The following is a 115,343-nucleotide window of genomic DNA, read 5'->3' as shown; positions in this document are numbered from 1 at the left end:
TTCGAGTCCGTTGCGCCGGTGCCGGTGTTGCTCGCAGCATCCGCATAGCCGGTGTTGTTCAGCGTGATCAGATTGCTGGTGTTGGTGACGCCGACTGTCGGCGTCAGGGTCGCCGTCCAGGTCAGGCCGCCATCGCTGCTGCTGAGGTCGCTCAGACTGCCGTTAGCCACAGAGAAGTCAGAGGTGGTCAGTCCGCTGACTGCTTCGCTGAAGCTGATGGTCACCAGCGAGGTCTCGCCCACGGCCAGCGCCGTGTCGCTCACCACGATGGTGGCCGTCGGGCGCAGGGTGTCGATGGCGTAGCTGTTCGAGTCCGTTGCGCCGGTGCCGGTGTTGCCCGCAGCATCCGCATAGCCGGTGTTGTTCAGCGTGATCAGATTGCTGGTGTTGGTGACGCCGACTGTCGGCGTCAGGGTCGCCGTCCAGGTCAGGCCGCCATCGCTGCTGCTGAGGTCGCTCAGACTGCCGTTAGCCACAGAGAAGTCAGAGGTGGTCAGTCCGCTGACTGCTTCGCTGAAGCTGATGGTCACCAGCGAGGTCTCGCCCACGGCCAGCGCCGTGTCGCTCACCACGATGGTGGCCGTCGGGCGCAGGGTGTCGATGGCGTAGCTGTTCGAGTCCGTTGCGCCGGTGCCGGTGTTGCCCGCAGCATCCGCATAGCCGGTGTTGTTCAGCGTGATCAGATTGCTGGTGTTGGTGACGCCGACTGTCGGCGTCAGGGTCGCCGTCCAGGTCAGGCCGCCATCGCTGCTGCTGAGGTCGCTCAGACTGCCGTTAGCCACAGAGAAGTCAGAGGTGGTCAGTCCGCTGACTGCTTCGCTGAAGCTGATGGTCACCAGCGAGGTCTCGCCCACGGCCAGCGCCGTGTCGCTCACCACGATGGTGGCCGTCGGGCGCAGGGTGTCGATGGCGTAGCTGTTCGAGTCCGTTGCGCCGGTGCCGGTGTTGCCCGCAGCATCCGCATAGCCGGTGTTGTTCAGCGTGATCAGATTGCTGGTGTTGGTGACGCCGACTGTCGGCGTCAGGGTCGCCGTCCAGGTCAGGCCGCCATCGCTGCTGCTGAGGTCGCTCAGACTGCCGTTAGCCACAGAGAAGTCAGAGGTGGTCAGTCCGCTGACTGCTTCGCTGAAGCTGATGGTCACCAGCGAGGTCTCGCCCACGGCCAGCGCCGTGTCGCTCACCACGATGGTGGCCGTCGGGCGCAGGGTGTCGATGGCGTAGCTGTTCGAGTCCGTTGCGCCGGTGCCGGTGTTGCCCGCAGCATCCGCATAGCCGGTGTTGTTCAGCGTGATCAGATTGCTGGTGTTGGTGACGCCGACTGTCGGCGTCAGGGTCGCCGTCCAGGTCAGGCCGCCATCGCTGCTGCTGAGGTCGCTCAGACTGCCGTTAGCCACAGAGAAGTCAGAGGTGGTCAGTCCGCTGACTGCTTCGCTGAAGCTGATGGTCACCAGCGAGGTCTCGCCCACGGCCAGCGCCGTGTCGCTCACCACGATGGTGGCCGTCGGGCGCAGGGTGTCGATGGCGTAGCTGTTCGAGTCCGTTGCGCCGGTGCCGGTGTTGCCCGCAGCATCCGCATAGCCGGTGTTGTTCAGCGTGATCAGATTGCTGGTGTTGGTGACGCCGACTGTCGGCGTCAGGGTCGCCGTCCAGGTCAGGCCGCCATCGCTGCTGCTGAGGTCGCTCAGACTGCCGTTAGCCACAGAGAAGTCAGAGGTGGTCAGTCCGCTGACTGCTTCGCTGAAGCTGATGGTCACCAGCGAGGTCTCGCCCACGGCCAGCGCCGTGTCGCTCACCACGATGGTGGCCGTCGGGCGCAGGGTGTCGATGGCGTAGCTGTTCGAGTCCGTTGCGCCGGTGCCGGTGTTGCTCGCAGCATCCGCATAGCCGGTGTTGTTCAGCGTGATCAGATTGCTGGTGTTGGTGACGCCGACTGTCGGCGTCAGGGTCGCCGTCCAGGTCAGGCCGCCATCGCTGCTGCTGAGGTCGCTCAGACTGCCGTTAGCCACAGAGAAGTCAGAGGTGGTCAGTCCGCTGACTGCTTCGCTGAAGCTGATGGTCACCAGCGAGGTCTCGCCCACGGCCAGCGCCGTATCGCTCACCACGATGGTGGCCGTCGGGCGCAGGGTGTCGATGGCGTAGCTGTTCGAGTCCGTTGCGCCGGTGCCGGTGTTGCTCGCAGCATCCGCATAGCCGGTGTTGTTCAGCGTGATCAGATTGCTGGTGTTGGTGACGCCGACTGTCGGCGTCAGGGTCGCCGTCCAGGTCAGGCCGCCATCGCTGCTGCTGAGGTCGCTCAGACTGCCGTTAGCCACAGAGAAGTCAGAGGTGGTCAGTCCGCTGACTGCTTCGCTGAAGCTGATGGTCACCAGCGAGGTCTCGCCCACGGCCAGCGCCGTGTCGCTCACCACGATGGTGGCCGTCGGGCGCAGGGTGTCGATGGCGTAGCTGTTCGAGTCCGTTGCGCCGGTGCCGGTGTTGCTCGCAGCATCCGCATAGCCGGTGTTGTTCAGCGTGATCAGATTGCTGGTGTTGGTGACGCCGACTGTCGGCGTCAGGGTCGCCGTCCAGGTCAGGCCGCCATCGCTGCTGCTGAGGTCGCTCAGACTGCCGTTAGCCACAGAGAAGTCAGAGGTGGTCAGTCCGCTGACTGCTTCGCTGAAGCTGATGGTCACCAGCGAGGTCTCGCCCACGGCCAGCGCCGTGTCGCTCACCACGATGGTGGCCGTCGGGCGCAGGGTGTCGATGGCGTAGCTGTTCGAGTCCGTTGCGCCGGTGCCGGTGTTGCTCGCAGCATCCGCATAGCCGGTGTTGTTCAGCGTGATCAGATTGCTGGTGTTGGTGACGCCGACTGTCGGCGTCAGGGTCGCCGTCCAGGTCAGGCCGCCATCGCTGCTGCTGAGGTCGCTCAGACTGCCGTTAGCCACAGAGAAGTCAGAGGTGGTCAGTCCGCTGACTGCTTCGCTGAAGCTGATGGTCACCAGCGAGGTCTCGCCCACGGCCAGCGCCGTGTCGCTCACCACGATGGTGGCCGTCGGGCGCAGGGTGTCGATGGCGTAGCTGTTCGAGTCCGTTGCGCCGGTGCCGGTGTTGCTCGCAGCATCCGCATAGCCGGTGTTGTTCAGCGTGATCAGATTGCTGGTGTTGGTGACGCCGACTGTCGGCGTCAGGGTCGCCGTCCAGGTCAGGCCGCCATCGCTGCTGCTGAGGTCGCTCAGACTGCCGTTAGCCACAGAGAAGTCAGAGGTGGTCAGTCCGCTGACTGCTTCGCTGAAGCTGATGGTCACCAGCGAGGTCTCGCCCACGGCCAGCGCCGTGTCGCTCACCACGATGGTGGCCGTCGGGCGCAGGGTGTCGATGGCGTAGCTGTTCGAGTCCGTTGCGCCGGTGCCGGTGTTGCTCGCAGCATCCGCATAGCCGGTGTTGTTCAGCGTGATCAGATTGCTGGTGTTGGTGACGCCGACTGTCGGCGTCAGGGTCGCCGTCCAGGTCAGGCCGCCATCGCTGCTGCTGAGGTCGCTCAGACTGCCGTTAGCCACAGAGAAGTCAGAGGTGGTCAGTCCGCTGACTGCTTCGCTGAAGCTGATGGTCACCAGCGAGGTCTCGCCCACGGCCAGCGCCGTATCGCTCACCACGATGGTGGCCGTCGGGCGCAGGGTGTCGATGGCGTAGCTGTTCGAGTCCGTTGCGCCGGTGCCGGTGTTGCTCGCAGCATCCGCATAGCCGGTGTTGTTCAGCGTGATCAGATTGCTGGTGTTGGTGACGCCGACTGTCGGCGTCAGGGTCGCCGTCCAGGTCAGGCCGCCATCGCTGCTGCTGAGGTCGCTCAGACTGCCGTTAGCCACAGAGAAGTCAGAGGTGGTCAGTCCGCTGACTGCTTCGCTGAAGCTGATGGTCACCAGCGAGGTCTCGCCCACGGCCAGCGCCGTGTCGCTCACCACGATGGTGGCCGTCGGGCGCAGGGTGTCGATGGCGTAGCTGTTCGAGTCCGTTGCGCCGGTGCCGGTGTTGCCCGCAGCATCCGCATAGCCGGTGTTGTTCAGCGTGATCAGATTGCTGGTGTTGGTGACGCCGACTGTCGGCGTCAGGGTCGCCGTCCAGGTCAGGCCGCCATCGCTGCTGCTGAGGTCGCTCAGACTGCCGTTAGCCACAGAGAAGTCAGAGGTGGTCAGTCCGCTGACTGCTTCGCTGAAGCTGATGGTCACCAGCGAGGTCTCGCCCACGGCCAGCGCCGTGTCGCTCACCACGATGGTGGCCGTCGGGCGCAGGGTGTCGATGGCGTAGCTGTTCGAGTCCGTTGCGCCGGTGCCGGTGTTGCCCGCAGCATCCGCATAGCCGGTGTTGTTCAGCGTGATCAGATTGCTGGTGTTGGTGACGCCGACTGTCGGCGTCAGGGTCGCCGTCCAGGTCAGGCCGCCATCGCTGCTGCTGAGGTCGCTCAGACTGCCGTTAGCCACAGAGAAGTCAGAGGTGGTCAGTCCGCTGACTGCTTCGCTGAAGCTGATGGTCACCAGCGAGGTCTCGCCCACGGCCAGCGCCGTGTCGCTCACCACGATGGTGGCCGTTGGAGGTATAGCGTCAACGCGCACGTTGGCAGTATTGGCAACACTATTGAGTAAAGTAATAACATCATTGCCCACGGCATCGCGCATCGTCGCACCGTTGAGCTGAATGATGTTGCCAAGGCTGATGCCGTCGGTATCGAGCTGGCCGATGGCAACCGTCAGGCGGAACACCATGAAGCTGGTGCCAGCGCCGGACACGTAGCTGGCATATACGGTGCCACCGGTGTCTAGGGTCACGGCGATACTCGGCGTGCCACCGGTGGTGTCCACCTGCACCGCTTCATTGAAGTTGACCGTGAAGTCCAGGTTCTCCCCGGCAACGTAGGTGCCGTTGGCCGGCACACCGACGTTGACTACACTCGGTGCCACGCGGTCTATGGTGTAGCTGGCTCCGGTCAGGCCGCCGGTAATCGCATTGCCGGCGGCATCGACGATACCGGTGCCGCTGGCGTTCAGATCCAGGCCCAAGGTGCCCTCACCGCCGATACCATTGACCAGCACCGTGTAGGTCCGACCATCCACCGAGGTGACGTAGGCAATGGTGCCGGACGCGGTGCCGGTCCAGGTCAGGTTGAAGTCCGACGTACCCACGCCGCTGACATATTCGTCGAACGTCACGGTAAAGCTAACCGAGCCGCTGTTGGTCGGGTTCGAATCGACACGCACGATGCTGCTGCCAGTCGGCGCCGTGGTATCCACCATTACACCAGCGGTGCTGCCCATGCTGTTCAGCGTCAGGTTGAGGTCATTGCCGGCAAGATCGGTCAGTTGTTCGCCACAAAGGTCGAGACTGCTGACCGTGATGCCGTTGCTGTCGTTGTCACCGCTTTGCACCACATATTGGAACGTCAGCGCCGAACTGCCGCTTCCAGAGATATAAGTTGCGTAGCGAGTCACGCCGCCCACATTCAGCACCAGCCGTGGCGCAAGCCCGCCGATCTGGACCGCCTCACTGGCTGTCATTGTGAAGGACAGCTCGCTGCCGGCCTTGTAACTGCCATCGGCCGGAACCGACACGCTGACCACTGTCGGCACCACACCGTCGACCTTGACGTTGGTCGGGCTGGCGACGTTGTTCAACGCAGTCACGCTGTCGTTGCCAGCGGCATCATGGATGCTGCCGCCGTTGGGATCGAGGCTGCTGCCGAGCGTGACGCCAGTGCTGTCGAGCTGCCCGCTCGCCACCACCAGACGGAACACCAGGGCGCTGCTGCCGGAGCCGGAGGCGTACTGGGCGTACACCGTGCCGCCGGTGTCCAGGGTCACGGCGATACGCGGGATGCCGCCGAGGGTATTGACCACCACGTTTTCACTGAAGTTGACCGTGAAATCGAGGTTCTGGCCAATGATGTAGCTGCCATCGGACGGCATGCCGACGCTGGTCACCACCGGTACCACACCATCGACCACGATGTTGCTGCGACCGCCCAAAGAGTCCGCGCCGCCTACGGTCGGCAGGGTCAGGATCGCCACATCGCCAGTGGTGTTGGTCAGTACCGCGTTATTGAGTTGCAGCGCCGCCGTGCTCTGGAAGTCCAGGTCGGCGCTGGTGTCACCGGCCTGCACGATGTACTTGAACACCAGCGTGTTGCTGCCTGCCCCGCTCATGTAGACCGCGCTGCTATCCAGCAGCCCGGTTTCCAGCAACAGACTTGGCTTGCCGCCGCTGAGGTCGACGTTCACCGTCTGGTCAAAGACCATGTTGATTAACACTTCGTCGCCGATCTTCACGGTACGGTCCAGGCCCTGGGTAGAAACGCTTGTGACCAACGGGTTCCCCGGAACTACGGTGATGAGGATCAGATCAAAATCGGTCTTGGCACCGCCGCTGCCGGAAAAGCCCATGTCGTTGGTCTGGATGCTCATTTGAGCATTGCCGAGGAAGCCGGTGGTAGGCTTGAACGTCAGACTCTGCAACGTGGTATTGAGATCAGCCAGGGTACCCTGCATGCGCATGGAGGTGTCATCGACGCCATCGCCGTACACGAAGCTCACACCGCCGGCAGCGGTCAGCGACATGGTGCCGTTCACCGAGTTGAGGATCACGATCACATTGCTGCTGCCGGCATCCGGATCGCTGACCGAAATGCCGTTGCCTTTAAGGGTGTTGAACGCCAGAACCTCGTTCTGCTTGGTGCTCTGAGCACCCGGCACACTGTTGACCGGCGCATCGTTCACCGCGGTGACGTTGATGATCACGGTCTTGCTATCGGTCTGCGCACCGCCGCCGGTATTGCCGTTGTCGTTGATCGATACCCTCAGCAGCACGCTGTCGGTGCTGTTGAGCGCAGTCTGGAACGACACCCGGGTGGCGGCAATGAAGGCGTTGATATCGCTCAGGCTGCCGGACAGTGTCAGCGTTCCGGTACCCGAACCATCCACCGTGACCCCGCTGCCAGAGACCGCGCGCAGGACGCCGCTTGGCACCGAGAACGTCGCGGTGACCGAGGCGCTGCCGGCATCGACATCGCTGAAGCTGATGCCTGTCAGTGCACCCGGGACATCCTCGACCATGCCGATCGATGGCGGCACCGTCGCCACCGGTGCATCGTTCACCGGGTTGACAGTGAGGGTCATGGTGGTACTGGTGGTGCTGACGCTGCCGGTATCGACGCTGATGGTCAGGGTCACGTTGGCGGTGTCGTTGGCCGCCGTGGTGTAGCTCAGCTTGTTGCTGGCGATGAAGGTGTTGATGTCAGTGATGGTGCCGGTCAGGGTCAGCGCGCTGGACGTACCGCCCACGGTCACGCCGCTGCCGCTGGTGGCGTTGAGCGTGCCCGAGGCGACACTCAGGGTCACGATGGCGTTGCTGGAATCGACATCGCTGATGCTGATCAGGTTGATGACCGAGGCGATGTCCTCGACCACCTGTGTGTTCGACGGCGCCGTGATGATCGGCGAATCGTTGACCGCGGTGAGGGTGATGCTGCGGGTCACGGCGGAGGCATCCAGACCACCGCCGTCGGTGACCTGGAACTCGATGTTGCGGGTGGTGGTGGTCGGGTTTTCCGACAGGTTGGTGTAGGTCACCGAGCGCAACGCGGCCTGCCACTGCGCCAGGCTCGCCTGGTTGCCGACCGACGTCAGGGTGAGAGCGCCGGTGGCGGCGTTCCAGCTTCCGATGATGTTGCCCATGGTGGCGGGGTTGTTGGTGAAGCCCAGTTGGTCCTGGCCCACGTAATGGTTGGACACGATCACGGTGGCTTGGCTCAGGTTCGGACCATCCGGGTCGGCGATGGTCACGCCGGAGTCGATGACCACCGGCGTGGACGTGGTGTTGTTACCTTCGGCCCAGGACACGGTGCCGGAACTGGAGGTCATGGTCGGCGCATCGTTGACTGCGGTCACGGTCACGCTGGCCGTGTCCAGGGCCGTGGAGAACGCGGTGGTGCCGCCGGCAACTGAGGCATCAACCTTGGTGCCCTGTTGTCCGGCGCTGGTGCTGGTCTGGTCCCAGGCGCGGAAGGTGACGCTGGCGGTGGTGCCGTTGATGCCGTCCGGTACGAAGCGCACGTGATCGCTGGCACGCAGCAGCAGCGCACTGCTCGCCGACACGGTGCCGACGTTGCTCCAGGTGGTGCCGTCGAGGCTGTACTGCCAAGTGCCGTTGCCGCTGTTCAGGCTGGTGATGGCGATGCCTTTCAGGGCGCCGGTATCGACGTCGGTGTAATTGGCACCGTACAGCGAACCGACCAGGACGCCGTTGTTGTTGATCGAGCCGTCGGTCAGGCCTGGCAGGGTCGGCGCGGCAGGGGTGAGCACCGGCGCGTCATTGACATCGGTGACGGTGAGCGAGGCCGAGGCGGTGCCCGAGGAGAACGCGGTGCTGCCGCCGGAGACACTGGTGTCGGCGGTGCGCGGCACGGCACTGGAGGACGCCAGACCACTGGTCTGGTCCCAGGCGCGGAACGTCAGGGTCGCGGTTTCGCCGTTGGCGCCGCCGGGGACAAAGCGCACGTACGTGGTTTGCGCCAGCAGCAACGAGGCTCCGGTGGACACCGTGCCGAAGTTGGTCCAGCCGGTGACCCCATTGGTGGAGTACTGCCAAGAGCCGCTGCCGCTGACCGCGGTCACCGCGATACCCTTCTGGGCGCCGGTGTCCAGGTCGCCGTAGGTGAGGCCGGCCAGCATCGTGGCTATCGAGGTTCCAGGGGAGGTAGTGTCTTCGGTCGTGCCCGTCAGGACGTAAGGCCCACCGGCCAGGGTCGGAGCATCGTTCACCGACACCAGGGTCACCACGCTGGCAATCGACAACATGCCGATTTCAGTCCCGCCGTTGGCGAGGCCGCCGCTGTCGCGAACGGCGGTCAGGGTGGCGGTGCGTGAAGCGCCCTGCGGGCTATCGCTGTCGTTGCGGTAGGCGATGTTGTTGACGATGGTCTGCGCCAGCGCCGTGGATATACCGGCATGGGTGACGGTCACAGTGGCGGTACTGCCGGAGACGGCAACCGACACGCTCAGACCGTTGGTGCCCGTGGTCACCGACGTCAGGTCGGTGAGGTTGACAGTGGTGCCGTCGATGACCAGCTTTTCCAGGCTTCCATCGGCTAAGTTGCTGACCTGCATGATCAGCCCGGTGATGGTCTGCCCCGCTTCGATGGTGCTAATGGTGGTGCCGCTGAAGAGTCTGGACGCCGTACCGTTCTCGGTGAAGGTCGGGTTGGCGCCGGTGGCGGTCAGGGTCGGTGCGTCGTTGACCGCGTTGATGCCTACCGTCACCAAGGCCGCAGCGCTGGTGGCGCCGGTGCCATCGCTGATGGTGACCTGCACGATGCGCGTCGGCGTGGCAATGTCGGCATCGTTGGTGTTGCGGTAGGTCAGGTTGCGCACCAGCGCAGTGACGGCAGTGGCGTCCGCCGCGCCGTTGAGGGTGATCACCAGCGGGCTGCCCGCTGTGCCACCGGTGAAGGTGCCGATCTGGACGCCGCCATAGGAGATGTTGCTGCTAGAGACGCTGATCTGCGTGGGGCCTGTGCCCTCGTTGACGACAAACAGGACGTCTTCACCAGACACACCGTTGCTGGTGATCGACGCGGTGACGATGCCACCGGTGAACAGGGTGGTGTCGGCATCGGTGACGGTGGCATTGCCGCTGGCATCGAGCCGCGTGCCAGTGCTGCCTTCGGTGTAGCTGACGGAGTCGCCGTTGAGGTTGGCGATTACCGGCGCGGCGTTGGCCGCGGTGGCGAAGTTCAGCGTGGTGTTGTTCTGGATACCCTTGAAGACAATGCCGTCGGCATCGACGAAGGTCTTGGCGTCGGCGCGGAGGGCATAGGAAGTGCCAGCGGCCAGGGTGATCGACGGATCGATGGTCCAGGTGGTGCCGGAACCCACGATCTGCGTACTGCCGACCGGGATGGTTTCGACTATCACGTTGTCCGAGGTCCGCACGATGTAGAGATTGCCCGTGCCCTTGGTGACCGACTCGCTGAAGGTCAGCACGATATTGGCGGTCCGGCTGACACCGGTGGCATTGTCGCTCGGGGTGGACGCCGTGACCTCGGGCGGCGAGCCGTTCTGCACATAAAAATTGCCCGAGCTGGAGTTGGTGGCCGAGAAGATATCGAGGTCACCATCGCCGTCGAAGTCGCCGACGCGGTAGTTCGCGCCAGTGTGGTCGACCAGGGGCACGCCTGCCAGGGGCGAGTTCGCGAGGGTCAGGATGGTGAAGGTGCCATCACCATTGCTGCGTGCATATTGGAAGGCAGTACCGTTGGCACCGGTCTGGTAGAGAATGTCGGCGTCGCCATCGCCGTCGAAGTCGCCGACCAGCAGGCGTCCGTTGGCGGCGGCCGCGGGGAAGGTGGTAGTGGAGCCGCTACTGAAGCTGCTGCCATTGTTGCGCAGGAAGGTGCCGGTGGCTCCGCTGACCGCGGCCAGGATGTCCAGGTCACCATCGCCGTCGAAATCGGCAACGTAATAGTTGTTGCCCCCGTGGTCCGGAAGTGTCAGCCCGGCGAAAGGCGAAGTCCCCTGAGTCAGAAACGTGAAGTTGCCACCGCCTTCGCTGCGGGCGTAGGCCCAGGCACTGCCAGAGCCGCCCGTCTGATAAAGGATGTCGGTATCACCATCGTTGTCGAAATCACCCACCACCATGCGAGAGCCGACAGCGGGCTGCGGAAAGCTCGCACTGGATTGGCTGCTGAAAACACCATTGTCGTTGCGCAGGAACATCCCGGAGGTGCCGTTCACCCCGACCAGCACATCGATATCACCATCGCCATCGAAATCGCCAACGAAGTAGTTGGAATTGGTATGGTCCAGCAGCGCTAACCCGGCAAACGGCGATTGCGCCAATGTCAGTTGGGTAAAGGTTCCATTGCCGTTGCTCCGCGAATAAGCCCAGGGACTGCCATTGGCGCCGGTCTGATAAAGAATGTCGGTATCGCCGTCGCCGTCGAAGTCGCCAACCACCACACGGCCGGCCGCGCCAATGGTCGAGAAACCCAGCGGGGCATTCCCGGTGCTCCAGGTGGTCACCAGCAGACCGTCGTAGGCATCCACCGTCAGGGTGGCCGTTTCGATCACGCCGCTGCTGCGCTCCAGCGTCCAGTTGCCGCCCAGCGCCGCGACCCCGGTATCGTCCGAGGAGGCCGCCACATCGGCGCCGGTGATGCTTGCCAGGTCATCGATAAACGCCTGGCCCTTGCTGCTGTCGCCGACGCGGCAGCCGTAGAGCATCAGGTCGCCGTCGGCCTTGAGCGCGGCACCGATGCTTTCCAGTTGCGCGCGGTGTTCGGAAAGGTTGCTGGACGCCAGCCAGACATTGCCCACCTGCACGGTGCCATCGGCACCGTGAGACAGCAGGTGCACCGCATCCAGGCCTTCACGGCCCTGGAGGTAGTCGGCCATTTGCTGCAGGCCGTCCTTGGTCGGATCGAGGATCACCACCTCGGCATTGCCCGAGAGACCATTGAGCAATTCGCCGACATTGGCCACCTGGCCATCGATGAACACCACTTCCTGGCGTTGTGTCGAACCTGCCGGACCCTCGGTCGCCCTCTGCGCTTCCGCCGTCAGCGCATGGCGCAATGCGCTGGCCGTGTCCACTGCATGTTCTGCTGACACTGGTGTTGCAGCATCTGCGGCGGCATGCGCCACATCCACCGCAGCAGCGCCGTCAAACATAAAGCGCTGCTCCAATGCCAGCGGGCGCACGGCAGAGACCGGCTGCTGGCGCTGGGGGGCATTGATCTTCACGGTCTGTGCCGTCATGGCTTGTGTCAGACGGTTCCAGAATGGGCGGGATTTGCGGGTCATCAAAGTGTCCTTCCGGTATGAAGGTGGCATGGCGCTTGCCTGCCTTGCAGGTTCAGACCGCCGGTATCCCCCTCTCGGGGCCTTCGGTCTCTTGCTATCTAACTATCAAAATATGAGCAGCTTGCGCGCTAGAGGAAATGCTCTCAACCTGAGAATGCATTAAAACCTTTGTGAGGCAATCGCAGGCTGCTCCTTTTTTGAATATCTAGGGCTTTGCAGCTTGGGGCGGTGCCAACAGCACCTGTCCGCTCATGCCAGCAATCAGTTCAGCAAACTTGCCGTGGATGGCGGCGTTAACCTTGATGGACTGACTTACCGGGTCCACACGTGCGGCCAGGCGCTGCACTTTGGCGGGGTAGGTCTTGCCGGTCTCGTCAATGCGCACTTCGAAGTTGGTGCCCTGGTGCAGCCAGCTCAGCCAGCGTGAAGGCACCAGAAACTCCAGCTCAAGCGCGGAGTCGTCGAGGATGTCCATCAGGGCCTGGCCTGGTTGGGCGTACTGCTGTTCGCGGATTTTTTGCTCGGCAACACGACCTGCATAGGGCGCGGTGATCTGGCATTTGCCCAGCAAGCTGCGGTTGGCCGCGACTTCAGCCCTGGCCTTGTTCCATTCGGCCTGAGAAATATCCAGCTCTACCTTGCCGACAGAGTTCAATTCCGCCAGACGCTGGTTGGCCTTCCAGGTCTTTTCGGTGGCGTCCACGCCTGCCTGGGCCTTGTTCAGCTGGGCTTGTGGCAGGCTGCAGTCAAACTGCACCAGCAGTTGCCCCTGGCGAAAGGCACCACCTTCGACCACGGGAAGACGCTGCACTTTGGCACCGATTTCGGCCGCCAGCGTGGTGTAGCGACGCGGTGCAAGCTGGGCACGGATTTCACGCTGCTCGAGTACGCTGGGCAAGGGGACGTGAGTCTTGGGAAGTCCTTGGGCTGCTGAGCCGGGTTGGGCATGAGCGGCCAGAGACAGGCCCAGCGACAGACCCAAAATCAAAGGTGACACGCGGGACTTCATTGGACTTGACCTGCATCCCAGCTTTGCAGCGATTTACCAACGGCCTGTGTGAGTTCAGGCAACGGCATGTTGTCCGAGCCTTCAATCAATGGCTCCATGCCCAGAGTGGCTTGCAAGCGGGAGCTGGCGGCCTGCATATTGGACTGGGCCTGGTAACGGCGCAGAACGGAAAGAATAGTGGTGGTCTGCTGGGAGACACCCTCAAGGGCAGTGAGTTTGTCGGCTTGCACCTGATTGTTCACATGCTCGGACAGGCGTTGGTCCACGGAGGCAATGGTCTGCGCTCTTTCATATTGACGTACGGCATTCGCAAATTGCAGTCGGGCTACATGCAATTGAGTCAATACCGCCATTTGGGTAGCCAGACGACGCTGATCGGCCAGTTTGACACCCGCATCGGCCAGTTGACGTTGTGCAGGCAGTGACAGCAGTCCCAGCAGATTGAAAGAGATCTGCAGGCCGGCATCCTGCCAGCGGTCATTGATCAGATAGCTGTCGCTGCTCTTGTTGACGCCATAGTTGAAAGACAGACCGGGGAACATGCGCAGCATGACGCGCTTGGTTTCTTCGTTGGCGATACGGGCGTTGTACAGGCTCTCGCGCAGATCGGGGTTCAGCTGCAGGGCTCGGTCTTCCAGTTTTTCCACTGGTTGCTCCAGCCAGCGCTGGGCATTCGAGGCCGCAGGCTCAATCACACGCAGCGGCTGGTTCAGTCCTGCGGGAGACACGCCCATCAATGACGCCAGCTCGATGCGCGAGGAGGACAGCTCCTGCTGAATGGCTTCCAACAGGCGGATATTCTCCAGCAACTGGCGCTGATAGCGCAGCGGCTCCATAGGGGAGCGCAGCTTCTCCGCTTCTACCTTGCGCGAATTTTCCAGGGCTTGGTCTGCATCCTGGCCTGCGGTTTGAAGTGAGGACTCCAAGGCCTGGGCCGCAGCCACACGCCAGTAGGCGATGCGTACATCCTGGATCAAGGTGTGGATGGCCTTGCGACGGCGCTCGGCAGCAATCTGGGCACGATCAGCGTGCTGACGAGCTGCATAGTAGCTCTGACCGAAGTCCAGCAGGCTCCAGGAGAAGCTCAGCGAAGTCAGCGTCGATTCCCGATCCGACGAGATATAAGGATGCGCCAGGGAAGGCGCGCCGGTGACCGAGTCCGTGCTGCGGCTGATCAGGTCCTTGTCGCGGTAGCGGTAGCCGGCAGAGGCCACCAGCTTGGGCAGCATGTCGAACTTGGCAACATTGGCGGTGCCCTGGGCCACCGCCTCTTCCATGCCGCGCAGGCGTTGTGCTGCGTTGTACTTGATGGCTCGCGCGATAGCCTCTTCAAGACTCACCGCACCAGTCAACGGAGCCACGTCCTTACCGAGGCTCTGCCGATCGGCCTGAACCTGTGACTGAATTTCTTCTGTCGAGAGCGCCTGACTGCTCAGGTTGGCACAGCCAGTAAGCCAGATGGCCGAGCCTAACAAGGCCGTGAGCCGGACACGGTCACGAAAATTGTTCTCAGGCCGGTGGTTAGCAAGAGCATTCATATCTGCGAGAGGATGGTGGCAAAGACGGTTTGATAACAAGACTTCGATGAGATCGAACAGCAAACTTCCAAAAGTATGCAAAAGTCTTAATTGTCAAAAAATGTATTAAGAATGTTACAGAGCAAAAAATACAAGGGCAATCACTGAAATCAGGTATTTTTTGCCAAAGTTCGTCACTCCAGCTTCTCACTGAGCCCACACCAGGGTTCTGAATGACTGCTAGATTTCAAATAGTTGAGATCAGGACTATCTTGGCAACCAGACGAGTACGACTGCTTTATGCCGATAAGCGTGAGTCGCTAAATTGGCGGCCAGGGGCAGCTATCGCTGCAAAGCCGAAGTTGGTGCCTAGGAGCGGCTTTAGGCTACGGATTCAAGGGGCACAGAAGGCCACGTTATGGCTAACAGTACAGCCAGCCATATCGGTGCTCGCCATCGCGGCGACTGATAAAAATTCACGGACTATTAGAAATATTTTGCACAGCACTTGCTGGACGCAGATAATTTCTGACAAAGCAGAAACTTTTGCAAGTCCTAAACTATGGTTAGACGCAAAGAATACACACCACCACCCGCCCTTGTTGTGATCGACACCCTGTTAATTTCCACGCAAATCTGACCCGCAATTTCCATCTCAAACTGACCCACCCTTTGGCTTGAGCCGCAAGGCTCAAGATGTGGATCAGGTTTTGTTTCTCTCCTTCTTCATGGGCGGTTGTTGGACTGCACTGCTGTGCTTGAAGCGGTAGCTGTCGTTGCCTGTTTCCAGAATATGGCAGTGGTGGGTCAGGCGGTCCAGTAATGCGGTGGTCATCTTGGCGTCCCCAAACACGCTGGCCCATTCGCTGAAGCTCAGGTTGGTGGTGATCACTACGCTGGTGCGTTCGTAAAGCGTTGAGAGCAGATGAAACAGTAGCGCACCACCAGATGAGCTGAAGGGCAGATAGCCCAGCTCCTCGAGTATCACCAGATCGGTATGCACCAGCCTGTGGGCGAGCTGTCCGGCTTTGCCTTGTACTTTCTCTTGCTCCAAGGCATTAACCAATTCCACCGTAGAGAAGAAGCGCACCCTTTGACGGTGGTGCTCAATGGCCTGAATACCCAGGGCCGTAGCGATGTGCGTCTTGCCAGTACCGGGGCCTCCGACAAGCACCACATTGTTGGCCTTCTCGATGAATTCACAGCGATGAAGGCTGCGCACCAAGGCTTCATTGACCTCGCTGTGTGCGAAGTCAATGCCTGCCAGATCTCTGTAGACAGGGAACTTGGCCACCTTGAGCTGATAGGCAATGGAGCGCACTTCTCGCTCTGCGCTCTCGGCCTTGAGCAGTTGCGAGAGTATGGGATGTGCTGCTTCAAAGGCTGGTGAGCCTTGCTCGGCAAGTTCTGTCACGGCCTGGGCCATGCCAAACATCTTGAGTTGGCGCAGCATGATGATGATCGCAGCAATGGCGGGGTCATGACGCATGGCGCACCTGTCGGAGTTGGTCGTAGCGCACGACGTTGGCCTGGGGCTCAACGATCAAGGCCAAGGCTTGGGGTGAATGGATGGGCTCAGGTTCCGGTGTTCCATCAATGAGGCGGTGCAAGACATTGATGATGTGGGTCTTGCGGGGTGCGCCATCCTCCAGAGCCAACTCGACAGCGGCCAGGACGGCCTGCTCATCGTGCTGCAACACCAAGGCAAGCACCTCCACCATCTCACGGTCGCCACCGGGCTGCTTCAGGAGTAGTGCTTGCAGGCGCTTGAACGCATCTGGCAGTTCGACGAACGGAGCACCATTACGCAATGCGCCGGGCTTGCGCTGCAATACGGCCAAGTAATGACGCCAGTCATAGACCGTACGCCCAGAGCCTTGGTGATTGCGCTCAATGATGCGCGGGTGTTCACAGACGAACTGGCCTTCGGCCACGACGACCAGGCGGTCGGCATACACCTGCAAGCTCACAGGTCGGTTGGCATAAGAGGCCGGCACGCTGTAGCGATTGCGCTCGAAGTGAACTAGGCAGGTGGGAGAGACTCGTTTGGCATGCTCGACAAAGCCGTCAAACGGCCGAGGCATGGGCATCAAGGTTGAGCGTTCTTGCTCCCACACATCAGCAAGTGAGCCAGGCAATTGGCCATGCGCAATCTCTTGCCATAACTGTTGACACCGTTGCTCTAGCCAATCGTTGAGGGCTCTGAGTGTCGGAAACGCTGGTACAGATTGCCAGATACGATGGCGAGCGTCCCGAACATTCTTCTCGACCTGTCCCTTCTCCCATCCCGAGGCCGGATTGCAAAACTGTGCCTCGAACAGGAAATGGCTGGCCATCGCACTGAAGCGGGCGTTGACCTCTCTGAGCTTGCCACGGCCGACACGATCGACGGCTGTGCGCATGTTGTCGTAGATCCCCCGCCTAGGGACGCCTCCAAACACCGCAAAGGCACGGTTGTGGGCATCGAACAGCATCTCATGGGTTTGCAGGGGATAGGCCCGCAGATAGAAGGCTCGGCTGTGGCTGAGCTTGAAGTGAGCCACTTGCAGCTTGGTGCGTACACCCGCAATGACAGCCCAATCCTCGCTCCAATCAAACTGGAAGGCTTCTCCAGCGCCGAAGACCAGGGGCACAAAAACGCCTCGCCCTGATGTCTGCTCCGCCGCATGACACTGAGCCTTCCATACTCTGGCAAAGGCAGCGACTCGGTTGTAGGAGCCGGTGTAGCCCAACGCCTCCAAGTCCAGAAACATCTGCTTGATCGTGCGCCGCTGCTTGCGAGAGCGGTTGACTTCTGTACGCAGCCAGCCTGACAGCTTGCTGGCGAAGGGGTCGAGCTTGGTGGCAATGGTGCGCTGTGCAAGTTGAGGTTGCACAACGTCGGAGCGCAAATACTTGCGGATGGTATTGCGAGAAAGCCCGGTTCTGCGGGCGATCTCTCGGATGGACAGGTGCTCACGTAGAGCCCAGCGTCTGATGACACTCAAAGTAGCCACGTCAATCACTCCTGGTCTCCTACTGCACAAGAAAGCAGCAGGCTAGGGTTAATGCGTGGATCAGACTGAGATGGAAAAACCGGGGGCTAGTGGGTCACTTCTGGGTGGAAATCAACAAGCAGCTGACAGTGGGCAACAAGTGCAGGCAGATGGATTGCTGAGTGTCCGCTGTCAAGTCATGCGAACAGGGCTCACTACCCATAGCCGACATCTCTTGAAGTGAACTTGCTTATATAATTAGCTACCATATTATATTTAGGCTAACTAATGAAGTTTGAACAGAAGTACCAGGCGCTAATTGAAGAAGCGCAACGACGCAACCTTCCTGATGTGGACGGCATCCAGCTTTGTTTTCAAGTGCTATCGATGGCTGCAAACATCGACCGGGACTGCGCTGCCTTGCTTGCCCCTCATGGTTTGTCTGAGGGGCGCTTTGTGCTGTTGTTCCTTCTCGATGTGGCATCTGATGGACTCGCACCCAACGCGCTGGCAGAACAGGCAGGCGTCACCCGCGCCACGGTGACCGGTCTGTTAGACGGACTGGAACGAGAAGGTTTGATTGCACGTCATGCCAATGTCGACGACCGTCGTGCACTTTGCATTCGGCTGACCACAAAAGGAAAACAACTAGCCAGTAAAGTTGTCGATCAGCATGGTCGTTGGATTGCTGGCTTGTTTGGCAATCTGTCTGCACCCGAGCGCAAGCAGTTGGCGGTGTTGCTTGAGAGGGTTACGAGCCCTATTCCAAACGCTACATCATGAAGAATGAAGTCCGCAAAGGCGCGACGCGCGCCGTTGACATTCCTCGAGATATTCTGCGTGCGCTATCGCTTGGAGAGTTGCAATGTGCCACGCTGGCTGAATGTTTGGCAGTCGACCAAGCCGTACTGGCACGAACGATCTTTCCAGCACTTACGGCTCCCGCACTTAACGCGATTGATGCAGCCTGCCAACTGGGGGTGCTCAAACGCATGACCCATATCGGCTTAGCCATGCTGGAGGACTTAGGTACTGAGGGCATCGCGCAATGCCAAAGACATCGCGCAGACATGGCTCGTGGTTGGGCGTGTTTCATGATCGGTGCTCAGCCATACCTAGATGTCGATGTACGACTTGCCGCAATCTACCCATTGGCAGATGACGCGCATTTTGGTGTGCGTGAATGGGCTTGGATGGCGATGCGCCCGCACTTGGTGCAAGAGCTGCCGACGGCCATCGCACAATTGATGCTATGGACAAAAGACCCTTCTGAACGTGTCCGGCGATTCGCGTGCGAGGTTTTGCGACCCCGTGGAGTGTGGTGCACGCATATCTCAGCGCTCAAACACTCACCCGAACAAGCGTTGCCTTTGCTCTCTGCTCTGAGGAGCGACCCTTCGGTCTATGTACAGGACTCGGTTGCCAATTGGCTCAATGATGCCGCTAAAGATCAGCCAGCGTGGGTGCGTGGCATCTGTGACCAATGGCTTGAAAACTCCCAAGCTGCTGCCACCCGTCGGATATGTCAACGCGCACTGCGCAATCTCAAGTGAAAGTGGAACAATGTCTCATTACCTCGTAGAGCTTTACACCCCCAATTCGGCATGGCTCACACTGTCCGCTGAACAAAGGCAACGCTTTCTTAGCGGCATCGGACTCGCATTAGGTCAACTGTCCAGCCTAGGTGTCGAAGTCCTCTCTCTGGCAGAAACGGACTCCAGCATTGACCAAGGCACTACGCATAAATTCCTTGGTATTTGGCGCTTTCCTGATCAAAACGCTTTGGATGCTCTGCTGTCTGGCATCAAAGCCAGCGGTTGGTACGATTACTTTGACCATGTAAATGCTGCCAGCACCGAAGGTGGGGTGGATATTCACTTGGCTGCTCTAGCTACCTCGTAGCGCAGTTTTTCGAATAATGCTTTTGTGCATCTGCAATGCGGCTAGTAATTTTCTGGTACCCACTTTTGGACGGTAGCTCTATAACGCCCGAGCCCCGCGAGAGCGATCGTAAGTCAAATTGGTGCTTGCCTCGAACGTCTGCTACCGGGGCTGCTATTGATCTAGCACTCGGGGGCAAAAGCTGTCGCGGAGGGTATTCTCCGGTGTGATCGCTTCAAGCTGAAGATGGTAGTACGCAGACGCGCATCAGTGCTCGCACCTTGTTAGATGACGGGATACATCATTTCTGCACATCATGAAAATTCCAAAAATCTCTTGGAACTTTTGCTTCAGCAGAAATCCATATAAGTTTTCACTCGAAATAGGCGTTGTTGCATAAATCAGCCCCAGGCCAGACTTCCCCAACCCCAACCCCAACCCCAACCCCAACCCCAACCCCAGCCACGGCTACCGTCTGAGCGAAGTCCCCCCAGATTTGAGTCGCAGCTGAGCTTGGAGTCCAATCTCAAACGACAGGAGATTGGGCGTGAAAAAGCGATATAGCGAAGAACAGATCATTGGCTTCCTGAGGGACGTTGAATCAGAGCTACCGGTAGCAGAGTTGTGCCGCAGGCACGGTTTCTCGTAAGCGAGCTACTATCTATGGCGCAGCAAAGTTCGGCTGCATAGCGGTCTCGGATGCCAAGCGACTCAAGGAGCTGGAAACCGAAAATACTCGGCTCAAGCGCCTGCTGGCTGAAGCCATGCTGGAGAACGAGGTCACGAAAGAGGCCTTGCGAAAAAAGTGGTAAGCGCATCCGCAAGGCCGGAGCTGGTGCGCCACATGAACGACCCAAGGGCTAAGCGAACGACGAGCACCGCGCGTCATTGGCATGAGCCCCAGCGCCTACAGCTATCAGCCGGTGACGGATCGCAACTGCGTCCTCAGGCAGAAGATTATCGCTTTGGCGCAACGTCATCGACGTTACGGTGCCGGCATGATCTATCTGAAGTTGCGCCAGGCTGGCGAGTTGGTGAACTACAAGCGGGTGGATCGCCTGTATGCCCAGGCGGGTCTGCAAGTGAAGAGACGCAAACGCAAAAAGATCCCGCTGGCAGAACAACATCCCTTGGAGCGCCCGACGGCGGCCAACCAAATGTGGTCCATGGACTTCGTGTTTGACCGCACCGCCGAAGGGAGCAGCATCAAGAACTTGACCGTGGTGGATGACGCTCATCGTGCCAGAGCGTGCACTGAGTGGCAACCACCTGGTGCGTATCCTGGGTCAGTTGGTCAATACGCGCGGGTTGCCCAAGGCGATCAGAACCGACAACGACAAGGAGTTCTGCGGCCATGCAATGGTGAGCTGGACACATGCGCGAGGCGTGCAACTGTTCCTGATCGAACTGGGCAAACTCAACCAGAACACCTACATCGAATCATTCAATGGACGATTCAACGATGAATGTCTAAATGAGCCTTGGTTCACCAATCTGGCGCATGCCCGATTGATCGTCGAGCCCAGCGCCGGGAATACAACGAGGAGCGCCACAAGAAAGTACTTGACGGATTGACGCCTGCCGCCTGTGTACGGCGGCTGATCCAAAACCAGTTAAATTAGCCCCGGACTCCAAAGCCAATCGCTACTGAAAACGGGGGGACGTCGGTCCGCCAGATGAATAAAAAAGCGCCTTTCAGGCGCTTTTTTATTGGTTTCCATCGTTGATAGCGGCGTGTTTACGCGTATTTCCAAGCCACAGCAACTCTCTTATTTCCGCTGCAATTAGAGTCCAGCTGGGAACTCCAGCTCCCTCGCTAGCATCGAGAAACGATGAAGTGACACGTAGTCATCTCCCCGCCTGGTGCATTCACGCAGCAGCCCTTCATAAGCAAAGCCGCAGGCCATCAGCAGCTTGATCGACACCTGATTTTCAGGCTCAACATAAGCCACCAGACTGTGCAGATTGAGTTGCTGAAAAACGCTAGGCAAGCATTGCGGCAGGGCTGAGCGCATGACACCCCGGCCCCAGTGGCTTGGCAGCAGCCAGTAGCCAAGTTCAGCGCTGTCGCTGTCTGCATCGCGGTCATAGGCACCTATGGCACCAATGGGGTGACCATTCAGACAAATGGCCTGCCACCAGCCTGCGCCCTCTGCGTCCAGTTCGCGGTACCAGCTCAATTGTTCACGGGCAATGGCCAGAGCATCGGTGTGCGTGGTTTCCAGTCCGTAATAGCGCATGACCTGCGAATCGCCCATGGCACTGGCGATGACCGAGAGATCGCCGTCATCAAAATCTCGAAATTCCAGATTCACAGGTGCATGCATCTGAAGAGATTATCACCTCCGACGCTTTAGCAACAAGCGTATATCGCTCTTATTTCAGGAGCAATAAAATGACGTATCAACGATAGCATTGGGCATTCCGCAACTTTTCATTTCATGGCTGAGTGCGAGCATGTGCTGATTAATCTCGCGTCTTTGCTCCAGACTTAAGCAGTGAATCCAGCCACTTTTTCTACAAAAATGTCGATCAGAAGAAAGTGAACCCGAAACTGCGCTAGAATAATTGCTTACGGAGCGTAGCGCAGCCTGGTAGCGCATCTGCTTTGGGAGCAGAGGGTCGCGAGTTCGAATCCCGCCGCTCCGACCAAACGACAAGGGGTTAGATCGAAAGATCTAACCCCTTTTGTCCGTCTGTACCAGCTCACTCCCTCATGCAGGCACATGCATGAGGGATCAAGCCGGCAAGCCCTCGTTTAATCGAGCGTCACCTTCGCATCGCGGATCACACGGCCCCACTTTGCGGTTTCTGCAGCAATAAAGCGATCGCATTCTTCAGGCGTAGAGCCTTCCGCAAAAGTGCCCATGGTCTGCGCCATGCGCTGCGAGATTTCGGGGCTACGAATAATGCGAGCCACTTCTGCGGACATGCGCTGCACGATCTCTTTCGGAACTCCTGCCGGGGCAATCATGGCGGCCCAGGTGCTACCCAGCAAGTCAGGGATGCCCTGCTCTGCAAATGTGGGGACATCGGGCAAAACGGCCAGACGCTTTTCACTGGCCACGCCGATCAGACGGATTCGACCTGCCTTGGCGGGCTGAATCAGGTTGGGAGGCGGATCAAGAAACAACGGAATCTGGCCCCCCATGAGATCGGTCAGCGCAGGTGCAGCGCCTTTATAGGGCACATGAATCATGTCCGTCTTGGTCAACAGCTTCATCAATTCTGTCGTCAGGTGCGCACTGGAGCCGCTTCCCGACGAGCCAAAAGCCACCTTACCCGGATGCGCCTTGGCATAACTAATCAGTTCCTGAGTTGTCTTAAACGGCGCATTGTTGGCTACAGCCGCCACCAATGGAGAAACGCCCATCAGCGATACACCAACCAGATCTTTCTTCGGGTTGTAGGGCAGCTTGGTGTACAGCGTGGTGTTTGCCGAAAAGGCAGGAATCACGACCCCAAACGTATAGCCGTCGGCTGCAGATTTCGCCAGATTATCGACACCGATCAAGCTGTTCGCACCCGGCTTGTTATCAATGATGATGGGCTGACCCAATGCCTTTTGCAGCCCTACCTGCAGCAGGCGCGCCATCTGGTCGGTGAAGCCGCCAGCCGTATAGGGAACAACGATACGGATGGGTTTGTTGGGCCATGAGCCTTGTGCGCGCACTGCTGGCGACAAAAGGGCTGCACCGGCTGCAGCGGTACCGATGAAGGTTCGGCGGGAAACGCTATTTGGCATGGTTGTCTCACTTGGTCAGATCGCATTGCCAACGCCACTTGCGGCAGCGCGGACAACATTCATACAAAGCATGTGTGGCCCGGATATGTTCTGCGTCACACCTCGGCCCATCGTTTCATCAAAAGGCCAACTCCCCCCGAAGTCAGACTTTTTTACAGATCAAATGACCTGAGTCATTTCAGGTAAAGCGGCGAACAGGTCTGCTTCCAGCCCATAGTCAGCCACCGAGAAGATCGGTGCCTCAGGGTCCTTGTTGATCGCCACGATCACCTTGGAGTCCTTCATGCCTGCCAGATGCTGAATGGCACCCGAGATACCGCAGGCGATATACAGCTGAGGCGCCACAATCTTGCCGGTCTGGCCCACTTGCAGGTCGTTGGGGGCGTAGCCCGCATCGACGGCGGCACGGGACGCACCGATGGCAGCACCGAGCTTGTCGGCCAGGGGCGACATGACTTCGGTGAACTTCTCGGCCGAGCCCAGGGCGCGACCACCGGAGACGATGATCTTGGCAGCAGTGAGTTCAGGGCGCTCGCTCTTGGTCACTTCGCGGCCTACAAAAGCACTCTTGCCGGAGTCGGCCACGGCAGCCACGGCTTCCACAGCAGCGGAGCCACCAGTGGCAGCAGCGGCGTCAAAGCCGGTGGTGCGCACGGTGATGACCTTGACGGCATCAGCGGACTGCACGGTGGCAATGGCGTTACCGGCGTAGATGGGACGCTCGAAGGTGTCAGGCGCATCCACCTTGGTGATGTCGCTGATCTGGGCCACGTCCAGCTTGGCGGCCACGCGGGGAGCCACGTTCTTGCCGGCAGCGGTCGAGGGGAACAGGATATGGCTGTAGCTGGAGGCAATGGCCAGCACTTGAGCTGCCACGTTCTCGGCCAGGCCGTCTTTGAGGCTTGCGCCGTCAGCGTGGATGACCTTGGAGACACCAGCGATCTGGGCGGCCGCAGCGGCGGCCGCAGCAGCGCCTTCGCCAGCCACCAGCACATGGACATCACCGCCGCAGGCAGCGGCAGCCGTCACAGTGTTCAGGGTCGCAGGCTTGATTGAAGCGTTGTCGTGTTCAGCAATAACGAGGGATGTCATTTGTCGTTCTTCCTTTAGATCACTTTGGCTTCGTTCTTGAGCTTGTCGACCAGGGCCGCCACATCGGCCACCTTGACGCCAGCGCCGCGCTTTGCGGGCTCTGCCACCTTCAGGGTCTTGAGGCGGGGAGCAACGTCCACGCCCAGGTCTTCAGGCTTGAAGGTGTCGAGCTGCTTTTTCTTGGCCTTCATGATGTTGGGCAAGGTGACGTAGCGGGGCTCGTTCAGGCGCAGGTCGGTGGTGATGATGGCGGGGATGGACAGAGACAGAGTCTCCAGACCACCGTCGACTTCACGGCTGACGCTGACCTTGTCACCAGCGACTTCCACCTTGGAGGCGAACGTGGCCTGGGGCAGATCGGTCAGCGCAGCCAGCATCTGGCCGGTCTGGTTGTTGTCGCCATCAATGGCTTGCTTGCCCAGAATCACGAGACCGGGCTGCTCTTTGTCGACCAAGGCCTTGAGGAGCTTGGCGATGGCCAGGGGCTGCAGGTCCACATCGGTTTCCACCAGAATGCCGCGATCGGCACCGATGGCCATGGCGGTGCGCAGGGTTTCCTGGCACTGAGCCACACCGCAGGAGACGACGATGACCTCGGTCACCACGCCTTTTTCTTTGAGGCGCACGGCCTCTTCGACGGCGATTTCGTCAAAGGGGTTCATGCTCATCTTGACGTTGGCGATGTCTACACCCGTGCCGTCCGATTTGACGCGGACCTTCACGTTGTAGTCCACCACGCGCTTGACAGGGACCAATACCTTCATGCTGCTGCTATTCCACAGATTAGTGATTGAAATGGATGCCAGCACTTATTTAGAAAGCGCTGGCAGCTATGAATTCAGGAATTAAAAATTTTGGTTTCTGCATGAACCACTCCTGCATAAACCGGCTTTGCAGGGCTCTATGGAGGCAAGGAACATGCACACCAAGCTGATTTCATTTCGCGTTGGCTGCCAGACCCAAGCGCTCGATCAGCACCTTGTCCTTGGCATAGGCATCCTTGGCCCATTGCAGATAGTCCGCACCGGATCGGTACCACATCCCCTGATTAAGCTGCGTCAACACCTCGGTGTGGCGTGGATCGTCCATGGCTTTCTTGAACGCATCATGCAGCCTCTGCACCACGGCGGGATCCATGCCTTTGGGGCCTGCCAACCCATAGGGAGAGAGCGACACCACGCCATAACCCAGTTCCTTGGCGGTAGGTACATCGGGCCAGCGTTGGGTCCGCTTTTCACCAAAGGTGACAAGCAAGCGCATCTTGCCGCTTTCCACATGAGGCTCCCAGCCAGAGGCCCCGCTCTCCGCCGCCAGATGGCCGCCCAACAGCGCCTGCTGCAGATCGGCGTCGCCCTTGAAGGGCACATGGTTGAGCGACACTTTGGCGTTCTCGGCCAGCTCTTCCATCAGCAGGTGGGGTGACGATCCGATGCCGGTCGAGCCGTAGTCGATCTTGCCTGGACTCTTGCGTGCCGCAGCAATGTAGTCGTTGAAGTTGCGATACGGTGAATCCGTGCGCACTGCCACACCAAAGGTGTAGCCCGAGACCCCAATGATGTAAGTGAAGTCGGTGAGCGGATTCCAGGCCGTTTTCTGCATATGCGCCATGCGCAGCATCGACATGGGGAACTGGACAATCGTGTAACCATCAGGCTTTGCCGTGCGAGCCACCGTACCCGGGCCCAAGGTACCACCAGCACCTGGTCGGTTGTCAACAATGATGGCCTGCCCCAAATGTTTGCTGGCGATGTCGGCCAGTATGCGCATATGGCGGTCCGTGGGCCCACCGGCCGGGAAAGGCACTATCAGAGTGATGGGGCGGTTCGGGAATTCGCTGGCCTGCGCGGACAGACCCGCTCCCAGGCTGGCTGCGGCAACTGCCGCCAATACCAAGCGGCGGCCCATGGATGTTTGCATATTTGTCTCCGGTAGTTGTTCTAGGAATCGATGAGTTCAGACAGGCAAGGTCAGCACGCCCTTGGCCTGTAGCGCCTGTAACTCCGCTTCGGGCAGCTGCAGCAGTTGCTGCAGCACTTCGCGCGTACCTTCACCCAGCACAGGTGGTGCCTTGCGAATCGGCAGCAGCTGACCGTCCAATCGATAGGGCGGAGCAAACACCCAGGTCTGGCCGGCCACCGGATGGGGCATTTGCTGGAAAACACCAGCCTGGCGCGTGCGCTCGCTAGTCAGCGCTTCGTGCAGGCCAGCCACACGACCGCTGGGAATACCGCAGGCAGCCATGCGTTCCAACAGCTCATCGCGCGCCAAGCCACCAATGACCTCGGTCATCAGGGGTAGCAACTCCATGCGGTTCCTGGCCCGTTCCACATTGGTCGCAAAACGCGGGTTCTCGACGATGTCGGGCCGCATCACTACCTGGCGACAGAACTTGTCGAACTGGCTGTTATTACCCACGGCGATGATCAGCGGACCATCGGCCGCCTCGAAGAGGCCATAGGGCACGATGGAGGGGTGGGCATTGCCATAGCGCTGTGTGTCGTGGCCCAGCTGCATGGAATCCAGCCCGTAATAGCCGGTGATCGTCAGACCGCAGTCATACAGAGACATTTCAATCTTGCGGCCACGACCGGTACGGCTCTTGCGATAGAGCGCGGCCAGCACGGCTTGCGCGGCATACATGCCGGTCATCATGTCGACCACGGCCACGCCGAATTTCAAGGGCGGTGTTCCTTCCACACCGTTGATGGCCATCAGGCCTGCTTCGGCCTGAATCACCAGGTCGTAGCCGGGTCGCTTGGCTTCGGGAGTGTCGCTGCTGTAGCCCGCCACGCTGCAGTAAATCAGCTCCGGCTTGATGGACTTGAGCTTGTCATAGCCCAGACCCAGTTTGTCCGCACCGCCATGCTTGAAGTTGTGAATCACCACATCAAACTGAGGCAGCAGATCATAAATGATCTGAATGGCCTCGGCGTTTTGCAGATCCAGCGTGATGGACCGCTTGTTGCGGTTCATGCTGTTGTAGTAGGTAGTCTCGGTCTTGCCGATGCGGTGACCCCAGTCACGGGTGTCATCGCCGCGCTGGGGGTGCTCCACCTTGATGACTTCTGCGCCAAAGTCGGCCAGAACCTGACCACACAAAGGGCCGGCAAACACGCGCGACAAATCCAGTACGCGCACGCCCTCCAGAGGAAAGTCCAAGTCGTCCGGTAATTCTTGCTGACTGCTCATTTTCTGTTCTCCAATCCCTGTCTCTGGAAGACCCAAGGCCTTGCACAAGGCAAGGCCGGTTTTCGCTCAATCAGGCGTTCTGGCTCAAAGCCATGAATCGCGCTAGGTGGTGATCTTCATCGCCAAACTGATGGTCAATCATCACCAGTCGCTTGGCGTAATGCGCCAGCGGCAACTCCCAGGTCATGCCAATGCCGCCATGCATCTGAATGCATTCCTCAGCCACCATCGCACCCACATAGCCCACGGTGTACTTGGCCGCAGACAGCATCTTGGCGCGCTCCACACCTTCGGCATTGTCGATAGCGTCAGCGGCGTTGACTACGGTGGAGCGCACCTGCTCCACTTCCAGCAACAGATCAGCCATGCGGTGCTGCAGCGCCTGAAAGGTGCCAATGGCCACGCCAAACTGCTTGCGGGTCTGCAGATATTCCAGCGTGTTTTGCTTGGCCACATCCATGGCACCCAGCGCCTCGGCTGCCAGCGCCAGCAGCGCAAAGCCTTGCACATGCTCCAGCACCGCATGGCCCTGGCCTTCAGTGCCCAACAACGCCTCGGTGCTCAGTTGCACTGAGTCAAAAGTCAGCTCGGCGGCGCGGCCACCTTCCATGCAGCTGTAACCACGCTTGCTCAGGCCAGCGGCATTGCCATCCACCAGAAACAGGCTGATACCGGCTTCATCAAACTGTCCGCCAGCCGTACGGGCCGACACCAGTAGCAGATCGGCTTTTTCGCCAAAGGCCACCACGCTCTTGGCACCGTTCAGCACCCAGCCAGTGGCCGTCTTGACAGCCGTCGCGCTGACGTTGCTCAGCTCGTAGTGGCTGCCGGGTTCGTCATGTGCCAGAGCAGCCATCACAGTGCCAGCCACGATGGCTTCCAGCTTCTGCTTTTGCGATTCGGTACCTGCAGCAATCAGCGCCTGGCCCACCACCAGTGCGCCCAGCAGAGGCTCGGCCACCAGACCACGACCCAGCGACTCAAACACCACGCTGATGTCAAAACCAGAGCCGCCGAAGCCGCCCACCTCTTCAGGGAACAGCGCGCCAATAGCACCCAGGTCGGCAAACTGCGCATACAGCGCGGGGCTGTGGCCCTCAGCGCCATAGGCCAGCTGGTTGCGGTGCTCGATGTCGTACTGCTCGGAGACAAAGCGGTTCAGGCTGTCCGCCAGCATGCGGCGGTCTTCGGTATGTGTGAAGTTCATGTGCTTATTCCTTGCCTTGCCCGAATCAGAGGCCCAGGATCATCTTGGAGATGATGTTTTTCTGGATTTCATTGGAGCCACCGAAGATCGACAGCTTGCGGTAGTTGAAGTAGTTGGCAGCAGCAGTCGCCGCTTCGTCGATCAGGCCGACGGACTCCTCTGCATAGCCTTCGTACTGCGCTTCGTCGATATAAGGCACGGCATAGACACCCATGGCGCGGCGGATCAGCGACAGGATTTCCTGGCGAATCTCCGTGCCGCGGATCTTTAGCATCGAGCTTTCCGCACCGGGCACGCCGCCACCGGCCACCGCAGCAATCACGCGCAGATTGGTGGTCTTCATGTTTTCCAGATCGATCTCGACCTTGGCCATGCGCGCCGCAAACAACGGGTCCTGGTTCAGAGGCTTGCCGTTCTTGTGCGCCTTGGCTGCCACCACCTTGAGCTTGGCCAAGGACGAGATGCAAAAGCCCACGCCTGCAATGCCGGTGCGCTCATAGGTCAGCAGGTACTTGGCGTAAGTCCAGCCCTTGTTCTCTTCGCCCACCAGATTTTCAATCGGTACCTTCACATCGGTGAAGAAGACCTCGTTGACATCCTTGTCGCCATCCAGCGTGCGGATGGGGCGCACTTCCACGCCGGGGGTGTTCATGTCCACCAGCAAAAAGCTGATGCCGGCCTGCGCCTTGGCTTCGCGGTTGGTTCGCACCAGACAAAAAATCATATTGGCGTGCTGGCCCTGGGTGGTCCAGGTCTTTTGGCCGTTGACGATGTAGTGCTCACCCATTTCGTCAGTGACTCGCACCGCCGTAGTCTTGACCGAGGCCAGATCGGAGCCCGCGCCGGGTTCCGAATAGCCCTGGCACCACCAGTCCTCACCGCTCAGAATACGAGGCAGCCAGTAGTTCTTTTGCTGCTCGTTGCCGTACTTGATCAGCACCGGGCCCAACATGTTCACGCCAAAAGGCACGACGCGGGGGCCGCCGGCCAGGGCGCACTCGGTGTCGAAAATGAACTTCTCCACCGCACCCCAGCCGGGGCCGCCGTTTTCCATGGGCCAGTGGTTGGCATACCAGCCACGCTCATTGAGAACAGCATGCCACTCGTCCTGATCAGCCTTGCTCAGGCGTTGACCCGCCTTGACCTTTTGCGAAATATGCTTGGGCAGTTTGTCCGCGAGAAAGCTCTGTACTTCAGCGCGGAACGCCTCTTCTTGGGGGGTGAATTGCAAATCCATTGCTATGTCCTAGTGATCCACGGCGCTTGGCGCCTTAACAGCCTTTGAAACTGACGCGCTCTGGATGAGAGACGCCGAGCCAGGGCCGTCCCGCAGCAAGGGCGTCGTCCACCTCCCGAAGAGAGAGGGGGAGGCGGCGCCAGCCGCTCAGGGGGTGCTTATTCAAAAAATCTCGAACAGACCTGCAGCGCCCATGCCACCGGCAATACACATGCTCACCACACCCCACTTCACATTAGGGTTCTGGGCCTTGCGGCGCTGGCCTTCCAGCAGAATGTGACCGGTCAGACGGGCACCCGTCATGCCAAACGGATGGCCGATGGAGATAGCGCCGCCGTTGACGTTCAAGCGCTCATTGGGAATACCCAGTTGACGCTGGCAATACAGGGCTTGCGAAGCAAAAGCTTCGTTCAGCTCCCACAGATCGATGTCATCCACCGTCAGGCCATGGCGGGCCAGCAGCTTGGGCACGGCAAACACGGGGCCGATACCCATTTCATCGGGCTCGCAACCCGCCACGGCAAAGCCGCGGAATGCGCCCAGGGGCTTGAGACCCAGACGCTCGGCCAATTTGGCTTCCATCACCACACAGGCGCTGGAGCCATCGGACAGCTGCGAAGCATTGCCAGCGGTGATGAAGTTGCCCGCACCCTTGACGGGTTCCAGCTTGGCCAGACCTTCGAGCGTGGTGGATGCGCGGTTGCAGTTGTCCACGGTGGCGACGACATCACGGTAAGTGACTTCGCCGGTTTCTTTGTTCTTTTCCATCATGCGCGTGGCACAGGGGATGATTTCATCCTTGAACAGATCGGCAGCCTGCGCAGCAGCCGTGCGCTGCTGGCTTTGCAGCGAGAAAGCATCCTGGTCTTCGCGGCTAATGTTGTAGCGCTTGGCCACCACGTCAGCCGTGTCAATCATGGCCATGTACAGCTCGGGCTTGTGCTCCACCAGCCAGGGGTCCATGTCGGTGGGCAGATTGTTGCCCGGGCGCATGCCGGAGATGGTTTCGATACCACCGGCCAGCATCACATCCACACCCTCGGCCACCACGCGGCCCGCAGCCATGGCAATCGATTGCAAACCCGATGCGCAGTAGCGCGCCACGGTGGCACCACCAATGGACAGGGGGAGCCCTGCACGCAGCACGGCCTGACGGCCCAGGTTGCGGCCTTGAAAGCCGTCGGGGTTGCCGCAGCCCAGAATCAGGTCTTCAATCATGGCGGGATCAATGCCGGCGCGATCCACGGCTGCCTTGACGGAGAAGGCAGCCAGCTGGGCTGCAGGAGTCACATTGAACTCGCCGCGGTGCGACTTGGTCAGTGGTGTGCGGGCGGTGGAAACGATGACGGCTTCACGCATGGTTGTTGTCTCTGTGAATGTTTGAAAACTTTTTAGTAGCTGCTTGCGCTTGTTATTCATGGATTTCAGATACTTTCAATACTGAAACCAATACAAATAAAGCGCTAGCAGCTCCTTTTTTCTTAGCAATGGGCGCAATCCAAGCAAGGGGTGCCCAGCAAGGGCAGCCCGCAGCGAAGGAAGGGAGGGTTACTTGTTCAGGCTGTCGAAGTTCTTGCCTTCCGCCACCAGCTTTTGCAGCAGGGGTGCGGGCTTCCAGAACAGCGCGTCTTCCTTGGCGAAGACTTCGATATCGGCCAGCACCTTGTCCAGCCCCTGCATATCAGCCCACTTCATGGGACCGCCGCGATGGCGCGGAAAGCCGTAGCCGGAGATAAAGGTCACGTCCACATCCAGTGGACGCAGGGCAATGCCCTCACCCACCACCTTGGCGCCTTCGTTGACCATGGCAGCCATGTAGCGGCGCATGATTTCCTCGGCGGCGAACTTGCGCGCGGTCACGCCCTTCTTGGCGCGCTCGGCATCCACAATCGCCAGCACTTCGGGATCATGCTGGCCAATGCGAGCACCTTGCGGGTAAAGGTAAAAGCCACGCTGGGTCTTCTGGCCAAACCAGCCGTTTTCGCAGATGCGGTCGGCAATTTCCACATAGCGGGCTTTGGGGTCGCGCGTGGCAGCGCGGCGCTTGCGCGTGGCCCAGCCAATGTCACCACCGGCCAGATCGGTGACCTGAAACGGGCCCATGGCAAAGCCAAAGCCACGCACGGCTTCGTCGATCTCGTAGGGGCTGGCACCGTCTTCCATGAGGTAGTCGGCAGCCTGCTTGTACGTGGCCAGAATGCGGTTACCAATAAAGCCATCGCAGACGCCGGCGCGCACCGGCACTTTCTTCATCTTCTTGGCCAGCTCGAAGGCTGTGGTCACCACATCTGCCGCAACCTTGGAGGGCACGACGATTTCCAGCAACTTCATGATGTTGGCGGGGCTGAAGAAATGCAGACCGATCACATCTTGCGGGCGGCTCGTGACGGCGGCGATCGCGTCAATGTCCAGGTAAGAGGTATTGGTGGCCAGCACGGCACCGGGCTTGCAAACGCGGTCCAGCTCCTTGAATACGGCCTTCTTGACGTCCAGGTCTTCAAACACGGCTTCGATCACCAGATCCACATCGGCAATGTCGTCATAGCTAGTCGAAGGCGTGTAGCGCGCCATCACGGCGGCCTTGGCCTCTTCCGTCATGCGGCCCTTGGCGATCAGACCGTTGTAAACCTTTTCTACATTGGCTTGGCCACGGGCGATGGCTTCAGCATCGCGTTCGATCATGGTCACGGCCAGGCCTGCATCCAGCGCCGACACGGTGATGCCCGCACCCATGGTGCCGCCGCCGATGATGGCGATCTTGGCAAAGTGGCGCGGTGCTGCAGCCTTAGCTTCGGGGATCTTGGCGGTTTCTTTTTCCGCAAAAAAGGCGTGAATCAGACCCTGACGCTGCGGGCTGTCTATGCAGGCCAAGAACTGGGCACGCTCAAACGCCAAACCTTCTGCAAAAGGCATATCCACGGCGGCTTGCACGCAGTCGATGATCTTCAGCGGCGAGAACAGGCCACGTGACTTCTTGGCCGTATCAGCGCGCAAGGTATCCAGTTCGGCATGAGCGGCGGCCTTGTCGGCAAGGCGGCTTTGATCGGTACTGGTGCGGCGCAGGGGTGCGCCCTGTGCCAACAGTTCGCGGGCATAGGCCAGACCGGCGGCCACTGGGTCGTTGCCCACTTCCAGCTTGTCAACCAGACCGGCGGCCTGAGCGGCCTTGGCGCTCAAGGGACTGCCGCTGAGCATCAGCTCAGTCGCAGCCTTCACGCCCATCAGGCGCGGTGCGCGCTGCGTGCCACCGGCACCAGGTATCAAACCCAGCGAAACTTCTGGCAAGCCCAGCTTCGCCGCAGGTAATGCCAGACGGTGATGGGCGGCCATGGCAATTTCCAGCCCCCCACCCAGCGCTGCGCCGTGAATCACGGCGACCACGGGCTTGGTGCAAGCTTCGATGCGGTTGCAGACATCCGGCAAGAAGGGCTCAACCGGCGACTTGCCAAATTCGCGGATATCAGCGCCAGCAATAAAGGCCTTGCCCTGCCCCACGATCAGCACGGCCTTGACGGCGGCGCTGGCATCTGCCTGCTCCATAGCGGCCACCAGCCCCTGTCGCACAGCTGCGCCCAGAGCGTTGACTGGCGGGTTGTTGATGGTGACCAGCAATACGTCGCCGTCTTGCTTGAGTTCAACGACAGAAGCTGCAGCCTCAGAAGTCATGCTTGTCTCCGTTATGGTTTTATGGAATAGGCATCATTCTTACGGCGACAATGTTTTCTAACAATCCCATGAATCATTGACAGACCGTCAAAGAAATTCGAACAATGAGCTATGGACTCGCAATCACTGACTCTGCTGGTTGAAATTATTGATAGCGGTAACCTCAGCCAGGCCGCGCGAAAGCTCAAGATGACTCGCGCGAATGTGAGCTATCACCTCACCCAGCTGGAGAAGGCTGCGGGCGTGCAATTGGTCAAGCGCACCACGCGGCGTGTGGAGCCGACAGAAATCGGCCTGCGCCTTTACGAGCATGGCCGCAACATTCACAACGAAATGCTGGCCGCACGCGAGGCCATTACGACGCTGGGACAGAGCCTACAGGGCCGGGTAGGCATCAGCGTGCCCAGCGGCTATGGCCAGATCGTGATGAGCGAGTGGCTGATCGAGTTCAAACGCCTGTATCCAGGCATCGTGCTCGACGTACTGTTTGAGAACCGTGCCGACAATCTGCGCGACGATATGGACATCATCATTCGTGTGATTCAGGAGCCGCCGCTGTCGCTGGTAGCACGCAGTCTGGGCACGGTGCGCTATCTGGCCTGCGCCTCGCGCGAATATGCCCAGACCCACGGCCTGCCCAAGACTTTGCACGCCTTGCGCGCCAGCCCACTGATTACGGCCGGGGTGACGGGGCGCCAACTGCGCCTGGCCGCCTACCTGGGCACAGAGCGCCACGAAGTGATGCTGGAGCCCACCATGATCTCCGAGCACTTCCCCTTTTTGCGCGACGGCATTCTGGCTGGTCTGGGCGTGGGTCTGGTGCCCGACTATGTGGTGCAAGACAAGCTGGCCACTGGCGAGGTGCTGACCACGCTGGATGAATACCGGCTCAGCATCTTTGGCACGCACATGTACCTGCTGTACCTGCCCAACCGCCACCAGACCAAGGCCGTGCGCACCTGCATAGACTTTTTGCTGGCCAAGGCCCAACCCGAGGAAGAAGCCAGACTGGCCGCGCAGCCAAAGCTCTGAGCCTCAACATAAAACGCCAGCTTTTACGCTGGCGTTTTGGCGTGGAAGAAGAACTTCAGGGCAACTTGCGGTCCCAATTCTGCTGACGCCATCTACTGGGGCTTTGTTGAAAGTGCTTGCTGAACCAGCGCGTGAAAGAGCTGTTCTCCGCAAACCCGGTCAGCGTAGCCGCCTCGCTGATGGACAGCTGCGCGTTTTGCAGCGCCCGTAGCGCGGCCTGGCTGCGCACGGCATCCAAGGTTTCCTGAAAGCTGGTGTTGTTCGCCTCAAGATGCCGTTGCAACGAGCGCGCCGTAAAGCCCATCGCCCCAGCCACATGGGCAATGCTGTGGCGGCCATGCGGCAGCAGAGATTGCAAAGTGCTGCGCACCTGCTGCTCCAGCGACTTGGATGCTGGACGCGGCGCATGGCTTTCCATCAGGCTGCGAGCATGGCTTTCCATCAGGCTGTCGTGATCGACGTTGAGCCCCGTCATCTCGTCATTGCTCACCACAATGCCGTCAAAGTCCGAGGAAAAAACAATCTCGCTGCCCAGCACACGGCGGTGGCTCAAGGTGCTGCTTGGCGAGCTGTGCGAGAAATGAATGCTGCTCGGGTTCCAGCTCTTGCCCAACTGGTGACGGCACAGGCTCAGCAACGCGGTAATCCCCAGCTCTGTGGGGTGGCGACCCGGGCTATCGCGCTCGGTATCCAGGTGCAGCTGAATGATGGAGTAGCGGCCCTGCGTCACCACCTCGGTGGTCACCGTGCTGCTGATGAGGTGGTTGTAATCCTTGAGCGTCTTGAGCATCGCGGACAGACTTTCCTGATGCTGCAGCAACAGGCTGATAGGCCCGAAGTCGGACAAGCGCCAATAAGAGCCCATGAGCAGGCCCAGCGACGCATGGCCCGTCTGGGCAGACGAAGCCTCCAGCAGCGTGGCAAAAGCGGATTCAGGAACCAGCAGATCGGGGGAGTTCAGGCAGCTGTGATCCAGACCCACTTTGCGGAACATGCTCAGCGGGTCGATTCCCAGCTCATTCGCCACTCTGGCGTATTTGCTCAGGCTCACACTTCGGATACGGGGCTTCATCGTGACCAACAAATCTCTTGACCTGAGTCCTGCGCGCGGCTCAAGTTCATCTATGGGATGCAGGCCTTTGGCGTAGTCCTGCGTTTTTAGACTTTGATATTTATCAATGTAAAGATAACAAGTCAATCAATAGATACCACTAGAGCCTTGACAGCCCTGACCCCAGGAAAGCCGGTTCCCCTCTGAAAACTCGCACTCACCCTGAAGCTTTTGCTTACTCACTGGCAGTCCATTGCAAGCCTTGAGACCTACACAACGCGCATCCAACCAGCCCACGCCTGCCGCCTAGGGTTTTCCATTTGCTGACGCAGAGGGCAACAAGCTGACGCGATTGGTCAAGCACTCCCAAGCCTGCAGCACTGAAAATTTTTCCCATCTGCCGGTGTGAGTGGATACAGCGCCAAGCCTTTCTGAAGGCCTCGCTTCACAGACTCTTGGCACCGCTTGTGATGCGCTCGGAACAAGGCCAAAACACCTTGTCCAACCAGAGCCGCAGCCGTTTATAGAATTGAGGAAAAGACGATGAAAGTCGAACAACTAACCTGCAGCATTGGTGCTGAAGTTTCCGGCATCAGCCTGGGTGATGCCTCACGCGATACCGGTCTGGCCGAAGAAATCCGCGCCCTGCTGCTCAAGCACAAGGTACTGTTCTTCCGCGATCAAGACATTACACGCGGTGAGCATGCTGCCTTTGCCCGCCACTTTGGCGATCTGGAAGACCATCCCGTCGCTGGCAGCGACCCAGACCACCCCGGCCTAGTCCAGATCTACCGCAGCGACAAGCGCGAGAACTACGAAAACACCTATCACACCGACGGCCAGTGGCGCGAGACGCCCACCATGGGCTGCGTGCTGCGCTGCGTCGAAGGCCCTGCCGTGGGTGGCGACACCATCTGGGTCAACATGGCAGAGGCCTACCGCAATCTGCCTGAGGACATCAAGCAGAAAATTGACGGCCTGAAGGCCAAGTCCAGCATCGAGCATGGCTTTGGGGCGGTCATGCCCGAGGAAAAGCGTCTGGAGCTCGGTCGCCTGCACCCTCCGGTCGAGCATCCTGTGGTTCGCACTCACCCCGAAACCGGTGAGAAGATTCTGTATGTCTGCAGCTTCACCACCCACTTCGCCAACTACCACACGCCCGAGAACGTGCGCTACGGTCAGGACAAGACACCCGGTGCCAGCATGCTGCTGAACTACCTGATCAGCCAGGCCGCCATTCCTGAGTATCAGGTTCGCTTTCGCTGGAAACCCGGCAGCGTTGCCATGTGGGACAACCGCTGCACCCAGCACTACGCCGTGCAGGACTACTGGCCCGCACCGCGCAAGATGGAACGCGCAGCCATCATTGGCGACAAGCCGTTCTAAAAATCAAATGCTGTAGGGCTCCTTGATGGACTCCCGTGCAGCGGTTTCAGCACAGCTTGATTGATCGCTAAAACCATAGCTGCTAGCGCATACATCGTCTAAAAATCACCATAAAAATAGCTGCAAGTGCTTTATAAAAAAGCGCTTGCAGCTATTGTTTTTTGTACAGCGGAAATCTGCTTGGTAAGTCCAGGATTAAAGGCTGGGCCTCGCTCTTCATTTTTTTCGTATCAGGACGAGCATCACGGCAAAGCTCAAAACGAAATAGGTGAAGTACGTGAATACGGCTGAAGCTGCGATAGTCCATTCGCACTTTGCCGCTATGACCAGCGGAAGCACAAGCAACGCGCGAATATCCATGCATTACATGAGTCAGCGGAAGACTCGCTAGAAAGAGCCCCATGATGCAAATCAGCCGCTTGCATGCTTGTAACTCCCCATAAAAAAAGGTCTCGCTAAGGAGACCTTTTTATTGCCAATGTCAGTTCAGCAGACGCCATGCTCACGCAATATATCGCTGCATTGCGCCCGGCTTGTCATCAGGCTGTCTTGCGCAAGAAACCTTGATTGCCGCCGTTGCGGTTAGGTGCAAAGCCGTTGGCGGCCAAGCTCTCTTCCACCGTGTCGTAGAACACACCGATCTTGCTGATCTCGCGGGCTTCCTTGGCCGTGGCAATGGGACGACCAAATTCGCGCGAGATGCGCACCAGCTGCTCGATTTGCGAAACGGTGCTGGCCTTTTCGGTGCGAGTCTGGTTCCACAGGCAGTCTTCGGTGCCGCAGCGCACATGCAGACCAGCGGCAATGCCCCACATGTTGACGGGCAGCACATTGCGCACATTGCTTTCCACCGTCAGCACCGCGCCATCGGGTACGGAGCGCACAAAATTGGCCAGGCTATACAGGCTGGGCGTATCCATGCCACCGGCAATGGCCACCCAGTTCATGACCAGCGGGCCCATGTAAAAGCCTCGGCGCATCAAACGCTCCACCGATTCAAAGCTGTTCAGGTTGTAGCACTGGAAGGCGCTCTGAATGCCGGCCTTAGTCAAGCGACGCACATGCTCTTCCACCCAGCCGGGCTGGGCGGGCACGGTCATCTCCTTGTAGGCATTGAACAGCGCGGGGTTCTGTCGCGAGGTACCCGCAAAGTCAGCGTCTTCCGCCTGATCGGTTACGTTCATTTGCGAGGTGTTGACCGTCACGGTCACCTGATCGGGCACAGGGTCCAGATCCGCCAGCATGTGGCGGGTATCGTCGCTCAGCCACTTGGCGGCCTGGCCTTCGTCTTCGGGGGCGAAACTGATGGAGCCACCGACTTGAATAATCATCTCGGGCACGGCTTTGCGCACGCCAGCCACCAGTTCGTTGAACTTGGACAAGCGCTTGCTGCCCTTGCCATCCAACTCACGCACATGCAGGTGCAGCACGGTGGCACCGGCGTTGTAGCAATCCACCGCCTTCTGGATTTGCGCGTCCATGGTGACTGGAATGTCTTCAGGAAAATCCGAAGGCAACCAGCCCGGCGCGTAAGGCGCTGCGGTAATGATCAGGGGCTGCTGGTTTTCGGGGAACAGATGGCCGTCGAGAAAGTTCATTGCTAGTCTCCAATTTGAATGCGGATTTCGACCGACAGCAAAACCTGAGCATGCCTCTCATCTGCAATGCCACCAGACATTCATACAGACATGAGCTACGCCAGCCAGCAGGCACCGGAGCGTCGAAATTGAAAGCAAATTCAATGTAGATCAGCTGTTCTGAGACCATTTACCCTATCGCGTTCAGAGCTTGGCAAAGTGCGCCACAAGGGTTGTACGCCCTGCTGCGGCCCACTGTCTTGTCAAACGCCTGCAGGCTAAATCACCCACGCCATGCGGCTTCGATTGCGGCAATATCGATTTTTCTCATGCCCATCATGGCGTCAAAAGCACGCTTGGCCGCTGCGCGATCAGGATCGCTGATGGCTGTCGTCAGCACGCGCGGCGTGATTTGCCATGACAGCCCCCACTTGTCTTTGCACCAGCCGCATTGGCTTTCCTGCCCGCCGTTGCCAACAATGGCGTTCCAGAGCCGATCCGTTTCTTCCTGGCTGTCCGTCGCCACCTGAAATGAGAATGCCTCGCTGTGCTTGAAGGCTGGCCCTCCGTTCAAGCCCAGACATGGAATGCCCATTACGCGGAATTCGACGGTCAGTACATTGCCTTGCTTGCCTGCAGGATAGTCACCCGGTGCATGGCTGACAGCCCCCACTGAACTATCAGGAAAAGTCTGGGAGTAGAACTTTGCGGCTTCCAGAGCCTCGCTTTCATACCAGAGGCAAATCACATTTTTGCTGACCATAAGAGCACTCCTGAAAAAAGGCAGAGACATGTCTGCGGGTGGTGAAACCTTCTCAAGCAACCGTGGATATCTTCGACTCGCAACGTCATCAAATTGGACTCGCATTCGCCAGCCAACTCAATACCAAGAGCAATCTGCGCGGGCATCAGCCACCCATAGAGCCTTTGCGCACCGCAACGGTTGCAGCAACAGGCTGAGCGGTACCCACCGACAGGTTTACATATCCATCAGAGCTGACCTGCGTCACCGCCAAAGCCTGGGGGACAGGCTTTCACTGTAGGTAACCGCTCTAAAAGAGCATCTGCTCACTGTCAGAAAAAATACGCACCTGGATGGAACACACCAGATCAGCCGACTCTGCTTTAGATCAAGCCAACCCAGTCTATTTTTGTATAGTCATATAATTGACTACACATATATAAGACACAGATTCTTGAAACCTACGATCAGTTGACGTCATGAAATTCACACTAAACGGCCAGGAAGTGGATGCGCAAAGCGCCACTGCCGACACTCCTCTTCTGTACGTGCTGCGCAATGACATGCAGCTCAACGGTCCTAAATTTGGTTGCGGCCTGGGCGAATGCGGTGCCTGCGCCGTGTTGATCGACGGCAAGGTGGCGCGCTCCTGCTCGGTGCCCTTGAATGCAGTCGCCGGCAAGAAGGTCACAACGCTTGAAGGCCTGTCGCCGGATGCCAGCAAGGCCGCCAGCGCCAAGGCGTTGCAAGACCGCGCCGTGCTGGATGTCAGCGCTGCCAAAAACGATGCGCCCGCCGCATCGCGCACCTACACCCTGCATGTGGTCCAGCAGGCTTTCGTCGATGCTCAAGCAGCACAGTGCGGCTACTGCACCAACGGCATGGTCATGGCACTGGTGGCCTTGTTCAACCAGCAGCCCAAGGCCACGGACGATGAGATCAAGCACGCCCTGTCTGGGCATCTGTGCCGCTGCGGCACCCATGTGGAAATCATGCAGGCCGCCGCACGTGCCCGCGAATTGATTGCCCAGGGTCATAGCCCTGCCATTCCCGCCGCCGGCGCATCCACACCAGCAAAGGCTGCCTGATCATGAAATTCTTCACCAAAGACAATCAAGCCCAGCTTACCCGTCGCCAGCTGCTCAAGGCCGGCGGCATGCTCATGGTCGGATCCGTCGCGGGCAGCCATTTGCTGATGGCCCAGACCGCCCCCGAAGCCGCCGCCAAGGGCGCTTTTGCGATTCCTTCGGCCAAGATGGTGGACAGTTTCATCGCCATTGGCGCTGATGGCTCCGTCACCGCCTACAACGGTCACGTGGATCTGGGCACCGGCATCCGCACCGCGCTGGGTCAACTGGTGGCTGACGAGCTGTATGTGGACTTTTCTGCCGTGACCATGGTGCTCGGTCATACCGCCCGCACGCCCGATCTCGGACCCACGATTGCCAGTAACACCATTCAGGTTTCATCCCTGCCCATGCGCCACGCCGCAGCGCAGGTGCGTCAGCTGCTGATCAAGCTGGCCAGCGAAAAATCCGGCGTTCCCGCCGAGCGTATCACCACACAAAAGGGCGCGGTCATTGCAGGCGGCAAGCGCTTTGGCTATGGCGAACTGGTCCAAGGTCTGGACCTGCAGATCGAAGTGGACGAAAAGATCGAGCTGCGCAAATCGGGCTTTGAGTACATCGGCAAGAGCATTCAGCGCGTGGACATTCCCAACAAGGTGCTGGGTGCCCTGACCTATATCCACGACCTGCGCGTGCCAGGCATGCTGCATGGCCGTGTGATTCGCCCGCCCTACACCGGCGCTGACGCTACGGCACCTTTGGGTTCCAGCCTGGTGTCGGTCGATGAAAAGTCCATCGCCCACCTGCCAGGCATCGTCAAGGTCGTCGTCAAGGGCGACTTCGTTGGCGTGGTCGCTGAGCGTGAAGAGCAGGCCATTGCGGCCATGCGCCAGCTCAAGGTCACCTGGAAGGAATGGGCGGGTCTGCCTGACCTGTCCCTGAACGGACTGCACCAAACCCTGGTCGATCACACCAAGACAGATCGTGTGCTGCAAGAAGATGAAGGCGCTCTGCAAGCGGTAGAGCAAGCCAAGATTCAGCTGACACGCGACTACGTCTGGCCCTATCACGCCCATGGCTCCATCGGCCCATCCTGCGCGATTGCTGAAGTCGGCGATGCTCAGATTCAGGTCTGGACCGGATCCCAAAACCCTCACGACGTGTGCAAGGACATCTCCAAGCTCATGGACGTGAATGCCGACAACGTCAACGTGACGCGCCTGGAGGCCTCTGGTTGCTATGGCCGCAATTGCGCCGATGACGTCTGCTCTGATGCCGTCCTGATGTCTGCGGCTGTTGGCGGCAAGCCCGTGCGCGTGCAATTGATGCGCGAGCAGGAGTCCGGCTGGGAGCCCAAGGGCACCGGCCAGCTGATCCGCGTGCGCGGCGGCATGGATGAGCAGCACAATGTGACGGCCTACGAGCTGCGTACTTGCTACCCATCCAACAATGCCTCCGCACTGGCTCTGATCCTCACGGGCAAAGTCTCGGCCAAGATTGATGCGCAGCAAATGGGTGACCGCACGGCGATTCCGCAGTACGAATATCCCAAGATGCGCATGATTTCGCAGGATGCCGTGCCCATCGTGCGTGCCTCCTGGATGCGCGGCGTTTCCGCCCTGCCCAATGTGTTTGCGCATGAATCCTGGATTGATGAGTGCGCCTATCTGGCCAAGGCCGACCCTATCGAGTACCGCCTGCGCTACCTCAAGGACCCGCGCGCCGTGGCGCTGATTGCTGAAGCCAAGAAGCAATGCAACTGGCAGGACGGCCCAGCCCATCGCAACCCTGCACCTGCAGACCAACGCCTGGTCAAGGGTCGCGGTTTTGCCTATGCGCGCTACATCCACAGCAAGTTCCCAGGCTACGGTGCAGCCTGGGCGACCTGGGCCGTCGATGTAACCGTGGACCGCGAAACCGGTGAAATCAAGGTGGACAAGGTCTTTGTCGCACAAGATACCGGCGCCATGGTCAACCCCGCAGGCGTGCGCCACCAGGTGCACGGCAATGTGGTGCAGTCTACTAGCCGTGTGCTCAAGGAATTTGTCACTTTCGACAAGAGCGGTGTGACCTCGCTGGAATGGGGTGGCTACCCCATCCTGCGCTTTGACGAGCTGCCAGAGATCGACTCTTTGCTGGTCGAGCGCCCCAACGAAGCACCCATGGGCGCTGGCGAATCGGCCTCCGTGCCCAGCGCTGCTGCCGTTGCCAATGCCTTCTTTGACGCCACTGGCGTGCGCCTGTTTGAAGTGCCCTTCACGCCCAGCCGCGTGCTGGCCGCACTCAAGGCAGCCAAAGCCGACACCGGCACCGCTTCGTCCAAGTGACCCCACAGATAAAGAGCACACACATGCGAACGTTCAAAAAAATCCTGATTGGCGGTGCGGCACTGGTTGCCGTGCTGGCAGTCGCCGGTCTGGCACTCACCCATCAGGGCGAGATTGCCACGCAAGCCAGCATTCCATCCGCTGACTTCACTCCTCAGCAAATCGCCAAGGGCAAGCTGCTGGCCGCCATGGGTGACTGCGCCGTCTGCCATACCGCAGCCAATGGCAAGACCAATGCCGGCGGTCTGGCCATGCCCAGCCCCTTCGGCACCATCTACACCAGCAACATCACGCCAGACATGCAGACCGGCATTGGCAGCTGGACCTATGAAGCCTTTGAGCGCGCCATGCGCCACGGCGTGGACCGCGAAGGCCAGTACCTCTATCCCGCCTTCCCCTACACCGCCTTCAGCCGCGTGACTGATGAAGACATGAAGGATCTGTACGCCTTCCTGATGAGCGAGCCCGCTGTATCGAATGAAGCGCCCAAGACCGCGCTGAATTTCCCCTACAACGTGCGCCGCGGCATTGCCGCCTGGAACTGGCTCAACCTCAAGCCCGGCGTGGTGGCTGACGATGCACAGCAAGCCCCCGAGTGGAAGCGCGGTGCCTATCTGGTCGAAGGTCTGGGCCACTGCAGCGCCTGCCACACCCCACGCAACGGCATGGCCGCTGAGAAGACTGGCGAATTCCACTTTGCAGGCGGCAGCGCCGAAGGCTGGGACGCTCCCGCTCTGACTTCCAAGTCGGCATCGCCCCTGCCCTGGACCAAGGGTGATCTGGTTGAGTACATGAAGACCGGTTTCTCCGAGCGCCATAGCGTGGCTGCCGGCCCCATGGCTCCCGTGGCCCACGGTCTGTCACAGCAAAGCGATGCCGACATTGACGCCATTGCCACCTATCTGATGAGCTACCGCGACGCCGATGCCGCCCCTGGCGATGCCAAAGCGCTGATCGAAGAGAAGACTGCCAAGCCCAGGCTGGCGCTGGACACTGAAGGCTACCGCCTGTACCAAGGTGCCTGCATAGCATGCCACCGCGCTGACCCTTCGGCCAGCACCTTTGGCGTGCGCCCGCAATTGGCACTGAGCACCAGCCTGCATTCCGCCTCGCCTGACAACGCCATCATGGCCGTACTGGAAGGCGTGCAAAACCCAGCCCATGCAGATCTGGGTACCATGCCCGCTTTCCGCCACGCATTAAGCGATGCGCAGATCGCCACCCTGCTCAACACCATGCGCATGCAATACGGTGTGGATGGATGGAAAGACCTGCCCGCCAAGGTAGGCCAGCTACGTAAGCAGACGGCAGCGCAGACCCACTGACCCGCTGCTTGAAAGCCAGGCCTTCCCGGCGTCCGCTTGCGGGCCCGGGAAGGCCTTTTTCATGCACCCTCTTCAGGACCCGTTAAGGGTTCACACACATAGAAATAACATCTGCCAAACGCCAATATGCGAGCAGGTGGGGCTACAGAAGGAACCATTCAATGGACAACATCGATGTCATGGTGCTCAAGGCATTGCGGGACTGGCGCGCAGCAGGTCAACACGCCTTGCTGGCCACCGTCGTGCGCACCTGGGGCTCTTCGCCAAGACCCGTGGGCTCCATGATGGCGCTGCGCGAAGACGGCCGCGCCATAGGCTCGGTCTCTGGCGGCTGCATTGAAGATGATTTGATTGCGCGCCACACCCATTCGCTGAACCAGAACCAAGGCATTCCGGATGGTCCGCCGCAACTGGTGCGCTACGGCGTCAGCGCCGACGAGGCCCACCGCTTTGGCCTGCCCTGCGGCGGCACGCTGGAGCTGCTGCTCGAATTCAATCCGGATGCGGTCAGCCTGCATGATCTGGTACAGCAGCTGGAAGGCGGCTCGTTGGTGCAGCGCGCCGTGGACTGCGCCAACGGCCTCGTCACCCTGACACCGACCCAGCAGCCCGGCACGCTGGAGTTTGACGGCCACACGCTCACCAACCACCTTGGCCCCGGCTACCGCATGCTGCTGATTGGCGCAGGGGCGCTAGCCGAATATCTGGCCACGATGGCGCTGTTCAATGGTTTCACCGTCACCGTCTGCGACCCGCGCGAGGAATACATAGGCAGCTGGTCTGTGCCGCAAGTCAGCAAGGTGATGGACATGCCTGACGATGCCGTCACCGCCTTCAAGCCCGACGCGCGAAGCTGCATTGTAGCCCTGACGCACGACCCAAAGCTGGACGATCTGGCCCTGCTCGAAGCCGTGCAAAGCGCCGCCTTTTACGTGGGTGCCATTGGTTCGCGCCGCAACAACCAGGCAAGGCGCGAACGCATGATGGAGCATTTTGGCGAGACCGAAGAGTCGCTGGCCAAGCTGCGCGGGCCCATCGGCCTTTATATCGGCAGCAAAACTCCGGCCGAGATTGCGGTGAGCGTGATGGCCGAAATTCTGGCTGTGAAAAATGCAGTGCCGCTGCCGCAAGCCATGTCGGTAGAAGTGGCCAAACACGAACAGGACATCGTGATGAACGAGGCCAGCACGCATTGCGCAATTCCAGAAATCGTCAGCCCGGCAAGCGCGGCGAAACAGCCCTGACAAGCACGAGGAAACAAGTCCTTTCATACATCGCAACATAAAGTGCGGCCTGCGGGCCGCACTATGCTTTTTGGAGCACGCATCCGGCGTACTATTGCCGCCTGAATGACGACCGCCAAGAAAAAGAAATCGCCTGCGCGCAAGCGCAGCCTTGCTTCCAGAACTGCTGCCTTCGGCATCTTCCGCATCAAGCGCTTTGTGCTGTCAGCCGGAGCCTCGGCGCTTGCCAGCTTTCAGATTGCCAGTTGCAACTTCGACCCCGCCTCGTCGGCTGACAAGCTGCTCAATCAGGCGCTGGCTGCGCTGCATATTCAGACGCTGAACATCCCTGCACTGAGCGCTCTCAATGAGACTCTCAGCGCCTTTCGCAAAAACGGCTGGCCAGATCTCAGTGCCCCTGCAGGCCACACCAGCTCCGTGGGCGGCAAGGTGGAGAAGGCCGATGTCACGGCTTCTGGCCAGCCCACGCGCTTTGCCAACTGCTCACAGTTCTTTCCCGGTGGCAAGGCCCCGACTCTGCAACTTCACCCGCATGAACGCGAGCTGTGCTTCAGCAGCTTTGCTGTGCTGCACAACGGCTCGACCAAGACGCCAGTCTTTGTCGCCCAGCGGCTGAACCGTCGCCTGCTGGAGCAAGGCCAGGGCCTGAAGCGCGCCGACAAGTTCTATGCCGATGCCCGCCTTCCCCGGGCTGAGCGTTCAGAGCTGGACGACTACAAACATTCCGGCTACTCGCGCGGCCACATGGCACCAGCTGCAGACATGAGCACGCCCGAGGCCATGGCGCAAAGCTTTAGTCTGGCGAATATGGTTCCGCAAAACCAAATACACAACGCAGGTGCATGGAGTCAGGTGGAGCAAGCCACGCGCAAATATGCGCTGCGCGCCAAGGGCGATGTCTATGTTTTCACCGGCCCCGTCTTCAGCAAAAATGCAGCAGCGATTGGCCCTGGCAAGGTCGCTGTGCCCGACTACATCTTCAAGCTGGTTTATGACGCCAGCACCGGCAAGAGCTGGGTCCACTGGCAGGCCAACAGTGCCGAGACCCGTACGGTCTCCCCCATTAGCTACGAAGAATTCACGCGCCGCACAGGTATGCCGCTGCTATCGTCCATTCCTGCGCAACGGGCCTGAATCAGCGCCTCAGGCCATCAAAAAAAGGAGCTGATAGCGCTATATAAATATAGATGTCGGCTAATAAATTAGCTGAGATTAATTATATTAAAGCGCTAAAAGCTCACTTATCTATAGCATTTTTCGCAGCCTCTGACGATGATGGCGACATCTTTTTCATCCCTAGCCAAGCATCCACTCAAGGCATGGCCGTCTCACGCAGGCTGTCCACCAACAGCTGAGTGGCCGGCGTTTTCGCTCGTCCTCGCAGCGTGATGATGCCCACATGCGGCAGCTCGATAGGCAACTTGAGATTCAGGATGCACAGCAGGCCCTGGCGCTCGAAATGCTCGGCAACGCTGCGGGCCAGAAAACCAATCGCTGGCCGCTGCTGCATGCTCGATAGCGTGACCAGAAAAGACGAGGTTTCTATGATGTCCGTCGGCGGCACCAGCTGGTGCTTGTAGAACATCTGGGCCAGCTTGGAGCGGGATGAAGCCCATGGCGGCGGCACCACCCAGGGCAGTTGCGCCAGCACGGTCCAGTCCGGCTGCGGCGTCTTGGCCAAGGGATGCTCGGGGCTCACCACAATGCACATGGTCTCGGGATACAGAGACTCGGTTTCCAGATCCGGCGATGCATAGCCGGGTTCCAGCCGGCCCACGATCAAGTCCAGCTCTCCTACACGCAGTCTGGGCAGCAGCCGCGTGAGGTCGCCTTCCTCCACCATGACTGTCGTCAGTGGAGAGTGCTGCTTGAGCCGCAAAATGGCCGGCATCAGCAGGCTGGGCAGGGCGACCACCATCGCCCCCACGCTGGTCCTGCCCACGCCGCCGCTGGCCTGCGCCGTAATTTCATCGCGCGTGCGCTGGTAATCGGCAAGCACCGAGCGGGCAAAGCGCACCACGGTGACTCCATGGGCCGTGGGCTCGGTGCCTCTGGTGGAGCGCACGAACAGCTGCAGATCGAACATCTTTTCGATCTCCACCAGCATCTTGGATACCGCAGGCTGGGTGATCGACAGAAACTCCGACACCCGTCCCAGGTGTCGAAACTCGTCCAGCGCCACCAGCAATTGCAGGTGGCGCAGCTTCAGGTTGGAACGAAGAACACGGTCTATCTGGCTCATGGGGTGCTGGCAGGATCCGACGTTTCATAACCTCTAAGTTATGAAGCGAGTCCGCTATGTCATTAGATTGCAATCATTATCTTCAGAATAATCCGCGGGCAGACCCTAAAACAATGATTCGGAGACAACGATGAATCCCTCCCGCCCCATGACCAGGCGCCAACTCGTACTTGGCAGCCTAGGCGCAGCTGCCTTGACTACGGCACCGGCACGCGTGTTCGCCGCCGAGTACCCTGAGCGCCCCATCACTTTCATCTGTCCCTGGCCGGCAGGCGGCACCGCAGATCGCTCCATGCGCGTCATCTGCCAGATCGCGGCCCGCGAACTCGGCCAGCCGATTGCACTGGAAAACCGCGCCGGCGCATCCGGCATGATCGGCTCCAAGGCCCTGTCTTCGGCACGACCTGACGGCTACACCATCGGTCAGATACCAATCTCCGTGACGCGTTTCTCTCAGCTGGGCACCGTACAGCTCGATCCGCTCAAGGACTTCATCTATCTGGCGCGGACCTCGGGTCAGACCTTCGGCATTGCCGTGCCCGCGAACTCTCCGTTCAAGTCTTTGCGCGACGTGGTCGCCAAGGCCAAGGCCCAGCCCGGCGTCATCACCTATGCGCATGCCGGTATCGGCGGTGCCACCCATGTGGGGATGGAGCAGTTCGCACAGGCCGCTGGCGTGAAATTCAACTCCATCGCCTACAAGGGCGGTTCGGCAGCCTTGCAGGACGTGCTCGGCGGACAGGTCGACCTGCTGGCCGACAGTTCCTCCTGGGCACCACATGTCGAAGCCGGCAAGATGCGCCTGCTGGCCACCTGGGGCGAGTCGCGCACGCCACGCTTCAAGGACACACCCACACTCAAGGAGCTGGGTTTTGACGTGGTGGTGGAAGCACCCAACGGCATCGGCGCGCCCAAGGGCTTGCCTGCCGCCGTCGAAAAGCGACTGCGCGATGCCTTCCGCAACGCCGTCAACAGCGAGGAGTTTCGCAAGGTGGCCGAGAGCATCGACGCTCCGGTCATGTACCAGGACGGCCCTGATTACCGTAAATACATACAGGCCGTCTACCAGCAAGAGACCGATCTGATCCGCAAGCTCAATCTCAAGGAGCTGATGGCCAAGGGCTGATCCCCCTGCCATTGCCTGTCCCGCCCGCTTGCAGCTTTCCTACTTTTCCCATGAACCACAGCTCCCTGCTTCGTCTGCACCCGAACGACAACGTACTGGTTGCCAAGACCGCCATTGCCCTGGGCGAGGTGATCGCCGAATTCGGCGTGCGCGCCAGGGCGCAGATTCCCGCCGGCCACAAGATCGCAGCGCGGGCCATTGCGGCCGGTGAAAGCGTGTTGAAGTACGACACCATGATCGGCGTGGCCGCGCGCGACCTGCAAGCCGGTGACTATGTGCACAGTCACAACCTCTCCCTGGTGGACAGCTACCGCGACCCGGCTTTTTGCCAGGACGTACGTGCTGTGGATTTTGTCCCAGAGGAGCAACGCGCGACCTTCATGGGCTTCGAGCGAGCCGGTGGCGGCGTCGGCACGCGCAACTTCATCGGCATTCTGTCGTCGGTGAACTGCTCGGCCACGGTGATCAAGCGCATTGCGGCGCATTTCACGCCCGAACGCCTGGCCGCATTTCCCAATGTGGACGGTGTAGCCGCCTTTGCGCAGTCCAGCGGCTGCGGCATGTCGTCGCCCAGCGAGCATTTCGACCTGCTGCGCCGCACGCTGGCCGGCTATGCCCGCCACCCCAACCTGGTCGGCGTGCTCATCGTGGGCCTGGGCTGCGAGCGCAACCAGGTCGATGCGCTGCTCGACTCCCAGAGTCTGGAATCCGGTCGCCTGCTGCGCACGCTGGTGATGCAGGAGGTCGGCGGTACGCGCCAGACAATAGAGGCCGGCATCCGTGCCATCGAAGAAATGCTGCCCGAAGCCAACGCCGCCCAGCGCACGCGGGTCAGCGCGCAGCATCTGAAAATCGGGCTCGAATGCGGCGGCTCCGATGGTTTCTCCGGCATTACTGCCAACCCCGCGCTCGGCGCCGCGATGGACTTGCTGGTGCGCCACGGCGGCACCGCCATACTGTCCGAGACGCCCGAGATCCATGGCGTGGAGTTCATGCTCACTCGTCGCGCGGCCACCCCGGAAGTCGGACAAAAACTGCTGGATCGCCTGGCCTGGTGGGAGCACTATGCGGCCGGCCAGAACGCACAGTTCAACGGCGTGGTGGGCCACGGCAACCAGGCCGGCGGTCTGGCCAATATTTTCGAAAAATCGCTGGGCTCGGCCATGAAGGGCGGCACCACGCCGCTGCGTGCCGTGTACGAATATGCCGAGCCCATAGACCAGGCGGGCTTCGTCTTCATGGATTCACCCGGCTACGACCCCGTGGCAGCAACAGGCCAGATTGCCAGCGGAGCCCAGCTGATCTGCTTTACCACCGGGCGCGGCTCCATGTTCGGCAGCAAGCCCGCGCCGACCATCAAGCTGGCGAGCAACACGCCGATGTTCCGCCGCCTTGAAGAAGACATGGACATCAACTGCGGCGTGGTGATCGATGGCGAGCTGTCCGTGCCCGAACTGGGCCAGCGCATATTCGAGCAAATTCTCTGGCATGCCTCTGGCGAACCGACCAAGAGCGAGTTGCTGGGCCTCGGCGACCACGAGTTCGTGCCTTGGCATCTGGGCATCGTGAGTTGATTCTTCGCCTCCCCTTCTTACTTAAATTCCCCCCTACGTCATGCCTTTGACTCTCTCACGCACCGAGCTGCAACGCAGCAGCCACTTCATCGCCGGCCAATGGCTGAACCCTGACTTGGGGCCCCGCTTTGATGTAACCGACCCGGCCACCGGCGCCGTGATCGCCTCCATCCCTGATGCCGACGCTGCAACCGCACGGAGCGCCGTCGATGCGGCGCATGCCGCCTTCCCCATTTGGCGCAAGACACCGGCCAAGCAGCGCGCCCAGATTCTCAAGCGCTGGAACGACCTAGTAATGGAACATCAGGAAGACCTGGGACGACTGATCTCGCGCGAGCAGGGCAAGCCTCTGGCAGAAGGACGCGGCGAAGTCAGCTATGCAGCCAGCTACATCGAATGGTTTGCCGAGGAAGCCACGCGCGCCAATGGTGAAGTGATTCCAGCACCGATCCCGGGGCGACGCATGTTTGCTCTCAGAGAACCAGTGGGTGTGGTCGCCGCCATCACGCCCTGGAATTTTCCAGCAGCCATGATTGCGCGCAAGATTGCACCGGCGCTGGCAGCAGGCTGCACCGTGGTCTGCAAGCCCGCAGAAGACACGCCTTTGACCTCGCTGGCGCTGGTCGCTCTGGCGCAAGAGGCCGGCGTGCCGCCCGGAGTCTTGAACATCGTGACGGCATCGCGCGAGCAAACGCCAGCTGTGGTCGACGCCTGGCTTGACGACTCTCGCGTGCGAAAAATCACCTTCACCGGCTCGACGCCAGTGGGCAAGCACCTGGCACGCCGCTCGGCCGACACACTCAAGAAGCTCTCCCTGGAGCTTGGCGGCAATGCGCCCTTCATCGTGTTCGAAGACGCCGACCTTGAAGCCGCCGTCGAAGGCCTGATGGCCGCCAAGTTCCGCAACGGCGGCCAGACCTGCGTCTGCCCCAACCGTGTGTTCGTTCACGAATCAGTCCATGATCGCTTTGCCGAACTGCTGGTGGCGCGCGTGTCCGCGCTGAGGGTCGGCCCGGCCAGCGATCCGGCCTCGCAGATCGGTCCGATGATCAATGCGCGCGCCGTCGAAAAGATTGAGCGCCATGTGCAAGATGCCGTGGCGCGTGGTGCTGTTGTGCTGACTGGCGGCACACGCCTGCCTGCGCTGGGTGCCAACTACTTTGCCCCCACGGTACTGGCAGGCGCAGACGCCAGCATGGCCTGCGCCTGCGAGGAGACCTTCGGCCCAGTCGCTCCGCTGACACGCTTCTCAGACGAAGCCGAAGTCATCGCCCAAGCCAACGACACCCCGTTCGGACTCGCGGCCTATTTCTATTCCAACGACACACGCCGTATCTGGCGTCTGGCCGATGCGCTGGAAACCGGCATTGTCGGCATCAACGAAGGCGCGCTGGCCGCCGAGGCCGCACCGTTTGGCGGCGTAAAGGATTCTGGCTACGGCCGTGAGGGCTCCACCCACGGGCTGGACGACTACCTGCACACCAAATACGTCTGCCAGGGCGGGCTGGACGCCTAAAGCCGACAGGCCACAGCGATGCGGCCCGACCGCCCCACCTGAACGCAACGAGAAAGCCCAAACCACAGCCAAGCAAGAGATCCAACGCAGGGCCCGCAGCATGGAGCGGGGCTCTGCGAAACAGGGGCACCGCCCCATGCCATTAGAGCAATCAAAAAAGGAGACAAGCACCATGAATTTTTCCACTACTTCCCGCCTCAACCGTCGTGGCCTGCTGCTGTGCGCCGCAGCCCTGGCCAGCCCGCTGGGCGTGCCGCTGGCCCATGCCGAAAGCGCTTACCCCGCCAAGCCGGTCACGCTGCTCGTACCCTACCCCGCCGGAGGTGCCAACGATGCAGTGGCTCGCCTCATCGGCCTGAAGATGGGAGAGGACCTCAAGCAGCCCGTGGTCATCGACAACCGGCCCGGTGCGGGCACGACCATTGGTACCGCGACAGCAGCCAAGGCGCAGGCCGACGGTTACACCCTGGTGCTGGGCTCGCTGGCCAGCCATGCCGTCAGCCCCCACCTGTACGCCCGCCCCGGCTATGACGCCGTGGCCGACTTCGCGCCCATCGGCATGATCGGCGTGGTGCCCATGGTTCTGGTCGTGGCCCAGGACTCGCCCTACGCCAACCTGAAGTCGCTTGTGGAAGCTGCACGCAAGCAACCGGGCCAGCTCAACTACGGCTCTTCCGGTAATGGCTCGCCCTTGCACCTGGCCGCCGAACTATTCAAGCAGCGCGCCCAGCTGCAGATCAACCACGTGCCCTACAAGGGCGGCAACGCCCACACCATGGACCTGATGGGCGGACGGCTGGACATGATTCTGGACACCTTGACCAGCGCCTCGCCGCTGCTCAAGAGCGGCAAGGTGCGCGCGCTGGCGGTAGCCTCGGCATCGCGTCTGCCCGAGCTGCAGAACGTGCCTACCTTCGCCGAGGCCGGCTACCCGGGATTCGAGGTAAACGCCTGGTATGCGCTGTACGCCCCCGCCAAGACCGGCAAGGAGGTGCTGGCGCGCCTGAATACCTCACTCACTCAGGTACTCAAACAATCCGAGGTACAGGAGAAATTCGCCCTGCTAGGCGTGCGCACCCGGCCCGGCTCATCTCAGGAGCTGGCCAAATTCACAACCGACGAGTGGAGCCGCTACGGCAAGGTCATCCAATCAGCGGGCATCCGCATCGACTGAGTTTCGCAACCATGTCCTCACATTTCCACGTTCTAGTCACCGCGTCGCACTGGGCCGAACCCGCGCAGCGCATCATCCAGCAGGCCGGCGGCCAGTTGCATTTTCTGCCCGGCAGCCTTACTGAAGACGCATTGGTCGCACGCCTGGCAGAGACCGGCGCGCAGGCCATCGTGCTGCGCGGCTCCGCCCCCATCACCGACCATGTGCTGACCGCGTCGCCGGCGCTGCGCATCGTGGCCAAGAACGGTGCCGGCGTGGACAGTGTGGACCTGGAGGCGGCGCGCGCACGCGGCATTGCCGTGGCCGTGGCCCCCGGAGCCAATGCTGGTGCAGTGGCCGAACATGCCGTGGCCCTGATGCTGGCGCTCACGCGACAGTTACCGCAGCTGGACCGCATGGTGCGCGCCGGCGAATGGGCCGGCAGCACCTGGCAGGGCCGTGACTTCCGCGGCGCCACGGTGGGCATAGTCGGCTACGGCAGCATTGGCCGTGCAACCGCGCAACTGGCCAGCGCCCTGGGCGCCAAGGTGCTGGTGCTGCGGCCCCAGGGCCAGGCCGATGGCTTCGCCACCGAGGCCGAGCTGCACCGCCTGCTGCCCCAAATCGACATACTGAGCCTACACTGCCCGCTGACCGAGCGCAGCCGGGGCCTGATCGGCGCACGCGAGCTGGCCTTGTTGCCGCGCGGCAGCCTGCTCATCAACACCGCGCGCGGCCCCGTCGTGGACGAGGCCGCACTCATTGATGCATTGCGCAGCGGCCAGCTCGGCGGCGCCGGCCTGGACACCTTCGATACCGAGCCCCTGCCCACCAGCCACCCGCTGGCAGCACTAGCCCAGGTGCTGCTCACCCCCCATGTGGCGGGCGTGACGCGCGATGCAGGCTTGCAGGTCGCATCCATGACTGCGCAAAACATCGTGGACCATCTGGCCCACACCGCACTCCCCACCCTCCACCGGGTCGCCTGAGGCGCTTTTGCGCCCGACCTTCACCTCCCACGAACCGATCACATGCCCGCAAACAATCCCTTCAAAGCCGCACTGGCCGCGCAACAGCCGCAAATCGGCCTCTGGCTTTCCATGGCCGACCCCTATATGGCCGAAGTCAGCGCCAGCACGGGTTTCGATTGGCTGCTGATTGACGGCGAACATGCACCCAATGACTTTCACTCCACCCTGGCCGCACTGCATTCCGTGGCGGCTCACAAGACCCAGCCCGTGGTGCGTCTGCTCCACGGCGACACGGCGCTGATCAAGCAGTTGCTGGATATCGGTGCCAAGACCTTGCTGGTGCCCATGGTCGATACCGCAGAGCAGGCACAGCGCCTGGTATCGGCAACCCGCTATCCGCCGCTGGGCATTCGCGGCGTGGGCAGCGCGGTCGGGCGCGCCTCCCAATGGAGTGCGCGCAGCGACTATCTCGATATTGCCGATGAGGAAGTCTGCCTGTTGGTACAGGTAGAGACGGTGACGGCACTGGCCAATCTGGAAGCGATCTGCGCGGTCGACGGTGTGGACGGCGTCTTCATTGGTCCGGCCGACCTGGCCGCCTCCATGGGCTATCGCGGTAGGCCGGGTCACCCCGAGGTGCAGGCCGCCATCGAAGCCGCAATGCGCACCATCAAGGCCTCCGGCAAAGCGGCCGGCACGCTGACCTCGGACCCCACGCTGGCCAGACGCTATCTCGAACTCGGCTGCACCTTTGTCGCCGTCGGCGTCGATGTGCTGCTCTACGCCAATGCCGCGCGCCGACTGGCTGCCGATTTTCTGGGCACACCGACCGCCCCAGCCGTTTCTGCCGAGGCACGCGGAGCCTACTAAACATGACTGAAGCTTCCAAAATTTCCCCCACTCAACTCCTCGATGGCCTGCGCGCCATCGTCGGCAACAAGGCCTGCCTCGATGCCTCGGCCGACATGCAGCCCTTCACCACCGACTATCGCAAGCTCTATCACGGCAAGGCTATAGCCGTGGTGCTGCCGGCCACGACGCAGCAGGTCAGCGAAGTTCTGGCTCTGTGCTCAAGCCACCAGATTCCCGTGGTACCTCAGGGTGGCAACACCTCGCTCATGGGCGGAGCCGTGCCCGACGATGCGGGCGATGCCGTGGTACTCAATCTGCGCCGCATGAACCAGGTGCAGGAAATCGACAGCATCAATGACACCATGACGCTGCAGGCCGGTGTCACGCTGCAGGCCGCACGTGCTGCTGCCGAAGACGCCGGTCGCCTGTTCCCGCTGCGCATAGGCTCCGAAGGTTCCTGCCAGATCGGCGGCAATCTCTCGACCAATGCCGGCGGCACCGCCGTCCTGCGCTACGGCAATATGCGCGATCTGACCTTGGGCATCGAGGCCGTGCTGCCCGATGGGCGCATCTACTCCTCGCTGCGCGGTCTGCGCAAGGACAACACGGGCTACGACCTCAAGCAGCTGTTCATAGGCTCCGAAGGCACGCTGGGCATCATCACTGCCGCCGTGCTCAAGCTGATGCCCCTGCCCAGCGCAACGGCTGTGGCATGGGTAGCGGTGAAAGACCCGCATGCGGCCGTACAGTTGCTGACCGAGGCCAAGCGCATCGCGGGCCAGGCCGTGACGGCCTTTGAGCTGATTTCGGGCCCCGCACTGACCCTGGTGCTGGAATCCATGCCGCAGTGGAGCGCACCTCTGCCCGACGCCCACGACTGGATGGTGTTGATTGAGCTGAGCTCGGGTGGCGATGCCCAGACCCTGGACGCCACACTGATGCGCATCCTCGAGGAAGGCATGGCTGGCGGCCTGATTACCGATGCCGCTATCGCTGCTAGCCTCGCCGATGCCCGGGCCTTCTGGCAGCTGCGCGAGGAAATCTCGGATGCCCAGACCCGCGAAGGCGGCAGCATCAAATGCGATATCTCCATTCCCCTATCCAAGGTGGCGGACTTCATCCAACAAGCATCGGCACAGGTGCTGGAGATGGCACCCGATGCACGCATGGTGATCTACGGACATATGGGCGATGGCAATGTGCACTTCAATCCCTTGCGCCCCAAGCATGCGCCTGCTGCGCAGTTCCTGTCCGAGCACTATGCATCGGTCTCTCGCGCAGTCGACGGGCTTGCCCACCAGCAAAATGGTTCTATCTCGGCCGAGCATGGCATAGGCGTGGCCAAGCGCGACGACCTGCTGCTGTGCAAGACACCCGTGGAGCTGGAGTTGATGTGGCAGATCAAGCAGGCACTGGATCCTAGAAACCTGCTCAACCCCAACAAGGTGCTGCCCGCGCCAAGCGCTGCTTTATAACGCTGCAGGCTGGACCGAACGGAGCAGGCGGCAAGCCGCCGACTCCGTGCAGGGTGCTAGCGCTTCTCTTGGCCTGAAGCTTGAGCTGGCGCCGCTGGCTCAAGCACCTGCTGCTGTGGAGGCTGCCAGCTGGCGGGCAGCACGGCGTCCAGCCAGTGCATGCGCCAGGCCAGCAACACGGCTACCACGACCAGACCCAGCACGCAAAGGGTGTTGCGCAGGCCATGCTTATCCGCATACGGGTCCGCGTAGCTGCGCTTGGCGTTGGTGGGCACCTTGGCTGTTTGCGACAGGCTGCGGCCAAGGCCCAGGTTGATATTCATGCGGCCATTGATGGCCCAGCCGCTGGCATCCAGAATCGGGCCCAGGCTGCGCTGACGCAGCTTGAGCCAGGCAATCAACATGCTGGGGCCGGAGATGGCCAGCACAATGCCCAGAATGGCGACTGGAATCCACGGACCCAGCTCGATGAACTTGCCAAAGATACCGACCATCACCGCACTCAATGAGCCCAAAGCCACGCCAATGGCGGCCACGGTGCCCACATCCGTCTTGCGCGGGGCGCTGGCTGCGGCCGGTGCGGGGGCCAGGTCCTTGGGGGCTGTCACCAGCTTGGTCGCGTTGTCGCTGAGGCTGGCATTCACCACATCGTTCTTGGCCGCAGCATGCTTTGCGACCTGCTCCTCGATCATGCGTACAAACTTCTTGTACGGCGATGAGAAGGCCTGACCAATGCTGGTGGGGTTGTCGATGAGCTTGATGATGGTGGCATCCCAGTCATTGCCCGCGCGGTCATAGAACACGCCGTTGCGGCCCACGAACAGAAAGTCCACATCACCGGCAGTAAAGGCCGCGACGATGATTTTCTTCTGGCCTTCGCGCCTGCACTCGCAATAAGCCAGATAGGTTTTGGCCATGGCCGCCAGCACCGAATGAGCTGCGGCATCGCCCACTTCCACGGTCAAATCGCAGCTGCGGCCATCCAGAAACAGTGTTCCAGCCTGAAACGCCGCGCCTTCGCGCCGATAGAAGCTGGAGAAGGAGACAAAGTTATTGAGCAGCGGCAGCAAATCGCGTTGCAGGCGAATCAGCTTTTCCAGTGCTCTGGCTTGCAGGCTGTGCTCTTTTTCAGCGTCATCTTGGTCGAGCAACTGCGTCAGCGCATCTTGCAGGCCGCTGCCCAGCAATGCTTGAACCTCTGCTTCGCTCAAGGCTCCCAGCGGTGTGGCAGGGCACTGAGCCAGCCAGTGCTGGCAATGCGCCAGCATGGTTTTGAGCTGATCCCATTGCTCTTCGGTTAGCACCATCAAGGCATCGCCAAAGACCGACTGAATCGCTTGCTCGCGCAGAGTTTGCAGCGCCGCCGCCCATGCGGGATTGACGCCATGCACCAGCGGCAAGTTGCGCTCGCCGGTGACCGCTGCCAACGGCAGTGCGGCCAGCGCTTCAGAGGCGTTGCTCAGCACCTGCGCACCTAAAGCCGCATAGCCCTCTTCCGTCGGGTTCAGCGGCGCCTTGGCGTTCGCATCAAACTCGACCAATCGGGTTCGGGCAAAAAAATCATCGACCTTGGCCTGCACGGCATTCACTGCCTCGGCTGCAGCCAGCGCCAGCGCACGGGGCTGCAAGTGGCAGCCCAGTTCGGCAGCCTTGCCAAACCAGTCTTGCAGGCTTTGCACATCAACCCAGAAGGCTTCTGCCTTAGGGCGGTCAATGCCGGGCACACCGTCGTGACCATCTACCGCGCCATACAGCTCCTGAATACGTGCAATCAGAGCGGCCAGCGCTTCATCGCCCTCAGCCGTTGCCGCGCTGACCACGCCATCGCCGTTAAAGCGCAGCGCTTGCAAAGAAGCCAGGCGCTCTTGCACCTGCGCCAGCGTGATGGCTTTGGCCTGTGGCTCGCCCGCCAGCTCCAGCACGCGCCGGGCTTCGGCCAGCAGAGGCGCGCCGTCTTCAGTGGCGTCGTTGATGCTGGCCAGTTGCAGCACATCACCGCCATCGGCCAGCACCTGCGGGTCTCGCACACGCGCCACAGCCCATTCGCAGGCGGCGACCAGCTCGGGCGGGCGAATGCGCCCATCCTTGCTTTCATCAATCAAATCCAGCGTTGCGCTGTCAAATTCAATTCCGCGTGTAGGGCAGGCCAGCGCCACCCACAGCTTTTTGTCTAACTCACCAATGTGGGCAATGTCCTGGCCGGTGCGTATGACCACCTGGTCCACATCGCCGGCGCGGAAAAACTGCCACTCGTACTGCTGCTGCATGAAACCATCAACTCCCGGGCAAGGTTTGCCCTTGTCAGAGTGCCGGGCAACCAATCGCCACAGGCACTGTCCGCTATCAAAACCGTGAGTTTAAAAGTCATTTGAGTGACAAAAATGGTGACATTTGTGAACTCTTGGCGTGTTTAGTGACGGCCTAATAAGCGGGTCGTTCTCGCCTTCGTCCTTTTCAATAATAAAGTATTTGTTCAGATACTTTATTTGCTACACTGATTCCGATAGAGCCCTGCCCATGACTCCCGTGCCCACCGCCTCTCAGACCCGCGACAAGCTGCATTTGCAGCTGGCCCGGCTATTTCGCAACAAGATCGCGACGGGCGAATGGCCGGTAGGGCAAAGCATTCCCACCGTCGAAGAACTCGAAGCCCTGCACCGCGTCTCGCGCACCACGGTGCGCATGGCTGTGCATGCACTGGTCGACGAAGGCTTGCTGGAGACCCGCAAGCGCGGCGGAACTAGGGTGATGGGCCAGCCCTACAAACCGCCCTCTTTCTTGCTACCCACCAGCTGGCAAGAACTGGTGGCCTTTGGCGAACAGATTCAACAAATCACGCTGCACACTGCCAATGACTGCGTGCCACCGATTCCCTCCGGTTTCCCACTGCCCGGCACCCTGGCTCCAGCGTATGTGCACTTTTTGCGCGTGCACAGCCATGGCGATGCCCGGTTTTGCCTGTCAGAGCTGTATCTGGAGCAAGAGCTTTACCCAAAATTGCAGGAGCAGCTGGAACGCGCCACGCTGGCACAGGCGCTGGGCAATGACTCCGGCCAGATCGCCACGGCCCGCCAGTACCTGAGCGTGGTCCCTGCCGACGAGCTGATTGCCGAGCATCTTGGCGTACCGCTGGGGACGCCGCTAATGCAGGCGCTGCGCTGGGCCTGCAACCCACAGGGACTGATCGTCTACTGGGCCAAGGTGCGCTTTATTAGCCAGTACGTGCACATGGAAATGGACTTGCTCAAATGATCGCCGCCTCGCGCCAACCCCACTGCGGCCGCGTGGCATGGATCACCGGTTCCACCAGCGGCATTGGCTGGGCCACTGCCAGGCTACTGGCCGGCGAAGGCGCAGCCATTGCCCTGCACGGCAGCAAAGCCGCATCCGCCACCACCGATGCACAGCTTGCCGAGTTGCACGCCATGGGCGTGGCCGCGCGTTACTACGCGCTGGATCTGGCTGATGGCGAGGCTATTGCCCCGCTGGCCCGTCGCATTGCGGCCGAGCTGGGCGAAATAGACATTCTGGTCAACAACGCCGGTATGCAACATGTGCAATCGGTGCTGCAATTTCCGGCAGAGAAGTGGAATGCCATGCTGGCTGTGAACCTGTCCGCCCCCTTCCACACCATTCAGGCCTGCGCGCCCGCCATGCTGGCACGTGGCTGGGGACGCATCATCAATATGGCGTCCGTGAGCGCGCTGGTCGGCGTGGCCAACAAGCCAGCCTATGTGGCCAGCAAGCATGGACTGCTGGGTCTGACCAAATCCGTGGCACTGGAGCTGGCCACCACACCTGTGACCTGCAACGCCATCTGCCCCGGCTGGGTGCTGACGCCGCTGGTGCAGAAGCAGATCGATGCACTGGTGCTTCGCGAGGGGCTGGACGAGCCCGCTGCCCGCGCCCGATTGCTGGGAGCCAAGCAACCATCGCAAGCCTTTGTGACCGTCGAGCAAATCGCCGCGCTGACCAGTTTTCTGGCCAGCGACAACGCAGCCCAAGTGCGCGGCGCGCAGTGGAATATGGACGGGGGCTTTACCGCTGCCTGAGCAGCAAACTATCAAATCAATAGCTACCAGCGCTTATCAGATAAGCGCTGCAAGCCAATTTCATTAAAACAATCAAGGAGACATGATGACTTTGAACGAAACACACGACGCAGGCCTGCAAAGCTGGGTGGCCAGCGCCAACACCGGCCAGAGCGACTTTCCCATTCAGAACCTGCCCTTTGCAGTCTTTCGCCGCAAGGGCAGCAGCGAAGGCTTCCGCGGCGGTGTCGCCATTGGCGATCAGGTGCTGGATATGGCTGCAGTACGCAACGCCAAGATTCTGAGCAGCGATGTGCAGACCCAGATCGAAGCAGCAGCGCAAAGCCAGCTCAACACGTTGATGGGCATGACCCATACGCAATGGTCGGCCCTGCGTCTGGCGCTATCGCGCGCGCTGCGTGCCGGTGCCGCCGAAGAAGCAACGCTCAAAGGCTGCCTCGTGGCACAGGCCGATGTGGAATATGCCGTTCCCGCGCAGATCGGCGATTACACCGACTTCTACACCTCCGTCCATCACGCAACCAATGTGGGCAAGCTGTTTCGCCCCACCAACCCGTTGATGGAAAACTACAAGTGGGTGCCCATTGGCTACCACGGTCGTGCCTCCAGCATCCGCGTCTCGGGCGTTGACTTCAAGCGCCCCAATGGCCAGATCAAGGCCCCTGATGTGAACCCCGTGCTCAAGCCCTGCAACCGTCTGGACTACGAGCTGGAGATGGGCATTTACGCAGGTTCCGCCAACGCCTGGGGCAATGCTATCGGCATGGACAATGCAGAAGACCACATCTTCGGCCTGTGCCTGCTCAACGACTGGTCGGCCCGCGATGTGCAGGCCTGGGAATACCAGCCGCTGGGACCCTTTCTGTCCAAGAATTTCGCCACCAGCATCTCGCCCTGGATCGTGACCCTGGAAGCGCTGGTGCCGTACCGCACGGCCTTCACCCGTCCAGCCGAAGATCCACAGCCTCTGCCCTACCTCAGCTCTGAAGCCAACTCTCAGCACGGTGCGCTGGATGTGCAGCTCACCGTCGCCATCCAGACCGAGAAGATGCGTGCCGAAGGCAAGCAAGCCGAGCAAATCACCCAGACCAGCTACCGCCACGCCTACTGGACCATGGCGCAGCTGGTTGCTCACCACACCGTCAACGGCTGCGATCTGCAACCCGGCGACCTGCTGGGCACGGGCACGCTGTCTGGTCCCACCATGGACCAAGCCGGGGCATTGTTGGAAATCACCGAAGGCGGCAAGAACCCGCTGAGCTTGAGCAACGGTGAAACCCGCACCTTCTTGCTGGACGGCGATGCCGTGGTCTTCACCGGCTGGTGCGAAAAGCCCGGTACGGCCCGCATTGGCTTTGGCGAAGTACGCGCCACCGTGCTGCCTGCGCACAAGGCCTGATCGAGCATCAAGCCATCTCCCAAAGAGCCGGCCTTGTGCCGGTTTTTTGCTGGGAATGCGCAACAAAGCTATTCGTAACGTCATGACACAATCAGGGTCATGCCTTCCGCTTCGGACACCCAAACGCCCGCGCTCGCCCCTGCTGCCAAACCTCAGCGGCAAGAGCCTGTGCTCAGACAAATGCCTCACTCTGACGCAGGCCCTGCAAGCCCACTTCCTGCATCCATCGCCAGTGCATTTGCGGCAGCCGCCTACTCCATGCAAAACAGCCTGCAAAGCAAAGAGCCGTCCGAGGAAGATGCTGGGCTGCTGCCTCAGCTCTACGCCAGCCGCATAGGCCCGCGCGCACAGGCCTATTACCTCGCCCAGTTCAAGCGCTTTGATGCGCTGGACCGCAGCCTGCCCAGCTGGAATATGGCGGCCGCCTTCTTCACCCTGGCCTGGTGCTGCCTGCGCGGCCTGTGGTTGGAAGCGGCCAAGTACCTTGCAGCCGTCACCGTCGTCGCGCTGATCTGGTGGATGGGCCTGCGCCCTGCGCTGCCCCATGCCATGGCGCTTGGCGTGGGCGCTGCGCTCTGGCTGGTGGCCATGGCCGTGCCAGGACTGCTGGCCAACGGCTGGTACTGGCGCAAAATCAAGGCCGAAACGCTGCAGGCCATTACGGCCGCACCGAACATGGCACAAGCCCATGCCGCTCTGCAAGCACAGGCCAGCCCGGCCCAGAACAAGGTCGCCGCCCTGCTGGTGCTGGCCCTGCCCGTTGCGGCCATTACTGGGGCCGGCCTGGCTTTGCTGCCATCTCGCAGCGCGCCACCTGCAATTGCTGAAAGACCTGTGGTTCAGCCTGTTGCTGCGCCTGCTGTATCTGCTGCACCTGCTGTAGTTGCTTCGGTCGCTGCGCCAGTGATTGAGCCCGGTGCGCCAGCTCCGGCGGCTGAATCAGCCCCCGAACCCGTCACCGCCCCTGTGCCCGCCACAATCGCTGCGCCGGTTGAAGCTGCGACGCCAGCAAACACAACCGCAACCGATTTAATTCCCGGCAAGTTCTATCTGAATGTGGGCGTGTATTCAGAAGCCGCCAATGCCGACAAAGTGCTGGCCCAGCTTAAAAAATCCAAACTGCCCGCGCTGTCACAAAAAATGAGCAGTAACAAGGGCGAAGTCACCCGCCTGCGCAGCGGCCCGTTTGAAAGCCGCAAGCGCGCTGAAAGAGCCGTCCGCAAGTTGCAGGCCGCCAATATCGACGCTACGATTTTTCAGCCCGCAGACAAGACCGCCAAGCCCTGATCAACACCGGCAACGACATAGAGCCCAATCAGCCTCTAGTGCTTGATAAAAAAGTGCATGCAGCTATGAATTTTGCACATTACTTGGTTTCACCCGCTTGCATATTCACAAAGCGTCGGATGCTGAATTCACCAGCTAGTGCGCTATGGTGTGGTCATGACTCGTCACACATTCACCATGCACGTATCCCATCGCACCCTTATCGGTCTGGCCACCGGCACTCTTGCTTTGCTGATCACAGGGTGCGCCAGCAACGGCACGGTGGCTTCCGCACCGGCCCAACCCGCGCGCCAGTTGCAGGTCTGCAATGCGCAGCCGGTGCAGATGTTTATCGGTCACAACACCGTAGCATCGACGCTGGAGAACATTCGCCAGAAGTCCGGCTCTTATCAGCTGCGCGTGCTGCGCGAGAACCAGCCCGCCACCATGGAATACAACGAGGAGCGCCTCAACGTGATCACCAACGACGCGGGCAAGATCATCGCCCTGCGCTGCGGCTAAATATGGCAACTGGACTTTTACAGGAACATTTCCTGTAAGTCGTTCAGAAAATCAAACCCGCGCTCGGTGGGCACCACGCGCCCCATGTCGCGTGTAATCAAACCCTTGGCCTGCGCCGCGTCCAGCCCCTTGGCAATGGATGACATGGGCAGGCCGGTGCGCTCCATGAACTCCTGCAGCGCAAAGCCACCGCGCAAACGCAGCGCATTGAGCATGTACTCAAACGGCAGATCGGCACGCTTGACCTCGTGGTCCTGCGCCAGCGGCGTGCCGGCCAGTGCCATATCCATATAGCGATTCGGATCACGCAATCGCACCTGCCGCACGATGCGGTGCGCAAAACTCAGCTTGCTGTGCGCACCCGCACCAATCCCCAGATAGTCGCCAAAATGCCAGTAGTTGCTGTTGTGAAAGCACTGATGGCCAGGCTTTGCATAGGCCGAGACTTCATAGCGACTCATACCCGCCGTATTGGTGCTGGCCGTGATCAGGTCCAGCATTTCGTAAGCCGTATCGTCCTCAGGAATCACCGGCGGGTACTTGGCGAAATAGGTATTGGGCTCAATGGTCAGGTGATAAATCGACAGATGCGGCGGCGCGAACGAGAGCGCCATATCCACATCGCGCTGCAGATCCGCCTTGGACTGGCCGGGCAGCGCATACATCAGGTCGATATTGAAGGTCTCGAAATTGTCCGCCGCCTCGCGCACAGCCGCCTTCGCCTGCGCGGCATCATGCACACGGCCCACCGCCTGCAAAAAGCGGTCATCAAAGCTCTGTACGCCAATCGACAAGCGGTTCACACCCGCCGCACGGAAAGCCTTGAAGCGGTCTTTCTCAAACGTGCCGGGGTTGGCTTCCATGGTGATTTCACAGTCCGGCTCCATGCGCAGACGAGCACGCAGACCGGCGATCAGCTTATCGATGGACTCTGGCGAAAACAGGCTGGGCGTGCCACCGCCCATGAAGACACTGTGTACCGTGCGCCCCCAGATCAGCGGCAGCGCGCTTTCCAGGTCGGCCATCAGGGCATCGATATAGCGATCCTCTGGCAGCGCATCGCTTTTGGCCCAGCCATGCGAGTTGAAGTCGCAGTAAGGGCATTTTTTCAGGCACCAGGGCAGGTGCACATACAGCGACAGCGGCGGCAAGCTGCCCAGCTGCAGCGTGCCCGGACGCATGTAATGCTGAATATCGCGCTGGACCGCAGCTTCGGCCGTCTCGGGCGATTGAGGCTGGATGGGGATCATGGGAAAGTACTTTTTCTAGCTCAGCAAAAAACCGATACCGCTAAAACTAGCACAGCCCCCAGCCAGAGATGCCAAGCAAGGGCCGCCCCGCAGCGAGGGCATCGTCTCCCCTCCCGCGCAGCGAGAGAGGGGGAAGGCGCAAAGCGCCTCAGGGGGAGGCATTGGTCACAACCAGCATTCCCTGACCATCGCCAGCATCTTCTGAGAAGAACGTCCACGGTGGCTGTGCGCGTGCTTGACCTCTGGGGTCATCTCGGCAAAGGTCATGCCAAGTTCGGGAATGAGCAGCACCGGGTCAAAGCCAAAACCGTTGCTGCCTCGACGCTCGGTGGTGAGCAGCGCTTGCACACGGCCCACAGCGATCAGGGGTTCAGGGTCCTTGGGATTACGGACGCCCACCAAGGTGCTGACCATGGCCGCACGCCGGTTGTCCACGCCCTGCATCTGCTCCAGCAGCGCGCGCACATTGTTGTCATCGCTTTTTTCGTAGCCGAACTGGGTGCAGTAATACGCCGTATCCACACCGGGCAGGCCGCCGAAATGATCAACGCACATGCCCGCATCATCAGCAATGGCAGGCAGACCGGTCTTTTCGGCCGCAAAGCGGGCCTTGGACAGCGCGTTTTCAACAAACGTACCATAGGGCTCAGGGGCTTCTCCCTCGAACAGATCACCTTGGCTAATCAGCTCTACACCCAGCGGAGCGAACATGGCCTGCAACTCGACGAGCTTGCCGCGGTTGTTGGATGCCAGCACAATTTTCATGATAAAAATCCAGACAAACGCTTGTAGCGCTTGTGCAATCAGCTATTGATTCAGTAGTAAGCCAAAGCCCGACACTGCGGGCATTCCCATTCAGGTCTTGGCTTTTTGGCGCTCTGCCGAGCGGCGTATGGCTTCGTTGATTTCGGCAATCGATCGCTCGATGGCCTCGTCGTCCAGCTCATCCTCGCTCTCATCGATCGGCCCGGCCTGTATCGTGGACTCGAAGCCCTGATCCTCCATTTCCAGCGTGGAGATAGAGGACGGCTCGAAATTATTGGGCGTTTCCCATACCAGTGCCAGCACGGTGACATTGTCACTACTGTCGCCAGCGCGCTTGAGCGCTGTATCGACCAGCATGGGCACAAAATGTGCCACGGCCTTGCCATGCATAAGCTGGAGAATTTCCGAATTGGAAAGACTGCTCCAGAGCCCGTCAGAGCACAGCATGACCTGATCACCCTCTTCGAGTCGTTTGGTCTCGCTCACATCAAAAATAGGCTTGGAGGGCGAGCCCAGACAGGTGAACAACACATTGCGATTGGCCGGCGTGAGCACACCCGAGACCTTGCGCATCTCGCTGTAGGAATGGTCGCGCGTGCGCTCGACCAATTGCCCATCGCGCGCCCAGTACAGGCGCGAATCACCGCAGTGAATCCAAGTGATCCTGCCTTCTTGCAACACGGCCGCGACCAGCGTGGTGCGCGGTGTATCCATCATGCCCTTGGCACCGGCATAACGCAGAATCTGCCGATGGGCCAGCAGCAAAGCCTCCTCCAGAAAAAGCCTGGGGTCAACCAGCAAAGGCTTGGCTTTTTGCTGAAAGTGCAGCGAAACCACCTGCAGTGCAATCTGCGCAGCGATCTCGCCATCCGGATGCCCACCCATGCCGTCAGCCAGCACAAACAAAGCCGCTTCTCTCGTATAGCAGTAGCCCATGCGATCTTCATTGAGCGCACGGCCCCCGCGGCGACTGAGCTGAAATACGGAAAATTTCATGGTTTGCGATTGCTGTTGTCTGCCCCCGCTCCGCGATCGGAGCTCCCAATCTTCTGCAAATTCTTCTTGGCGTCGTGCACCATGTTGTCAAACTGCATGCGCATGCGCTCTTGCACGCTGAGCTTGGTGTAGCGGCGCTCGCCCTCGCGGCTCAGCTCTTTTTGCAGCGCAAACACCGACTGCGGACGCGAGAGCGGGTCCATGGCCATACACCACTCCACCACCTCAATCAGATTGTCCGAGTACACGCCACGCAGCTTGTTCAGGGCCAGAGCCAGACGGTCCTTGTCCTGGCGCTGCGGTGCTTCATTCGGGGGAATGCCCTGCATGCACGCGTAAATACAGGCACCAATGGCGTAGATGTCTGTCCACGGGCCCAGTTGTGAATCGCGGCGATACATCTCGGGTGCTGCAAAGCCGGGCGTGTACATGGGGCGAATAAAGTTGCCTTCCTTGGATAGCACTTCACGCGCTGCGCCAAAGTCGATCATCACGGCCTTGTCGTCATTGGTGATGAAGATATTCGCAGGCTTGATGTCCAGGTGCAGCATCTTGTGCTGGTGCACGATGCGCAAGCCGCGCAGCACTTCATCAAACAAAGAGCGAATGGTCGACTCTCTGAACACCTTGTCGGCTTTGAGCTCGCGCGCCGTGACAATGAATTCCTGAAGGGTGGCACCTTCCAGATAATTCATCACCATATAGACGGTTTCGTTTTCGCGGAAAAAATTCAACACGCTCACCACGGAGGCGTGCGAAATCTGGGCCAGCGAACGCCCTTCCTCAAAAAAGCTCTTGAGCCCGAGGCGATACAGGGACAACTTTTCTGGCGCAACAACCGGCTGAAGCTCATTGACTGCACGCGTGGCGAGCGAGGCCGGCAGGTATTCCTTGATTGCAACTTGCTGGCCATCTGCATCCAGAGCCAAGTAAACAATCCCGAACCCCCCCGAAGAAATCCTGCGCACCACCCGATAACCGCCTATTGTGCTGCCTGACGGTAAAGAGGCTGGCTTGGTTTTTGTAGACATTTTTTACCGGTAAACCTCAAGGATGATTCGAAACCCGGATAATCGGGTAATTGCAAGCATCCATCAAAAGTCCAATGCCAGTTTACAGCATGACCGGATACGCTAGTGCACAGCACAGCGCATCCGTTGAGGGTGGTCAAGAGTCCCAGTCCAATAGTCGCCTGGGCCTTGAGATCCGAGCGGTCAACAGTCGCTTTCTGGATTTGTCCTTCCGCCTTCCCGACGAACTGCGCGCCCTTGAACCGGCCCTGCGCACCTTGCTTACCGCGCGGCTCAAGCGCGGCAAGGTGGAAGTGCGCGCCGCCATCGACGTCTCCAACAACCAATCCCTGTCCATCCCTGCTGCAGCTCAGTTGCAGCGACTGGTAACCCTGCAGGACTCCATTCAGGCCTGGCTGCCCAAGGCGCGAGATCTCTCCGTTGCCGATGTGCTGCGCCTTTGCAGCGGCACCAGCACGGCTTCCACGGACTGGAACGAAATCGTCCCTCCACTGGCAGAACAAGCCATCACCGATCTGCTGGCCGCCCGTGCCCGCGAAGGTGAGCGTCTTGCAAGCATGCTGCTCGGGCATATCAAGCAATTGAGCGAACTGGCCAAAACAGCCGTGCCGCTGGTGCCCCTGCTGGTTGAGCAACAGCGCCAGAAGTTTCTGGAGCGCTGGAAAGATGCCATGGCTCTGGGCGATGGTGCTGTCGCACCTGAAGCCGCTCAGGACCGCGCCCTATCTGAAGCCACTGCCTTTGCCATCCGCATCGACGTAGCCGAAGAAGTGACGCGCCTGGGTTCGCACCTGGATGAGATAGAACGTCTGCTGAAAAAAGGTGGCGAGATTGGCAAGCGTCTGGACTTCCTGATTCAGGAACTCCACCGCGAAGCCAATACGCTGGGCTCCAAATCTGCCACGCTGGAGCTGACCCGCATCAGCGTGGACATGAAGGTGCTGATCGAGCAAATGCGCGAACAAGTGCAGAACATCGAGTAAGCAATCCCTGAGCGTATCCACCCTATACGCCGAAATTCATGCCCCAAGTCATGCCCCAAACCATGGAACATCCCGGAAATCTATTTGTCGTGTCGGCCCCCAGCGGCGCTGGCAAATCCTCTCTGGTACGCGCGCTGCGTGAATTCGATGCGCGCGTCTACCCTTCCGTCTCCCACACCACGCGTGCTCCGCGTGGCCAGGAAAAGCACGGTCGCGAGTACTACTTCGTCTCTGACGCTGAATTTGACGCCATGGCCGCCAACAACGGCTTCGTCGAATGGGCCAATGTGCACAGCCGCCGCTATGGCACGGCCAAGAAGTCTCTGGAAGAACGCATTCAGGTCGGCACCGATGTGCTGCTCGAAATCGACTACCAGGGCGCACTACAGGTCAAGAACGCATTTCCCAATGCCGTTTTGATCTTCATCTTGCCCCCCAGCTGGGATGAGTTGCGCGCACGCCTTGAAAACCGTGGTGAAGACGCTCCCGAAGTGATCGAACTGCGCCTGAGAAATGCCGAAGAGGAAATGGCGCAAGTTGCCAAATTTGACTTCGTTATAATCAACGAACTGTTTGAGAGTGCGCTCTTTGATCTGAAAGCGATCATCCACGCGCAACGCCTCAAATATGCGGCCCAGCGGCGCCTTCGCGCCGAGACCTTCGAGTCGCTCAACATCCCTGAATCTAACTGACCGTTCCCGGAGTACCTGATGGCACGCATTACTGTTGAAGATAGCCTGGAGCAAATCCCCAACCGCTTCCAGCTCGTTTTGGCCGCTACTTACCGCGCCCGCATGCTCAACCAAGGCCACACGCCCAAAGTTGAAGCCAAGAACAAAGCTGGCGTTACTGCTCTGCGCGAAATCGCAGAAGGTAAGGTTGGCCTGGAAATGCTGAAGAAGGTGCCAAGCTAAGCTGTTGCAATGCAGCACCACAATTCACAATTAAGCACCGCTCGTCGGTGCTTTTTTGTGTCTATAAGATTGAGTGCTGCACTTGCAAGCTACATTTAAGCAATATGACAGCGGCCCAGAATTCGACGATAGCTCCCTCCTCTACGGCACCAGCCAAGCCTTTGCGCATGTCTGCCGAGCAAGCTGCGCGCGTGTCTGCTGCTGCTTTTGAAGGTTTGATGGAGCATCTAGGCTATCTGGATGCCGACAGCGCAGAGCGGGTACGTCAGGCCTACATCTTTGCCGACAAGGCACATACTGACCAATGGCGCAGCAGTGGAGACCCTTACATCACCCACCCCATCGCGGTCACGGGTATCTGCGCCAACTGGAAACTCGATGCCCCCGCCCTGATGGCGGCACTGCTCCATGACTCCATGGAAGACTGCGGCATTACCAAAGACGATCTGAATGAGCGCTTTGGCGAAGATGTGGCCGAACTGGTCGATGGGCTGACCAAGCTGGACAAGCTGCAGTTCAACACCCGCGAAGAAAACCAGGCCGAGTCCTTCCGCAAGATGCTGCTGGCCATGGCCCGCGACGTGCGTGTCATCCTCATCAAGCTGGCAGACCGCACCCACAATATGCGCACCATGAGCGACATGCCGCGCAGCAAGTGGGGCCGCATTTCTTCCGAGACGCTGGAAATCTACGCGCCCATCGCGCATCGCCTGGGTCTGAACCAGACCTATCGCGAGCTACAAGACTTGTCTTTCAAGCATCTGCACCCCTGGCGCTATGCGACGCTGGAAAAAGCCATCGCCCGCTCACGCACGCGCCGCCGTGATCTGGTCCAGCGCGTGCAGGACGAAGTCAACACCGCCTTTGGCGCGCAAGGCCTGCCAGTCCGTTTACTGGGCCGTGAAAGCACGCTGTACTCGCTGTACCTGCGCATGCTCAAAAACCAGCTGAGCTTTGCCAAGGTCACCGACATTTACGGCTTTCGCGTCATCGTCCCCAAAACGCTGGACTGCTACACCGCCCTTGGAGTGCTGCATCAGAAGTACAAGCCCATGCCGGGCCGCTTCAAGGACTACATCGCCATCGCCAAGAGCAATGGCTACCAGTCGCTACACACCACGCTGGTCGGCCCTTCCAGCGTCAATATCGAGTTTCAGCTGCGTACGGAAGAGATGAACATAGTGGCCGAGGCTGGCGTTGCCGCTCACTGGCTTTACAAAGCCCAGAAAGGCCACGACTCCGAACACCTGTCCACGCAGTGGCTGCAATCGCTGCTCGATATTCAGAACGACACCCGTGACGCCACCGAATTCTGGGATCACGTCAAGGTTGACCTCTTCCCCGACGCCGTTTACGTGTTCACGCCCAAGAGCGAGATCATGGCCATGCCGCGCGGTGCAACTGTGGTGGACTTTGCCTATGCCATTCACAGCAAGATTGGCAACCGCACCATTGCCGCAAAAATCAATGACGAAGAAGTGCCGCTGCGCACCGAACTCAAGAGCGGCGACGTGGTGCAGATCATCACTTCTGAAACGGCGACGCCCAACCCGGCATGGCTGAGCTTTGTGAAGACTGGGCGTGCGCGCTCCAAAATTCGCTCTTTCCTCAAGAACTCCGCGCAATCCGAAGCCGGGCAGCTGGGCGATACCTTGCTGGCCCAGGCTCTGCGCTCCGAAGGTATTGACAGCGTTCCCGCCCAAGATGAAGCCAACAAAGGCGTCTGGGACGAGATTTTGCGCATCACCGGCAACCGCACGCCAGCAGAGTTGCTGGTCGATATCGGCATGGGTCGACGCATCGCCTCTCTGGTTGCTGCGCGCATGACCTCCTTCATGACCAAGCAGGGCGTGCGCCCCGATGCATTGCTGATCACGCAAGAGCGCTTCAACACCGACAACCGCCCCTTCCAGGGTGCCGTCACCCTCAATGGCGACGAGAGCAGCTCAGTTCACTACTCGCACTGCTGCCGCCCCGTGCCCGGCGACCCTATTCTGGGCTATCTCGGCGGCCAAGGTCTGGTTGTGCACCATGCCCACTGCCATAACGCCATCAAGCTGCGCGAAAAAGATGTTGACCGCTTCATCTCTGTGGACTGGGCGGAAGACATCACCCGCGCATTTGAAGCAGGCATTGTTGTCACCGTTCAAAACAACAAGGGCGTTCTGGCCCGCGTTGCGGCCGAGCTGGCCAATGCCGAAGCCGATATCGTGCGCGTTGAAATGACGGATGAGGTCGCTGTGGGCACCACCGATCTGCGCTTCATCATCTCGGTACAAAACAATGTGCAGCTTGAAAATGCGCTGCGCAATCTGCGCCGCCTGCATTCGGTGATTCGCGCCAGCCGCATCATCGCCTGATACGGATAGCATAAATCCAGCACCAGGCCGCCGTTGGCGGCCTTTTTCATGGGTGAAAGATTTTGTTGCATTCTGCGACCTCGATCACTGCTGCCAAGCGACTCTCAAGCCCGGCAGCAGGTGACAATCACCTTCATGCCCCACACTGCCTACTCGCTCTTCCGCGCTCGTCCACACCTGCTGGCAGCCACTGTCGCCGCAGCCATGCTTTCAGGCTGTGCTACCCGGCCTGAGCCCCAAGCCACGCCCAAGCCTGCTCCTGCAGCAGCGCAAAGCAGCGGTAACAACAACAGCAGTAGCAACACCACGATCGAAAACGAAACGCAGGCAGAAAGCCCCATCCAAGCCAGCAGTTTCGCGCACTGGAAGCAAGAGTTTGCTCCGCGCGCAAGCGCCGCTGGCATCTCAGAGCGCACGCTGCGCAGCGCTCTGGCCAGCGCCAAGTTGCAACCCAGCATCATCAAGCTGGATCGGTCGCAGCCTGAATTCACGCGCACGCCCTGGCAATACCTGGATAGCGCCGTGTCCGCACAGCGCATCAAGACCGGCAAGCTCAAGATGCAGGAATATGCATCTGCGCTGCAAGCAGCAAGCCAGCGCTACGGCGTGCCGGCTCAGGTCATCACCGCCATCTGGGGCATGGAAAGCAATTACGGCAGCAACTTTGGCAGCTTCTCGGCGGTGGATGCACTCGCCACCCTCGCCTTTGATGGCCGCCGCGCCGAGTGGGCGCAAAAAGAGCTGATTGCCGCGCTGCGCATCATCGACAACGGCGATATTGATGCCGCCCACATGATCGGGTCGTGGGCTGGTGCCATGGGCAACACGCAGTTTCTGCCCTCGGTATTTCTACAATACGCCGTCGATGCTGATGGCGATGGCCGCCGCGATATCTGGGGCTCCATGGCAGACGTAGCCGCCTCCACCGCCAACTACTTGGCCAGCTCAGGCTGGACCGCGAACGAGCCCTGGGGCGCAGAAGTGCGCCTGCCCGCCCATTTTGATTACGCACGAACCGAGCTTTCCATTCGCCAGAACAGCAGCGCCTGGTCTGCCGAGGGCGTGCAAGGCATGAACGGTCAGCCCCTGCCAGCCATGGCAGGTGCCAGCATCATCGCCCCCGCGGGCGCTCGCGGCCCGGCCTTCATGGTCGGCAGCAACTTCCGCGCCATCCTGCGCTACAACAACTCCACCAACTATGCGCTGGGCATCAGCCTGCTGTCATCACAACTGGCTGGCAATGGCGGCGTTGTTGCCGAGTGGCCCCGCGACCTGAGCGCACTGACGCGCGAGCAAACCAAAGCCATGCAAACGGCCCTCACCCAGCGCGGCTTTGCCACCGGCTCGGCGGATGGAGTGATGGGGCCCGCTACAAGAGCAGGTCTTCGCCAGTACCAGCAAAGCCAAGGTCTGGTGGCTGATGGCTACCCAACGCTTGAACTGCTGCAACGCTTGCAGGCGAACAACTAGATTTTAAAAAGATAGCTACTACCACCTGATATTCATAGAGTTCAAGAATAAAAATACCTGAAGTCTATGAATATCAAGCGCAAGCAGCTCACAAAATAAAAGCGCCGCTTCGTCCAGAAGCGGCGCTTTTTGCTGCATGTTCACTCAGGACTTGTCGACAGGCTCCGGGTAGCTCACCTCCAGCACTTCCAGCATTCGCACACCTGCTGGCGTGGGCAAAGCGACCTCATCGCCCACACGTGACTTGAGCAATGCACGGGAGACTGGCGCAATCCAGCTGACCTGATTCTTGGCACTCTCCGCCTCATCAATGCCCAGGATGGTGATCGTGCGCTCGATCCCCTCGTCATCCACATAGGTCACCGTCGCGCCAAAAAAGACCTGATCGCTGCCCGCATGCACGGCAGGGTCCACCACCTCGGCAATTTCCAGGCGCTTGGTCAGAAAGCGAATACGGCGATCAATCTCGCGCAGGCGTTTTTTGCCATAAAGGTAGTCGCCGTTTTCAGAGCGATCTCCGTTGCTGGCCGCCCAGTGCACGATTTCCACGATCTTGGGCCGCTCGCTGTCGATCAGATCAAGCAGTTCCGTCTTGAGACGCTGATAGCCTTGGGGAGTGATGTAATTTTTGCCGCCAGCGGGCAATGGCGGCAGACCACCGACGTCATCATCGTCGTCGCCATCTGATTCTTTTGTGAAAGCCTTGCTCATAGGCAGCAATCTTCACACAGATCAGGTGCAGCGTAATCCAGTGCTCCATCCATTCAGAAACGAAAAAGCCTCAGAACTTTTCAGTTCTGAGGCTTGTCGTATGGTGCGGCTGGCAGGAATCGAACCCACGACCCCTTGGTTCGTAGCCAAGTACTCTATCCAGCTGAGCTACAGCCGCTAAGCCACGATTGTATGCGATTTTTCAGACCCATCAGTGAAAACCCGCATTTTTTTCAGATTCGTGGTCCAGCTTGGCAAACAGGCCAGCACCTTCAACGTAGTGAACAAACGAAAAAGCCTCAGAACTTTTCAGTTCTGAGGCTTGTCGTTTGGTGCGGCTGGCAGGAATCGAACCCACGACCCCTTGGTTCGTAGCCAAGTACTCTATCCAGCTGAGCTACAGCCGCTAAGCCTCGAATTATACATCAATAACTGAGACTTCCCAAAAAAATCAAACAAGGCAGAAATGCTCAGCATTTTTAAGTACCTCGACGGCATCTGACGATGCCAAAAAGCCGCATTGACTGAACACGCATGTGCTCTGCCCTATATTGGCAAAACTGAGCATCTCGCAGCTGTTACGCAAAAATGGATGAGAAGGCAGCTGTATGAGATTAAGCCTGACTCATGCTCACCAGGCAATGTTTCATGAGACAACTCAAACCCGGCTTTTCATGGGTTGAGGCAACGATTTCACAACAATAAATGACGACAGACACCCAACAAGCCCCATCCCGAATCCCTCCCTCCGTGGCGATGTGGGAGCAGCTGTTTCGCCGCAGCGCAAGGCCTGCACTCAGCCTGCAAGGCCAGATTCGCGAAATGCTGGTGGATGCTATTCTCACCGGGGTTCTGGCACCTGGTGAACCCGTTCCCTCCAGCCGTGAACTCGCCAAGCACCTGGGCGTTGGCCGCATCACCGTGGTCATGGCTTATCAGCAGTTGAGCGAAGAGGCTTTTTTGCTAAGCCGCGAGAGAAAAGGCCATTTCATACATCCCGATGTGCTACAAGGACGCGCCTCTGGAGCCGAACGCAAACCATCCCACGGCAAGCGTGCGGACATCAAGGAGAACACGGACTGGTCGCGACGCCTTTGGCTACGCCCCAGTCAGCAGCGCAGCATCGTGAAGGAAGACGACTGGCAGCGCTTCCCCTATCCCTTTCTTTACGGCCAGTTCGACAAGGACTTGTTCCCTACGGCCGCCTGGCGTGAATGTTGCCTCAAGGCCTTGGGCGTGGTGGACATCCGCTTGTGGGCGCCCGATCACATCACCCGCGATGACGACAGCCTCATTCAGCAGGTGCAGACCAAGATCCTGCCGCGCCGCGGCGTCTGGGCTTCGCCCGATGAAATCATCATCACCGTCGGTGCCCAGCATGCGCTATATATGGTGGCCGATTTGCTGATGCGCGAAGGATCTTCCATCGGCATTGAAGACCCCTGCTACCCCGATGCACGCAATATCTTCAGCAGTCGCACCTCGCAAGTCATCCCCATCGCTGTGGACGGCGATGGCTTGCCCATCGTCAACGCCATGCGCAAGCTGGAGTATCTCTACGTCACGCCCAGTCATCAATGCCCAACGGGTGTCACCATGCCTCTGGAGCGACGTGAAGCCCTGCTGGAGACAGCACAAAAGCATGACCTCATCATCATCGAGGACGACTACGAAAGCGAGAGCAGCTTTGATGAACAGCCCATACCTGCACTCAAAAGTCTGGATCGCAGCAACCGCGTGATCTATATCGGCAGCCTCTCCAAAAGCCTGGCTCCGGGCTTGCGCGTAGGTTATATCGTCGCACCACCCGAGCTGATCAAGGAGCTGCGCGCCCTGCGCCGCCTCATGATTCGTCACCCTTCCACCTTCATCCAGCGAACGCTGGCCATGTTCATTTCTTTGGGCCATTACGAAGCCCAGTTACGCCGTCTCGGGCAGGCACAGAAAGAGCGCCATGCCGAGCTAACAGCGGCCATGACCAGATACCTGCCCGAATGCCGCATCACCCCGGTACGCGGCGGCGGTTCTTGCTGGGTTCAGCTACCGGATCACGTGCCAGCGAAGGCTCTCGCACAACAGGCTGCCGAGCATGGAGTGCTGATCGAACCCGGCGACGTGTTCTTCACTGCGACCCGCAACACGGGAAACTTCATACGTCTGGGCTATCAGTCCATTCCTGCCAACCAGATCGACCAAGGGATCAAGTTACTGGCCGAAGCCATGCAAAGCATATAAAGATGTAAAAAAGGCCCCGGACGCTGGGTCCGGGGCCTTCGTTAAATCCGTCAATTCTTGCGTAACTTGGGCGGTGCTAGCTCATCCAGCAACCCGTCCGGCATCACGCCTCGCCTCAGAAACTGACGTACGAAATAAGCAATCAACAAGATACATAGACTGGCGACACCCAGGGCCAGTGGCGTGCGCTGCTCGGGGATAAAGCCCATGGCGACCACGATGGACACCATCCCGGCAATCGCCAACCAGGTCAGGTACGGGAAGCACCACATACGCACCTTGAGCAGATGTGGTGCCTCGTTCTCTAATCGATAACGCAGGCGCAACTGCGAAATGGCAATCAGGATATAAACAAAAATGGCGACCGTTCCGTAAGAATTCACCAGAAAGGCGAATACTTTGTCGGGGGAAAGATAGGACATGACGATGGCACCATACCCAAACAGGGTAGCCACCAAAATGGCATAGACCGGCACGCCATTGCGGCTGACCCGGGCCAGCACCTTGGGGGCATCACCGCGGCGAGTCAGAGCAAACAGCATGCGCGAGGAAGCATAGAGACCCGAGTTGAGCGCCGACAAAACCGCAGTCAGTACCACGGCGTTCATGATCTGTGCAGCGGCCGGTACACCCATTGCTTCCAGCGCACTGACGTAAGGCGTGGACATACCTGCTGAGCTCCATGGCACCAGGCAAGCCACCAGCAATACCGATCCGACATAGAACACCAGCACACGCAGGATGACCGAGCTCGTCGCTTTCGCCACGGCCTTCTGGGGCTCCGCAGTTTCTGCGGCGGCGATTGTCACGATTTCAGCGCCAAAGTAAAAGCCTGTGGCGGCCACCGCCCCGGTGAGCACCGGAACAATGCCGTTGGGCATGAAGCCGCCATTCTGAGTCAGGTTGGCGATATGCATTCCGCCGGTTCCAGGCGTTAAACCCAGCACATAGACGCCAGCAATGAACAGAAACACCACAATGGCGGCCACCTTGATGGAAGCCAGCCAGAACTCGCATTCACCAAAGGATTTGACCGAAACCAGATTGGTCAGCGTCATCAGGATCAACAAGACCAGACTGATGCTCCATGCAGGCACATCAGGCAACCAGTAGCGCACCAGCTCCGCGCCTGCGACCGCCTCCAGCGCCACCACGATGACCCAGAAGTACCAGTACATCCAACCCGTCAGAAAACCTGCCAGTTGCCCCACGCCAGGTCTGTCAATCCAAGCCTCGCGGGCGTATTCATAAAATGAGCCCCCCGTCATGGAGCAAGCCATCTCGCCGAGCATGCGCATGACCAGAACCACCAGCAGGCCGGTGATCAGGAACGAGATGACGGCCGCAGGCCCCGCAGACTTGATAACCACGCCGCTGCCAACAAAAAGTCCGGCACCGATGACGCCCCCCAGGGCAATCATGGTCATGTGGCGCTGCTTGAGTCCATGCGACAGCCCATCCGACGATGAGTGCGGATTTCCAATCATTTTTTGTCTCCTGTCTTACTGACATTGGCATGTCAGACGCCACGGCTTTATGTGTGTAGTTCAGCCCTGCAGTTCACGCAAGCTGTTGCAGTGGTCGTTCAGTTGGGTGCTTGAAAATTTCTTTTGAAATCTGTGTGCCGGACAATCTGCTGATGAGCAGCAATGCCCGACATCGAGCTTGAGCCTAGAGTCAAACTTCCGAGACTGGCGGACGATCCTTGCGGTAAGCGTTCTTGACAGCGATCTTGCCGTCACGGAAGGTGAAGACATCGACCATGCGCGCTTCGACACGCAGACCATCGGCCTTGGTACCTTTGAAGGTGCTCTCGGAGACCCCGCGTTCACCTTGCACAAAATGTTCGCCATCTACCCAAGATGCATCAGGGAAGGCTTGCCAGGCCAGTTGAAAGCCATCGCGCACGGCCTCACGTCCCACGAAACTGCGCCCCATCAAGTCTGGACCGGCAACGGCGTGAAACTCGCATTCGTCGGCCATGAAGTCCATTAATGCGTCAATGTCGTGCCGATTCCATGCATCAGAGAAGCGTGCCAGAAACTGGGCATCGGGTTGGAATTCTTTAGTGCTCATGTACTCTCCAGATTGCTGTGATGTCGTAGGTACCTGCTTCTGAACTTCGGTACCGCTTGATCGAAAATGTCAGAAATTCCGATAAGTCATGGTAGGTAGCACTGGCTCCATTTCGTAGAACCAGTTCACGGCAATCGTTAAGTCCAATGCCATGCCTTGATGCAGCGTTGACATGCTGGTGAAATGAGAAAAACTGATGAGAACGTCTTGAGAAAAGACTGTCTCCGCCTCTGAAGCCCCTATTTCGTACCTCTTTCTAACGCCGAGAACGAACACCCTGCAACGACCTTTTCTCTATCGCCGTTTAGGTGAAAACGATAGATAGAAAGCAGGCGGCTTGTTCAACCCGGTTCGGCAATCGCAATCTCAAGGGAACCAGCAGCAATGCTTGGATCACTGCGTTCATTTCTTGATGAGTCGGGTGCACTGTCGGCGCAGCTGATGTGCACTTGAGCGTGCAGCCACGATATCTGCAAGCAATCTTTGGATGCCGCCCACAAATCCCGCAATCTGGCTCCATCAAAACCCATGCCGTGGCCCTAACGAAGAGCGCAAGGGGCTGGCTATGCTGCGTTCATCACACCTATGCCATGACTAACAGTGGCATCTGCATTGGTTTTTCGTCCATTCATTCCATAGCAACAGAGCGACGCTTCGAGCGCAGCAGACAAGGAGACAAGCACCATGAAAGCCGAGGACATTCGCCCCAGCCATCTGCGCCCTTATGACCCGCAATACGACCCACTGGTGGCAGCCAATCCGGGCCATGGAACCGGCTATGCGCCGACCTACTGGGTAGGTAACGCAGGTAGACCGCCTGACGACGATGGTCCTGTTTGTGGCGACATGGATGCAGATGTGGTCATCGTGGGTTCTGGCTTCACTGGCCTGTCCACCGCACTTTTTTTGGCTCGTGAACATGGCATTCGCGCCGTGGTTCTCGATGCCAATCAGACAGCCTGGGGCTGCACCAGCCGTAACGGAGGCCAGGGTCAGAATGCCAGCGGTCGTCTTTATCGCTCGCAGTGGGTTGAGCGCTGGGGTAAAGACGTTGCGCTGAAGCTGGATGCGGAGATCCGTGAAGGCTTTGATACCTTCAAGAAGCTGGTGGCGGAATTTCCCGAATGCGAGCCACAACCGGGCGGGCATTTGTATATCGCCCACCGCGATAGAAAGATGGATTTTCTGCGCAACGAGACCCGCGTCATGCGCGAAGTCTTTGGCTATGACGCCCGCATGCTCAGCATTGACGAAGTCCGCCGCGATTATGTCGATGATGCGGATTGCCATGGTGCCATGCATGAACCCGACGGCATCGGCGTTCATCCGCTCAAACTGGCCTTCGGCTATCTGCGCAAGGCCCGTGAATTGGGGGTAAAAGTGCACACAGCCAGCCCGGTCATCGGCATGGAAACCCGCAATGGCGTGCATTGCCTCAAAACACCGGGTGGCACGGTCAAAGCACGCGCCGTAGGCTTTGCCACCGGTGGCTATACCAGCAACGGCCTGCACCGCCAACTGAACTCGAAGATCATGCCGATTCTCTCGAACTCGCTGGTCACCCGGCCTCTGACGGAAGATGAGTTGGCAGCAACCAACTTCAAGACCACGCAAGTCATCACCGACACTCGCACTCTGCGGTTTTACTACCGCAAGCTGCCCGACAACCGCGTGCAGATTGGCAGCCGCAGTGCCATCACCGGTGCCGATGCACCGAATCCAATTCACATGGCCAAGCTGGTCGAGGGTCTGCACCACAAGTTCCCGGCACTCAAGGGCATTCAGGTGGACTACTCCTGGTGGGGTTGGGTGGATGTAAGCCACGACATGATGCCGCGCATCACCCAGCCCGACCCGAAAGAAAGCATTTTCTATGCGGTAGGCTACGGCGGCAACGGCGTGTCCTTCTCCGCCCATGCAGGCCGTCGCATGGCGCAGCGCATTGCAGGTCAAAATATCAAGGCCTTTGAGTTGCCAATTTACAACTCACCACTTGAATATCCGAATGTGTTCAATATGGTGCGTTCCGAGGCGTTTGCACCATTTCGTCGCATGGGCCAACGCTTCCTCTATCACTGGTATCACATGCACGACGAAAAGAACTGACCCAGGCAGCCTCTTTAAAGTCACCGAAACATAAAGAGCAGCTTTCGCAAGAAAGCTGCTCTTTTTTTAATGCTGTTGCATGCATCTCACGCTCAGTTCAACACTGGTTTTTTCTAAGAAATGCATCTTGCAAAAGCGTTCAGCGCCTCTTTTTTGGGGGTATCTGAAACCACAGAAAAAGCGACGTTTATCGGGGCTTGGCGCTCGATCAGTGAATACACCTAACGCCCTGGAAAAGCACAAATAAACGTCCTTAGAAAATGCGTTGATTTCAGCACAAAGCCGCATCAGACAAGGCTTTGCGATGCACCGATGCAGTGCATCCAAGCACATTCGACACAGGTGTTTTCGACATAATCCGGCCCCGGTTTTTGCTGGACCTAACGATTGACATCAACTGGCCCTACTGAGTGAACGACGTTGCTCACTACGATCCGCTCAGAAGGCTCTGTGCACATCACCAAAGCTTTTCAGGCGGATCAAGTCCCAAAAAAGAAACTCGAGAACAAGTCAGCACGAGTGGTAGCAACACGGGACTTCTGGTCGAGATATTCAACGGATTTCGCTCTAAAAATGGAGAAGTCAACAATGAGAATGCAGAAACGATTGGCACTGAAAACGGGTATCGCCTTGACAGCAGTGGCTTTGGCAGCTCCCGTCCTTGCACAGCAGAAGACCGTGACCTTTGCCAACCAGGACATGCTGGTACCTCTGCGCCTGGTCATGGAATCTGGTGAAGTGGAGAAGGAAACCGGCTACAAGATCAACTGGCGCATGTTCTCGGGCGGCGGCGATGTGATCCGGGCCATGGCCTCGGGCGATGTGCAGATGGGAGAGATTGGATCCAGCCCTCTTACTGCAGCGGCCAGTCAGGGACAGGACATCAAGCTGTTATGGATCTCTGCGGATATCGCGAATGCAGAAGCCCTGGTGGCACGCGATGGCGCTGGCATCACCAGCCTCAAAAGCATGGAGGGCAAGCGCATAGGCGTTCCATTCGTCTCCACCGCGCATTACCAGTTGGTTGCAGCCCTTGGAAAAGAAGGCGTTGACTCGCGCAAGGTCAACATCATGAACATGCGCCCGCCAGAGATCGCCGCCGCTTGGGAGCGCGGCGATATCGACGGCACTTTCGTCTGGGATCCGGTGCTCGCCAAGGTCAAGCAAAAAGGCAAGGTGATTGCCACCTCCGGCAGCATTGCTCAGATGGGCTACCCCACCTTTGAAGGCATTGCAGTAAGCAGCAAGTTCGCTCAGGAAAATCCCCAATTCATGGTGGCCTTCGCCAAGGCTTTGAATCGCGCCAGCGCCCAGGTACGTGACAACCTGGCCAAGTGGACGCCGGAGTCGCCAGAAATCAAGGCCATTGCCAAATGGAGCAAGGCCGACCCTAAGGATGTGCCCGCAGCTATGGCGCTTTATCGTTTTCCCAGCGCAGAAGAGCAGCTGAGCGCGCAATGGCTGGAAGGCGGTGCCGCCAAGGCCATGACCAACACCGCAACGTTTCTGAAGTCCCAAGGTCGCATTCAGGAAATAAAGCCTGACTACGCTGTGTTCGTTACCAACAGCTATGTCAAAAAAGCCATCGGCCAGTAATTGCTTGAACCCGCTCACGACGTTGCTTCAAGCACCGCTACCGCTAATCGCACCGCCGTGAATTCCTGCTTCATTTCTCTTTGGAAGGCAATCTCATGCCGACTCTGGATATACGCGACCTGACGGTCAATTACGAGGTCAAGGATGGGCATCTGCAAGCCCTGGCTCCTGTGAACCTGACCATGAATGAAGGCGACTTTGTGGTCGCGCTCGGCGCATCGGGCTGCGGCAAAACAACCTTGCTCAATTGCATGGCAGGATTTCTGCCGCCTTCGAACGGGCAGATCCTGCTGGATGGCAAACCCATTCAGGGCCCCGGAGCAAATCAAGGCGTGGTATTTCAAAAACATGCGCTGATGCCATGGCTCAATGTGATCGACAACGTCGCACTGGGACTGCGTATGCGCGGCATGGACCTGAAACAACGCACGCTGATCGCCGAAGAAAAGCTGGGCCTCGTCGGTTTGCAGAACTACGCCAAACGCGCCGTCTATGAGCTGTCTGGCGGCATGCAGCAACGCGTGGGCATTGCCCGCGCGCTTGCCAACGATCCCGCTCTTTTGCTGATGGATGAGCCCATGGGTGCGCTGGATGCATTCACGCGTGAGCAAGTCCAGGAGATCCTGCTACGCGTCTGGAAGGCCACCAACAAGATGGTGTTCTTTATCACTCACTCGGTAGAGGAAGCTTTGTTCCTGGCAAGTCGGCTGATCGTCATGAGCCCCAGTCCTGGGCGCATCTCCCATGTCTACGACGACATGCCTTTTTGCCATGAATTTCTTCGCACCGGCGATGCCCGCGCCGTCAAATCGCGCCCAGACTTCATCAAGATGCGCGAAGAGGTTCTCAATCTGATTCACCACCGGGAGCATGCCAATGTCTGAAGCAGTCCAAATCAACCATTTGCCAACCGCAACAACGCGCGTGCAGCCCAAGACTCCTGCCACGCAAGCATCGGGAGCGGTAAAAACAAGTCGCTTCAAGACCCCGGGCGAAGGCTCCAGCCTTGGCATCAGCATTGCCACCGTGATCACGCTGCTGGCACTGTGGTTTGCCGCCACCAATCTCGGCTGGGTCAAACCCTTGTTTCTGCCCAGTCCGCAAGCGGTTTTTCAGCAGTTCTATGAATACCTGACCGGGCAAGCCAACGACAAGCCGCTGTGGCAGCATTTTTCCGCCAGCTTGCTGCGCGTGACCGTGGCGTTCTGGCTGGCCTTCATCATTGCCGTTCCGTTGGGCATTGCCATGGGAATGTCACGCGTCGCACGCGGCATCTTCGATCCGCCTATCGAGTTCTACCGTCCGCTGCCGCCGCTGGCCTATCTGCCACTGATCATCATCTGGTTCGGCATTGATGAAACGCCCAAGATTCTGCTGATCTTTCTGAGCTGCTTTGCCCCCCTGGCTTTGGCGGCTCGCTCGGGCATGCGCAGCGCGGCACAGGAGCAGATCAATGCCGCGTACTCGATGGGTGCCAGCTATTTGCAGGTGATCCGCCACGTGATCCTGCCAGCCGCCCTGCCGGACATTCTGGTGGGCATGCGCATCGCCATCGGCTTTGGCTGGACAACGCTGGTTGCCGCTGAAATGGTGGCGGCGAACGTAGGCCTGGGTCAGATGGTGCTGAACGCGTCGAACTTCCTGCGCACCGACATCGTGATCATGGGCATCATCGTCATCGGCGTGATTGCCTATGTTTTCGATCTGTTCATGCGCTGGGTCGAGAAGCGTCTGGCTCCATGGAAGGGCTGCATGTAAACCCTGATTCCCTGCGTTGCAATCACGGCCTTCCATTAGAGCCACTGATGGAAGGCCGTCTGACATTCAGGTCATTGCGCAGACCTGGCGCTCGTTGGCTTTGATGACTTGTTTCGCTTGGCTAGGCAGCCATTCGCGGACTTATCGAAAGGGATGGATCAAGCGATCCATCCCTTTCATCGTTTGCACAACAGTTCTGCAACCGAGAGCAGCAAGGCCTCATCGATATCGTGCTGCAGATCGATGGCCAGTCGTTGATGGTAGAAAATCCCCAGATCCAAACCGACACCCAAGGCGCAAACCTTCACGTCGCCCGCACGCTCTCGTGCCGCAAGCACTTGGCGCAGGTGCTGATCCAGATAGTGCTCGTCATTACACTGATGCGTTGCCGTGTCCATGGGGCAGCCATCCGAGATCACCAGCAGAATGCGCCGCCTTGCGGGCCGCGCCATCAGTCGCTGGCAGGCCCATTCCACCGCTTCACCGTCAATCCCTTCGCGAAAGATATCGGGCTTGCGCAGTGCCGCAATACCATGCCGACCTTGACGCCAGGGCTTGGCACCGTCCTTGAAGACAATATGCAGGCGCTCATTGAGACGTCCCGGAAATTCTGGCCGTCCAGCACGCTGCCACTGCCGGCGCGCTCTGCCACCATTCCAGGCCTGCGAGGAAAAGCCCAGTATTTCCACCGTGACGCCGGCCATCTCCAGGGCCCGCCCCAGCAGGTCCAGCAACAGGGACAGTGGCTTGGCATAGGCCTTCATGGAGCCCGAGCAGTCCATGAGAATGGTGACGGCCGTTTCGTTGAGCGGCCGCTGCATCTCATCCTTGAAAATGGCCCGCTGCTGGGGATCAGTCACCAGCTGGGACAGGCGGTTGCCATCCAGATAGCCTTCCTCTTGCCCAAAATTCCAGCCATCGCGCTGCGAAGTGGCCAGGCGCTGCTGCAGATAACGCGCCAGTCGCCCCGCATGCTGCAAGCCGGAGCGGGCCAGTTCCTCATCCATCTGCTCGCGAAATTGCGCCAGCTGCACCGCGCGTATCAATTCACTGGCATTCACTTCTCTATCGAACTCACGCGTAAAAACCCGGTAGCTTTGCGACGTGCTGGCCCAGGCCCGGCTGTCGCCACTTTGTGCCACAGGCAACTCATCCAGACTCTGAGATTCAAAATGCAGCGGCAAGGCAAAATTGCCGCGCCGCTTGGGCCCGCCCGCACCCCGGGGTGCATCTTCCTGTGCTGCACGCACGGCCTGTCCCACCCAGCGGCTGACCGCCATGGCAGGCTCGATAAACTGGAGCTGCAGCCCTCTGCTGCGCCGCAACTGAACCCATTGCGACCCCAAAGGCGCAGCCATGGACAGACGGGTGGACTCCACCAAGTCACTCATGCTCTCCGGCATCTCATGGCCCGTCAGGCGACTCCACGCCGTCACGGCCACCGTGAACAGCAGGATGCCCAGACTGCTTTCCGTTAGTCCTGAATCCACAAAGGCCTGGCACCAGTGCAAAAAGCGCTGGCGCATATTCTCTCTAGCGCCAGGCCAGGCCTCGGGCACCAGGCTTTCCACACGCAACTGCTCCAGCAGCTCGAACACCATGCGCTCAACCGGATCCTTGGGCAAATGCCGCTGATGCAGAACCTCGTCGCTCCAATGCAGGCGCAAGCCCATGCTGTCGAGCAGACCACGCTGGTCCGTCTGTAGCACGGGCACATCGGTATGGTGCGCAGCAAGCGAAGGCAAGGGGTTGGTGCCTCGGTACAGCGTCTGACCGCTCCATTGCAAAGAGCCATCGCCCGTCATGGCGCGCAGCATGGCTCCACCCCAGGCTTCCATCTGGGACAGAGAGGGAGGCATTGAGGTCTCAGTGCGCATGCACAAACGCCAGCACTGGCTCTTCGGGCTGTGCCAGTTCCTGGCCAAAGCAGCGCTGAAAATACTCAGTGACGATGGCGCGCTCTGCAGGCTCGCATTTGTTGAGGAAAGACAGCTCGAAAGCCAGCTTCAAATCATGGAAGATGGAAATATTTTCGGCCCAGGTGATGACCGAGCGCGGCGACATCAACAAGGACAGATCTCCGACGGCAAAGCCCTTGCGCGTCAGCCCGGCCAGCGCCACCATGGCATCCACGTTCTTGCGCCCCTGCGGCGTATCCATCTCCGGTACACGAGCCAGCACAATGGCGACTTCCTCTGCAGGAGGCAGGTAGTTCAGGCTGGTCACCAGATTCCAGCGGTCCAGCTGCGCGTGGTTGAGCAGTTGCGTGCCGTGATAGAGCCCGCTGAGATTGCCCTGACCCAGGGTGTTCATGGTGGCAAACAAACGGAAATACGGATGGGGCTGGATCACCCGCTTTTGATCGAGCATGGTGAAGCTGCCTTCACGCTCCAGCACACGCTGAATGACAAACATCACGTCCGGTCGGCCGGCATCGTACTCATCAAACACGAGCGCCACGGGCCGCTGTAAGGACCAGGGAAGAATGCCCTCCTGGAACTGCGTCACCTGCTTGCCCTCCTGCAGCACGATAGTGTCCTTGCCCACCAGATCCAGGCGGCTGATATGGCCGTCCAGATTCACCCGTATGCAAGGCCAGTTCAGCCTGGCGGCCACCTGCTCTATGTGCGTGGATTTTCCCGTGCCGTGCAGGCCCTGTATGACTACGCGCCGGTTGTGCGCGAAGCCAGCCAGAATGGCTTGCGTCACCTGCGGATTCAGGCGGTAGGCCTTGTCAATGGCCGGAACATGCTCGCCTCGCTCAGCGAAAGCAGGCACGGTCATATCCGTATCAATGCCAAAAACATCACGCACGCTCACCGTTCGGGTGGGCTGCAGCAAGCTCAGATCAGTCATCGTCGGTTTCCGGTAGAACGTCATCATTGATGCGAGCGATCGCCGCGACGGCCGCCTGCAGCTTGGGAAGAAAGGACAGAGCCTTCTCCTTGGAAAAACGCATGATGGGTGCCTGCACGGCCAACCCCATATTGGAGCTGCCGTTGGGTGCCGGCACCAGCACACCCAGGCACAGCAGTCCTGGCAGGAATTCCTCGTTATCGAACGCATAGCCCTGCTCGCGCACCTGCTCCAACTCCTGTTCAAGAGCTTCGAAAGTCGTCAAGGTGTTGCCCGTGAATGCCTCCAGGGGCACGTTGGCCAGCAGCTTGCGCCGCTGCGCCGGTGCCATCTGACTCAGAAACAGCTTGCCCGTGGCCGAGCAGTGTGCCGGCACACGCGAGCCGGGGTGCAGATAAAAGCGCAGCGGTGCCGGCGTCTCCACACGGTCCAGATATAGGACTTCGCTGCCCGAGAAAGCGGTGATGTTGCAGCTCTCGCCCAGCTCGTGCACCAGCTGGGTCAGCACCGCATGCCGCGCGCCGTGCGTGGTGTTGTTAAGCAACACGTTCTCAGCCAGACGCATCAGGCGCTGGCCGGTGCCGTAGTGGCGTCCGTTGCCATCTCTTTGCAGGATGCCCGCGCTTTCCAGCTGCGAAAGCATGCGATGCATGGTCGGCTTGGGCAGCCCCGTCTCTTCCACCATGGTTTGCAAGGTGAAGGGCACGCTTTTCTGGGCCACGGCTTCCAGCAACGCAAACAAACGCAGATTGGGCGTGTCTCCGTCAAGGCGAGCCGGGTTGGTTTCTTCGCTGTTCTTCATATCTTCGTCGATCATAGTAATTTCCATTTTTTGAGTCAATTTATTCCGAAAAAAGAAATTTATTTGCAATGAAACAAGAAAATGCCATAAACTGGCATCGCAATTTCTTTTTTCGAAACTATAAGTTCCAAATTTTCAAAGGAGACAAAGATGGCTGCTACTGACAATCGTAAGGTGGTTGAAGGCGTTCAAAAGATGACCTCTTCGGAAGCATTCGTCGAGACCTGTGTTGCCAACGGCGTCAGCGAAATGTTCGGCATCATGGGCTCGGCCTTCATGGATGCCATGGACATCTTTGCTCCGGCCGGCATTCGCCTGATCCCCGTGGTGCACGAGCAAGGTGCAGCCCACATGGCTGACGGTTATGCCCGTGTCTCCGGTCGCCACGGCGTGGTGATCGGCCAGAACGGCCCCGGCATCAGCAACTGCGTCACCGGTATTGCTGCAGCGTTCTGGGCGCACAGCCCGGTCGTGATCGTGACGCCCGAAACCGGCACCATGGGCATGGGCCTGGGCGGCTTCCAGGAAGCCAATCAGCTGCCCATGTTCCAGGAGTTCACCAAGTATCAAGGCCATGTCTGCAACCCCAAGCGCATGGCCGAGTTCACCGGCCGCGTGTTTGACCGCGCCATGTCTGAAATGGGCCCCACCCAGCTCAACATTCCCCGCGACTATTTCTACGGTGAAATCGAGTGCGAGATTCCCAAGCCCATGCGCGTGGACCGCGGCCATGGCGGCGAGAAAAGCCTGCAGGCCGCAGTGGAGTTGCTCAAGACCGCCAAGTTCCCCGTGATCCTGGCCGGCGGCGGCGTGGTGATGGGCGATGCCGTGCAAGAGGCCCAGCAACTGGCCGAACGCCTGGGTGCGCCTGTAGCCACCGGCTATCTGCGCAACGACGCCTTCCCCGCCAAGCACCCGCTGTGGGCCGGCCCTCTGGGCTATCAAGGCTCCAAGGCCGCCATGAAGCTGATCGCCCAGGCCGACGTGGTGATTGCACTGGGTTCGCGCATGGGTCCCTTCGGCACCCTGCCCCAGCACGGCATGGACTACTGGCCCAAGACCGCCAAGATCATCCAGGTCGAAGCAGACCACACCAATCTGGGCCTGGTCAAGAAGATCTCCGTGGGCATCAATGGCGATGCCAAGGCCGTAGCCGCAGAACTGGTCAAGCGCCTGGCGAACGTGACGCTGGCCTGCGATGCCACCAAGACTGCCCGTGCCGACACCGTGGCCACCGAAAAGCATGCCTGGGAAAAAGAGCTCGACGAGTGGACCCATGAGCGCGATCCCTACAGCTTGGACATGATTGAAGAGGCCAAGAACGAGCGCACGGCCACTGGCGGCACCTATCTGCATCCCCGCCAAGTCCTGCGTGAGCTGGAAAAAGCCATGCCGGCGCGCGCCATGGTGTCTACCGACATCGGCAACATCAACTCGGTGGCCAACAGCTATCTGCGTTTTGACGAGCCACGCAGCTTCTTCGCCCCCATGAGCTTCGGCAACTGCGGCTACGCCCTGCCCACCATCATCGGTGCCAAGTGCGCAGCCCCCGAGCGCCCTGCCATTGCCTACGCCGGTGACGGTGCCTGGGGCATGAGCATGATGGAAATCATGACTGCCGTGCGCCATGACATTCCCGTCACCGCCGTGGTTTTCCACAACCGCCAATGGGGTGCGGAAAAGAAGAACCAGGTGGACTTCTACAACCGCCGCTTTGTGGCCGGCGAGCTGGAAAGCGAGAGCTTCTCCGACATCGCCAAGGCCATGGGTGCCGAAGGCATCGTGGTGGACAACATCGAGGACGTGGGTCCAGCACTGCAAAAAGCCATAGACATGCAGATGAATGAAGGCAAGACCTGCGTGATTGAAATCATGTGCACCCGCGAACTGGGCGACCCCTTCCGCCGTGACGCTTTGGCCAAGCCCGTGCGCTTGCTGGAAAAGTACAAAGACTACGTCTAAACCAGGCAACCCCACGCAGTCCCATGGCGCGGGGTTTTTTCTGACTTTCGACAGGAACCTCAATGGCCTCCATCACCTCCCTCGCCGTGGCAGCCGCCGAGACCACGGCCACGCCCCGCCCCCACCTTCAGCAGCTGCAGGAACGCGCACTCGCCAAAGGCCCTATCACCGTGGCCGTGGCCTATCCCTGCGATGCAGGCTCTCTGCAAGCGGCCATGCAGGCAGCAGACACCGGCCTGATCAAGCCCCTGCTGGTAGGCCCGCCAGAGCGCATTGAAGCCTCAGCCAAAGCCGCCAGACTGGATTTGTCCGGTGCAGAAATTCATGCCACTGCCGACGATGCCAGAGCCGCCGCAGCCCAGGCAGCCGCCCTGTGCCGCGACGGTGTGGCCAGCGCTCTAATGAAAGGCAGCTTGCACAGTGACGACCTGCTGGGCGCTGCCGTGGCGCGTGAGGCTGGCCTGCGTGGCAACTGCCGTGCCAGTCATGTTTTCGTCATGGACATCCCCGGCTACGATCGCCCTTTGTTGATGACGGACTGCGTGGTCAACATTTTCCCCACGCTGATGGACAAGCGGGACATTGCGCAAAACGCAGTGAACCTGGCCCATGCCATAGGCATTGCGCGGCCCCGCGTGGCGGTGCTCTCGGCAGTGGAAACCGTCAACCCCGCCATTCCCGGCACCATTGACGCCGCCGCCTTGTGCAAGATGGCAGATCGCAGCCAGATCACGGGCGGCATTTTTGACGGTCCGCTGGCCTATGACAATGCCATCTCGCTGCATTCGGCCCATACCAAGGGCATAGTCTCCGACGTGGCAGGACGGCCCGACGTGCTGCTGGTTCCTAGCTTGGAAGCCGGCAACATGATTTACAAGCAGCTGGTCTACATGGCCAATGCCGAATGCGCGGGCCTGGTGCTGGGCATGCGCGTACCCATTGTGCTAACCAGCCGCTCGGACTCCGTGGCAAGTCGCATCGCCTCCTGCGCGCTGGCGGTGCTTGCGAGTTCCGCAACCCGAGCTGGCAAGGAGTCGTGACAGGTCCAGCCAACGACTCATTCGCACCCCACTGGTCTAGATGGAGCAAGCACCGCGTGCTCCACGCATTTGGGGCTCTTGCTAGCCCCGAAATTTGTTGATACCTATCGGCCTCACCCTGTATGCACAGCTCCTCGACGCGAGCTATTTTTATGAACCAGGTCGCCAAAACCAAGCCCGACCATTTGTACATAGGCCAGAAAAGACAAAAGCCTTAGAGTATTTCTACTCTAAGGCTTGTATCTGGTGCGGCTGGCAGGAATCGAACCCACGACCCCTTGGTTCGTAGCCAAGTACTCTATCCAGCTGAGCTACAGCCGCATTTGGCGGAGAGGGTGTCCTACAAGACGCCTTAAAAATCAGTGACTTAGAAGGTTATTTTCGACTTGTAGGCCATCCTGTAGGCCTTCCGCATTGCTGCGGTATGACGCTATTGTATGCGATTTGAGCCGCATAAAAAGAAAGAGCGGGAAATCTTCATTCCGCGCGCCTCCCGACCCTAAGCGCCGCGATTGAGCATAGCAGACAGCCCCATGCAGGCATCCTGACATCCTCTAAAGCGAGCTAGCCCATTTTGTGGGCAATATGGGGAAAACTTAATGTTGACCTCCAACACTCCCGCTTTGACACAATCGCACCATGACCGATGAATCCCCGATCCACACAGTCCACAAGCGCGTTTGCCATACCTTTCTGAGGCACTGGAAGGCCCACAACAACGCCTATCCCAAGCTGATCAAGATGACGCCGGAAGAGCTGCGGCAGTTCAACATCGTCAACGCCTTTGCCAAGCCCGATGAAATGTGGGGCGTCCCAATTGAAATCGACCACAACACCACGGGCGTGATGATTGCGGTCGATGGGACGGAAATGCCCTTGGTTGAGGGCTACTGAAGGAAGCCTAGAGCTAAGGCCAACAACTCACACAGCAGACGATGCCTTCTGCTCAAAGTCGCGAAACCTAAATACGCACTTGGGTCTTGGTGGCAACAGTCCCAGTAGACCTCAGATGGAGCACCTCCAGGCCTTCCAGGATCCTTGAGGCGGCTCTCAAGTGATCGACAGCCGACTGCCACTCAAGTGGCACGCTTAGGACTTCCAAAGCAAGCGTGTGAGACGGTGCAGAAGGCTGTTCACCAGCAAGACAGGCGCATCGTGAAGCTACACCAACAAGGCAATCGGCCAATCCTTCTGGTGCAGACTCCATATTCTTGCGCATCACATCCGAGAACGCCTCTCCAAACAGCAAAGAGGATGCATAGAGGCGAATTGCTGCTCGGTCATAACGTGCGGCCGTCTCAACGACTGAACGCTTGGCGAGTCGACCTCGGAGGGACCAACGAGCCTCATACCTCGCGGAGTCGATGCCCGCACTGAGTGCAATGAGACTGGCATGCGCTGCAGAGAAGCGATTTAACGCAGATATCGCTTTGTGGGTGTTTTGATGCTTCAAAGCATCAACGCAATCCTCAAATGAGCGGCTCAGGCCTCGAAACAAGTCACTGGCGGCCACATCAATTTGTCTCACGGGATTGGGCGTCAATAACACTTGGCTAAAAAAGAGGCCGACTGTCACACCGACGACCACATCTTCCAACCTGACCAGACCGGCACTGTGTGGCCCAAGAGCAAGAACGAGAACAGCTGAGCATCCGGCCTGGATCGCTACAACAGCTGCTTGGCCAAAGGCCGCAGCAATAAGGATCGAGAAGAACGTCGCAACAGTCAAACGCAGCAGTGACAAGCCATCTGGGACCAGCAGGCCTTCAGGAAGCAAGAAAAATGCGGCTTCACCAATAACGATACCTGTAGCAACACCAAGCATCAGCCCCACTGCTTGCTTGCCATGGCTGGGCAAGCCAGGAGACAAACAAACAATGGCTGTTACGGCTGCGAACACAGGGTGCGGGTGACCGAATAACCAAATCGCCAGCACCCACGCGATTCCTGCTGCGATAGCGGAAACCGCCGCATCTCGCCAAGCTTGAGCAACGCGATTATTTAAAGTTGACCGAGCAATTCTGAACACGAGAGCGCCTTATTTGCGAAACGCAAAGATATCAATTAGCTATTAGTGTAGCGACACCGATACCTCTTTTATAAGAACCAACGAAGACACATTGAAATCGACCACAACACCACGGGAGTGATGATTGCGGTCGATGGGACGGAAATGCCTTTGGTCGAAGGCTATTGAAAAAGCAACTTGCTCATTGGCCAGCGATGGCCGAGTGCAGTTTGTAGCCCTCCAGCTTCCAGAGCTCGTCGCGCACCTTGCCTTCCGCTTGCTCCCGGGCGTACTTAATACCCTTGGCAGCGTCGAAGTTCTCAGGGCTCACGCATCCGCTGTAGCCGGTGGCCACATAGAAGCGGCCAAGGTAAGCATGGGCGAAGGTGGTGGTTGTGCCCTCAGGCTGGTCATACACCCAGATCAATTTGTCCATCAGCACCTGGATCTGCTCGGCGGTCACGCTAGGCGCGGTCAGGCTTGCGGCCATCGCCACACTCTCAGCTTGCCTCTGGCGAAGATCGTCCCAATGCGTGCCAGCCGCTCCAGCTACGGCAGAAACAATGGGCTTCGGACAGTTGCTGCACGCCATGCTGGTGCTGCAGGTGCAGGTGCAGGTGCAGGTGCAGGTCGCTGCAAGCGTCTGAGAGCTGCGGCCCTGAATTGAGTTGGCCACATCCCGGATAAATGCCCCCAGCTCGGCCGCGTTCTTGGTGTTCACCAAATGAGGCGCCAGCGCATGCACAAGGGAATACTCCAGGTCGTTGCGGTGATCGCGCTGCACCCCGACCACGTTCGACCCTAGTGTGCCGCCCGTCTTGGGCTCCAGATCGTCGCGCAAAACTTGGATCACCACATCGATCTTGGTGTACAGCGCCAGCACGGCCAGGGCCACACAGGAGGCAATGAAGCCGGTCAGCGCAATTCCGCTGGGGTTGGTGTTCACCTTGAAGGCGCAGAACAGCAGGACCGCCAGAATCACGGCGGCGATGCAAAGGAGCATCTTGGGGGATGTGTTGAAAGACAGGTTCACAGGGATCTCCAAAATCCGGCAGCCGGCCGGTGCGGGCCGGAAGGCTTAGAAAGCAGAGATGCGCTCGCCCAGGATCACAGACAGCTCGCGCATCACATCGAGCTGGCGGCGCATGCGGGCCTGCTCGTCCAAGCTCAACTGGCGGAACAAGGCATTGCGATCAATGAACTCGTCCAGCTTGGTGATGCGAACGTCGTTTTCCTGCTTTTCATCCAGCACGCGCTGCTGGTGGGGCGGTACCGTGCAGCCGATAACCTGCCAGTCATCGGCCAAGCAGTCATTGATGCTAGGAACCCAGGTGCTCACTGTCTCGTCCACGTTCTTGATGGCGAGATAAGGGTTGTAGGGAACCATGGCGCCTTCGCCGAAGTGAGTCTTGGCTGCCCCGGTCTGCACCGGGTACTTGGCCGCAGGCACCAGATAGGCGAACATGCCTTTGCCGTTCCAGCCAGCACGCTGCACGCGCTTGCCTGCTTTCAGCTCCTTGAGTGCGTCACCGAAGTTCATTGAGGGTTCTCCTTGATTTGAATTACTGGCCACGCGGCGCGGCAGGTTGCTGCATCAGCTGCGTGTCCATCAGCTCGGATTGCCAGCTCTGTGTATCGCTGGCTGCACTGTCCGAATACGCGACTGAGGGTTGAGGCGTACTCGATGCAGGCGGTGGGGGAAGCGTCGGCCAATCGCTGCTCGGCATCGGACAGTTGCTTGCGCAGGCCGTCACGCTCACTGCGAGCGCGATCAGCAGCAGCCTGCATAGCGGCTTGTTTCTTGATGGCATCGTTGAGGGCTCCTTGGTATTTGTCATTGACCTTGCGTTCCACGGCCAACACGCGCCGAGCGGCGGCGGTGCGTTCATCTGCGATCTGCTCGCGGTACTGGCTGGCCTGCAGGCGCTCGTCGGCCAGATCCGCGCCAAGGCGGGCTGCCTGGAAGTACCAGACGCCAGCGCCAGCAATAAGAGCCGCGGCTAAATGGGTGATGAGGCGCAAGTTCATGGATGGCCTACCGGGTAATTGCGTGAAGGAAGATCCAGAAGGCGCCCCAAAGCGGCGCGCCCATCAGGCAGGCGATGAAGGCGAAGAACAGAAACATCAGCCGGTAAAACGTGGCGCGGCCCGCCGCCACCACACTGCCCAGCCAGGTGTCGGCACTTGGCTTGGACAGCACGGCACCCGACATCTGCAGGCTCAGGCCCGCCGAGCCGCCGGTTTTAATGGCCACCAGCATCGTGGCCGAGCCCGTCGCGGCATCGGCGCTGGCCGGTACCGCGCCCGCAAAGATGCGCAGCTCCAGGTTGCCATCGGCCATCAGGGCAGCCGCCAGACCGGGGCTGGACAGCATGGCAATCGCCGCGCCTGTAGAAATCTTGTTCATCGCTCTCTCCTTATTCCGACGCAGAAACCAGCTCAAACGCTGCCGTCACACGCAGCGTGTCGCCCGCAGTCACATCCTTGGCCGCCGCAAAGCGCGCCGCAGAAATCAGCACACCGGTGCCGCTGCCGCGCGTGGGGCTCGATGCCATGAAGCCGCCATAGATGCGCTTGGATTCGGTAAAGGTGAATTCAGCGCGGGCCGCGGTGTTGTCCACGGCACCAGCGGCCACCACACCCGGCGTGAAGGCGGGGCGGGTGTTGGGCGTATATGCCACCGACTCCCCCAGCGTGGCCACCACGGTGGAAGCCTTGAGGTCATCGGCGGGGTAGCTGTTGTTCTCAAACACGCCCAGATACCAGTTGGCCGAAGGCGCAACGCCCTTGAACGTCACCCCCAGCATGTGGTTGCGGCCTTCAGCCGGCATCAGGTTCTCGACCACTTCGGCGCTCAGCACCTGACCGCCGCGCAGGTGCTCAATCAAATAGGTCACGCCGGTATGGGCGCGCGAGCCCAGGCCAATAGTTTGGGTATTCATCTCAGTACCTCACGATTTCTGCATCCATGGATGCGTGGACAGCCCCACGGGCAATGCCGGGGGACTGGGTTGCAGCGATCACATGGCGCTGACCGCCGCGCTCACGCAAATAGGTGGCGGCACGCTGGCCGCCCTCGATGGCCAGGTTCTCTTCCTGCACATTCATCAGCTGGCCCGCACTGTTGGCGCGCACCAGGCCGTGCTCACTCATCCAGAACACGGTTTCTGGGTTCTTGGGGTGGCAGCTGTCAGAGCCCGGCAGTGCGTCGTAAGGCAAGACCTCCTGCATGTCCGCAATGGAGAGGTCACCCGCAAACCAGTAGGTCCGGCCAGCGGCCACATACACGCCCTGACCACAGGGGCGCACCATGGTGATGGGCGCATCAAAGGCCACATAGCCCGCGACAGGGTCGGCCAGCAGCGGCGCAAAAGCCTGGCTGTAAAACAGCACGTGGCCCCGCGCGCACAGCATGCGGCTCTTGTGGGCGCGCAGGATCTGGCCGGCAGGCAGAGGCATCAGGCCCATGGTTTCTGCCAGCGCGCCGGTATCGGCCTGCGTGGTGATCAGCGCCGCGCCACCAAACTCGGCCATCTCGGCGCGGTGGAACATGGAGCCATTGGGGCCCGTCATGTAGCAGCGCAGCTCCATGCCTGGGGGCACCAAGGGCAAGCCGCGCGCCACCTCCTGCGCCGGCACCGTCTCCATCACCACCAGGTGATGCAATGCCATGGGGCCGACAGCGTGGCGGTCGTTGTCGTACTCGTACCAGCTGCGCCGCACATCGCTTTTACCGGGCTCGCGCAGAATCTCCTCGGTGTAAGCCATGGGCACGCCACGGGCGCGCATCTTGGCCTCGCATTCCGCCAGCACGCTCAGATAGTCGTCGGGCAACTCATCGTCGTCATCGAGGTAAAAGCAGTAAGGCGTCTGCACCTTGGCCAGCGCATCCAGGCGCGCGGAATGCAGGTCAGCGGCAGAGCGCAGCACCTGGGTGCAGCCCAGCACCTGCACACCGGGCAGCACCAGCGTGACAGGCTTGGCAGATAGAACAATGGCCGTGAAAAGAGACATGGCCGCGAGTTTTACGCGGCCATGGATTGGAGTCGAACCCTAGAGGGGTGCTAATGTTGAACGGCTGTTAGCGGCCAGAAGCTGACCTTGAGCCACAACTTAAGTAGTCCGCTCTAGGCTCTTACCTTAATGAAGTTTTACGTAGCTAGTGCTTTCACTTTTTGGATAAACGGCGAACTGTTCGACCAACTTGGCACTTCTTGCATCTAGCCCTCGCACTTCGACCTTTGTTCCGCCGCGTCGTAGTTTGAACACTACCCGGTCAAGTGCCTCAACTGAGGTCAAATCCCAAAACTGAGTCTGGCTCACATCAATACAGATGTACTCCACCGGTTCAAGGTAGTCAAACCTAGCAATGAAGCTTTCAGAAGAGGCAAAAAATACTTGCCCAGAAACAAAATAGGTACGTTGTTTACCGTCTGGGCTGAGGCTTGAGGTGACATCCAAAATACGGCGCACCTTGTGTGCAAAGAACACACCAGACAGAAGAACGCCAGTCAGCACTCCCTTGGCCAAGTCATGGGTTGCAACAGTCACAACGACGGTAGCGAGCATCACAACGCTGGATGTTTTGGGGTGGGCAACCAAGTCCTTGATAGAGCGCCAGTTGAAGGTGCCAATCGACACCATGATCATCACGGCGACCAAGGCGGCCATGGGAATCTGCTTCACCAAATCGCCAAGAAACACAACCAGTATCAGCAACACTACACCTGCGGTCAGCGTAGACAAACGCCCACGCCCCCCAGACTTCACGTTAATGACCGACTGACCAATCATGGCGCATCCGGCCATACCACCCACAAAACCTGTAGCAACGTTGGCGATACCTTGGCCGACGCATTCACGGTCTTTGTTACTCGTAGTGTCTGTCATGTCATCCACGATGGTGGCCGTCATGAGCGATTCCAGCAGGCCCACGACACACAGGGTGGCGGAATACGGCAGGATGATTTGGAGCGTCTCCCAAGTGAAGGGGACATTGGGAATGAAGAAGCTCGGCAGGCTATCAGGGAGTGCGCCCATATCGCCAACCGTGCGAATGTCTAGACCGAGAACCACATAAGCGATGCTTAAAACAATGATGGCAACCAAAGGCGAAGGAACGGCTTTGGTGATGTAGGGCAAGCCATAAATGATGGCAAGCCCTGCAGCCGTCATCGCATAGACATGCCAAGTGACATTGGTCAGCTCCGGCAGTTGAGCCATAAAAATCAATATGGCCAATGCATTCACAAAGCCCGTCACCACGGAACGAGAGACAAACTGCATGAGCTGGCCCAAGCGTAAGAAGCCTGCCAGCATTTGGAGCACACCAGCAAGAATGGTGGCAGCTAGCAAATAGTCCAGTCCATGCTCTTTTACCAGCGTCACCATCACTAAGGCCATAGCGCCGGTAGCGGCTGAAATCATGCCAGGCCGCCCGCCAACAAAAGCAATAAGTGTGGCAATCGCAAAGGAGGCATACAGACCCACCTTGGGGTCAACGCCAGCAATGATGGAAAAAGCAATGGCCTCCGGAATAAGTGCCAAGGCAACAACGACGCCCGCCAGCAAATCGCCACGGACATTAGAGAACCATACGGTTCTGATTTTTTCAATAGACATAGGTATACCACCCTCAGCATAGAGGGGCAGAACGCACCAAAGCAACCTGCATGAAGGGCAGGAGTAGGCGCAATGAAAACGCGAGCAAGCCTATAGCTCTAGCTACAGGCAAGACGAACAGGTGGGGCAAGAAGTAAAGCGTTCTTGCTGCGCTGGTGCCCAGATTAGGGCGGAGTGACGGAGCGGAAGCGTCCGCGAGGCAGGGCTGCGCCCCGGTAATCAACCGGTTGTTGCGTGAAGTGAGCAAGAGCAGCCATCGCAAGAATTTTAACTAGAAAAAACACATCCACACGATGAGGTTTAAGGACTCCAAAGGGTCGCAACCGGCCCCACGGCCGGCCACTCTCAGCTCCGCAACGCAGCCGCTTCCTCCCTCATTTGCGCCCTAAGCGCCTTGGGCGCCGTATCCGCGATCCGCTGGGTGCGGTCCTTGCCCATCTCACGCACCTTCTTCCACACATCCGGCATCTTCACCACGATAGGCTGCTCTGGGTTATCGCGGTTCCAGTCCGCCAGGCGCTCGCGCACCCGCTTCACCGCAGCCTCGTCCTTGCGGAACAGCGCGTCTGGGCACTCATGGTGCCGGTGGTGATGGTCGCGCCCTTGAATTCCTGCGCCAGCTGCATCTTGGCCAAGTTGGAATCGCGCGCGGTTTCGTACATCCCAAAATACTGGCGCTCGCCATTGGCATCCACCACATCCACCGTGTAGCGCCCAAAGCGCGACAGAGGGGCATAGCCCGCCTTTTGCAGATCCGTGGCCGTTTCCATGCGGCGCTTGATCTGCTGCATGTACTCGCCCAGGCGGTCGCGTGAGTCCGGGTCGGCCTTGGCGTCCTGCTCCAGGGTATCGAGCAGCAGCTGGGCAGCAGCTTCGACGGATGGCTGGCCCAGCACGGCATCGCGCATGGCCTCGTACTTCTCGCCCACCACGCGCAGCATGTCAGTGCGTGCCGTCATGTCGATGGAGCGATCAATGGCCGCGCGCGCTTCGCGGTACAGGCTGATCTGGTTGGCGTTGGCGCCAAACAGAGATTGCAGCTCGGTATCACTCCAGACAATACCGGGCTTGAGAAACACGCTCTCAAAACGAGAGTCAATCAGCTTCTCAAATTGCTCCAAAGGCTTGCCCTGCCACATGGCCAGCACACCCGAATCAATCTTTCCCTGCTTGAGCAGCATGGCCGCCTTGTTGTGCACCGAGAGGTTGGCATGGCGCTTTTGCAGATCCTCCACCAAGGTCGCCTTACCGTTCTCGTCGCGCCCCCAGATCAGCGTGCCCTCGAACAGCGGTTTGCCCACGGCCTTGTTGTCGGCCGCAGAAACCGGCTTTTTGCGATCCTTGCCCAGCATGTCGCGCAGGCTTTCCACACGGGGGATCAGGCGCGGTGCGGCATCGGCCGCATCGTTGGCCAGCATGGAAACATCTTCAATGTTCTGGCTTGCTGCCTCGTAAACCGGCTTGAAGGCTGGCGCGCGCTCGCCCAGATGGCGCATGGTGCCCACGGATTTATCCCAAAGCGATACCTTGCCCTCGTGGGTGAAAGTCTGGCTCAGCTGATCCAGGGCACTATCCTTGAGGTCCATGAAGCGGGAGCGGCTGAACATGGGCTCGCCTGCACCATCCTGCGTTGAACTGGTATCCAGAGTCAGCAGGCGGTTGAGTTCGCGCGCAACATCTTCAGTGGCCACCTTGCCCTGCTGCACACCATTTGCTAAAGTAGAGACTTCTCCTGAACTCGTTGAGCCAGACCGTTCGGATGCCTTATTGGCATCAACACTGGATACTCTCGGCTTCAGGAGATTTTCTTTGAGCGAAACACTATGCAGGTACATCCGCTGCGTGTTGTGGTCGCGGCGAACCAGAACCGTCACGATGTTGTCCTTGCCTGAAATACTCACCGGCGCGGAAGAGTAAAAGCTATCGGTATTACCCGCTGTGGTCCGATACACCAGCGCACCACGCTCAATCACATCCTTGACCGCTGCAAATGCCACCTTCTTGGCATCGTTGGCACCGCCATGCGCTACCGAGCTTTTTGCAGAGCGCGCATCCAGAAGCACCTCACCAAATTCCGGGCTGATGGCTTTACCTCCCTGCTGGGCAAAGAGGTCCGCCGCCCATCGCTCCACTGCGGCATATCCCCCTGATGGCGCGTTCTTCAAATCCAGGACCGCCACCGGCGCACCCTGCAGCACAAGCGCCTTTTCCAGATCGGTCTGAGGTGCTTCACGCGAGTCACGACTGAACGAAGCAACCCCATTCAGATTGCCAGCAGCACCGCCGTTCTCCACCCAGGCGCGCGCCGGCAGGATGTAGTTGCGGATCAGCTCGGCATCAGTCAGGGCCAGAGATTTGAAACCCGGCACATGGGTGCGCAGCCAGGTACGAATGGCGGCCACGGCACGGCGCACAAAGCCAATCTGGGGCGTGCTCTGCGCCATCTCGGCCAAGACTTCTTCAGCGGCCGTGCGGCGATCAAGCTTGCTGACGCCGCGCAGTCCGTATTCACTGATCTTGGCGTCCACCTCCTTTTCACGCATGTTGGCCACCTGGTTCAGGATCTGGTCCAGCTCCTTACCAAACAGGCCGCGCAGACCATGGTGGCCCAGCGCCTCATGAAACAGCACGCGGGCAGCGTCATTGGGCGTCTTGAGCTTGGACGCCATCAGATACACCTTGCCCTGGTAATAGAAGCCTTCCGGCGCGCCACGGGCACCGCCGCTGCGTTGCTTCAAGTCCGCACGGCGCGCGCTCTCGGGCACCACAGGGTCTTGCATGTCAAAGGCAACGATCACCTCGGGACCGTTGGCCCAGGCCTGACGAATGGCATCAGCCGTGCCCGTCACGGCGCGCACAGCCTCCGCACGAGCTGCAGATGAGTAGCTGGGGCGCACGTTCATCGCCGGGGCTGCAGCAGCTGCGGCGCTGGCTGGCTGCCCCTCGTTCATGATTTGCAGGAAGCTGGCTACATCAAAGTCCGCGCCCGTCGCGGTGTCTGCGGCTTCGCGGCGGAAGCGCGCCGTTGTCGATGCGTTATCTGCCCGTTCTCCCGCATTCAAGGTCAACAGGCGATGCAGCTCATCTGCCACTTCCTCGGTCGAGGCCTTGCCCACATCTCTTTGCTTTGCTAAAGTAGAGGCGTCTCCTGAATCGTTTGAGCCAGATCGCTCCACACCACTAGTGGTGTCAGTCCTGGAAACTCGGCGGTTCAGGAGATATTCTTTTGTGGCCACGCTATGCAAGTACATCCGCTGGTCATTGGGGTCTCGCTTGACCAACACGGTCACTATATTGATAGCCCCGCCGACTTTGACTGGCGCGCTCACATAGAAGCTGTCACCATCGCGGCCATGCCTAGCCGAGAGCACCACAGCACCCTTCTCCAGCACATCCTTGACCGCAGCAAAAGCCGCTACCTTGTGAGCGTTAGGACGACCATGAGCAAGCGAACTGCGCACTGATCGCCCGTCTAGCATCACATCGCCCAACGCTGGGTTGTGCGCCTTTCCGCCCTGCTGCTCAAACAAGTCTGTCGCCCAACTGCGAATCGCAGGTGCCCCCATCGGCGCAATGGCAGTGTCCACTTCGGCAACCGGCGCACCCTGCAAAACCAGAGCCTTTTCCTGATCGGTTTGTGGCGCCTCTAATGTGCTGCGGCTGAATGGCAGCTCGTCCTCTCTGCCCAGCACATCAATGCCTCGCTCCACCGGCCCCGCCTTGAGGTCGCGTGCCGTGGGTTGAGTGGTATGGGTGCGCGGCCCCTCATTCGCTTCATTCACCCAGCCATCACCCTGCTTGCGAACAGCCTGCACCGTCACACTCCAGCCGCCGTGAGAATCCCGAGTGGTATAGGCAATCACACGGTCATGACCGCTGTAACCCTTCACGATATTGCCAGGCGTGAAATAGTCGGCGCGCGCGGCCATGGCTTCGCGCATCTTGGCTGGAATGCTCTTGGGCTTTGCCACGCGCTTGGACGCCGCAGCTTCATCCTTCGCAGCCTTGGCCTCCTTCATGCGCTGCGGTACCGACTTTGGTGCAGGTGCAGGCGTGGGCTCGGTTGCCGGTGCTGATGCCGGCGCGGCATTCGCACTGGGCGAAGCCTTCACCGCTGCCAACGCCTGCTCCACCGGTGCATCCAGCACGATGGCCTTGACCTGCTTGCCTTCCTCGGCTGCAGCGACTGCCTGGTGGTGGCCGTCAATGATGTGGCCATCGCTGGACACAATCACCGCACGGTCGCCAGTCGCGCTCTTGGCAGCCTCGACCTTGGCGGGCGAATACTCAGCCTGCGTGGGCTTGAGCGCTGCCGCGTCCACCATGGTGGTCTCGTGAGCGATGCCTTGGGCATTCAGGTGCTTGACCATGCCGCCATGGTTGGCCGTGGGCACCTGGGGCATGTCAGCGCGAGGGATGCCCAGCGTGCCGGTCTCCGGCGCGAACGGTTTTTCATCGCCCACCGGCTGCGCGGCCTGTTTGACGGGTGTTTGACCGGTTGACGGATTTGCTACAGATTCAGTAGCTACTTGCGCTTTATTGACAAGCGCTAGCGGTTGATTTCCTGCATCTTTACCGGCCACGGCTGTTTGATTGCCCATGGCATCGGCCAGCTTGGCGCGCACCTTCTCCGACAGGTCGCCCCAGGCAGCTTTGTGCACATTTGCACGCTGCGGGGCATTCAAACCTTTGCTGGCCTGGGTAATCGCCTGGCGCTCCACCGTGGTCATGCGCATCCAGCGTTCGCTGGCATCCAGCTGGCGCTGGCGGTCTTGCTCGCGCTGGGCATTGCCTTCCTTGGCAATCCGCGCCGCTTCACCTACGGCAGACGGGCCAGACGCTGTTGCTTGCGCTCGAGTTGCTTGCGCAGGTTGCGCGCTACCTTGCTGGGCTTGAGAGGCTTGAGAGACATTGGCATTAGCTCCTGTTTCAATAGCTGTTAGCGTTTGCTGCGCAAGCGCCTGAAGTGCTTTTTCCAGTTTTTGCGTGCGCTTGTGATTGGGGCCGTAATGGGCAATGGCCTGCTGCAGCTCCTGCTCGCTCATGGCGGGAATCTGCTTGGCCAGAATCTGTGTGATGCCGCTCAACTGGGCGGGGGCTGGCGTGCCAGTGGTCGATGCACCTTGTGTCTGCCCTGCAGCCGACTGCACCTCCAGCTTGGTCAGCTGGCTTTGCAGCGCATTGCGCTGGGCCACCATGTCTTTGCTCCAGCCCTGGGCCTTGCCCTGCTGCTGCATGTAACCGGCTTGGCCGTTTTGGGGTCGAATGCATTGCTCATCCCCCAATGACACCTCACCCCTGACTGCAGGTCGAACCCTAGAGGGGGGCATGCGCAACCATCCACTAGCGCGGCTGCAATACCATTCAAGTATCCAAGTCACCACAGAAAGGCTTATGCATGAGCAACCACCTCGCAAGCGCGATCAAGGAACTGGCTGAGAAGGACGTCGGCTTTTATGTTTCCCATGCTGCGCCGGGAGGACAGCGCACAGTCCTGCTCGGCGCGCAAGAAGTAATCGCGTACGCAGCGGACCCCGTTGGATTTCTTGCAAAGCACTATGGGGTAAGCAAGTCAGACTACCTTGGGTGGCATCAGGACGAATACCGTGTCTACTGCTCTGGCTTCACTCAAAAAGGCGCACGCTGCAAAGCTACAGTGCCAGGCCTCAGCACGGTTGAGACGCCCAAAGAGTGGGCAGAGAATCAAGGGGGACGCTGCACCCTCCACTCCTGACTCATCGAGCGCGATTTCGATCGCAGCAGGCGACAAAAAAGCCCGCACTAGGCGGGCTTGGTTTGCATCTCAAAAAAATTGAGATACTTTGACTTCACAGGATTTTTAAGAATCGTCAGTATTTTCAAAGGGATTAATCAAGGCACGGCGCGCGACAAAGTTTCCAATGATTTGAGCGCCTGGATAATTTTCATTCAAAGCGCGCGACGCGGCGACAAAATGTGCGCCCGAAGTCAAAACATCATCGAACAAAAATATCATGTTTGGAGGGCCTTGCTCAACAGTCGCATACTTATTAAAAGACATAGACCCATAAAGCCTATCTACACTGGGCCTTTCAGTGGCTCCATGACTAGGAGGACAAGATCCATCAAACGATAAGCAGTCCCGTATATCTAAAGGCACGTTTACAAGCGTGCCAATACGGCAGAGCACCTGCATCATCCTATCGTCATATTCAGGATCAGCTTTAGCCTTTGACGAAGGCATTGGAACCACCACCAAGGAAAATTTAGAGTTCACATCCCCCCAATTCCAAAGCCTGGAAAATTGACGTGCAACGTTCTCAATTGCCTCAGCTTTGTAATGCCAATCAGGCTTACCACGTCGCTCCATCTTCTTCTTCAAATTCATAATAAGCTGATTTGTTGAAGAGTATGTAGCTCCTTTATAAGGGGTGTACTCCCCCCAATAGAAACACTGATGAGATTCATTCAAAAAAGAATGATCACCAATCTGAATATCGGTAATTTTGGTAAGTCGAGTCGGAAGATTCATTCTTATTAAAATTCTTTCAATATATCCTCAACACTCTTCACTCGAATAGCTCCTTTGGCCTCGTACTTAGCAGGCCAAGAAATCGCAGGATTATGGAAATTGCTTTCCAAAATAAACAGCTTTCGACCTTGCTCTAGGGCAGCACGCGCTTGAATTAAGGTGCCCGATGTTTCACTCGCCTCAACGATAATTGTCGCCTCTGACAAAGCAGACATGGTTTTGTTTCTTTCAGGAAAAAAGAAACGATTGATATGCGCCCCTTGCGCCTTGTAACGCAAGACCGGAACTTGGCTGACTAACAAAAAATCATGGGCAATCTTGTGCTGGAGATACGCATTCTCCTTGGGGTAAACCTCAGAAATTGGCGTACCAATTACGGCCACGGTTCTCCCCCCAGCTGCGATCGCAGTCTCGTGGGCGATGGTATCAACACCCTTGGCGAGGCCGGAAACGATTGTGAAATCATTCTCGACCAACTGACGAACTAGCTTGCGTGTACGACTTGCCCCCTCCGTACTAACCTCTCTAGTTCCAACTACTGCAACCCTACGCGGTGCCTCCGCCAGCTCCCAGGTTCCCAAAAAATACAGCAATTCCACCGGATAGGGAGCATCGCGCAAGCGCTCGGGATAGTCTGGGCTGCCGTTAATACGAATACCAAAATTCGAGACCCCGCCTTTGCTGAAGAAGCTCAGCACTTCTTCCGAGGCCTTCAAGGCGTCGTCTTCATCAACAAGTTCCGAGGGTAGCTTCCCCGGATGTGCATCAAACAGCTCCGCCAACCGTTTTGTGGTGGCGTCCTTTTGTTGCCAAAGAAATTCATACGCCCCTAGCTCGACGCGTATATCAATTGGCTTTTCCGCTAGGAATTCTGAAATTGCCCAGCCCATTTTCTTCCCATTTCTTACTAAATTTGAGTACAGCTTAGTTCAAAAGTACCACACAGAAGACTGTAATTTTATACAGTATTTTTGCAAAAGTACAATAAAATCACGAACCTCCGATGCCTCGACATGTTGACCCCTCTGCTACAGTTCCCAGCAGGAGGGAACATGCAAGCAACTACAGCCTCAACTGCGACACCAACGCCACTCTTATATGCCCGTCACCTGATCGGCATGGGGATCGTGGCTCTGGCCAATCCGCTGATTTACTACGACTCACAAGCAATCGGCATGTGGCTCGTCACTTGGGTCGGGCCCATAGTGCTGGGGCTTGTAGCTTATGGACTCTATGCGGTGTTCCTGACAGAACGTGCCAAGCGCGCCTGGCCAAAGAGCTTTTTCATACTTGTATGGGTCTGCCTCGGGCTATTCATGCTTGGACAATGGGCTGAGTTCAACGGCAACCGGACTCAAAAAACAGCAGCTCAAGCGCCCAAACCACCTCAAAACAATGGGTCGATCCCATTCAATGGGAAACTTGATTCACCCGCAAGCAGTGCCTTTGACCCCACAACCGCGCGCCCCGTTGATGAACCGACTTCTTCCCCAAATCAGTTTGATCCATCAACCGCGCGCCCAGTAAGTAATTGAATTACACGGACTCAAAAGAGGTTCCATTCCATCGCTGCTTATTGCCCTTGGCATCTTGGTACACAGTTCCCTTCACAAACTCCTGTTTGCTCTGAGAACCAGATACCTCTTGAACATCCCCATCTCGGGTGTTCCAGCGAATGATGGACCCTGCTGACGTAGACCCATCCACGTTTTTGGTTGCAGGCGTGACCTGCACCTTCCAATCAGCGTCATCCTTACCGCCATAGGCGCGCATCTGGCTTGCAATCGCGGCCTTTTGCTCTGGCGTCTCGGCATTGATGTACGCCTCCTGCATCTGCCCTATGCGCTCTGCCGCGCGAATCTGCGGCTCGCGCAGTCGGTCCTCGCTGCCGGCGCGACTCTGATCCAGTGCCAGGCGTCCCAATCCAAGACCCAGCTGGCCATTGGCACGGGCACTTGCTCCGGACTCGGCCAAGGCCGCGCGCTGGTTGGCACCTTGCTGGCCCATGCGCTCACGGGCAAGCGCAGTATTGAAGCCCATGGTTTGCAGGTTGGCATCTACCTGTTTGCCTTGAGCGGCCAGATCCGCACGGCTGGGCGGTCCCATCACACCTTGGCTGGCCTGGGTGTAGCCCGCTGGTGCTGCGCGATTGGCTGCGGGCGATGCCGATGATGCCGCCGCTGGTACGCCGGCAGCCGCGCTGCTGTCGCTTTCCATGCCAAACAAGCCGCGCGCAAAGCCCGACACACCGCTGGCACCATTGACCACGCCATCAATCACGGGGGTGGTGATGCCGCCAACAGTTCCTGCCACGGTCTTGCCAATGGCTTCACCGTAGTTGCCAGCACCCCAGCTGCGCTTAATGTCGTCACCAATGGAGCGCATATTGTCTGAGTAAGACAAGCCACCAGTAGCCGGGGGCGCGGCTGGCGCGCTCGCCTGGGCAGGCTTGGGAGACTGCAGCCCCAGGTTGGCCATATTGGGCGCGTCGTTGCCATAGCTCTCGCCACGCGAATTCTTGTCAGCAATCGCTTTGAGCTGAGCGCCTGGTTCTTGGGTCGCTGCTACTGCAGCTGGCCGGGCGATAGGTGCCCCAGAAAAGCCACTATCCCCCTGCAGGCGGTTGCCGGGGAAGATGCCGGGACTTGTGCGGGCTTGCGCAGCCACCGGTGCTGATGCGGCTGGGGGTGCCATGGCTGGCGCGGCTGCTATCGCTGGTGATGCGGCTGGCGCTTGTGCCGTGGGACGCGCTGGCGCTGCTGGATTGCCACCAATGCCGCTTGGCACTTTGGCAAACTGGCCGCTACTGCCGAACTGCATCCCAGGGCCGCGATTCATGCCAGCGCCAGCACTTGGGCTGCCCTGTGGATAAATATTGGAAGGGCTGATGGGCGCTTTGAGCTGGTCCTCTGGCGCGCCGCCATTGGCAAAGAAAACCTCGGGCTTGAGCCCCAGGCCTTGCGCCTGGCCATCGACTTGCACAGGCACTTGAGAGTGAGTGGCATCCACCACACCTTGAAGTGCCTGCTTACCGCCCATGGCGTGCACTGTGTCTGGCGGCAAAACAAACTCGCCCGGCTTGAACATGCCGGGGATGGAGTCAGGTGCCTGGTTTTGCGCCTGGGCCAGGGCCGCGCCCTTGGCTTTAGGTTGGGGTTTGGACAGTCCGAACATGCGGCACCTCAGAAAATATAGTTCACGTTGACCTGGGGCACATCCTGCCGAGTCGCGCGGCGCAGGTCGGAATCAGGCCGCAACCCGAAGTAGCCTGTAAATGCCGCCTCGGCAGTCTTGCCGCGCTGCGGGTCAAAGCCATCGCTATCGGGCTGGCTGAATGCCTTGTGCAAGGCCCAGTACACCAAGTAGGCATGGCTGGCCGCATGAATCTCGGGCTTGTCCGTGTCATTGGCCATGGCCTTCATGGGCAGGCGATAGGCCTCCAGCGTCAGCACCCCATCTTCACGGGGCGTGGGGACCATCCGCAGCGCGCCCTCGGTCTGGATGGCATACAGCGCATCCCACTCAAAGCGCACGCGCCAGTCCGGGTGATTGCGGTCCAGCCACTCGCGCGTCACCAAAATCACCGGCTGGGCTCGATGCGCGGCCGCGCTCGGTGTCCACTGCAGATGGACGATTTCATAAACCTTGGAATGGAGCTGATAGGAGGCCTTGCCAGCCTCTACCGCAATGGTGGTCACGGCTGGCGTGCTGTCATCCAGCAGAAGACGGCCGCGAATGGCCGCCTCGTCCTGGGCTTCATTGAGCCAGCGCGTCACAGACTCATCGCCCCACAAGTAGGGCTCGGTCTTGTCCATTGCATCCTCCCGAAAGGAGGCAATCAGTTCCTCAAGGTTCATGTCAGCGCACTCCGAATTGGTGAATCAGGCCGTTGACGGTGATGCGCATGTCGTCCACCTTGGCTTTGCTGTCAAAGCTGTGGTCAAACTTCTGGGCGTACTCTGTCAAAGCGGCCTTGTTCATGCCCTGCACGGTGATCAGCATGGCCTCGCGCTGGTCGTCCACTTCCTTGGCCTTGTCGTCCAGCACCTTCTGCTCCAGGGCCGCTATTTCCTGCTCTGTCAGCTCGGGAGTGGTGGTGGGCGTGGTGACAGGTGTGGCCGCGTTCAGCTCCGAGCCCGCCGCGCCCTGCTCTGTAGTTTCTGCGGGCTCGGCCTTGGGCAGATCCGCGGTGCGCTTGAACTCGACAAACTTCAGCAGCGGCTTGGCGATGGCCTCGCTCACCAGCTTTTCTTCGTCAGGAGTCCAGACATGGCCGGTAGCGCGGTCGCGGTAGAGCTTTTTGCCGGTATAGGTGATGCGTACAAAGTTCATGATGATGCTGGGGAGTGTTCAGATGGACGAATGCGGGCGCTACCCCAAGGGCAGGCCCGCATCCTGGGAGCGCGCTTTACAGTGCGCCGGTGGAGATAGCCTGCACCGCCACATCAACGCGGCCTGCCTTGGCATTGGCCGCGCCCGAAGTGGTCAGCACCAGAAACGCATCCTTGGGCAGCGTCACCGGCGCCTTGGTTGCGGCATTGCGCAGTCGCGCCGCCGTGGCCAGGTCCAGAGCCGCGCCAAAGTAGGAGGCATCCTGGGGCACCTTGGTGCTGTTCACACCGTCCACGTACTCAAAGCCCAGATCACCCTTGACGGTAGCGGTCAGGCCGGTGGATACGATGGTCAGAGAGTCCACCAAAGTGGAGCCCGCAGGAATCACGCCCAGACGCACCTTGTCGCCCACAGCGAGAGGAGCGGCAGAATCTGCCTCCGTCGCGCCGCCGAGAGCGTTGGTGATCAGCGAAAAAAGCAGGACATTGAGATTGCCCCAGGGAGTGGCACCGAGCTGGTTGCGGTGCTTGGAGAGGTTGGTCACGATTGCCATGGTTGGCTCCTAAATCGAAACAAGAGGGTTCGCACACCCAGAATCACCGAGCGCCGCGCCAAGGCCGCGCCCGGTGGTCTGGATTACTGGCGTGCGCCGATGATGGGCACAGCGGTGTCGATGGCGATCACACCGTGATCCGTGAAGTGCTTGGTGTTATTGCCCTGGTCCACGGCCCAGCGCACCTTGGACGTGCCCTGAATGGCGCCAATCAGCAGCTCCATCTTGTCGTCGTGGTCGAACTCCTTCTCCTTCCAGAAGAAGGGCATGCCACCGTGACGGCTGGAAGCAAAGGCCTGGGCCAGAGCCTGTCCACCCAGCAGCAGCGCGCGGTCCACGGCATGGGTCACGCCAAAGCTGGCAGGCACCACGCAAGTGCTTTCCGCATCGCTGGTATTGCTGGCGCAGTAGTTCAGCGAATCACCCGCGTAGAAGCGGATGGGGCGCGGCTGCTTGGCAATCAGAATGCCGTTCCACAGACCCACATCACCCAGGAACAGCGGATGGCGCTCGGCCTGGCTGGCGCGGGTCAGCGCGTTGGCCTGAAACTGGCGGAATTCCTTGTCCTGCGAGAAAGCGTGGTACTGAGCGGGGCTCACCAGCAGCATGCGCAGCGGGGAGTCGTCAGCCGCCGAGTCACCGGGCAGGCGAATCGCGGGAGGTGGCAGAGCAATCGACTCCACCAGCGTGCGGCAGGCGTCCACCACGCTCATGCCCAGCATGTCGGTGGAAGCAATGTCCATTTCACCGGCATTGGCGGTAAAGCCCTTGATGCCATCACCGTCTGCCACGTAATGGCGGTTCTTGGTGGGGGCCAGCACGGTATTGACGGTAATCGCGTCAAAGTCGGCGTGGTCATACGGGCACCCATGATGGGGTATGCGCCCACGGGCTGCACAAAGTGGAACTCCACCTCGTCGCCCTTGCCGCGCGACAGATCCACCGTGCGAACGATGGGCATGTCGGTAGCGGTCTGCTTGCGCAGGGTCGCAGCGGCAGAGCCCTCGCCCTTGGGCATGGTGCCCACCATCTGGTTGAGCTTGGAATTGCGCTGCATCGACTGAGCAAACAGTCCAGCAGCTTGTACGAATTGCGCGTTGGCCGAGCCTGCGCCTACACTGGTTTTGGACATAACGAGTCCTCCTGCTATGGGACAAGGGCTCTCTCATCACGAGATGGCCCAAAGGGTTTGCGGTGGGCCTTGCGGCTTACACCACGCTATTCATCAAGCGCGTCTGGCGCTCGGGACTCAGGCTGGACATGTACTCCAGCAATGCAGCCGGGTCGTTGGCCAGCTCTACAGCGCGATCCGCCTCGCTGCCTGCGGGTGCCGCTCCGGGCAAACTCGACAGACTCACGGGTGGCGCGCTCTTGGCATCGGCCAAAGCCTTGGCTACCGCACTGGCAGTGGGGTCAGCAGCTGCCGCGCCCGCATGGACTTCCTTGAACTGGCCCAGCAGATCAATCACATCCTTGCTGGTGCCTGATTGCAGGGTGCGCTCAATGGCTGCTTGCATGAATCCGGGCTGGCCAGCCTTCCAGGCGGCGAACTCCTTGGACTCAGCGATTTCAAAAGCATCCTTGTGCGCGCCCAGGATGGCTTGAAAGTGCGACTGCTCTGCCGTCTGCTCCTGTGCAGCTTGCGCGCGGGCCTGGGCTTCGCGCTCTGCCTCGCGCTGGGGAGCCAGAGCGGCTTGAACCTGCTGACTCACCATCTTGGCAATGCCTGCAGCCATTCCCTCTTCGGAGAAGTCCCCGAACAGAGATGCGTCGGCACCACCGGCCACCAGGGCTTGAGCGGCTTCCAGATTCTGGTCGGCCTGGGTCGGCGCCTTCCCGGCATCCGCACGGGCTTGGGCCTCGACCTGGGCTTGCTGCAGATTGGCAGCCTGTGCGGCCGTCAACTGCTCCAGCTGGGCACGCAACTGAGCGGCTTCGGCCATGGCCGTATCGCGCGCTGTGCGTGCTTCTGTCAGCTTTTCAAAGGGAATGGTGTAGCTACCCGACTTGCTGGCAATCGGCGCGCCTTCGGGCTCATCCTGAGCAGGGGCGGCTGGTGCTGGGGTCTGGGTGGTGGTTTCGGCGGCTGCCGGGGCGGGTGCAGTAGCTGGAACGACAGAAGACTCGGAAGCGTCCGCATCCAAGTCCAGTTCGCCCGCAAAGGCTGCAGCCAACAGTTGTTGAGCTTGATTCACTCTTGTGCTCCGTTCCCAGCTATCCGGCTGGGCCTATTGAGAGGGGCACACCGATTCGAGGTTCAGGCCAGGGCTGAAGCCCTGACCTTCACACTCTCCAGCGGTGGGAATGGGCCGACTCATCACGAGTGGGCTGTTTCGCTTTGATTTCTCGCTGCGATGGGATGAAGTATCAAGCGCTTTTCCGCGCCCTTCTAACTCTAGTGGGGTCGTACTGTTTTGCAGCGCGCTGGGGGCTATGCCATCGCCGTGCATCGTGGGATCGGACTGGAATGGGATCAGCATGAGCGCCGAAACCATGGCAGAGACTGTAGTTGGACGGGCGCTTTCGGATCACCCCTTGCTTCGAGCACTGGAAGCCCAAAGCCGCGAGGCAGCAGACATCAAACAGCTGGATGACGAGAGCTTTGAGCAGTTCATCGGAATGCTGCGCAACCATCGAGCCTGCGGCTACCTGCACGACATGGATTTCGCTCGCAAAGAATGGGGCACCAAGTGGAATGCTTGCGAAGGGGTGGTTGATTCGCAGAACGGAACTGCTCAATTCGATACAGCCTGGGCTTGTCCAAAGCCTATCTTTGTGGCGCTCTCCAAGCAGTTTCCACAGGAAGTGATCACCATTACTTACGCAGACGAGGACATAGGCAGCAACTGCGGCATGTTCAAGCTGAAGAACGGCGAGGTGATTGAGGCGGATGAGGCTCAGCCATGGCGCGAGATGTCGGAGGAGCAAAAAGCGAAGTGGACAGCCTTCGCCTATGAGGTGAAAGGCTGGAAGCCCGAAGAAGAATAGCAACAGCCGGCCACCATCACGACTTGCCGGCGTAAGCGGCAGCCATCCGGCGTGACCACTCTAGCGAGTACGTTTGATCTCTGGAATTAGCCAGAGCAAGCGGTGATCAGGATCTTCGGCGCGGCCTCCGCTCCGTTGGCGAACAGTGGTCACGCCAGATGGCGCAGCACCTTTTATTAACCTAAGTGCGCATTTTTTCTGCCTGACCCTCATCGGGCAGAAGAAAGCTGCGCCATCTACCTTTTTTAGCCGGGCCTGGGAAATCTCCTCCCTCTCTATTACTTCCCCAGGCGCGCCCCGAAAGGGAACCGGCTCTTTATTCAAGCCCGCAGCAACCGTCCGCGGGCTTTTTTCTTTGCCCACAGGAGACAAACTTGATTATCAAAGCCTCGCATATCGTGCTGGACCTCGAAACCCGCAGCACTAAGCCGAATGCCATCGTCGCGTCTATCGGCGCGGTTGCCATCAGCCCAGACCTGCAGCTGCTGACCAACGAATTCCACATCCCGCTGGCCCAAAACCTGCAATTCCCACGCCACGAAGACCCAGACACCATGCGCTGGTGGGCAGAGCAGTCCACAGAAGCGCGCTATGCGTCCATCATGGCAGCTCAGACGGTGCTGCCAAGCCAAGCGCTGCGCGACTTCGCAGCCTGGGTAGCCAGCGTTGCAGACCCAGAAAAGGTGAAGGTCTGGGGCAATGGATCCGTCTTCGACAACGTGATCTTGCGCAGCCTCTATGACACGTTTGACCAGCAGCCCCCATGGGAATGGCGCTTTGACCGCGACATGCGAACCATCCTGGACCTGCACCCCACGGCAAAGGATGTGGGTGACTTTGTGGGCGTGAAGCACATCGCCATCGATGACGCGCGCCACGAGGCTAAGCAGTTGGTCAAGGCTCTCTCGCTGCATCAAAGCCTATCGGCCAAGGGAGCTTTGTGACATGGCCGCTCATCCGCCTCGCACTTCAACGGATAGCACCACCTCAGGAACAAAACTGCTGATCGCCCTGCAGTGGGCACTGGCTGCTATCGGCATCTTCGGCCTGACAGGCGCGGCTGCGCTGCTCATGGCCTCCACCCCAAGCGCCTGGCCACTCTGACCATCAATCAACTTTTATAGCTACTCGCGCTTTATTCATAAGCGTTAGAGGCAAATTTATGCATTTTCAAGACGCTTATGAATTGGTGAGAGTCTTCGGGCCGCGCGCCACCGCACGCACCCTGAGCAAAGCCACTGGCATCTCTGCCCGCACCTTGGCCCGCCTGGCGACTGAGAGCGGCATCACCCTGCGCACCACGATAGAGCCCATCGCAGGGATTGAGCACCTGCCAGGCCTGCCCAACTTCACCGATAGCCATGCATGGCGCGGCGGTACCACTCACCGCATTGATTTATCCAAGGCAGGAGACAGCCCCGGCTATCGCTCCCTGCTCATTCACCAGTCTGGCGTGCAAGGCCAAGACGATGAGGACGACAACGATGACTAAAGCCTTTTACGCGATCGCTCTGGCGATCTTCTCCGTGGTGCTTGCGCTTCTGTGGGTCACCGAACCAGTCCAGGCAGAGGAAGAACCCAGCGAACCACCATCCCCGCCCGGCACTGTTCGTATGGCAGCCCGCGATGCCTTTGCCTGCCCCGGCATGCATGCCGAGTGGCTGGACGACAAAACAGTGCAATGTCTGCGCGAGCATCCCTAAAACAGTTGCCTCTTACATTCCTGTCAACCAACTGACATGCTCGCGCGTTAAAACAAGACACACCAGTTTTAGCCACCTCATCAAGGAGTAGTCATGACTTACCCGTACGCCGCATATCAAGAACTCAAAGCGACGCAGGAGGTCATGTCTCAGCTACCAGATCCACGCTCCCCAGAGGAAGTCCTGCGCATGCTGTCGCAGAACCCACCCCCTGAAGGCGAATACAGCGTCGACGCTTTCTAAGCAAACACGCCACCATCACCAAGCCACCCACTGAGGTGGCTTTTTTGTTTCTGGAGACTCCATGTTCAAGAACATGATCATTTATCGCATAGCCGAGAGCTGGCAAGGCGATCTGCAGATGCTGGCCGATGCCTTGCAAAAGACGGTGTTTGTCGAGTGTGGCGCGACGCAAGAGCGCTCCGTAGGCTGGGTGCCGCCGCGAGGCGAGCAGCATGGCCCTCTGGTCGAGTCCGTGGCCGGTCAGTGGGTGATGCGTTTCATGAGCGAGTCGAAGATGCTGCCGGCCAGCGTGCTCAACCGCAGGGTTAACGAAAAGGCTGAGCACATTGAGAAGACCGAAGGCCGCAAGCCCGGCAAGAAGGAAAAGCGCGATCTCAAGGACGAAGCCAAGCTGGATCTGCTGCCCATGGCTTTCACCAAGCAAGGCAGCATGTGGGTCTGGATCGATCCGCAGGCGCGCACCCTGGTGCTGGATACCAGCGCCCAAGGCCGCGCCGACGAAGTTGTCACGCTGCTGGTCGAAGGTCTGCCCGGTTTTGCGCTGGCCCTGTTGGACACCCAGACCAGCCCACAGGCTGCCATGGCCCACTGGCTAATGACGCAGGAGCCGCCGGCTGGCTTCACCGCTGACCGCGAGACGGAGCTGAAAGCCTCCGACGAATCCAAGGCCGTGGTGCGCTACGCCCGTCACCCACTGGACATTGATGAGGTGCGCGAGCACATCGAGCACGGAAAGATGCCCACCAAGCTGGCCATGACCTGGGACGACCGCGTGAGCTTTGTGCTGACCGAAGGTCTGCAGATCAAGAACATCGCGTTGCTGGATGCAGTCATGGACGGCAACAGCAAGGACGATGGCGGCTTTGATACCGATGTGACGATTGCCACGGGCGAGCTCTCGCGGCTAATTCCTGACTTGATCGATGCGCTGGGCGGCCTCCCCGCCTCACTGGCTGCCAGCGCCAGCACGTTTGCCACGAAAACAACGCGCAACAATACTCGCTAAGCTGAGTCGCCGCGTCGAGGCTTCCGGATGAATATCGTCAGAAAACCCAGTGATTTCTGCGCCACTTGGAACTATTGACTCCTGCATTGCCACCTGACTTAAAGAATAAAGTGCAACGCCAATGTAGTCGCTGGCTGTGCTCTGCGCCAATGCCCACTCACGGGCCTTGTGAGCAGACGCGGGGACCGGATCGGCCCAATGTTCGGCACTGAACCTAGAAATATCTA

At 59.5% G+C, this 115,343-nt stretch carries 95 protein-coding genes, 4 tRNA genes and 1 pseudogene (2 of these 100 only partly in view); 46 read left to right on the top strand and 54 right to left on the bottom strand.

Going from position 1 to position 115,343, the window contains the following annotated elements; translation table 11 throughout:
• The 5 genes from CLU84_RS03720 to istA all read right to left on the bottom strand — a co-directional run.
• Positions 1-11,822: the 5' portion of an Ig-like domain-containing protein gene (locus tag CLU84_RS03720; RefSeq protein WP_158235167.1), read on the bottom strand. Its footprint begins 3,094 nt before the window's first position; the window shows 11,822 of its 14,916 coding nt (coding positions 1-11,822); it begins with the start codon at positions 11,820-11,822; its stop codon lies off the left edge, out of view.
• Between the two features lie 205 nt (positions 11,823-12,027).
• On the bottom strand, positions 12,028-12,810 hold the full coding sequence (locus CLU84_RS03710; protein ID WP_099737842.1) for an efflux RND transporter periplasmic adaptor subunit: 783 nt from the start codon (positions 12,808-12,810) through the stop codon (positions 12,028-12,030).
• 17 nt (positions 12,811-12,827) lie between these two features.
• Entirely contained in the window at positions 12,828-14,369 is a 1,542-nt protein-coding gene (locus CLU84_RS03705) for a TolC family protein (protein ID WP_233209916.1), read from the bottom strand.
• 682 nt (positions 14,370-15,051) lie between these two features.
• Complete coding sequence (gene istB, locus CLU84_RS03700; RefSeq protein ID WP_099735610.1) at positions 15,052-15,837, bottom strand: IS21-like element helper ATPase IstB; 786 nt, start codon at positions 15,835-15,837, stop codon at positions 15,052-15,054.
• The gene (gene istA / locus CLU84_RS03695; RefSeq protein WP_099735609.1) at positions 15,827-17,353 is read right to left on the bottom strand and encodes an IS21 family transposase; all 1,527 of its coding nucleotides are present in this window, start codon (positions 17,351-17,353) and stop codon (positions 15,827-15,829) included. Before istA ends, istB begins: the two co-directional genes overlap by 11 nt.
• A 258-nt stretch (positions 17,354-17,611) precedes the next feature.
• Here istA and CLU84_RS03690 point away from each other — a divergent pair, with 258 nt between their 5' ends.
• The 4 genes and pseudogenes from CLU84_RS03690 (at position 17,612) to CLU84_RS03670 (ending at position 20,826) form a co-directional block, all read left to right on the top strand.
• Positions 17,612-18,106: a MarR family winged helix-turn-helix transcriptional regulator gene (locus CLU84_RS03690; RefSeq protein ID WP_099735992.1), complete on the top strand. Its 495-nt coding sequence runs from the start codon at positions 17,612-17,614 to the stop codon at positions 18,104-18,106.
• On the top strand, positions 18,103-18,876 hold the full coding sequence (locus tag CLU84_RS03685; protein WP_099735991.1) for a DNA alkylation repair protein: 774 nt from the start codon (positions 18,103-18,105) through the stop codon (positions 18,874-18,876). Before CLU84_RS03690 ends, CLU84_RS03685 begins: the two co-directional genes overlap by 4 nt.
• Positions 18,877-18,886: 10 nt before the next feature.
• The gene (locus tag CLU84_RS03680) at positions 18,887-19,225 is read left to right on the top strand and encodes a DUF6616 family protein (RefSeq protein WP_099735990.1); all 339 of its coding nucleotides are present in this window, start codon (positions 18,887-18,889) and stop codon (positions 19,223-19,225) included.
• A 526-nt stretch (positions 19,226-19,751) separates the two neighbouring features.
• Positions 19,752-20,826, top strand: a pseudogene (locus CLU84_RS03670) (IS3 family transposase).
• A gap of 162 nt (positions 20,827-20,988) precedes the next feature.
• Here the strand turns inward: CLU84_RS03670 and CLU84_RS03665 are convergent.
• The gene (locus CLU84_RS03665; RefSeq protein ID WP_099735989.1) at positions 20,989-21,531 is read right to left on the bottom strand and encodes a GNAT family N-acetyltransferase; all 543 of its coding nucleotides are present in this window, start codon (positions 21,529-21,531) and stop codon (positions 20,989-20,991) included.
• 248 nt (positions 21,532-21,779) lie between these two features.
• Between CLU84_RS03665 and CLU84_RS03660 the strand changes: the two genes are divergently transcribed.
• A tRNA-Pro gene (locus CLU84_RS03660) sits at positions 21,780-21,856 on the top strand.
• A 106-nt stretch (positions 21,857-21,962) separates the two neighbouring features.
• On the opposite strand, the gene CLU84_RS03655 is transcribed toward CLU84_RS03660, so the two are convergent.
• The 9 genes from CLU84_RS03655 to CLU84_RS03615 form a co-directional block, all read right to left on the bottom strand.
• Positions 21,963-22,949 carry a tripartite tricarboxylate transporter substrate binding protein gene (locus CLU84_RS03655; RefSeq protein WP_099735988.1) on the bottom strand — a complete coding sequence of 329 codons (987 nt, stop codon included), beginning with the start codon at positions 22,947-22,949 and terminating at the stop codon, positions 21,963-21,965.
• A gap of 159 nt (positions 22,950-23,108) precedes the next feature.
• Positions 23,109-24,041: an electron transfer flavoprotein subunit alpha/FixB family protein gene (locus CLU84_RS03650; protein ID WP_099735987.1), complete on the bottom strand. Its 933-nt coding sequence runs from the start codon at positions 24,039-24,041 to the stop codon at positions 23,109-23,111.
• 14 nt (positions 24,042-24,055) lie between these two features.
• A complete protein-coding gene (locus CLU84_RS03645) occupies positions 24,056-24,805 on the bottom strand; it encodes an electron transfer flavoprotein subunit beta/FixA family protein (RefSeq protein ID WP_099735986.1) in 750 nt (249 codons plus the stop codon).
• 172 nt (positions 24,806-24,977) lie between these two features.
• Complete coding sequence (locus CLU84_RS03640; RefSeq protein ID WP_099735985.1) at positions 24,978-25,958, bottom strand: tripartite tricarboxylate transporter substrate binding protein; 981 nt, start codon at positions 25,956-25,958, stop codon at positions 24,978-24,980.
• Between the two features lie 36 nt (positions 25,959-25,994).
• Entirely contained in the window at positions 25,995-27,230 is a 1,236-nt protein-coding gene (locus CLU84_RS03635) for a CaiB/BaiF CoA-transferase family protein (RefSeq protein ID WP_099735984.1), read from the bottom strand.
• A gap of 70 nt (positions 27,231-27,300) precedes the next feature.
• On the bottom strand, positions 27,301-28,437 hold the full coding sequence (locus CLU84_RS03630) for an acyl-CoA dehydrogenase family protein (protein WP_099735983.1): 1,137 nt from the start codon (positions 28,435-28,437) through the stop codon (positions 27,301-27,303).
• A 25-nt stretch (positions 28,438-28,462) separates the two neighbouring features.
• A complete protein-coding gene (locus CLU84_RS03625) occupies positions 28,463-29,674 on the bottom strand; it encodes an acyl-CoA dehydrogenase family protein (RefSeq protein WP_099735982.1) in 1,212 nt (403 codons plus the stop codon).
• Between the two features lie 162 nt (positions 29,675-29,836).
• A complete protein-coding gene (locus CLU84_RS03620; RefSeq protein ID WP_099737840.1) occupies positions 29,837-31,033 on the bottom strand; it encodes an acetyl-CoA C-acyltransferase in 1,197 nt (398 codons plus the stop codon).
• 189 nt (positions 31,034-31,222) lie between these two features.
• Positions 31,223-33,340, bottom strand: coding sequence for a 3-hydroxyacyl-CoA dehydrogenase NAD-binding domain-containing protein (locus tag CLU84_RS03615; protein ID WP_099735981.1), 2,118 nt, complete (start codon positions 33,338-33,340; stop codon positions 31,223-31,225).
• A gap of 111 nt (positions 33,341-33,451) precedes the next feature.
• On the opposite strand from CLU84_RS03615, the gene CLU84_RS03610 reads away from it, so the two are divergent.
• On the top strand, positions 33,452-34,372 hold the full coding sequence (locus CLU84_RS03610) for a LysR family transcriptional regulator (RefSeq protein WP_099735980.1): 921 nt from the start codon (positions 33,452-33,454) through the stop codon (positions 34,370-34,372).
• Between the two features lie 55 nt (positions 34,373-34,427).
• Here CLU84_RS03610 and CLU84_RS03605 read toward each other — a convergent pair whose 3' ends face one another.
• Positions 34,428-35,444 carry an AraC family transcriptional regulator gene (locus CLU84_RS03605; protein WP_099735979.1) on the bottom strand — a complete coding sequence of 339 codons (1,017 nt, stop codon included), beginning with the start codon at positions 35,442-35,444 and terminating at the stop codon, positions 34,428-34,430.
• Positions 35,445-35,966: 522 nt separating this feature from the next.
• Here CLU84_RS03605 and CLU84_RS03600 point away from each other — a divergent pair.
• Positions 35,967-36,809 (top strand): TauD/TfdA family dioxygenase, encoded by an 843-nt coding sequence (locus CLU84_RS03600; RefSeq protein WP_099735978.1) that lies wholly within the window; start codon positions 35,967-35,969, stop codon positions 36,807-36,809.
• A 539-nt stretch (positions 36,810-37,348) separates the two neighbouring features.
• Here the strand turns inward: CLU84_RS03600 and CLU84_RS03595 are convergent.
• Both CLU84_RS03595 and CLU84_RS03590 read right to left on the bottom strand, forming a co-directional pair.
• Entirely contained in the window at positions 37,349-38,407 is a 1,059-nt protein-coding gene (locus tag CLU84_RS03595; protein ID WP_099735977.1) for a 3-keto-5-aminohexanoate cleavage protein, read from the bottom strand.
• A gap of 262 nt (positions 38,408-38,669) precedes the next feature.
• Positions 38,670-39,149: a VOC family protein gene (locus CLU84_RS03590; protein WP_099735976.1), complete on the bottom strand. Its 480-nt coding sequence runs from the start codon at positions 39,147-39,149 to the stop codon at positions 38,670-38,672.
• A gap of 458 nt (positions 39,150-39,607) precedes the next feature.
• Between CLU84_RS03590 and CLU84_RS03585 the strand changes: the two genes are divergently transcribed.
• The 5 genes from CLU84_RS03585 (at position 39,608) to CLU84_RS03565 (ending at position 46,225) form a co-directional block, all read left to right on the top strand.
• Positions 39,608-40,216, top strand: a complete 609-nt coding sequence (locus CLU84_RS03585; RefSeq protein WP_099735975.1) for a (2Fe-2S)-binding protein — start codon at positions 39,608-39,610, stop codon at positions 40,214-40,216.
• A gap of 2 nt (positions 40,217-40,218) precedes the next feature.
• Positions 40,219-42,522: a xanthine dehydrogenase family protein molybdopterin-binding subunit gene (locus CLU84_RS03580; protein ID WP_099735974.1), complete on the top strand. Its 2,304-nt coding sequence runs from the start codon at positions 40,219-40,221 to the stop codon at positions 42,520-42,522.
• Positions 42,523-42,545: 23 nt separating this feature from the next.
• Positions 42,546-43,847, top strand: a complete 1,302-nt coding sequence (locus tag CLU84_RS03575) for a cytochrome c (RefSeq protein ID WP_099735973.1) — start codon at positions 42,546-42,548, stop codon at positions 43,845-43,847.
• 161 nt (positions 43,848-44,008) lie between these two features.
• On the top strand, positions 44,009-45,091 hold the full coding sequence (locus tag CLU84_RS03570; protein ID WP_099735972.1) for an XdhC family protein: 1,083 nt from the start codon (positions 44,009-44,011) through the stop codon (positions 45,089-45,091).
• Between the two features lie 105 nt (positions 45,092-45,196).
• Complete coding sequence (locus tag CLU84_RS03565; RefSeq protein ID WP_099735971.1) at positions 45,197-46,225, top strand: DNA/RNA non-specific endonuclease; 1,029 nt, start codon at positions 45,197-45,199, stop codon at positions 46,223-46,225.
• A 178-nt stretch (positions 46,226-46,403) separates the two neighbouring features.
• On the opposite strand, the gene CLU84_RS03560 is transcribed toward CLU84_RS03565, so the two are convergent.
• Positions 46,404-47,333 (bottom strand): LysR family transcriptional regulator, encoded by a 930-nt coding sequence (locus CLU84_RS03560; RefSeq protein WP_099735970.1) that lies wholly within the window; start codon positions 47,331-47,333, stop codon positions 46,404-46,406.
• Between the two features lie 130 nt (positions 47,334-47,463).
• On the opposite strand from CLU84_RS03560, the gene CLU84_RS03555 reads away from it, so the two are divergent.
• The 7 genes from CLU84_RS03555 to CLU84_RS03525 all read left to right on the top strand — a co-directional run bounded on the left by CLU84_RS03555 (position 47,464) and on the right by CLU84_RS03525 (position 56,000).
• Positions 47,464-48,459 (top strand): tripartite tricarboxylate transporter substrate binding protein, encoded by a 996-nt coding sequence (locus CLU84_RS03555; protein ID WP_099735969.1) that lies wholly within the window; start codon positions 47,464-47,466, stop codon positions 48,457-48,459.
• Between the two features lie 50 nt (positions 48,460-48,509).
• On the top strand, positions 48,510-50,033 hold the full coding sequence (locus CLU84_RS03550) for a UxaA family hydrolase (RefSeq protein ID WP_099735968.1): 1,524 nt from the start codon (positions 48,510-48,512) through the stop codon (positions 50,031-50,033).
• 40 nt (positions 50,034-50,073) lie between these two features.
• Entirely contained in the window at positions 50,074-51,549 is a 1,476-nt protein-coding gene (locus tag CLU84_RS03545) for an NAD-dependent succinate-semialdehyde dehydrogenase (RefSeq protein ID WP_099735967.1), read from the top strand.
• Positions 51,550-51,721: 172 nt separating this feature from the next.
• The gene (locus CLU84_RS03540) at positions 51,722-52,723 is read left to right on the top strand and encodes a tripartite tricarboxylate transporter substrate binding protein (protein ID WP_099735966.1); all 1,002 of its coding nucleotides are present in this window, start codon (positions 51,722-51,724) and stop codon (positions 52,721-52,723) included.
• 11 nt (positions 52,724-52,734) lie between these two features.
• Positions 52,735-53,691 carry a hydroxyacid dehydrogenase gene (locus CLU84_RS03535; RefSeq protein ID WP_099735965.1) on the top strand — a complete coding sequence of 319 codons (957 nt, stop codon included), beginning with the start codon at positions 52,735-52,737 and terminating at the stop codon, positions 53,689-53,691.
• A gap of 42 nt (positions 53,692-53,733) precedes the next feature.
• The gene (gene hpaI / locus CLU84_RS03530) at positions 53,734-54,543 is read left to right on the top strand and encodes a 4-hydroxy-2-oxoheptanedioate aldolase (protein WP_099735964.1); all 810 of its coding nucleotides are present in this window, start codon (positions 53,734-53,736) and stop codon (positions 54,541-54,543) included.
• A gap of 2 nt (positions 54,544-54,545) precedes the next feature.
• Positions 54,546-56,000 carry an FAD-binding oxidoreductase gene (locus CLU84_RS03525; RefSeq protein WP_099735963.1) on the top strand — a complete coding sequence of 485 codons (1,455 nt, stop codon included), beginning with the start codon at positions 54,546-54,548 and terminating at the stop codon, positions 55,998-56,000.
• A 56-nt stretch (positions 56,001-56,056) separates the two neighbouring features.
• On the opposite strand, the gene CLU84_RS03520 is transcribed toward CLU84_RS03525, so the two are convergent.
• Positions 56,057-58,267, bottom strand: coding sequence for a hypothetical protein (locus CLU84_RS03520; protein WP_233209915.1), 2,211 nt, complete (start codon positions 58,265-58,267; stop codon positions 56,057-56,059).
• Positions 58,268-58,517: 250 nt separating this feature from the next.
• Here CLU84_RS03520 and CLU84_RS03515 point away from each other — a divergent pair, with 250 nt between their 5' ends.
• From CLU84_RS03515 to CLU84_RS03495, 5 genes are all read left to right on the top strand, one after another.
• Positions 58,518-59,252: a GntR family transcriptional regulator gene (locus CLU84_RS03515; protein ID WP_099735962.1), complete on the top strand. Its 735-nt coding sequence runs from the start codon at positions 58,518-58,520 to the stop codon at positions 59,250-59,252.
• Positions 59,249-60,052, top strand: coding sequence for a 3-hydroxybutyrate dehydrogenase (locus tag CLU84_RS03510; protein ID WP_099735961.1), 804 nt, complete (start codon positions 59,249-59,251; stop codon positions 60,050-60,052). Before CLU84_RS03515 ends, CLU84_RS03510 begins: the two co-directional genes overlap by 4 nt.
• Before the next feature lie 85 nt (positions 60,053-60,137).
• Positions 60,138-61,451, top strand: a complete 1,314-nt coding sequence (fahA, locus tag CLU84_RS03505; protein ID WP_099737839.1) for a fumarylacetoacetase — start codon at positions 60,138-60,140, stop codon at positions 61,449-61,451.
• A gap of 180 nt (positions 61,452-61,631) precedes the next feature.
• On the top strand, positions 61,632-62,738 hold the full coding sequence (locus CLU84_RS03500) for an SPOR domain-containing protein (RefSeq protein ID WP_233209914.1): 1,107 nt from the start codon (positions 61,632-61,634) through the stop codon (positions 62,736-62,738).
• 177 nt (positions 62,739-62,915) lie between these two features.
• On the top strand, positions 62,916-63,239 hold the full coding sequence (locus CLU84_RS03495; protein WP_233209913.1) for an I78 family peptidase inhibitor: 324 nt from the start codon (positions 62,916-62,918) through the stop codon (positions 63,237-63,239).
• 17 nt (positions 63,240-63,256) lie between these two features.
• On the opposite strand, the gene hemW is transcribed toward CLU84_RS03495, so the two are convergent.
• The 4 genes from hemW to CLU84_RS03475 form a co-directional block, all read right to left on the bottom strand.
• Positions 63,257-64,489 (bottom strand): radical SAM family heme chaperone HemW, encoded by a 1,233-nt coding sequence (gene hemW, locus CLU84_RS03490; RefSeq protein ID WP_099735959.1) that lies wholly within the window; start codon positions 64,487-64,489, stop codon positions 63,257-63,259.
• Positions 64,490-64,654: 165 nt separating this feature from the next.
• On the bottom strand, positions 64,655-65,254 hold the full coding sequence (locus CLU84_RS03485) for a non-canonical purine NTP pyrophosphatase (protein ID WP_099735958.1): 600 nt from the start codon (positions 65,252-65,254) through the stop codon (positions 64,655-64,657).
• 90 nt (positions 65,255-65,344) lie between these two features.
• On the bottom strand, positions 65,345-66,250 hold the full coding sequence (locus tag CLU84_RS03480) for a PP2C family serine/threonine-protein phosphatase (RefSeq protein ID WP_099735957.1): 906 nt from the start codon (positions 66,248-66,250) through the stop codon (positions 65,345-65,347).
• Positions 66,247-67,281, bottom strand: coding sequence for a serine/threonine-protein kinase (locus CLU84_RS03475; protein WP_099735956.1), 1,035 nt, complete (start codon positions 67,279-67,281; stop codon positions 66,247-66,249). Before CLU84_RS03475 ends, CLU84_RS03480 begins: the two co-directional genes overlap by 4 nt.
• A gap of 89 nt (positions 67,282-67,370) precedes the next feature.
• Here CLU84_RS03475 and CLU84_RS03470 point away from each other — a divergent pair, with 89 nt between their 5' ends.
• The 5 genes from CLU84_RS03470 to CLU84_RS03450 all read left to right on the top strand — a co-directional run bounded on the left by CLU84_RS03470 (position 67,371) and on the right by CLU84_RS03450 (position 73,008).
• Positions 67,371-68,264 carry a YicC/YloC family endoribonuclease gene (locus CLU84_RS03470; protein ID WP_304441935.1) on the top strand — a complete coding sequence of 298 codons (894 nt, stop codon included), beginning with the start codon at positions 67,371-67,373 and terminating at the stop codon, positions 68,262-68,264.
• A 62-nt stretch (positions 68,265-68,326) separates the two neighbouring features.
• Entirely contained in the window at positions 68,327-68,956 is a 630-nt protein-coding gene (gmk, locus tag CLU84_RS03465) for a guanylate kinase (RefSeq protein WP_099737837.1), read from the top strand.
• Between the two features lie 18 nt (positions 68,957-68,974).
• Positions 68,975-69,178: a DNA-directed RNA polymerase subunit omega gene (rpoZ, locus tag CLU84_RS03460; RefSeq protein WP_099735954.1), complete on the top strand. Its 204-nt coding sequence runs from the start codon at positions 68,975-68,977 to the stop codon at positions 69,176-69,178.
• Between the two features lie 104 nt (positions 69,179-69,282).
• A complete protein-coding gene (locus CLU84_RS03455; protein WP_099735953.1) occupies positions 69,283-71,538 on the top strand; it encodes a bifunctional (p)ppGpp synthetase/guanosine-3',5'-bis(diphosphate) 3'-pyrophosphohydrolase in 2,256 nt (751 codons plus the stop codon).
• Between the two features lie 126 nt (positions 71,539-71,664).
• A complete protein-coding gene (locus CLU84_RS03450) occupies positions 71,665-73,008 on the top strand; it encodes a lytic murein transglycosylase (RefSeq protein WP_369826851.1) in 1,344 nt (447 codons plus the stop codon).
• Positions 73,009-73,152: 144 nt separating this feature from the next.
• Here the strand turns inward: CLU84_RS03450 and greB are convergent, their stop codons facing one another.
• The 4 genes from greB to CLU84_RS03435 all read right to left on the bottom strand — a co-directional run bounded on the left by greB (position 73,153) and on the right by CLU84_RS03435 (position 74,126).
• Entirely contained in the window at positions 73,153-73,719 is a 567-nt protein-coding gene (gene greB / locus CLU84_RS03445; protein WP_099735951.1) for a transcription elongation factor GreB, read from the bottom strand.
• A 101-nt stretch (positions 73,720-73,820) separates the two neighbouring features.
• A tRNA-Arg gene (locus CLU84_RS03440) sits at positions 73,821-73,897 on the bottom strand.
• A 33-nt stretch (positions 73,898-73,930) separates the two neighbouring features.
• Positions 73,931-74,077, bottom strand: a complete 147-nt coding sequence (locus CLU84_RS21995; protein ID WP_158235166.1) for a hypothetical protein — start codon at positions 74,075-74,077, stop codon at positions 73,931-73,933.
• A tRNA-Arg gene (locus CLU84_RS03435) sits at positions 74,050-74,126 on the bottom strand. Before CLU84_RS03435 ends, CLU84_RS21995 begins: the two co-directional genes overlap by 28 nt.
• A 298-nt stretch (positions 74,127-74,424) precedes the next feature.
• Between CLU84_RS03435 and CLU84_RS03430 the strand changes: the two genes are divergently transcribed.
• Positions 74,425-75,954, top strand: coding sequence for a PLP-dependent aminotransferase family protein (locus tag CLU84_RS03430; RefSeq protein ID WP_099735950.1), 1,530 nt, complete (start codon positions 74,425-74,427; stop codon positions 75,952-75,954).
• 50 nt (positions 75,955-76,004) lie between these two features.
• Here CLU84_RS03430 and CLU84_RS03425 read toward each other — a convergent pair whose 3' ends face one another.
• Together CLU84_RS03425 and CLU84_RS03420 are read right to left on the bottom strand one after the other, a co-directional pair.
• A complete protein-coding gene (locus CLU84_RS03425) occupies positions 76,005-77,441 on the bottom strand; it encodes an amino acid permease (RefSeq protein ID WP_099735949.1) in 1,437 nt (478 codons plus the stop codon).
• A 190-nt stretch (positions 77,442-77,631) separates the two neighbouring features.
• Positions 77,632-78,030, bottom strand: a complete 399-nt coding sequence (locus tag CLU84_RS03420; protein ID WP_099735948.1) for a nuclear transport factor 2 family protein — start codon at positions 78,028-78,030, stop codon at positions 77,632-77,634.
• A 684-nt stretch (positions 78,031-78,714) separates the two neighbouring features.
• Between CLU84_RS03420 and CLU84_RS03410 the strand changes: the two genes are divergently transcribed.
• The 4 genes from CLU84_RS03410 to CLU84_RS03395 all read left to right on the top strand — a co-directional run bounded on the left by CLU84_RS03410 (position 78,715) and on the right by CLU84_RS03395 (position 83,490).
• Positions 78,715-80,136 carry an FAD-binding oxidoreductase gene (locus CLU84_RS03410; RefSeq protein WP_099735946.1) on the top strand — a complete coding sequence of 474 codons (1,422 nt, stop codon included), beginning with the start codon at positions 78,715-78,717 and terminating at the stop codon, positions 80,134-80,136.
• A gap of 588 nt (positions 80,137-80,724) precedes the next feature.
• Positions 80,725-81,732, top strand: a complete 1,008-nt coding sequence (gene tauA, locus CLU84_RS03405; protein WP_099735945.1) for a taurine ABC transporter substrate-binding protein — start codon at positions 80,725-80,727, stop codon at positions 81,730-81,732.
• A gap of 95 nt (positions 81,733-81,827) precedes the next feature.
• Positions 81,828-82,616 (top strand): taurine ABC transporter ATP-binding protein, encoded by a 789-nt coding sequence (locus tag CLU84_RS03400; RefSeq protein ID WP_099735944.1) that lies wholly within the window; start codon positions 81,828-81,830, stop codon positions 82,614-82,616.
• Positions 82,609-83,490 carry an ABC transporter permease subunit gene (locus CLU84_RS03395; RefSeq protein WP_099735943.1) on the top strand — a complete coding sequence of 294 codons (882 nt, stop codon included), beginning with the start codon at positions 82,609-82,611 and terminating at the stop codon, positions 83,488-83,490. Before CLU84_RS03400 ends, CLU84_RS03395 begins: the two co-directional genes overlap by 8 nt.
• A gap of 176 nt (positions 83,491-83,666) precedes the next feature.
• Here CLU84_RS03395 and CLU84_RS03390 read toward each other — a convergent pair whose 3' ends face one another.
• The 3 genes from CLU84_RS03390 to CLU84_RS03380 are packed head-to-tail and all read right to left on the bottom strand — an operon-like array spanning position 83,667 to position 87,163.
• Positions 83,667-85,367, bottom strand: a complete 1,701-nt coding sequence (locus CLU84_RS03390) for a cobalt chelatase (RefSeq protein ID WP_099735942.1) — start codon at positions 85,365-85,367, stop codon at positions 83,667-83,669.
• Positions 85,357-86,346 (bottom strand): AAA family ATPase, encoded by a 990-nt coding sequence (locus tag CLU84_RS03385; protein WP_099735941.1) that lies wholly within the window; start codon positions 86,344-86,346, stop codon positions 85,357-85,359. Before CLU84_RS03385 ends, CLU84_RS03390 begins: the two co-directional genes overlap by 11 nt.
• Positions 86,339-87,163 carry an IclR family transcriptional regulator gene (locus CLU84_RS03380; protein ID WP_099735940.1) on the bottom strand — a complete coding sequence of 275 codons (825 nt, stop codon included), beginning with the start codon at positions 87,161-87,163 and terminating at the stop codon, positions 86,339-86,341. The genes CLU84_RS03385 and CLU84_RS03380 overlap by 8 nt, the downstream gene beginning before the upstream one ends.
• Positions 87,164-87,298: 135 nt before the next feature.
• On the opposite strand from CLU84_RS03380, the gene xsc reads away from it, so the two are divergent.
• Positions 87,299-89,110, top strand: coding sequence for a sulfoacetaldehyde acetyltransferase (xsc, locus tag CLU84_RS03375; RefSeq protein WP_099735939.1), 1,812 nt, complete (start codon positions 87,299-87,301; stop codon positions 89,108-89,110).
• 62 nt (positions 89,111-89,172) lie between these two features.
• Positions 89,173-90,150 carry a bifunctional enoyl-CoA hydratase/phosphate acetyltransferase gene (locus CLU84_RS03370; RefSeq protein ID WP_099735938.1) on the top strand — a complete coding sequence of 326 codons (978 nt, stop codon included), beginning with the start codon at positions 89,173-89,175 and terminating at the stop codon, positions 90,148-90,150.
• Positions 90,151-90,394: 244 nt separating this feature from the next.
• On the opposite strand, the gene CLU84_RS03365 is transcribed toward CLU84_RS03370, so the two are convergent.
• Positions 90,395-90,471: transfer RNA gene (locus CLU84_RS03365), tRNA-Arg, on the bottom strand.
• 318 nt (positions 90,472-90,789) lie between these two features.
• Between CLU84_RS03365 and CLU84_RS03360 the strand changes: the two genes are divergently transcribed.
• Positions 90,790-91,044 (top strand): hypothetical protein, encoded by a 255-nt coding sequence (locus CLU84_RS03360; RefSeq protein WP_099735937.1) that lies wholly within the window; start codon positions 90,790-90,792, stop codon positions 91,042-91,044.
• Between the two features lie 67 nt (positions 91,045-91,111).
• Here CLU84_RS03360 and CLU84_RS03355 read toward each other — a convergent pair whose 3' ends face one another.
• The 10 genes from CLU84_RS03355 to CLU84_RS21990 form a co-directional block, all read right to left on the bottom strand.
• Entirely contained in the window at positions 91,112-92,179 is a 1,068-nt protein-coding gene (locus CLU84_RS03355; protein WP_099735936.1) for an aromatic acid exporter family protein, read from the bottom strand.
• A gap of 181 nt (positions 92,180-92,360) precedes the next feature.
• Entirely contained in the window at positions 92,361-93,191 is an 831-nt protein-coding gene (locus tag CLU84_RS22145) for a Gp49 family protein (RefSeq protein ID WP_199173679.1), read from the bottom strand.
• 45 nt (positions 93,192-93,236) lie between these two features.
• Positions 93,237-93,698 (bottom strand): DUF2829 domain-containing protein, encoded by a 462-nt coding sequence (locus tag CLU84_RS22140; protein ID WP_198460474.1) that lies wholly within the window; start codon positions 93,696-93,698, stop codon positions 93,237-93,239.
• Entirely contained in the window at positions 93,695-94,186 is a 492-nt protein-coding gene (locus CLU84_RS03335) for a hypothetical protein (protein WP_099735935.1), read from the bottom strand. Before CLU84_RS03335 ends, CLU84_RS22140 begins: the two co-directional genes overlap by 4 nt.
• Positions 94,187-94,193: 7 nt before the next feature.
• Complete coding sequence (locus CLU84_RS03330; RefSeq protein ID WP_099735934.1) at positions 94,194-94,565, bottom strand: hypothetical protein; 372 nt, start codon at positions 94,563-94,565, stop codon at positions 94,194-94,196.
• 10 nt (positions 94,566-94,575) lie between these two features.
• On the bottom strand, positions 94,576-95,100 hold the full coding sequence (locus CLU84_RS03325; RefSeq protein ID WP_099735933.1) for a hypothetical protein: 525 nt from the start codon (positions 95,098-95,100) through the stop codon (positions 94,576-94,578).
• Between the two features lies 1 nt (position 95,101).
• Positions 95,102-96,172 (bottom strand): hypothetical protein, encoded by a 1,071-nt coding sequence (locus tag CLU84_RS03320; RefSeq protein WP_099735932.1) that lies wholly within the window; start codon positions 96,170-96,172, stop codon positions 95,102-95,104.
• Positions 96,173-96,298: 126 nt separating this feature from the next.
• Positions 96,299-97,780, bottom strand: coding sequence for a SulP family inorganic anion transporter (locus CLU84_RS03315; protein WP_003052400.1), 1,482 nt, complete (start codon positions 97,778-97,780; stop codon positions 96,299-96,301).
• A gap of 345 nt (positions 97,781-98,125) precedes the next feature.
• Positions 98,126-98,317: a hypothetical protein gene (locus tag CLU84_RS03310; protein WP_099735931.1), complete on the bottom strand. Its 192-nt coding sequence runs from the start codon at positions 98,315-98,317 to the stop codon at positions 98,126-98,128.
• Positions 98,314-103,017: a hypothetical protein gene (locus tag CLU84_RS21990; protein ID WP_158235165.1), complete on the bottom strand. Its 4,704-nt coding sequence runs from the start codon at positions 103,015-103,017 to the stop codon at positions 98,314-98,316. Before CLU84_RS21990 ends, CLU84_RS03310 begins: the two co-directional genes overlap by 4 nt.
• A 161-nt stretch (positions 103,018-103,178) precedes the next feature.
• Here CLU84_RS21990 and CLU84_RS03300 point away from each other — a divergent pair, with 161 nt between their 5' ends.
• Entirely contained in the window at positions 103,179-103,514 is a 336-nt protein-coding gene (locus CLU84_RS03300) for a hypothetical protein (protein ID WP_099735930.1), read from the top strand.
• A gap of 105 nt (positions 103,515-103,619) precedes the next feature.
• Here CLU84_RS03300 and CLU84_RS21790 read toward each other — a convergent pair whose 3' ends face one another.
• Both CLU84_RS21790 and CLU84_RS03295 read right to left on the bottom strand, forming a co-directional pair.
• Complete coding sequence (locus CLU84_RS21790) at positions 103,620-104,291, bottom strand: hypothetical protein (RefSeq protein ID WP_144445408.1); 672 nt, start codon at positions 104,289-104,291, stop codon at positions 103,620-103,622.
• 5 nt (positions 104,292-104,296) lie between these two features.
• Positions 104,297-105,181: a DNA-processing protein DprA gene (locus tag CLU84_RS03295; RefSeq protein ID WP_099735929.1), complete on the bottom strand. Its 885-nt coding sequence runs from the start codon at positions 105,179-105,181 to the stop codon at positions 104,297-104,299.
• Between the two features lie 162 nt (positions 105,182-105,343).
• Between CLU84_RS03295 and CLU84_RS21785 the strand changes: the two genes are divergently transcribed.
• Positions 105,344-105,826: a hypothetical protein gene (locus CLU84_RS21785; protein ID WP_144445407.1), complete on the top strand. Its 483-nt coding sequence runs from the start codon at positions 105,344-105,346 to the stop codon at positions 105,824-105,826.
• Position 105,827: 1 nt separating this feature from the next.
• Here the strand turns inward: CLU84_RS21785 and CLU84_RS03290 are convergent, their stop codons facing one another.
• The 7 genes from CLU84_RS03290 to CLU84_RS03265 all read right to left on the bottom strand — a co-directional run bounded on the left by CLU84_RS03290 (position 105,828) and on the right by CLU84_RS03265 (position 111,371).
• Complete coding sequence (locus CLU84_RS03290) at positions 105,828-107,465, bottom strand: hypothetical protein (protein WP_099735928.1); 1,638 nt, start codon at positions 107,463-107,465, stop codon at positions 105,828-105,830.
• Positions 107,466-107,473: 8 nt separating this feature from the next.
• Positions 107,474-108,148, bottom strand: a complete 675-nt coding sequence (locus tag CLU84_RS03285; protein WP_099735927.1) for a DUF6682 family protein — start codon at positions 108,146-108,148, stop codon at positions 107,474-107,476.
• A gap of 1 nt (position 108,149) precedes the next feature.
• Complete coding sequence (locus CLU84_RS03280) at positions 108,150-108,623, bottom strand: hypothetical protein (protein ID WP_099735926.1); 474 nt, start codon at positions 108,621-108,623, stop codon at positions 108,150-108,152.
• A gap of 76 nt (positions 108,624-108,699) precedes the next feature.
• Positions 108,700-109,176: a hypothetical protein gene (locus CLU84_RS03275; RefSeq protein ID WP_099735925.1), complete on the bottom strand. Its 477-nt coding sequence runs from the start codon at positions 109,174-109,176 to the stop codon at positions 108,700-108,702.
• Between the two features lie 83 nt (positions 109,177-109,259).
• Entirely contained in the window at positions 109,260-109,997 is a 738-nt protein-coding gene (locus CLU84_RS03270) for a DUF4043 family protein (RefSeq protein ID WP_369826791.1), read from the bottom strand.
• Positions 109,886-110,308: a DUF4043 family protein gene (locus CLU84_RS22620; RefSeq protein WP_369826790.1), complete on the bottom strand. Its 423-nt coding sequence runs from the start codon at positions 110,306-110,308 to the stop codon at positions 109,886-109,888. The genes CLU84_RS03270 and CLU84_RS22620 overlap by 112 nt, the downstream gene beginning before the upstream one ends.
• Before the next feature lie 76 nt (positions 110,309-110,384).
• Entirely contained in the window at positions 110,385-111,371 is a 987-nt protein-coding gene (locus tag CLU84_RS03265) for a hypothetical protein (protein ID WP_099735924.1), read from the bottom strand.
• 109 nt (positions 111,372-111,480) lie between these two features.
• Between CLU84_RS03265 and CLU84_RS03260 the strand changes: the two genes are divergently transcribed.
• The 7 genes from CLU84_RS03260 (at position 111,481) to CLU84_RS03240 (ending at position 115,116) form a co-directional block, all read left to right on the top strand.
• Entirely contained in the window at positions 111,481-112,164 is a 684-nt protein-coding gene (locus tag CLU84_RS03260) for a hypothetical protein (protein WP_233209911.1), read from the top strand.
• A 374-nt stretch (positions 112,165-112,538) separates the two neighbouring features.
• A complete protein-coding gene (locus tag CLU84_RS03255) occupies positions 112,539-113,108 on the top strand; it encodes a 3'-5' exonuclease (protein WP_158235164.1) in 570 nt (189 codons plus the stop codon).
• Between the two features lies 1 nt (position 113,109).
• On the top strand, positions 113,110-113,268 hold the full coding sequence (locus CLU84_RS22135) for a hypothetical protein (protein WP_169108434.1): 159 nt from the start codon (positions 113,110-113,112) through the stop codon (positions 113,266-113,268).
• A 58-nt stretch (positions 113,269-113,326) separates the two neighbouring features.
• Positions 113,327-113,656 carry a hypothetical protein gene (locus tag CLU84_RS03250; RefSeq protein ID WP_099735922.1) on the top strand — a complete coding sequence of 110 codons (330 nt, stop codon included), beginning with the start codon at positions 113,327-113,329 and terminating at the stop codon, positions 113,654-113,656.
• Positions 113,649-113,867 (top strand): hypothetical protein, encoded by a 219-nt coding sequence (locus CLU84_RS03245; protein WP_099735921.1) that lies wholly within the window; start codon positions 113,649-113,651, stop codon positions 113,865-113,867. The genes CLU84_RS03250 and CLU84_RS03245 overlap by 8 nt, the downstream gene beginning before the upstream one ends.
• Positions 113,868-113,960: 93 nt before the next feature.
• On the top strand, positions 113,961-114,110 hold the full coding sequence (locus CLU84_RS22130) for a hypothetical protein (protein WP_199173678.1): 150 nt from the start codon (positions 113,961-113,963) through the stop codon (positions 114,108-114,110).
• A 61-nt stretch (positions 114,111-114,171) separates the two neighbouring features.
• A complete protein-coding gene (locus tag CLU84_RS03240) occupies positions 114,172-115,116 on the top strand; it encodes a recombination-associated protein RdgC (protein WP_099735920.1) in 945 nt (314 codons plus the stop codon).
• Here the strand turns inward: CLU84_RS03240 and CLU84_RS21780 are convergent.
• A protein-coding gene (locus CLU84_RS21780; protein WP_144445406.1) for a hypothetical protein crosses the window boundary here: on the bottom strand, positions 115,057-115,343 show its end. 397 nt of this gene lie beyond the right edge of the window; only the last 287 of its 684 coding nucleotides appear in the window; its start codon lies off the right edge, out of view; its stop codon occupies positions 115,057-115,059. The two genes, CLU84_RS03240 and CLU84_RS21780, sit on opposite strands and share 60 nt — an antisense overlap.

The sequence above is a fragment of the Comamonas sp. 26 genome, assembly GCF_002754475.1.
Lineage (GTDB): Bacteria > Pseudomonadota > Gammaproteobacteria > Burkholderiales > Burkholderiaceae_C > Comamonas.
The sequence above is the reverse complement of the archived record's forward strand: the minus strand, read 5'-3'. Positions and strand labels throughout refer to the sequence as shown.

Bases quoted from the DNA above. Each gene is read 5' to 3' on its own strand.
- CLU84_RS03705 (WP_233209916.1), bottom strand. From the start codon at position 14,369: ATGAATGCTCTTGCTAACCACCGGCCTGAGAACAATTTTCGTGACCGT.
- istB (WP_099735610.1), bottom strand. From the start codon at position 15,837: ATGCGTCATGACCCCGCCATTGCTGCGATCATCATCATGCTGCGCCAA.
- CLU84_RS03690 (WP_099735992.1), top strand. From the start codon at position 17,612: ATGAAGTTTGAACAGAAGTACCAGGCGCTAATTGAAGAAGCGCAACGA.
- CLU84_RS03685 (WP_099735991.1), top strand. From the start codon at position 18,103: ATGAAGAATGAAGTCCGCAAAGGCGCGACGCGCGCCGTTGACATTCCT.
- CLU84_RS03680 (WP_099735990.1), top strand. From the start codon at position 18,887: ATGTCTCATTACCTCGTAGAGCTTTACACCCCCAATTCGGCATGGCTC.
- CLU84_RS03665 (WP_099735989.1), bottom strand. From the start codon at position 21,531: ATGCATGCACCTGTGAATCTGGAATTTCGAGATTTTGATGACGGCGAT.
- CLU84_RS03655 (WP_099735988.1), bottom strand. From the start codon at position 22,949: ATGCCAAATAGCGTTTCCCGCCGAACCTTCATCGGTACCGCTGCAGCC.
- CLU84_RS03650 (WP_099735987.1), bottom strand. From the start codon at position 24,041: ATGACATCCCTCGTTATTGCTGAACACGACAACGCTTCAATCAAGCCT.
- CLU84_RS03645 (WP_099735986.1), bottom strand. From the start codon at position 24,805: ATGAAGGTATTGGTCCCTGTCAAGCGCGTGGTGGACTACAACGTGAAG.
- CLU84_RS03640 (WP_099735985.1), bottom strand. From the start codon at position 25,958: ATGCAAACATCCATGGGCCGCCGCTTGGTATTGGCGGCAGTTGCCGCA.
- CLU84_RS03635 (WP_099735984.1), bottom strand. From the start codon at position 27,230: ATGAGCAGTCAGCAAGAATTACCGGACGACTTGGACTTTCCTCTGGAG.
- CLU84_RS03630 (WP_099735983.1), bottom strand. From the start codon at position 28,437: ATGAACTTCACACATACCGAAGACCGCCGCATGCTGGCGGACAGCCTG.
- CLU84_RS03625 (WP_099735982.1), bottom strand. From the start codon at position 29,674: ATGGATTTGCAATTCACCCCCCAAGAAGAGGCGTTCCGCGCTGAAGTA.
- CLU84_RS03620 (WP_099737840.1), bottom strand. From the start codon at position 31,033: ATGCGTGAAGCCGTCATCGTTTCCACCGCCCGCACACCACTGACCAAG.
- CLU84_RS03615 (WP_099735981.1), bottom strand. From the start codon at position 33,340: ATGACTTCTGAGGCTGCAGCTTCTGTCGTTGAACTCAAGCAAGACGGC.
- CLU84_RS03610 (WP_099735980.1), top strand. From the start codon at position 33,452: ATGGACTCGCAATCACTGACTCTGCTGGTTGAAATTATTGATAGCGGT.
- CLU84_RS03605 (WP_099735979.1), bottom strand. From the start codon at position 35,444: ATGAAGCCCCGTATCCGAAGTGTGAGCCTGAGCAAATACGCCAGAGTG.
- CLU84_RS03600 (WP_099735978.1), top strand. From the start codon at position 35,967: ATGAAAGTCGAACAACTAACCTGCAGCATTGGTGCTGAAGTTTCCGGC.
- CLU84_RS03595 (WP_099735977.1), bottom strand. From the start codon at position 38,407: ATGAACTTTCTCGACGGCCATCTGTTCCCCGAAAACCAGCAGCCCCTG.
- CLU84_RS03590 (WP_099735976.1), bottom strand. From the start codon at position 39,149: ATGGTCAGCAAAAATGTGATTTGCCTCTGGTATGAAAGCGAGGCTCTG.
- CLU84_RS03585 (WP_099735975.1), top strand. From the start codon at position 39,608: ATGAAATTCACACTAAACGGCCAGGAAGTGGATGCGCAAAGCGCCACT.
- CLU84_RS03580 (WP_099735974.1), top strand. From the start codon at position 40,219: ATGAAATTCTTCACCAAAGACAATCAAGCCCAGCTTACCCGTCGCCAG.
- CLU84_RS03575 (WP_099735973.1), top strand. From the start codon at position 42,546: ATGCGAACGTTCAAAAAAATCCTGATTGGCGGTGCGGCACTGGTTGCC.
- CLU84_RS03570 (WP_099735972.1), top strand. From the start codon at position 44,009: ATGGACAACATCGATGTCATGGTGCTCAAGGCATTGCGGGACTGGCGC.
- CLU84_RS03565 (WP_099735971.1), top strand. From the start codon at position 45,197: ATGACGACCGCCAAGAAAAAGAAATCGCCTGCGCGCAAGCGCAGCCTT.
- CLU84_RS03560 (WP_099735970.1), bottom strand. From the start codon at position 47,333: ATGAGCCAGATAGACCGTGTTCTTCGTTCCAACCTGAAGCTGCGCCAC.
- CLU84_RS03555 (WP_099735969.1), top strand. From the start codon at position 47,464: ATGAATCCCTCCCGCCCCATGACCAGGCGCCAACTCGTACTTGGCAGC.
- CLU84_RS03550 (WP_099735968.1), top strand. From the start codon at position 48,510: ATGAACCACAGCTCCCTGCTTCGTCTGCACCCGAACGACAACGTACTG.
- CLU84_RS03545 (WP_099735967.1), top strand. From the start codon at position 50,074: ATGCCTTTGACTCTCTCACGCACCGAGCTGCAACGCAGCAGCCACTTC.
- CLU84_RS03540 (WP_099735966.1), top strand. From the start codon at position 51,722: ATGAATTTTTCCACTACTTCCCGCCTCAACCGTCGTGGCCTGCTGCTG.
- CLU84_RS03535 (WP_099735965.1), top strand. From the start codon at position 52,735: ATGTCCTCACATTTCCACGTTCTAGTCACCGCGTCGCACTGGGCCGAA.
- hpaI (WP_099735964.1), top strand. From the start codon at position 53,734: ATGCCCGCAAACAATCCCTTCAAAGCCGCACTGGCCGCGCAACAGCCG.
- CLU84_RS03525 (WP_099735963.1), top strand. From the start codon at position 54,546: ATGACTGAAGCTTCCAAAATTTCCCCCACTCAACTCCTCGATGGCCTG.
- CLU84_RS03520 (WP_233209915.1), bottom strand. From the start codon at position 58,267: ATGCAGCAGCAGTACGAGTGGCAGTTTTTCCGCGCCGGCGATGTGGAC.
- CLU84_RS03515 (WP_099735962.1), top strand. From the start codon at position 58,518: ATGACTCCCGTGCCCACCGCCTCTCAGACCCGCGACAAGCTGCATTTG.
- CLU84_RS03510 (WP_099735961.1), top strand. From the start codon at position 59,249: ATGATCGCCGCCTCGCGCCAACCCCACTGCGGCCGCGTGGCATGGATC.
- fahA (WP_099737839.1), top strand. From the start codon at position 60,138: ATGACTTTGAACGAAACACACGACGCAGGCCTGCAAAGCTGGGTGGCC.
- CLU84_RS03500 (WP_233209914.1), top strand. From the start codon at position 61,632: ATGCCTCACTCTGACGCAGGCCCTGCAAGCCCACTTCCTGCATCCATC.
- CLU84_RS03495 (WP_233209913.1), top strand. From the start codon at position 62,916: ATGCACGTATCCCATCGCACCCTTATCGGTCTGGCCACCGGCACTCTT.
- hemW (WP_099735959.1), bottom strand. From the start codon at position 64,489: ATGATCCCCATCCAGCCTCAATCGCCCGAGACGGCCGAAGCTGCGGTC.
- CLU84_RS03485 (WP_099735958.1), bottom strand. From the start codon at position 65,254: ATGAAAATTGTGCTGGCATCCAACAACCGCGGCAAGCTCGTCGAGTTG.
- CLU84_RS03480 (WP_099735957.1), bottom strand. From the start codon at position 66,250: ATGAAATTTTCCGTATTTCAGCTCAGTCGCCGCGGGGGCCGTGCGCTC.
- CLU84_RS03475 (WP_099735956.1), bottom strand. From the start codon at position 67,281: ATGTCTACAAAAACCAAGCCAGCCTCTTTACCGTCAGGCAGCACAATA.
- CLU84_RS03470 (WP_304441935.1), top strand. From the start codon at position 67,371: ATGACCGGATACGCTAGTGCACAGCACAGCGCATCCGTTGAGGGTGGT.
- gmk (WP_099737837.1), top strand. From the start codon at position 68,327: ATGGAACATCCCGGAAATCTATTTGTCGTGTCGGCCCCCAGCGGCGCT.
- rpoZ (WP_099735954.1), top strand. From the start codon at position 68,975: ATGGCACGCATTACTGTTGAAGATAGCCTGGAGCAAATCCCCAACCGC.
- CLU84_RS03455 (WP_099735953.1), top strand. From the start codon at position 69,283: ATGACAGCGGCCCAGAATTCGACGATAGCTCCCTCCTCTACGGCACCA.
- greB (WP_099735951.1), bottom strand. From the start codon at position 73,719: ATGAGCAAGGCTTTCACAAAAGAATCAGATGGCGACGACGATGATGAC.
- CLU84_RS03430 (WP_099735950.1), top strand. From the start codon at position 74,425: ATGACGACAGACACCCAACAAGCCCCATCCCGAATCCCTCCCTCCGTG.
- CLU84_RS03425 (WP_099735949.1), bottom strand. From the start codon at position 77,441: ATGATTGGAAATCCGCACTCATCGTCGGATGGGCTGTCGCATGGACTC.
- CLU84_RS03420 (WP_099735948.1), bottom strand. From the start codon at position 78,030: ATGAGCACTAAAGAATTCCAACCCGATGCCCAGTTTCTGGCACGCTTC.
- CLU84_RS03410 (WP_099735946.1), top strand. From the start codon at position 78,715: ATGAAAGCCGAGGACATTCGCCCCAGCCATCTGCGCCCTTATGACCCG.
- tauA (WP_099735945.1), top strand. From the start codon at position 80,725: ATGAGAATGCAGAAACGATTGGCACTGAAAACGGGTATCGCCTTGACA.
- CLU84_RS03400 (WP_099735944.1), top strand. From the start codon at position 81,828: ATGCCGACTCTGGATATACGCGACCTGACGGTCAATTACGAGGTCAAG.
- CLU84_RS03395 (WP_099735943.1), top strand. From the start codon at position 82,609: ATGTCTGAAGCAGTCCAAATCAACCATTTGCCAACCGCAACAACGCGC.
- CLU84_RS03390 (WP_099735942.1), bottom strand. From the start codon at position 85,367: ATGCGCACTGAGACCTCAATGCCTCCCTCTCTGTCCCAGATGGAAGCC.
- CLU84_RS03385 (WP_099735941.1), bottom strand. From the start codon at position 86,346: ATGACTGATCTGAGCTTGCTGCAGCCCACCCGAACGGTGAGCGTGCGT.
- CLU84_RS03380 (WP_099735940.1), bottom strand. From the start codon at position 87,163: ATGATCGACGAAGATATGAAGAACAGCGAAGAAACCAACCCGGCTCGC.
- xsc (WP_099735939.1), top strand. From the start codon at position 87,299: ATGGCTGCTACTGACAATCGTAAGGTGGTTGAAGGCGTTCAAAAGATG.
- CLU84_RS03370 (WP_099735938.1), top strand. From the start codon at position 89,173: ATGGCCTCCATCACCTCCCTCGCCGTGGCAGCCGCCGAGACCACGGCC.
- CLU84_RS03360 (WP_099735937.1), top strand. From the start codon at position 90,790: ATGACCGATGAATCCCCGATCCACACAGTCCACAAGCGCGTTTGCCAT.
- CLU84_RS22140 (WP_198460474.1), bottom strand. From the start codon at position 93,698: ATGAACTTCGGTGACGCACTCAAGGAGCTGAAAGCAGGCAAGCGCGTG.
- CLU84_RS03335 (WP_099735935.1), bottom strand. From the start codon at position 94,186: ATGAACTTGCGCCTCATCACCCATTTAGCCGCGGCTCTTATTGCTGGC.
- CLU84_RS03330 (WP_099735934.1), bottom strand. From the start codon at position 94,565: ATGAACAAGATTTCTACAGGCGCGGCGATTGCCATGCTGTCCAGCCCC.
- CLU84_RS03325 (WP_099735933.1), bottom strand. From the start codon at position 95,100: ATGAATACCCAAACTATTGGCCTGGGCTCGCGCGCCCATACCGGCGTG.
- CLU84_RS03320 (WP_099735932.1), bottom strand. From the start codon at position 96,172: ATGTCTCTTTTCACGGCCATTGTTCTATCTGCCAAGCCTGTCACGCTG.
- CLU84_RS03315 (WP_003052400.1), bottom strand. From the start codon at position 97,780: ATGTCTATTGAAAAAATCAGAACCGTATGGTTCTCTAATGTCCGTGGC.
- CLU84_RS21990 (WP_158235165.1), bottom strand. From the start codon at position 103,017: ATGCAGCAGCAGGGCAAGGCCCAGGGCTGGAGCAAAGACATGGTGGCC.
- CLU84_RS03300 (WP_099735930.1), top strand. From the start codon at position 103,179: ATGAGCAACCACCTCGCAAGCGCGATCAAGGAACTGGCTGAGAAGGAC.
- CLU84_RS21790 (WP_144445408.1), bottom strand. From the start codon at position 104,291: ATGAATCTTCCGACTCGACTTACCAAAATTACCGATATTCAGATTGGT.
- CLU84_RS03295 (WP_099735929.1), bottom strand. From the start codon at position 105,181: ATGGGCTGGGCAATTTCAGAATTCCTAGCGGAAAAGCCAATTGATATA.
- CLU84_RS21785 (WP_144445407.1), top strand. From the start codon at position 105,344: ATGCAAGCAACTACAGCCTCAACTGCGACACCAACGCCACTCTTATAT.
- CLU84_RS03290 (WP_099735928.1), bottom strand. From the start codon at position 107,465: ATGTTCGGACTGTCCAAACCCCAACCTAAAGCCAAGGGCGCGGCCCTG.
- CLU84_RS03285 (WP_099735927.1), bottom strand. From the start codon at position 108,148: ATGAACCTTGAGGAACTGATTGCCTCCTTTCGGGAGGATGCAATGGAC.
- CLU84_RS03280 (WP_099735926.1), bottom strand. From the start codon at position 108,623: ATGAACTTTGTACGCATCACCTATACCGGCAAAAAGCTCTACCGCGAC.
- CLU84_RS03275 (WP_099735925.1), bottom strand. From the start codon at position 109,176: ATGGCAATCGTGACCAACCTCTCCAAGCACCGCAACCAGCTCGGTGCC.
- CLU84_RS22620 (WP_369826790.1), bottom strand. From the start codon at position 110,308: ATGTCCAAAACCAGTGTAGGCGCAGGCTCGGCCAACGCGCAATTCGTA.
- CLU84_RS03260 (WP_233209911.1), top strand. From the start codon at position 111,481: ATGGGCCGACTCATCACGAGTGGGCTGTTTCGCTTTGATTTCTCGCTG.
- CLU84_RS22135 (WP_169108434.1), top strand. From the start codon at position 113,110: ATGGCCGCTCATCCGCCTCGCACTTCAACGGATAGCACCACCTCAGGA.
- CLU84_RS03250 (WP_099735922.1), top strand. From the start codon at position 113,327: ATGCATTTTCAAGACGCTTATGAATTGGTGAGAGTCTTCGGGCCGCGC.
- CLU84_RS03245 (WP_099735921.1), top strand. From the start codon at position 113,649: ATGACTAAAGCCTTTTACGCGATCGCTCTGGCGATCTTCTCCGTGGTG.
- CLU84_RS22130 (WP_199173678.1), top strand. From the start codon at position 113,961: ATGACTTACCCGTACGCCGCATATCAAGAACTCAAAGCGACGCAGGAG.
- CLU84_RS03240 (WP_099735920.1), top strand. From the start codon at position 114,172: ATGTTCAAGAACATGATCATTTATCGCATAGCCGAGAGCTGGCAAGGC.